Genomic DNA, 114,749 nt, shown 5'->3' with positions numbered 1-114,749 from the left:
CTCGGCCGAGCAGGACGGGGCCGCCGCCAACATCATCGACAAAGTGACAGTCACCGGCGGATTCGGCGACCGGGACTCGAAGTTGACGCCGGCCACCACTCCCAGCGCCAGGGCGACCACGCCGGCCGTGACGCCGGCCGCGGTCGTCTGCCTGCGCCGGCGGCGCACCCGGCCCCCCAGGGCGATGGCGGCGTGCGCCATCTCGCCGGGATCGGCGCCGGGGTCATGACTGACCGCCTGGTCAAAGTGCTTGCGTAGGTTCGCGTCCACGTCCGCTTTCCTTCCTATCAGTTCGGTCTTCTGCTGATAGGACCGGATGGACAGCCGCTTCGGTCACACCGCCGGGTGTCCGAGGTCGATGGCCTCCGCCGCGAGGGCCGCCTGCTCGAAGGCTCGGGCGACCCGGGCCCGGTGCGCGGCGAAGAACGACTCGGCCGGCTCGCCGGCCATGATGCGGGCCGCGGCGTCGAGATAGCACACTCGGCAGCCGGCCAGGGCCAGCGCCGCCGTCAGCCGGGGCTGCGGCTGGCCGCCCTCCTCGAGCAGCCCCGCCACCAGACCTTCGAGCTCTTCGAGAAACTCGCGGACCCGGGCCCGCAGCGCCGGCGAGTCGATGACGACCTGCCAGAAGCTCGCCATCCGGTCGGCGAAGCCGGCCAGCGGGTGCCGCTCGTCGAGCACCCCGAGAAACACGTCGCGCAGGGCGGTCAGCGGGGCGGGAGAGCCGCGGACGTCGGCGACGATCCGGCCGGTCAGTTCGGGCAGGCGGTCGAGGAACATGTCCTCTTTGCGGGCGAAGTAGTTGAAGACGGTCATCCGGGAGACGCCCGCCGCCGAGGCGATCTCGGAGACGCTCCTCACGATCAAGGCCGGCTCGATCAACGTGCCGACCGCCGAGGCGCTCGATCGGCGCGGCCTGGTGCCACGCGTCGAGCAGGCGCAGAGGGCGCAGCAGGCCAGGATCCTCGAATTTCTCAAGGCACAGGGCCGAACGATGCCGGCACACCAGCGAGCGGCACCCGATCGGCGCGTGGGTGCTCGACTGGAGCCGGGCCCAGGTCGAGATCATGCATCCGGGGCCGTACCACCGGGCGATCCGTTCGGTGGTGGCCGACCTGGCCGCGACCCGCGACGGCACGATGTATCTGGGCACCAGCATCTCCGGGCTGTGTCAGCGATACGACCTCGGCAGCGACCACGATCTGGTGGGCCGCAGCGCGCCCGAGCTCGTGCTGGCCGACGGGCGGCGGCTGGCCGAGTTGCTGCACGACGGCCGGGGCGTGCTGCTCGGCGACTTCCACGTCGAGGACGACCGTCTCCGCGTGGCGAAGACCGAAGGGCCGGCCATGCTCGTACGCCCGGACGGCATCGTGGCCTGGGTCGAGGGCGACGGCGACCTCGAGTCGGCGCTGCGGCGGTGGTTCGGCGGCGTACTCCCGGGGTAGGCAGTGGCCGATGGGCTCCCGACGGCTGGCCGTCACCGTGATGTGTGTCGGCTATTTCCTGGTCCTGCTCGATGTCAGCATCGTCAACGTGGCGTTGCCGGGCATCGGCAGCGACCTGCGGGCCGGCGTCGGCGCCCTGCAGTGGACCGTCGACGCCTACGCGGTGGCCCTGGCCGCGCTGATGCTGACCGCGGGCACGCTGGGCGACCTCTACGGCCACAAGCGCATCGTGCTCGCCGGGCTGGCGCTGTTCGGCGCCGGTTCGGCCGGGTGCGCGCTGGCGCCGACCGCGGGCGTGCTGGTCGGTTTCCGGGCGCTCTCCGGGGTCGGCGCGGCGCTGCTGCTACCGGGCACGCTGGCGATCATCACCCGGACGGTGCCGGACCGCCGCGACCAGGCCCGGGCGATCGGCCTGTGGGCCGGCGTCGGCAGCGTCGCCCTGCCGGCCGGTCCGGTGCTCGGCGGCGCACTGGTCGACGGCCCGGGCTGGCGCTGGGTGTTCTGGATCAACGTCCCGATCGTGCTGGTCGGGGGCCTGGTCACGGCGCGGGTGATCGCAGAGAGCCGCGAGCGGACGAGCCGGCGCCCGGACGTGGCCGGGATGGGCCTGGCCGCGGTCACCCTGGCCGCGGTCGTCTACGCATTCATTTCGCGCGGCAACCCGATCGCCATCGGCGTCGCCCTCGCCGCCGCAGTCCTCCTGGTGATCTCAGAGCGACGCCTCGCCGGCCCGCCGCCCGGCCCGTCGCCCCGCCCGCCCGTGTTCGGGCCGGTGCCCCGGCCACCCGCAAATCCGCCGACGTCCCAGCCGCCCGCGGCCGCGACGGCGCCCCGGCCGGCCGCAAACTCGCCGGGGCCCCGGCCGCCTGCGATCGAGCCGATGCTGCCGGTGGCTCTTCTGCGGGAGCGCGGCTTCCTGGTGGCCAACGCGGTGGCCGGCGCGATGAACCTGGGCACGCTCGGTCTGCTCTTCGTGGTCACGCTGTTTCTTCAGCGGGTGCAGGGCCGGTCGGCGCTGTCCGCCGGGCTCGCCCTCCTGCCCCTTTTCCTGCCGCTCAGCGTGCTCGCGCCGTTCGCCGGGCGGGTGACCGCGCGGTACGGCCCGCGCCGGCCCATGGTGGCCGGCCTGGTCGTGGCGGCGGGCGGGGCGGCCTGGCTGGTCTTCGCCGGGACCGTCGTGATGACGCCAGGCCTGCTGCTCTGGGGCATCGGCCTCGGCGTGCTCACCCCGGCGGTGGTCGCGGCGGCCGTTCGCGCGGCCCCCGCCGACCGGGCCGGCCTCGCCTCGGCGGCCAACAACACCGCCCGGCAGGCGGGCGGGGCGGTCGGCATCGCGGCGTACGGTGCCCTGGCCGGCGACTCGGGAGCCGGCGGCCTGCACCTCGTTGCCGGGATCACCGCGGTGCTGTTCGTCGTGACGGCCGCGATCGTGCTGGTGACCATCGATCGTGATCATGCGGGGCGGGAAGCACCGGCGGGTAACCGGCCGGCACCCGAACCACACCGGTCGTAATCCTTGCCCGAGCAACATTTGCACCGATGAAACCACCGTGGCAGAACTCCGACCCGGTCACCCCGGGGGTACGACGTGGCGCAACCGTCCCGAGGCGACCACGGTCGCCGGGCTGATCCTGTGCCTGTTCGACCTCGGCTGGTTTGCGATCGGGCTGGTGCACCGGTGGGAGCACCCGATCGTCGGATGGATCCCGATGCCGTTCGGGGCGGCGCTCGCGGCGTACGCCTGCCGGCGGGTGACCCGCCGCGGTGACCTGGCCCGGGGCACGAGGCGGTTCTGGGGCCAGATGGGCCTGGCGTGTGCCGCTCTGGCCGTCGCGATCGTCAGCAACATGATCGACGCGTTCCACGACGGCGAGCCGACGCAGTGGATCAGCACCCGCACGCTCGCCGTCTACATGGCGATCCTCGGCGTGGCGATCTGGGCGCTGCTGCGGCTGCCGACCTGGCAGCGCACGCGCCGCGACTGGTTCCGGTTCGCGCTCGACGCCGGCATCCTGCTGCTCGCCAACAGCGCGTTCATGTGGCACTACTCGCTTCGCAAGATCGATCTGTGGACCTCGCAGACCGGCTCGGCGCTGCCCACGGTGGCGATCACGCTGGTCGCCTCGATCTCGATGCTGACCTTCGTCAAGGTCGCCTTCGCCGGGGCGGGCGAGATTGACCGCCGGGCCCTGCACATCCTGTCCGCCGGCGTGGCCGCCTCGGCGGTCACCGGCACAGTCTCGGTCTTCATCGCCGACCGGCCCTATCTGTCGAGCACCTTCGTAGCGGCCACGCTCGCCGCGGCGATCACCCAGATCGCGGCCAACCGGCAGCTGCGCGCACCGCAGGACGGCGGGAGTGTCCCGGCGCCGGCGCGCCAGGCCAGCGTGCTGCCCTATCTGGCCGCGGCCGGGATGAGCGCCCTGTTGATCGCGGTCGCGGTGCCGGGTGGCGGCGAGGTGCTGACCATCGCCGTCTGTGCGGTGGCGATGACCCTGCTGGTGATGGTGCGCCAGCTCGCCGTGCTGCGCGACAACGGGCGACTGCTGCGTACGGTCGACGCCAACCTGCGGCAGCTGCGCGACTACCAGGCCCAGCTCGCCCACCAGGTCTCGCACGACACGCTCACCGAGATCCCCAACCGGGCCCTGTTCAACGAGCGGGTCACCGCCCAGCTGGCCGCGGGCGGGCCGTTCCAGGTCGCGCTGCTCGATCTCGACGACTTCAAGGTGATCAACGACCGGCTCGGGCACGGCACCGGCGACGCGTTGCTCAAGGTGGTCTCCCGCCGCCTGCACCAGCGGCTGGAGCCGACCGACACGGTCGCCCGGCTGGGCGGCGACGAGTTCACGCTGCTGCTGCCGGGGCGCACCGCCGACCAGACCGCCGCGCTGCTGCGCGACCTGGTCGGCGCGGTGCAGGAGCCGGTGCTGCTGCACGGCCAGGACATGGTGGTGCGGATCAGCGCCGGCGTGACCACGGCGAAGGACGGCGACACGCCGGAGGAACTGCTGCGCCGGGCCGACGTGGCGATGTACTCGGCCAAACAGGGCGGCGGCGGCCGCTCGACGTGGTTCGACCCGATGATGGACAAGCTGGCCGACGCGGACGCCAAGCTCGGGCACGACCTGCGGCAGGCCCTGATCCGCGACGAGCTGTTCGTGCTCTACCAGCCGATCGTCGAGCTGCCGCACGGCCGGCTGGCCGGGGTCGAGGCACTCGTCCGCTGGCGGCACCGCGAGCACGGGCTGGTCTCCCCGGCGGTCTTCATCCCGCTGGCCGAGCGCAACGGCTCGATCATCGAACTCGGCTGGTGGATCCTCGAGCAGGTCGTGCGCCAGGCCGCCGAGTGGGAGCGGGAGTACGGCCCGCTCGCCCCGGAGAAGGTCAGCGTCAACATCTCGGCCCGCCAGCTGGGCGAGCCCGGGTTCGCCGGCCGGGTCGCCGCGCTGCTGAAGGAGACCGGTCTCACCCCGTACCGGCTGGTGGCCGAGGTGACCGAGACCGCCGTGCTCGGCACGGGCGAAGCCCTGGACGCGGTCCACGAGCTGCACCAGATCGGCATGCGGGTGGCGCTGGACGACTTCGGCACCGGGCAGTCCTCGCTGAGCCTGCTGGTCGACACGCCGGTACACGTCCTCAAGGTGGACAAGTCGTTCGTCGACGGGGTGACCGTGTCGAGCCCGCAGGCCGTGATCGTCGACGGGCTGATCGGGATCACCGACGGCTTGGCGATCGAGGCGGTGGCCGAGGGGGTCGAGACGGCTGAGCAGGCCGAACGTCTGCATGCCGTGGGTTACCGGTTCGCGCAGGGCTTCCACTTCGCCCGGCCGATGCCGCCGGAGGACGTCGCTCTGCTGCTGGAAAAGCCGGCCGTCTCAGTGGCCGGGAATCTCGACAATCTCAACTGATTTAGTAGACAAGGTAGGGCTTGGTCGCCGAAACTCGGCGACATGAACTTCACCCTGGCGCTCGCCGGTCTCGGCGTCGGCATCGTCGTCGGTCTCACCGGCATGGGTGGCGGCGCACTGATGACTCCGATCCTGGTGCTGGTCTTCGGCGTTCCGCCGGTGGCCGCGGTCTCCAGTGACCTGGCGGCCAGCGCGGTGATGAAGCCGTTCGGCGGTTTCGTGCACGCCCGGCGCGGCACGGTCAACTGGCGGCTGGTTCGCTGGCTATGCGTCGGCAGCGTGCCGAGCGCCTTCTGCGGCGTCCTGCTGCTGCGCCTGCTCGGCAACGATTCGAGCGTGCAGCACACGATCCAGATCGCGCTCGGGGTCGCACTGGTGCTGGCCGCCTCCGGCCTGGTGCTGAAGTCATGGATCAGCCGCCGCAAGGGCGGCGACGGACCGGTCGAACCGATCGTCGTACGCCCGGTGCCGACGCTCCTGGTCGGCGCGGCCGGGGGCCTGATCGTGGGCCTGACCTCGGTCGGCTCGGGTTCGCTGATCATCGTGGTGCTGCTCGCGCTATACCCCAAACTGCGGGCCAACGACCTGGTCGGCACCGACCTCGTGCAGGCGATCCCACTGGTGTTCTCGGCCGCGTTCGGCCACGCGCTGTTCGGCGACCTCAAACTCGACCTGGCCGCGGCGGTGCTGGTCGGCTCGGTGCCGGGCGTGCTGATCGGCTCGCGCATCTCCTCGCGGGCCCCGGCCGGTCTGATCCGGTCGGCCCTGGTGATCGTGCTGCTGGCGAGCGCGCTGAAGCTGTTCAACGTGAACACTGTCGTGGTCGCCGTGGTCTGCGGGGCCGCCGTGGTGATCGCGGTCGCGGCCGGCGTCAGCAAGCGCTCCGCACGACCGGCTCCGCTCCCCCGGGAGACCGCTTCGGTGTCCTGAGCCGCGCCTTTCTCAACCCGAGCCCGTCCCCGCCGATAGAGGAGATCGGGGAGAGATCGGGAAGGAATCGATGAGCGTCCGGCTCAAGCTGCTCGGTGGCGTGCTCGCCATCGCCGCGATGATGGTCGTCACCGGCCTCGTCCTGCTGCGCGCCGACGACCAGTCGGCGCGCCGGGCCGCGGTCATCACCGCCGAGCAGGTCGCGGCCGGACTGGCCAAGGACGTCGCGTACGGCCTGGTGCCGTCCGGCGAAGCGGGCACCAGCGTGCCGCTCTACGACGACCCCACCGCGCTCCGGGCGTACGTCCAGCGGATGCACAAGCTGCAGGACCGGGACATCGTCGTGCTCGACACCAGCAGGATGGTGCTGGCCGACGCCGAACCGGGCGACGACGGCACGACCTACGCCTGGGACGGCGGCGAGGTACGGCTGACGATCCTCGACCAGAAGCCCCGCGAGTTCATCGAGCACAGCAACGACTCGGGCCCCGTGGGCATCCGCGAGGTCGTGGTCCCGCTGATCGACTCGAGCGACGTGACGCTCGGCGCGGTGATCTACGAGTACACCCCGACCTACGACCAGATGGTCGCCATGACCGACCGGGCCGAGCGCCAGATCACGATCATCGGCGCGATCTGCATCCTCGCCGTACTCGTGCTCGGCGCGGTGGTCGCCGAGTCCATCAGCCGCCGCATCCGCCGGCTGACCCGGGCGGTCGAGGTGGTCCGCGACGGCGACTTCTCGCAGCGGGTGGTCACCGGTGGACGCGACGAGATCGGCCAGTTGGGCACCGCGTTCAACGACATGGCGTTCCGGCTCGAGCAGTCGGCACGCGAGATCCTCGCCCGGGAGTACACCGACCGGATCCTCGCCAACGCGGGCGAAGGCATCTGCGGGGTCGACGCGGCGGGCCGGTTCACCTTCGCCAACGAGGCGGCCGGGCGGATCACCGGCCTGGGCGTCGAGGGCCTGCTGACCCGCTACGCGGGAGCTTTGCTCCCCTCCGCCGGGGACCTGACCGCCGACGGCCTGGAACGCGAGGTCACCCTCGATCGGGCGGACGGCACTTCGGTACGCGTCGCCTACACGGTCAGCACCATCCAGGCGGGTGACCGGCTGATCGGCGCCGTGATCGTCCTGCGGGACGTGACCCGGCAGCGCGCCCTCGAACACGACCTGCGCCACCAGGCCCTGCACGACGCACTGACCGGTCTGCCCAACCGCAAGCTGTTCCTCGACCGGCTCGAGCACGCGATGACCCGGGCCCGCGAGTCCGGCGAGCCGGTCGGCGTGCTCTACCTCGACCTGGACGGCTTCAAGAAGGTCAACGACAGCCTCGGGCACAACGCGGGCGACCAGCTGCTGCGCACCACCGCGGAACGCCTGCAGGCCGTACTGCGCCCCCACGACACGGTCGCGCGGCTGGGCGGCGACGAGTTCGCGGTGCTGATCGAGGGCACCTCGTCCCTGCAATCCGTGGTCGACGACCTGCTGGCCGCCCTGTCCAAGCCGTTCCGGCTGCACGAACGGGAAGCGACGGTCTCGGCCAGCGTCGGCGTGGTTCCGGACGCCGCCCGCTACGCCGACGCCGACGAGGTGGTCCGCAACGCCGACGTCGCCATGTACGCCGCCAAGGCCGGCGGCAAAGCCCGCCACCAGGTCTTCGAGAGCCGCATGCACGAGCAGCTGCTGGACCGGCTCGACCAGGAGAACCGGCTGCGCGAGGCGGTGCACCGGGGCGAACTGCGCCTGCACCTGCAGCCGGTGGTCGAGATTCCGACCCGCCGGCTGGCCGGGGTCGAGGCCCTGGTTCGGTGGGAGGACCCGGAACGCGGACTTCAGCAGCCGGGCGCCTTCATCCCGCTGGCCGAGGAGACCGGCCTGATCACCGAGATCGACCGCTGGGTGCTGCGGGAGGCGTGCCAGGCCGTACGCGACTGGCAGGACGCGTCCCCGGGCACCGCCCCGGCCTGGGTCAGCGTCAACCTGTCGGCGGCCAACCTGGACGTGCCCGACCTGACCGACCGGGTGGCGTACGCCCTGGCCGGCTCCGGCCTGTCACCGCGCTGCCTGGTGCTCGAGCTGACCGAGACGATGCTGATGCGCGACATCGCGGTGACCGCCCAGCGGCTGGACGAACTGCGCGAGCTGGGCGTGCAGATCGCGATCGACGACTTCGGCACCGGGTACTCGTCGCTCGGCTACCTGCGTGACATCCCGGTCGACGTGCTCAAGGTCGACCGGTCGTTCATCGTCGGCCTGGCGACCAGCCCGCGGCAGCAGGAACTGGTCAGCGCGGTCGTCCAGCTCGGGCACACCCTCGGCCTGAAGGTGGTGGCCGAAGGCATCGAGGAGGAGGACCAGCTCGCCGCCCTCGAAGCGATGGGCTGCCGCTACGCCCAGGGCTACTACCTGGGCCGGCCGGTGCCGGCGGCCGTCCTCACTCAGGCCTCGCTCAGCCGTTGACGGCGCCGCCGCGGCGTGAGACAGGCTCGGGCCGCACTAGAGTTGGCCCATGCGCGCGCGGATGGCCGACATCGCCAAGCAGGCCCAGGTCAGTGAGGCGACGGTGTCGCGTGTCATCAATGACCGCCCCGGCGTCTCCGCCGAGACCCGGCAGGCGGTGCTGACCGCCCTCGACGTGCTCGGCTACGAGCGGCCCGAGCGGCTCCGCAAGCGCAGCGCCGGCCTGGTCGGCCTGGTCGTGCCCGAGCTCGACAACCCGATCTTCCCGGCGTTCTGCCAGGTCATCGAGTCGACGCTGGCCCAGCAGGGCTACACGCCGGTGCTGTGCAGTCAGTCGCCGGGCGGTGTCACCGAAGACGAGTACGTCGAGATGCTGCTCGACCGGCAGGTCAGCGGCATCGTCTTCGTCTCCGGGCTGTCCGCCGACACCACCGCCGACCACGCCCGCTACCAGCGCCTGCTCGACCGTCCGCTGCCGATCGTGCTGGTCAACGGCTTCGCCGAGGGCATCGAGGCGCCGTTCGTGTCCTGCGACGACCGGCAGGCCGGCGACCTGGCCGTCTCCCACCTGGTGGCGCTCGGCCACCAGCGCATCGGCATGATCTCCGGACCCAACCGGTTCATCTCGACGCAGCGCAAGCTCGACGGCTACCGCATAGCGATGAAACGCGAACTGGGCATCAGCGACCCCGACTTCGTCTCACTGACCCTGTTCGGCGTGGAGGGCGGCGAGGTGGCGGCCGACCGGCTGCTGGCCAAGGGCGTGACCGGCATCGTCTGCGGCTCCGACCTGATGGCCCTGGGCGCGACCCGGGCGGCCCGGCGACGTGGGCTGCGGGTGCCGGCCGACGTCTCGGTGATCGGCTTCGACGACTCGCCGCTGATCGCCTTCACCGACCCGCCGCTGACCACGCTCCGCCAGCCGGTCACGGCGATGGCGGTGGCCGCGGTCAACTCCCTGGTCGACGAGATCAACGGCCACGGCGCCCCGCACTCGGAATACCTGTTCCGTCCCGAACTGGTGGTCCGCAGCTCGACCGCGATCGCCCCGGCCCGCCGCAAGGTGCCGGCCGCTACGCCCGCCGCCTGACGCCCTCGATCGCGGCCGGCTCCGGCCCACTCGTCTGACGTCCTTTATCGCGGCCGGTCCCGGATCACCCGGATGATCCAGATCGTGGCGGCGACCCCGTCGAGCACCACCGCGACGCCGGCCGCTGCGAACGGGATCGGCCGGGGCAGCTTCAGGACCGCCGACACCGCCAGATAGATCGTCAGCCCGGTCAGCAGAATCGTCGCCCGGAGATCGTTGGCCCACCGCGCGGGAAGGCGAAAACGACGCCACCGGAACCAGGCGAACAAAACATCGGGAATGCCGAACGCCGGAAAGACCAGAAACGCGTTCCAGCCACCGCCGGCAATGCCGGCCACCGCCAGAAAAAGAGCGGCCCCGAGCAGCACGGACACGCCGGCAATCTCGGTTCCCGTCCGCTCGATCGGCCCCAATCGATGAGGCCATCGCACCGGCGGCCGCGGGTCCGGCGACGTCACGCTGTTTCCGGACGGTGGTAACTGAACATCCGGGCCACCTCGCGGCAAACGGGCTCACTGAACACCCATTCTGAGCGACCACCGACCCGCCGCGAAACCTCCGATCGACCGGTCCGTTCCGTGTCACCGTTTCAGATGACGCCAATGTCGGGCGCCTCCAAAACGTACGCGGTCAGGTTCTCGTCGGCCCGCGTCGTGTGCACCTCACCGGCCCGCCAGATCACCAACTGCCCGGCCTCGACCGGCTCCCACGGCCCGTCACCGGACTGCACACTCCCCCGTCCGAAAACCACCAGCAGAAACTGATCGACATCGGTCGGATGCCGCCCGATCTCCCCACCGGCCACAACCCGCAGAACCGTCAGCGCGACACCCTCCGACCGCACAAGCGCTTCGGCGGTCAGACCCCTGCTCCCGTATGCCGCGATCTCGCGCCCGCCCGGACCCCGCAAATCCTTGATCTCCATGCCGCAATCCCTCCACTGTGGACGAGATCAAACCCCCGAAACGCCGAATCGGGCCACGAGCATGAGCGCCTTGTGGCCCGATTCAATCGTTGCCTTTGCGTGACCCGCTCAGCGGGGGACGACCTTGGTGACCGCCCACTGTCGCCAGTTGTCGAGCTTGTGCTGCACGAACGCCAACTGCTCCGCCACCGGGCCGGGGCCCGTCGAGCCCGGGGTGGTGCGGGCGGCCAGCGCCGAATCGACCGACAGCACCTCGCGCACCGACGGGTCGAGGTGCTCGCTGACCGTCTTGAGGTCGTCGTCGGTCAGGTCTTCCAGTTCGCACTCGCGGGCCGAGCAGAGCGCGACCAGACGCCCGGTGATCTCGTGCGCGTCGCGGAACGGGACGCCGCGCCGGACCAGCCAGTCGGCGACCTCGGTGGCGAGCGAGAAACCGACCGGGGCGGCCGCGGCGAGCCGGTCGACGCGTACGGTCATCGTCGAGATCATGCCCGCGAGAGCGGGCAGCAGAAGTTCCAGAGTTTCGATCGCGTCGAACGCCGGCTCCTTGTCCTCCTGCATGTCCCGGTCGTAGGTCAACGGCAGGCCCTTGAGCATGGTCAGCACCGCGACCAGGCTGCCGATCAGGCGGCCGCTCTTGCCCCGGGCCAGCTCGGCGATGTCGGCGTTCTTCTTCTGCGGCATGATCGACGACCCGGTGGCGAACGCGTCGTCGAGCTCGACCCAGCCGAACTCGGTCGACGTCCAGAGCACCACCTCTTCGCCGAGGCGGGACAGGTGCACGCCGATCAGCGCGGTGATGAACAGGAACTCGGCGACGAAGTCGCGGTCGGCGACGGCATCCATCGAGTTGGGCGCGGGCGCGGTGAAACCCAGCTCCTTCGCCACGGCGGCCGGGTCGAGCGGCAACGACGATCCGGCAAGGGCGCCGCTTCCCAGCGGCGAGATTGCCGTACGCGCGTCCCAGTCCGACAACCGATCAAGGTCACGCAGCAGCGGCTGTACGTGGGCCAGCAGCCAGTGCCCGAAGCTGACCGGCTGGGCGTGCTGCACATGGGTCAGGCCGGGCGCCGCGGTGTCGACGTTGCGGGCCGCCTGCTCGGTGAGCGCATCGGCCAGCTCGACCAGGGCGACCGCCACCCCGCGGGCGTGGTCGCGCAGATAGAGCCGCAGGTCGGTCGCGACCTGGTCGTTACGGGACCGGCCGGCCCGCAGCTTGCCGCCGAGCGCCCCGAGGCGCTCGAGCAGGCCGCGCTCGAGCGCGGTGTGCACGTCCTCGTCCTCGACCGTCGGCCGGAACTCGCCGGTCGCGCAGGCCGACTCGAGATCGTCCAGCGCGGCGAGGATCTGGCCGAGCTCGTCCGGATCGAGCAGCCCCGCCCCGGCCAGCACCCGGGCGTGCGCGCGCGAGGCGAGCAGGTCATAGGGCGCCAGCCGCCAGTCGAACTGCACGCTCACGCTCAGACGCGCCAGCGCCTCGGCCGGACCGCCGGCGAACCGACCACCCCAGAGCCGGGTCGGTTCCTCGCTCTCGCCCACTGCATCTCCTTACCTTCGGTTAGACCCTACTAAAGTCGCTGAAATGACTAGCACTACCGCGATCGACCTGACCGCCGACGTCGTCTCCCTCACTCAGGCCCTCTGCGACATCCCGTCCGTCAGCGGGGAGGAGAAGGAGATCGCCGACGCGGTGGAGCTGGCCCTGCGGGCGCTGCCCCACCTCGAGGTGTTGCGCGACGGCGACGCGATCGTGGCACGCACGTCACTGGGCCGCCCGTCGCGGGTGATTCTGGCCGGTCATCTCGACACCGTGCCGATCGCCGCCAACCTGCCGACCCGGCTCGAGGACGGCGTCGTCCACGGGCGCGGCACGGTCGACATGAAGGCCGGTGACGCCGTCTTCCTCAAGCTGGCGGCGGCACTCACGGCCCCGAAGTATGACGTGACCTACGTCTTCTACGACCACGAGGAGGTCGCGGCCCGGCTGAACGGGCTCGGCCGCCTCGTGCGCGAGCACCCCGAATGGCTGACCGGCGACTTCGCGATCCTCGGCGAGCCGTCGAACGCGATCGTCGAGGGCGGCTGCCAGGGCACGATGCGCATCAAGATCACCGTTGCGGGCGTGGCGGCCCACCCGGCCCGCTCCTGGATGGGCAGCAACGCCATCCACTCGGCGGGAGCGGTGCTCGACGTGCTGCGCGCCTACGAACCGAGGCAGCCGGTGGTCGACGGACTGCAATATCACGAGGGCCTCAACGCGGTGAAGATCGAGGGCGGCATCGCCGGCAACGTGATCCCCGACGAGTGCACGATCTACATCAACCACCGCTACGCCCCCGACCGCGACCCTGCCGCCGCCGAGGCCCACCTGCGCGAACTGTTCGCCGGCCACGAGATCGAGGTCGTCGACTCGGCACCCGGCGCCCGGCCCGGCCTCGACCACCCGGCGGCCCGCGAGTTCGTCGAGCTGGTCGGCCGGCCACCGACCGCGAAGCTGGGCTGGACCGACGTGTCCCGCTTCTCGTCCCTGGGCGTTCCCGCGGTCAACTTCGGCCCCGGCGACCCCCTCCTCGCCCACAAGGACGACGAGCGCTGCCCCGCCGCCGACATCGAAAGCGCCATGCACATCCTCACCCGCTGGCTCAGCTGACCCCGACCCCGCCCACCACCCACACCCACCAGTCCGGCGGGTGCCGCCCCAGCCCGCACCGGTCCAGCGCCTGCCACCCAAGTCCGCGCCAACCCGGCGGGGGCCGCCCCAATCCGGGCCGACCACACGCGAGCCAGGCCAGCGCGGGCGAACCCAAGGCGAGCCAGCCCGACCCAACCCAGGTCGGCCCCACGTGGGGCGAAGGCCGCGTCCGCGCGCGGGTGGGTTAGCCGGACCTGGCTGAGCTCACCCCTGGACCAGCGGACGCCGGGCCGGACCAACCGCAATCGATCGGCGGCACGGTGGGTGCCGGGCCTCACGGCCGCGCGTGGACGGTTGCGGCCGGCGGGGGTGGTGCTGCGGGCGTTCAGTCGACTGGCTTTTCGTCTCCGCGGCCGGCGATCTGCGCGATCGCGCCCGGCATGGCGTACATGTGGGCGAAGGCGCGGGCCTCCTCGCCGGTCCAGAGCGACGAGCCGTAGCCGTAGACAACGCCCTGGCGGGCGGCGGCGTCGAGCAGGCTGTACGGGCTGCGGCTGCCGAGGAGCACGATGCTGCCCTTGTGCAGCCGCACCCGCACCTCGCCGGTGACGCGGGTCTGACTCGAGTCGAGGAACGCCCGGAAGTCGTCGAGGATCGGGTCGTAGTAGACCGCCTCGTGGAGCAGGTCGCCGTACGTCGTGCCGAGGCTGGCCTTGGTGGCCTGCTGCCGGTTGCTCAGCACCAGTCGCTCCAGCTCGCGGTGGGCCGCGATCAGGATCAGCATGCCGGGCGCCTCGAAGCCGACCCGGGCCAGGTTGCCGACCATGGTCGAACCCATGTGGATGCCGCGGCCGACGCCGTGCTCGCCGCCCAGGGCGTTGAGCGCTTTGAGGATCGCGTAGTTGGGAGTGCCCGGTCCGGTGCCCTCGATCGGGGCGCCGTCGGTCGTGGTCGCCGAGACGACCTCGCCCTTCTCGAAGCCGAGGATCAGTTCGACGCCGGTGGCCGGGGCGTCGTCGATCGACCTGGTGTAGGTCCAGGCGCTCTCGGGCAGGTAGTCCCAGCTGCCGTACGTCTCGCCGCCGCCGATCGTGGTGCCGATCAGTCCCTCGTTGATCGAGTACGTCGTGGTCTTGGCGCTCACCGCGTAGCCGCGCGAGGTCAGGTATTCGGTCTCCTGCTCGCGGGTGAGCCGCTCGTCGCGGATCGGCGTGACGATCTCGAGCTGGGGCGCGAGCGCGCGGATGACGGCGTCGTAGCGTACGTGGTCGGCGCCGGCACCGGTCGAACCGTGCGCGACCGCGTCGGCACCGTTCTCCAGCGCGACCTGCACGACCTTTTCCGCCTGGATCATGCGCTCGGCGCCCACGCACGAGGGATAGCCGCCGTTGCGCAGGTAGTTGGACTTGACCCCGTAGGTGATGACCCGCGCGTAGAGCTCCTCGCGGGCGTCCACGATGACGTGCTTCACCGCACCGAGTTCCTCGGCCCGCGCCTTCACCGACTCGCCCTCACCGCTGTGCAGACCACCGGTGTCGATGTTCGCGGTGATCACCTCCCAGCCCTGCTCGCGAAACGAGACCACGGCGTACGAGGTGTCCAGGCCGCCGGAGAATGCGACGACGATCTTGCGCTTGCTCATCGTGGGATGTCCCTAGTTAGTCGGAATCTCAAGAATGGGAACGAACGGCCGGCCGTTCTGCGGCACGTGGCCCGGCGGCAGCAGGTAGAAGTCGCTGCGGCCGGCCTCGATCGCCTTCTGCATCGCGGATTGCCGCTCGTAGTCGAACGGGTCGAGCAGGAAGGTCGGCTCGGCCGCGCCGTGCGAGCCGATCTCGGCCGTGAAGTCGCTCTCGTAGACGAACGAGCCGGGCGAGGTGTGGAACGGAACGGTCGCGACCAGGATCTTCAACGCGCCGAAGCGGGTGTGCACCTTGAGGGCGCTGTTGTCGTACTGCGTCACGCCGTCGAGCTTGCGGGCCTGGTAGGCGGAGAGGGCGAGCGCCTTGGCCGCCTGGCCGAGCCCGACCGCGGGCATCAGCGACCACAGCGACCAGCCGACCCAGGTGCCGGGGGCGGCACTCGGCGCGGCGCAGTAGCCGCCGACCGGGACCGGCCCGGTGTAGCCGGACTGACGCATCCGTTCCTGCACCGCGCGCAGGTGCTCCTTCACGTCGGTGTCGAAGCGGAACGTGGACCGCTCGACCATGGCCGCGAAGGCCTGCTGCGGCAGCCCGGCGATGACCGCGGCCGACGGCATCAGGATCAGGTCGACCATCACCCACTGCGGCATCGGGATGCCCCGGTCGCCGAACGCGATGCCGTTGATCACGTTGAAGAGGTTGAGGAATTCCTTCTTCGACCACTTCCGGTCGCTGGTCTCGGTGAAGTCGAGCCAGGTGAGCTTGTGCCCGTACGGCGTCTCGTTGAGGTGCTCGCGCAGCGTCTCGTTGGAGGCCAGGAAGAACTCGACCTCCTGCCCCACGAGACCCTGCACATGGTCGGCGAAATCCGGCCAGTGTTGTTCGACGAGGGGCGCCTCCACCAGCGGTTTATCGGTCACTGCACACTCTCCGGGACGTTGTCGAGGTCGGATCGGCTCCAGCTGCCCAGCTTGGCGGCGAGCGCGGCGCCCGAGCCGGGCCCCTCGTCGCGAGCCACGACGAGGATGGTGTCGTCGCCGGCGATGGTGCCGACGACGTCGGTGAGGCCGGACCGGTCGAGCGCGCTGGCCAGGAACTGCGCCGCGCCGGGCGGGGTGCGCAGCACCGCGATGTTGCCGCTCGAGTCGACCCCGGTCAGCAGCTCGCGCAACAGCCGCAGCAGCCGTGCCGGCCCAGTGCCGGTGGTCTCGCGAAGCGGGCGGTTGCCGTCCTCCGGGATCAGGTAGCCGCCGTGCATCTTGACCGCGCCCAGCTCCTCGAGGTCACGGGAAAGCGTCGCCTGGGTGACCTGCACGCCGGAGTCGGACAGGAGTTCGGCGAGCTCGGTCTGCGAGCGCACCACCTGCTCGCGGAGCAGCTCGACGATCCGGGCGTGCCGCCCGGCGCGGGTCACCGGCGCGGTCATGCCAAGCCGTCCTCGTTGAGCGACAGGAGCCAGGCCAGCAGCGCCTTCTGCGCGTGCAGACGGTTTTCCGCCTGGTCGAAGACGGCGCTGTGCGGGCCGTCGATGACGTCGTCGGTGATCTCCTCGCCGCGGTGGGCGGGCAGGCAGTGCAGCACGATCGCGTCGGCGGCGGCCCCGGCGAGCAGCTTGCCGTTGACCTGGTAGGCCCGGAACGGGGTCAGCCGGTCGCGGCCGTCGTCCTCCTGGCCCATCGACGTCCAGGTGTCGGTGGCCAGCACGTCGACCCCGTCGACCGCCTCGAGCGGGTCGCGCAGCACCTCGACCGAGCCGCCGGTCCAGGCCGCGATCTCGGCCGCCCGCGAGACCACCGCGGCGGCCGGGTCGAACCCGGACGGCCCGGAGACCCGCACGTGCATGCCCGCGGTCGCACCGGCCAGCAGGTAGGAGTGCGCCATGTTGTTGGCCGCGTCGCCCACGTACGCCAGTTTGCGCCCCTTGGTGCCGCCCAGCCGCTCGCGGATGGTCAGCAGGTCGGCCAGCAGCTGGCAGGGGTGGTAGCCGTCGGTCAGCGCGTTGATCACCGGCACCTTGACGCCCGAGGCCAGATCGGTCAGGCGCTCGTCGCCGGTGGTGCGGAAGACCATGGCGGCGACGTAGCGCGAGACGACCCGGCCGGCGTCCGCGAGCGACTCGCCCCGGCCGAAGTGGGTGGCCTGGGTGTCCACAATGATCGGCTGGCCGCCCAGCTCGGCGATGCCGGCCTCGAACGAGAGCCGGGTGCGCAGACTGACCTTGTCGAAGAAGACCGCCACCGAGCGCGGCCCGGCGAGCGGGCGGTACGCGAAGCGGTCGGCCTTCATCGCGGCCGCAAGGTCGAGGACCGCCGACTGCTCCTGGGGGTTGAGGTCGTCGTCGCGCAAGAAGTGGCGGGTGGTCACCGGGTACCGTCCAATGCACTGATGAGGGCGTCGGCCTGCTCGGCGCTGACGATCAGCGGCGGGGCAAGCCGGATGACGTCCGGCTGGGCGGCATTGACCAGGAATCCGGCTTCTTTCAGGGCCGCCGCGAGGCGGGGCGCCTCGGGCTGGTTGAGCGTGATGCCGAGCAGCAGGCCCGCTCCGCGCACGCCGTTGACCAGCGGGTGCTGCAGGCCTTCGATGCCCCGGCGCAGCTGCTCGCCGACGCGCTTGACGTGGTCGAGCAGGCCCTCGCCGGCGATCGTGCGGATCACCGCGAGGCCGGCGGCGCAGGCGACCGGGTTGCCGCCGAACGTGGTGCCGTGCGTGCCGGGCGTGAACAGCTCGGCGGCCGGCCCGAAGGCGATGCAGGCCCCGATCGGCAGGCCGCCGCCGAGACCCTTGGCCAGCGTGATCACGTCGGGCTCGACGCCCTCGCTCTGGTGGTGGAACCAGTGCCCGGTGCGCCCGACGCCGGTCTGCACCTCGTCGAGCACCAGCAGGGCACCGTTGCGGGTGCAGATCTCGCGGGCGCCGGCCAGGTAGCCCGCGGGCGGGACGACCACACCGCTTTCTCCCTGGATCGGCTCCAGGATGACCATCGCCGTGCGGTCGCTCACCGCGGCGCCGAGGGCTTCGAGGTCGCCGAACGGGATGTGCTCGACGTCGCCGGGCAGCGGGCGGAACGGGTCGGCCTTGGACGGCTGCCCGGTCAGCGCCAGCGCGCCCATGGTGCGGCCGTGGAACGCGCCGTGGGTCGCCACCACGTGGGTGCGGCCGGTGAGCCGGGACAGCTTGAATGCGGCCTCGTTGGCCTCGGCGCCCGAGTTGCCGAAGATGACCCGCCCGTTGCGGCCGGCCAGCGCGAGCAGCAACTCGGCCAGCGCGACCGCGGGCTCGGCGACGTAGAAGTTGGAGACGTGACCGAGCGACTTGATCTGCTGGGTCACCGCCTCGACGACGGCCGGGTGGGCGTGTCCGAGCGCGTTGACCGCGATCCCGCCGAGGAAGTCGACGTACTGCTTGCCGTCCTCCGCGGTCAGCACCGCGCCCTCGCCCTTGACGAAGGCCAGCTGAGGAGCCCCGTAGTTGTTCATGCCCGTCTGGGACCAGCGTTCAATGAGAGATGTCATGCCGTTATTCCGTTCAAGGGGCGGCGGGCGGGGGTGGTTGGACGGGATGTGGGGACCACCATCGTTCCGACTCCCTCTGAGGTGAAGACTTCGAGCAGTGTCGAGTGGGGCACCCGGCCGTCGACCACGTGCGCGGCGGGCACTCCGCCGCGCACCGCGCGCAGGCAGGCCTCCATCTTGGGGACCATGCCGGCCTCCAGGCCGGGCAGCAGTTTTTCCAACGCGTCGGCGTCGATCGACGTGGTGAGCGACGATGTGTCCGGCCAGTTGGTGTACAGGCCGGGCACGTCGGTGAGCACGACCAGTTTGCGGGCGCCGAGCGCCTCCGCGAGGGCCGCGGCGGCGGTGTCGGCGTTGACGTTGTGCAGGACGCCCGCGGCGTCGGGCGCCACGGTGGCGATGACCGGGATGCGCCCGGCCGCGATCAGGTCGTCGACGGCCGAGGTGTCGACCTGGGCCACGTCGCCGACCTGCCCGATGTCGACGAGCTCGCCGTCCACCGTGGCCTGACGGCGCACCGCGGTGAACAGCCGCGCGTCTTCGCCCGAGAGACCCACCGCGAACGGGCCGTGCTGGTTGATCAGGCCGACCAGCTCGCGGCCGACCTGCCCGGTGAGAACCATGCGGACCACGTCCATCGCCTCGGGCGTGGTGACCCGCAGGCCCCCGCGGAACTCGCTGACGATGCCGAGCCGGTCGAGCATGCGGCTGATCTGCGGGCCGCCGCCGTGCACCACGACCGGCTTGATGCCGGCGTAGCGCAGGAACACCATGTCGGCCGCGAACGCCTGCTGCAGCTCCGGGTTGATCATGGCGTTGCCGCCGTACTTGATCACCACGGTGGTGCCGTGGAAACGTTCCAGCCAGGGCAGCGCCTCGATCAGCACTCCGGCCTTCTCGAGCGGGGTGGTCATGACGAGTACGCCGAGTTCTCGTGGACGTACGCGTGGGACAGGTCGGTCGTCCAGATCGTCGCGTCCATCTCGCCCTCGCGCAGATTGATGGTGATCTGCACGTCGCGCCCGCGCAGGTCGACCTTGGACCGGTCGTCGGCCGCCGCCCCGCCCTTGCAGACCCAGACGCCGTTGACCGCCACGTCGATGCGGTCGGGCTCGAACCGCGCCGAGGTGGTGCCGACCGCGGCCAGGATGCGGCCCCAGTTGGGGTCGTTGCCGAACAGCGCGGTCTTGACCAGGTTGTTGCGGCAGACCGTGCGGCCGACCTCGACCGCGTCGGCCTCGCTCGCCGCGCCCTCGACCCGGATCGCGATGTGCTTGGTCGCGCCTTCGGCGTCGCCGATCAACTGCTGGGCCAGGTCGTGGCAGACCTCGGTGACCGCCGCAGTCAGCTCGTCGGCCGAGGGCGCCACGTCGGAGGCGCCGCTGGCCAGCAGCAGCACGGTGTCGTTCGTCGACATGCAGCCGTCGGCGTCGATGCGGTCGAAGGTGACCCGGGTCGCCGCCCGCAGGGCCTCGTCGAGCATCTCGTTGCCGGCCGACGCGTCGGTGGTGATCACCACCAGCATCGTGGCCAGCGCCGGGGCGAGCATGCCCGCGCCCTTGGCGATGCCACCGACCGACCAGCCGTCGCGCTGGACCACCGCGGTCTTCGCCACGGTGTCGGTCGTCATGATCGCCTCGGCCGCCCGGTCGCCGCCGTCGCCCGCGAGCGCCTTGGCCGCCGACGTCACGCCGGGCAGGAGCTTGTCCATCGGGAGCAACTCGCCGATCAGGCCGGTCGAGCAGACCGCGACGTCACCGGGGCCGATCAGCTGGGGCTTGGCACCCCCGCGAAGCACGGTCGCGGTGTGCTCGGCGGTCGCGTGAGTGTCGCGGAATCCCTGCGAGCCGGTGCACGCGTTGGCGCCGCCCGAGTTGAGCACGACGGCGCGGACCACGCCGCCCTTGAGGACCTGCTGGCTCCAGAGCACCGGGGCCGCCTTGACGCGATTGCCGGTGAAGACGCCGGCCGCGGTGTAGTCGGGGCCGTCGTTGACGACCAGGGCGACGTCGAGGTTTCCGGACGGCTTGAGACCGGCGGCGACACCGCTGGCCCGGAAGCCCTTGGGATGGGTAATGCTCACGGGGCGACTCCGAACACGGACAGGCCCATCGTTTCGGGCAGGCCGAACATGAGGTTGGCGCACTGGACGGCTTGGCCGGCCGCGCCCTTGCCGAGGTTGTCGAGAGCGCTGAGCACCACGATGCGGCCCGAGTCGACGTCGACCGTGGCCTGCAGATGGCAGGAGTTGGAGCCGCTGGTCGCGGCGGTGTGCGGCCACTGGCCCTCGGGCAGGACGTGCACGAACGGCTCGTCGGCGTAGGCCCGCTGGAGCACCTCCCGCGGGTCGCCCTGCCTCGCCAGCTGTTCATTTGCGAATCGGGCCGTCACCGTGGCGAGGATGCCCCGGGGCATCGGGATCAGCATCGGGGTCATCGAGAGCGACGTCGCGCCGGTGTTTTCCTTGATCTCGGCGACGTGCTGGTGCGCGCCCACCTTGTAGGGAGAGAGGTCGCCCATCACCTCGCTGCCGAGCAAGTTGACCTTGGCGCTCCGGCCCGCGCCCGAGGTGCCGGAACCGGCCACCACGACCACGTCGTCGGGCGACGCGAGCCCGGCGGCGATCAGTGGTGCGAGCGCGAGTGTGATCGTCGCCGCATAACAACCGGTGTTGGCCACCCGGTCGGACTGCTTGATCTGCTCCCGCCGGCCGGGCAGCTCGGGCAGGCCATAGGTCCAGGTGCCGGCGTGTGGGCCGCCGTAATAGCGCTCCCACTGGGCGGAGTCGTGCAATCGGAAGTCGGCACCGAGATCGACCACCTTGACGCCGGCCGGGAGCTGAGCCGCGACGGCCGCCGACTGCCCGTGCGGCAGGGCGAGAAACACCAGGTCGGCCTCGCCGAGAGTGGCCGGGTCGGTGACGCCCAGGGTCAGGTCGAGCCCGGTCAGCTGGGGGTGAACGGCACTGACGTGCGAGCCGGCCTGCGCGTGCGCGGTCGCGGCCACGAGATCGAACGAAGGATGCCCGGCGAGCAGGCGCAGCAGCTCTCCCCCGGCATAACCACTGGCCCCGGCAACGCTGACTCGGACTCCCATAACAACCTCCGCATGACTATGCAGAAGACCGTATCAACTCACGGGCGGCGGAACAAGGCGGAACGAGCGGCGCCGGGAGTGATATGACTTGCGGCATGGCCGACAAGACGATCATCGCGATCCGTGAAGCTGCCCTGGCGTACGCCGAGGCCGTCCGTACTACTCAGCGTTTCTTCGACCATTTGGAGGATGCCGACAACCCCTCCGCCCTGGTGGAATACGCCACCCTGGTCGAGCGCGAGAAGGAGGCTGAGCAGGCAAGACTCGACGCCATCGAGGCAGCGGGCCTCGAGGTTCCGAGCATCGACGAGAGCGATCCAGATAACTGAATGAACAGTTCCGGAACCGCGCCGGGGTGCCGGAACCGGTTCCGAGCTGGAAGACTCGCGATCGTTCGTGTTTGGATGACCGTGCCACCGCGGTCGTGACGCCCGGAGGCACGCGTGTCCCTCGACGCCCCTTATCGAGACCCAGCCCTACCCGCTGACCAGCGAGTCAACGACCTTCTGGGCCGGATGACCTTGGCCGAGAAGGTCGGTCAGATGCTCCAGCTCGACGCCCGCGGCGACGTGAAGGAGATCGTCAGCGAGAAGCTGGCCGGTTCCATCCTGCACACCTCGCCGGAGAAGATGCTCGAGGCGATCGACCTGGTCGCCAAGACCCGCCTGCAGATCCCGCTGCTGACGGCCGAGGACTGCATTCACGGTCACTCGTTCTGGCCCGGGGCGACGATCTTCCCCAGCCAGCTCGCGATGGCGGCGACCTGGAACCCGGCGCTGGTCGAGCGGATGGCCCGGGTCACCGCCGTCGAGGTCGCGGCCACCGGCACCCACCAGACGTTCTCGCCGGTGTTGTGCATCACCCGCGACCTGCGCTGGGGCCGGGTCGACGAGACGTTCGGCGAAGACCCGTTCCTGATCGGCGAGTTCGGTTCGGCGATGGTCCGCGGCTACCAGGGCGACGGGCTCAGCGACCCGACCGCGATCCTGGCCACCGCGAAGCACTTCGCCGGCTATTCGGAGACCCAGGGCGGCCGCGACGCCAGCGAGGCCGACATCAGCCCGCGCAAGCTGCGGTCCTGGTTCCTGCCGCCGTTCGAGCGGGTGGCCCGCGAGGGCTGCGAGGTCTTCATGCTGGGCTACCAGTCGATGGACGGCGTGCCGATCACGGCCAACAAATGGCTGCTCAACGACGTACTGAAAAAGGAGTGGGGTTTCACCGGGACCCTGGTCACCGACTGGGACAACGTCGGCCGCATGGTCTGGGAGCAGAAGGTCTGCGCCGACTACGCCGAGGCGGCCGCCGTGGCCGTGAAGGCCGGAAACGACCTGGTCATGACCACCCCCGGGTTCTTCGAGGGCGCCCAGGAGGCGGTCGAGCGGGGCCTGCTCACCGAGGCCGAGATCGACGGCGCGGTCCGGCGCATCCTGCGCCTGAAGTTCGAGATGGGCCTGTTCGAGAACCCGCGCGTGCCCGACCCGGAGCGCCAGCGCGAGGTCATCGGCATCGCCGAGCACCAGGAACTCAACCTCGAGCTCGCCCGGCGCTCGCTGGTGCTCCTCAAGAACTCCGGCGTGCTGCCGCTGGAGCCGTCGGACCGGTTCCGCCGGGTCGCGGTGCTCGGCCCGAACGCCGACGACGTGCAGGCCAACCTCGGCGACTGGGCGGGCAACTCCGGCCAGATCGACTGGATGCCCGACGGCCACCCGCGCGAGATGACCGAGACGGTGCTCGACGGCTTCCGCGCGGTCGCGCCGAAGGGCTGGGACATCGTGCACGCCCGGGGCGCCGACATCGAGCGCCTGGTGCAGGACCCGGCCGGTGCGACCTATCCCGACGGGCAGCCGCGGCCGCCGATCTCGGTGGCCGCGCCGGTCGACCAGCACCTGATCGAGCTGGCCCGCGCCGAGGCGCTGCGCGCCGACTACGCGGTCGTGGTCATCGGCGACACGGTCAACCTGGTCGGCGAGCACAAGTCGACCGCGACGCTCGAGCTTCAAGGCGGCCAGATCGCCCTCCTCGACGCCATCGCGGCCACCAAGACCCCGATGATCGTGGTGCTGCTCAACTCCAAGCCGGCCGTGCTGCCGCCGTCGGCGCTCGGGGCGGCGGCGATCATCCAGGCCTTCAACCCGGGCATGCGGGGCGGCCGGGCGATCGCCGAGCTGGTGCTCGGCCTGATCGAGCCGAGCGGCCGCCTGCCGCTGTCGGTCGCGCGGCACGTCGGCCAGCAGCCGGTCTACTACAACCAGCTCCGGGGCCAGCACGGCAACCGCTACGCCGATCTCACCCAGGAGCCGCTCTTCGTCTTCGGCGAGGGCCTCAATTACACGACCATCGAATATTCCGACCTCACGGTCGAAACGCCAGAGGTCGCGGCCGACGGGGTGGTGCGAGCGACCGTACGCCTCACCAACACCGGCACGCGCCCGGCGCTGGAGACCGTCCAGGCGTACGTCAGTGACCTCGTCACCAGCGTGACCTGGGCCAACCGGGAGCTGAAGGCGTACCGGCAGGTCGAGGTGCCGGCGGGCGAGTCGGTGGTCGCGACCATCGAGGTGCCGGCGGCCTCGTGTTCCCTGGTCACCGCCGACAACCGCCGGGTCGTCGAACCGGGTGACTTCGAGCTGCTGGTCGGCCCCAGCTCCCGCGAGCGCTCGCTCATCAAGGCGGGCTTCAAGATCGCTTGACCCGCCGTGGCACCCTTCCGCCCGTGAAGCGCTTCTTCCGTGTCGGACCTCGCCGCTGGCTGCGGCGGGCGGTCGTGGCCGGCGGCATCGCCGCCGTGCTCGGCCTGCTCGCCATTGCCGGCGGCGAGATCTGGGTGCGCACGGCCGCGCACGGCCGGGTCTATTCCGAGGCGACGGTGCCGGACGCGCCGGTGGCGCTGGTGCTCGGCGCCGAGGTGTACGCCGACGGGTCGCCGAGTGCCTTCCTGGCGGCCCGCCTCGACATCGCCAAACGTCTGCTCGAGACCCACAAGGTCAAGGCGATCCTGCTCTCCGGCGACAACCGCCACTGGTCGTACGACGAGCCGGCCGACATGGAGGTCTACCTGGTCGCCCGCGGCGTACCGGCCTCGCAGATCGTCCTCGACTACGCCGGCTTCGACACCTACGACTCGTGCGTCCGCGCCCACCGGATCTTCGGCGTGAACCGGGCGATCGTGGTCACCCAGTCGTTCCACATCGACCGCGCGATCGCCCTCTGCCGTGCCGAGGGTGTCGACGCGACCGGCATCGGCGACTCCTCGGTGAAGATCTACACCGGGCCCTGGCGCCGCGACGTGATCCGCGAACGCGGCGCCAACGTCAAGGCCGTTCTCGACGTCGTGTCCCACCGCGACCCGATCTTCCTGGGCCGCCACGAAACCGGTGTGGAGACCGCCGTAAGCGATTCCTAATTCATCGATGCCCATGGACACGTCCTGCGATGTGGACTTAAGTGATGGGCATGGCTTCTTCCCGGCGTACGTTTCTGGCGGCCTCAGCGGCAGCGGCAGCGGCAGCGGCCGTGACCGCACCTCTCACTGCAAGCGCGGCACAGGCCGCCGATGGCCGCAGGGCCGGCCAGGCACCCGACCGTGAGCTGCGCGAGATCCTCCGGGAGATCGACCCCAGGCGGATCGAGGCGACCATCCGGCGCCTCGTCGCCTTCGGCACCCGGCACACCCTCTCGGTCCAGAATGATCCGGTGCGCGGCATCGGGGCGGCGCGCGACTGGATCTATCAGCAACTTCAGACGTACGCCGCGGCCTCGGGCGGCCGCATGACCGTCGAGAAGCAGGCCTTCGTGCAGCCGGTTTCCAATCGCATCCCGGTGCCGACCACGATCACCAACGTGATCGCCACGCTGCGCGGCAGCGTCACCCCCGACCGCATCTACGTGGTGACCGGCCACTACGACTCCCGGGTCACCGACGTGCTGAACGCGACCGCCGACGCCCCCGGCGCGGACGACGACGCGTCCGGCGTGGCGGTGATCATGGAGCTGGCCCGGGTGATGGCGACCCGCAAGTCGGAGGCGACGCTGGTGTTCGCCGCGGTGGCGGCCGAGGAGCAGGGGCTCTACGGCTCCGACCACATGGCGCAGGTCTTCAAAAACGCGGGCGCGGACGTGCAGGCGATGTTCTCCAACGACATCGTCGGCACCGGCAACGCGCACGACGGCCACCCCGCCCGGCCGCACGAGGTGCGCCTGTTCGTCGAAGGCGTGCCGACCACCGAGACCCCGGCCCAGGCGTCGATCCGGCAGAGCGTGGGCGGCGAGAACGACGGCCCGTCGCGCCAGCTTGGGCGCTTCGCCACCTCGGTCGCGACCAACCCGCAGACCGACATGGACGTCCACGTGATCTGGCGCCGCGACCGCTACCTGCGCGGCAGCGACCACATCTCGTTCCTGCTGCGGGGCTACCCGGCGGCCCGCTTCACCGAGCCGCGGGAAAACTTCGACCACGAGCACCAGGACGTACGCGTCGAGAACGGCGTCCAGTTCGGCGACCTGATCGAGTTCGTCGACTTCGCCTACGTCGCCCGCGTCGCCCGGGTCAACGCGGCGACGTTGTGGTCGCTGGCCCAGGCCCCGGGCACCCCGAAGGGCGTGGTCATCGACACGACCCAGCTGACCAACAAGAGCACCCTGTCGTGGCAGCTGGGCCCGGAACCCGACCTGGCCGGCTACGAGATCGTCTGGCGCGACTCGACCGCCGCGGACTGGCAGCACGTCATCGGGGTCGGCAAGGTCACGACGGCCACGGTCGACATCTCCAAGGACAACGTCCAGTTCGGCGTCCGCGCCGTCGACCGTAGCGGCCACCGGAGCCCGGCGGCCGCCCCCGCGCCGGCTACCTGATCGGCCATCACCCGGCCGGTGACCAGCCCAGCGCCGGGCCCAGGTGGGTGGCCATGTCGGTGAGGATCTGGACGTAGTCGTCGTGCTCGAAGCTGAACGGCAGGGCGAACGCGACCTCGTCCACCTCCTGGAAGCCGGCGTGCGCCTGCAAGGTCTCGGCGATCTCGGCCGACGTGCCGACGATGTCGCGGGCGAACATCATCCGGGCCGGGCCCTGGGGGCTCAGAGTGCGGGGCGTGCGCTTTTCGGCGTACGCCAGGTATTTGGCTTTCTGGGAAGCCGACGCCGAATCGGTGGGAATGACCACCAGGCCCTGTGAGACCCGGCCGGTCGGATTGAGCGAGCGGAACAACCGGATCTGCGCTCGCTGAATCTCCGCGAAATCCTCCGATTCCTCGGCCCGGATGACGCTGCTGGTCAGGAAGTTCATGCCGTTCTCGCCGGCCCATTGCGCCGAGCGGAGGCTGGCCCCGCCGTACCACATGCGGGAGGAAAGGCCGGGTGAATGCGGTTCGACCCGGTCCGAGAAGACCTCGACGACGCCCTCCGCGCCCGCGAAATCGGTCGCCTTCTCGCCGCGGATGAAGGAAAGCAGACGAGTGACGCGTTCGTAGCTGAAGTCCTCGTGGGAAGCGGTGTCGGGATAGAGAGCGGGAGCGACCCGGTCCCAGTTCATCGGTGGCCCGACCGAGATGCCGGGGTTGAGCCGGCCGCCGGAGAGGATGTCGACCGTGGCCAGGTCCTCCGCCAGGCGCAGCGGGTTTTCCCAGCCGGTCGGGGTCACCGCGGTGCCGAGCGCGATCCGGGAAGTGCGCTGGGTCGCCGCCGCGAGGACGGCGACCGGCGAGGAGATGCCGTACTGCAGGTGGCGGTGGCGTAGCCAGGCGCTGTCGAAGCCGAGCTGCTCTCCCCGCTGGATGATCTGAGCGTGGATTCATGGCCGGGCCCCGGGTTGTCCCGGTCGAACAGGCCGATCGTGAGGAAGCCGAGCTTGCGCAGAGGCGACATGAGTCGATCAAAGCAGAGCGCGGACCACATCCCGCATCGGACCGGTGAGATCCTGCTCGGTGGAACCAGCCAGCGGATCGAGCCGGGTCATCGAGCGCAACACCGAGATGCCCACCGCGGTGGCCAGCACGACCTGGGCCCTCAGCAGCAGCTCGTCGGCCGAAGGGTGGCCGGGGTGCCAGCCGGCCAGCGTGGCCAGCCGTTCGCTCGACGCGCGCAGCACGCCGACCCGGATCTGATCGGCCCTCTCGTCGCCCGACGAGCGCAGCAGGAGCACCAACTCGCTCGGCAACGCGCCTCCGGGCGAGCCGGTGACCTGCTGGGCGATCACTTCGGCCACTCTTTCGAGCGGCACCTCTCCGGCCGTACGCCGGAGGTCGTCGCCGGCCGCCTGGAGGCAGGCCTCGAACAGGCCCTCCTTGGACGAGAAGTAGCGGTTGATGAGAGCGACGTTGACGCCGGCGTCGTCGGCGATGTCGCGCACGGTCGTCGCCGCGTACCCGTCCTCGGTGAACCGGCGGCGAGCCGCCGCGAGCAACGTCTGCCGGGTTTTTGCCGCATCCCGGGGCCGCCCCTTGACTGTCACGCGGGAAGCGTAACCGACGAAGGAGTGTGAGGTAAACGACTGTTGACTTAGGTCAGCGTGCACGCAAGAGTGCCTAAGTCAGCGCGCGTTTACAAAAGGACTTCGATGACGAACCCGGTACGCACCGGCCGGCACGCGAACACGAGCCTGGTCGTGCTCTTCCTCTCCCTCGGCGGCCTCGCGTTCGCCGTCCTGCAGTCCCTGGTCGCGCCCGCGCTCCCGGTGATCGGCCACGAGCTGCACGCCTCGACCGAGAACATCGCCTGGGTGCTGACCGCCTACCTGCTGGCCGCCTCGGTGCTCACCCCGATCCTCGGCCGTCTCGGCGACATCGTCGGCAAGCGCAAGGTCCTGCTCGCGGTCCTGATCGTGCTCGCCGCGGGCACCCTGCTCGCCGCGCTCTCGCCCAACCTGCCCGTGCTGATCGTGGCCCGCGTCCTGCAGGGTGCGGCCGGCGCGATCTTCCCGCTGGCGATCGGCATCGTCCGCGACGAACTGCCCCGTGAGCGCGTCGGCGTCACGGTCGGCCTGCTCTCCGCGATCTTCGGCGTGGGTGGCGGTCTCGGCATCGTGCTGGCCGGCCCGATCGTCGACCACTTCTCGTGGCCGTGGCTGTTCTGGTTCCCGCTGATTCTGATCGCGATCGCCCTGGTCGGCGTGATCTTCGGGGTGCCCGAGTCGCCGGTGCGCACCCCCGGCCGGCTCGACCTGATCGGCACCGCGATCCTGTCGGTCTCGCTCACCGCGCTGCTGCTGGCGGTCTCCAAGGGCCGCGACTGGGGCTGGGCCGACGTCAAGACGCTCGGCCTGATCGCGGTCGGCGTGGTGACCATGGTTGTCTTCGTGCTGGCCGAGCTGAAGGTCAAGGACCCGCTGATCAACATGCGCCTGATCGCGCGACGCGGCGTCTGGACCACCAACCTGGTCGGCCTCACGTTCGGCTTCGCGATGTACGGCAGCTTCCTGCTCCTCCCGACCCTGCTCGAGCTGCCCGCGGCCACCGGTTACGGCTTCGGCAAGTCGGTCTCCACGGCCGGCCTGTTCCTGCTGCCCAGCACGATCATGATGATGGTCTTCGGCCCGGTCTCCGGCGTGCTGGAGCGACGTTACGGACCCAAGCTGCCGCTGATCATCGGCGCCGTCCTGGAGACGGCCGCGTTCGCGCTGCCCGCCTTCGCCCACCACACCACCTGGCAGCTGCTCGCCTCCGGTTTCCTGTCCGGCGCCGGCCTCGGCTTCGCCTTCGCCGCCATGTCGAACGCCATCATCGAAAGCGTCCCGGCCGCCAACACCGGCGAGGCGACGAGCGTCAACACCATCGTCCGGTCGATCGGCGGCAGCGTCGGCAGCGCGGTCGTCGCGGCCGTCCTCACCGGCCAGGTGACGGCGCAGGGCATCCCGACCGACCACGCGTTCAGCGCCGGCTTCGGGGTGAGCGCGGCGGTGGCTGCGCTCGCGGTCCTCGCCTCCCTGCTCCTGCCGCGGCGCCGCCGCGACCAGGTGGCCGACGACCTGGTCGCGGTCGGAGAGCCGACCGGCGTACGCGCCTAGGTGTAGTGACTAGGCCGCGGCGTCGAGCCGCGTCCGCAGCGCGTCGTCCAACTTGACCACGTCGAGCATCTCGTCGACCCGCTCGACGGTGGTCGCTCCGACGACCGGCGACACCCCGGGGTCGCCGCCGAGCAACCAGGCCAGCACAACCTGGTTACGGGTAACCCCCAGCTCGGCGGCGACCTCGCCCAGCACGGCCAGCCGGCGGACGGTTCCCGGGATGGTCGTACGCCTCCTCGAGCGGCCGGTCGGCACGCACGTAACCACCGCTCAAGAGCGTGCTGTAGGCCCACAGGTCGAGGGCCGGATCGTCGCGTACGTAATCGAGCGTCTCCGGAAAGACCAGCCGGTGCGACCGCGAGATCAGCGGTGCGCCGGGCCGCGGCTGTACGTACGAGTGGCGCAGCTGCAACGCCGTCCAGCCGGGCAGCCCCTTGGCCGCCGCGATCCCCCGGGCCTGCTCGACCCGCCGGCCCACTGGCCGCGAGTTCGCCGAACGCCTCGACCGTTTCGTCGAGCGGCACCGTCCGGTCCTCGATGTGGGCCCAGTAGAGGTCGACCCGCGCGCTCCAGGTCAACCCCGATGGGAGAATGCGCCATGGCGACTTACACCCCGGGCCAGGTGGCCGAGAAAACTGGATTCAGCCTGGACACCCTGCGCTACTACGAGCGGATCGGCCTGCTCAGCGTCGCCCGCACTCCGGGCGGCCAGCGGCAGTACGGCGACGACGACATCGGCTGGCTGGAGATCCTGCGCTGCCTGCGCGACACCGGCATGCCGATCCAGCGCATGCGGGAGTACGCCGAACTCTCCCGCGACGACGACACCGTGGCCGAGCGCATCGCCCTGCTCGAGGAGCACGACCGCGAGGTCGAGACCCGCATCACCGAGCTGCAGGCGCAGCGCGACCACATCCGCGGCAAGATCGCCTACTACAGGACCCTCGACGACCTCACCCAGCTGCACGCCCCGTCCACCGCGCCCTGAGCTATGTCCCTAGGATCAACGCCGTGAGTGACCCCCAGCCCCTTTCCGCCCAGCGGGTGCTGGAGATCGCAGCGCCGATGGTCGCCGAGGTGGGCGGCGCGTGGCGGTTGGCCGACGGGCCGATGTTGCGGGCGGGTTCGGTCGGCGTACGCGTCCTTCCGCCGCACGACGACGACTACCGGCACCTCGACCTGGAAATCCTCCTGAACGCGGACCGGCCGGACGCACCGACGATTGTCGACTGCTCGCTCGGGCTCTCCGCCGATCCGGTCGAGGCGACACGCGAGGCGATCCGGGCGTGGATCGAGACATGCCTGGTGACAGCGCTCGAGATGATCCAGCAGCGCGGGCAGCTGGCAAGCCACTTCCGGTCCACCGAACCGGGCGGCTTCGCCGGCTGGCACGCGATCGTCGGCAGCGTGACCGGATGGTCGGCCGGGTCTCGCAGCAAGCAGGAATGGTTCGTCGAAGCGATGCCGTGGTCGGTTCTGGCACCGGTCATCACGCCCGCCCTCGACCGGCCCTATGTCAACGGCGTCCGCATGCTGGTCGGGCAGGGTGGCGACGTCACGGAGTGCGAGGTCCGGATCAACGGCCGGCGACACGAGCCGTCCAGCGCCGCCCTCGCCGCCCTCGACTGGCCGCGCACCGACGACTTCGGCCTGGCCCGCACGTTCGTCCTGCTGGTCGGCCCGGACTGACGAGCGGGCGGAGGCGGGCGGCCGGGCCGCCCGCCTCCGCTGCCGCCCGGTCAGGCGCCGCGCAGCGTGGCCCCGAAGCGGGACGCGGCGACGGCGACCGCCGCGTCGCGGGCCGCCAGGGTCTCCTCCGAGGTCAGCGTGCGGTCGGGGGCGCGGAAGGTCAGCTTGTACGCCAGCGACTTCTTGCCCTCGCCGAGCTGGTCGGACTCGTACACGTCGAACAGCGCGACCGTCTCCAGCAGCTCGCCCGCGCCCGCGGCCAGGGCGGTCTCGACCGCGGCGGACGGCACCGACCGGTCGAGCACCAGCGCCACGTCGATCAGCGCCGGCGGGAACGTCGAGATCCGCTTGGCCTGTACGACCGGGGCGGGCGGGATCGCGTCGAGCGAGATCTCCATCGCGCACGTGCGCTTGGGCAGTTCGAGCGCCGAGACCACCGCCGGGTGCAACTCGCCCGCGTAGCCGATGACCGTGCCGTCGACCGCGATCGCGGCGCAGCGTCCCGGGTGCCACGGTGCCTGCTCGGCTGCCGCGACGGTGACCCGGGCCGCGTCCATGCCGGACGCCGCCAGCGCGATGCGGGCCGCCTGGACCGCGTCGGCCCAGCCGGCCGGGCGGCCGCCGCCCCACCAGCCGGACGGTTCGGCCTCGCCGGCCAGTGCCACCGCGAGGTGCCACGGCTGGTCGGGGACGATCGCGTTGGCCTGCTCCCACTCCTCGTCGGTGGGCCGCCGGTCGACGCCGAGCATCGGCGGCGCGGTGGTCACCAGGGGGGGCAGGAACACTGTCCCGGTCTCGAACAGTGCCAGGTCGCGCTTGCCGCGGCCCAGGTTGCGCTTGATCGTCGCGAGCAGCGGCGGCAGCAGCGACGTGCGGAGCAGCGGCTCCTCCTCGGACAGCGGGTTGGACAGGCGTACCGCGCTGCGCCGGGGGTCGTCGGCCGGGTAGCCGAGCAGGTCGGCACTGCCGGGCGCGACGAACGGGTAGGACAGGACCTCGACGTACCCGTTCTCGGCCATCGCCCGGCCGACCGTGCGACGGCGACGCTGCGCCGCCGTGGCACCCTGGCCGCCGCGGGCCGGGGGCAGGACGCTCGGGATGTCGTTGTAGCCGCCGAGCCGTGCCACCTCCTCGACCAGGTCGATCGGGGCGAGCAGGTCGGGACGCCACGACGGCGGGGTGACCTCGAGCGGCGACGAGCCGGTGACCCGGCAGCCGACCTGGCCGAGCAGGTCGATGACCTGGTCGGCCGGGTAGGGCAGGCCGATCCGCTGGGCCGGCAGGGCCGGGTCGAGCAGGATGACCGACGGGGCCGCGACGTGGTCGATGTCGAGGACCCGCTCGTCGGCCGTGCCGCCGGCGTGCGCGGTCAGGATCTGCACCGCCCGCTCCAGTGCGGCCAGGGCGATCGTGGGGTCGACGCCGCGTTCCCAGCGCTTGGCCGCCTCGCTGAACAGCTTGTGCCGGCGGGCCGTGCGGCCGACCATCACCGGGTCCCAGTGTGCGGCCTCGAGCAGCACGTCGACCGTCTCCGGCTGCCATTCGCTGGTCTCGCCGCCCATCACCGCGGCGAGCGAGATCGGGCCGGTGTCGTCGCAGATCACCATGTCTTCGGCGTCGAGCGCGCGGGCCACACCGTCCAGCGTGGTCAGCTTCTCGCCCGCCCGGGCGCGCCGCACGACCAGCCCGCCGGAGAGGCGGTTGAGGTCGAAGACGTGCATCGGCTGGCCGAGCTCGAGCATCAGGTAGTTGGTGATGTCGACCGGCAGCGAGATCGTGCGGATGCCGGCCGCGGTGAGACGGCGCCGCATCCAGTCCGGCGACGGCGCCTTCGGGTCGATGCCGCGCACCACCCGGGCCGCGAAACGGTCACAGCCCACGGTGTCCTCGACGGTCACCGGGTGCGGAACGTCGGTGGTCGCCGCAGGAGCTTCGATGCGGGCCGGGTCCGTGTACGCGGCGGAAAAAGCGTAAGAGAGTTCGCGCGCCATTCCCCGCAAGCTCATCTGGTAGCCCCGGTCGGGCGTGATCTCGACCTCGACGAGCACGTCGTCGAGCCCGACCACCGGTCGCGCGTCGGTGCCCGGCGCCGCGACACCGGCCGGCAGCACCACGATGCCGTCGTGGTCGTCGCCGAGGCCGAGCTCGCGGGCCGAGCAGATCATGCCGTTGGAGTTGCGCCCGTACGTCTTCCGGGCCCCGATCTTGAACCCGCCGGGCAGCTCGCCGCCGGGCAGGATCACCACGACCAGGTCGCCCTCGACGAAGTTGCGGGCACCGCAGACGATCTCCTGCGGGGTGTCCCGGCCGACGTCGACCGTGCAGAAGCGGATCGGCTTCTTGAAGCCGGTCAGCTCCTCGATCGTCAGCACCTTGCCGACGACCAGGTCACCCTTGATCGTGGCGGCCTGGTCGACGATCGACTCGACCTCCATGCCGAGGTCGGTAAGCGCCGAGTCGAGCTGTTCGGCCGTCAGGCCGGCCGGGAGCTCCACGTAATCACGAAGCCACGACAGTGACGTCTTCATCGCGCTCAGACCTCCATGCCGAAGTTCATGGTGAACCGGACGTCGCCCTCGACGAAGTCGTGCATGTCGCTGACCCCGTTGCGGAACATCAGGGTGCGGTCGACGCCCATGCCGAACGCGAACCCGGAGTAGCGGTCGGGGTCGATGCCGCAGGCGACCAGCACCCGCGGGTTGACCATGCCGCAGCCACCCCACTCGACCCAGCGCGGGCCGTCCCGATGGCCGGCGAACCAGACGTCGAACTCGCCCGACGGCTCGGTGAACGGGAAGTAGTGCGGGCGCCAGCGGGTGCGCGCGTCCGGCCCGAACATCGCCTTGGCGAAATGGTCGAGGGTGCCGCGCAGGTGGGCCATCGTGATGCCCTCGTCGACGACCAGGCCCTCGATCTGGTGGAAGACCGGGCTGTGGGTCGCGTCGAGCTCGTCCGACCGGTAGACGCGGCCCGGGCTGACCACGTAGATCGGGGGCTGCCGGGTGAGCATCGTGCGCACCTGGCCGGGCGACGTGTGCGTACGCATGACCAGGCCGGGCAGGTCCACATAGAACGTGTCCATCGAGCCGCGCACCGGGTTGTCGGGCCCGATGTTGAGCGCGTCGAAGTTGGCCCACTCGAGGTCGAGCTCGGGACCCTCCACGATGTCGTAGCCCATGCCCGCGAACAGGTCGCTCATGTGCTCCATCAGCGTGGTCAGCGGGTGCCGCGCGCCGCGCGGGCGGCGGTCCCACGGAAGGGTGACGTCGACCCGCTCCTCGACCAGGACCTTGGCCGCCCGCTCGATCTCGAGCTCCTGCTGGCGCGAGTCGAACGCGCCCTGGATGGACTGGCGGGCCAGGTTGACGCGCTTGCCGGCGTCCGACTTGGCGGCCGGCGGCAGCGAGCCGATCTCGCGCCGGGCCAGCGACACCGGCGAGCGGTCGCCCAGGTGGACGGGTTTCAGGGCGCCGAGCGCGTCCAGGTCGGACGCGGCGTCGAACGCCGCCCGCGCCTCGGTCACGGCGCTCTCGAGCGTCTTCGGGTCGAGCAGGGCGGCCTGCTTCGGGTCGTACGGATCGTTGCGGTAGGACATGGTCTCCCTCACACCGGCTTTGCCACAGGGCAGTCTAGGAGGCACGGCTCAGCCGCAGCCCGCCGGTCAGGGAGCCCGGGTTAGATACTCACTGGGGTATCAGGCCCTCAGCCCGCGACCAGCGGGCTGAGTAAAGAGCATCTGAGAACCCGGCACGCCCGACATCTTACTCGTTCACGGCTTACTCGTTCACGGCGACGACGATCCCCGAGTGGGCCGGGATCGGCGAGTCCATCGCGGTGAGCTCGACGCCCGCCTGGGCCAGCGGAATCACGCTGCCGACCAGCCGCTGCGGTTTGAGCCGCCCGTCGGCGACCAGTTCGAGCATCGCCGGGTAGTCGGCGGCCGCCATCCCGTGCGAGCCGGCCACGTGCAGCTCGCGGGCGACGACCAGGTCCCACGGCAGCGGCGCGTGCGCGTCCGAGCCGAGCATCAGGCCGACCTGCACGTGGCGTCCGCCCCGGCGCAGGCTCCGCACCGAGGCGAGCGCGGTCGCCGCCGACCCGTACGCGTCGATCGCCACGTCGGCCTCGTCGACCACCTCGTGCACGATGATCGCCCCGAGCGACGCGGCCATCGCGTTGGCGGCCGGGGACGGGTCGACCGCCGCGACCCGGTGCCCGAGCGCGACCGCGATCATGATGGCCGAGAGCCCGACCCCGCCCGCGCCGAAGACCGCGACCACGGCGTCCGGGTGCAGCGGCCCGTGCCCGGTCAGCGCCCGGAACGCGGTCGCGAACCGGCAGCCCAGCGCGGCCGCGCCGATGAAGTCCAGCGAGTCGGGCAGCCGGACCAGGTTGGTGTCGGCGGCCCGCACCACGACCTTCTCGGCGAACGAACCCCAGTGGGTGAAGCCGGGCTGGGTCTGGTCGGGGCACACCTGGGCCCGGCCGGACCGGCACCACTCGCAGTGCCCGCACCCGTTGACGAACGGCGCGGTCACGCGTTCGCCCGGGACAAAGCCGGTGACCTCCTCGCCGACCTGCGCGATCACACCGGCGAACTCGTGGCCCGGCACGTGCGGGAGATGTACGGGGTCGTGGCCGCGCCAGGCGTGCCAGTCCGAGCGGCACACCCCGGTCGCCTTCACCTCGACGATCGCGCCGTCGGGCGGGCACACCGGGTCGGCGACCTCGCGCAGCAGCGGCATCGTGCCGGTGCGGTCGTAGACGATCGCCTTCACCGCTGGGCCGTCTTCACCGCTGGGCCGCCTTCACCGCTGGGCCGCCTTCACCGCTGGGCCGCCTTCACCGCTGGGCCCGGGCCGACGCGTACAGGCAGACGGCCGCCGCGGCGGCCAGGTTGAGGCTCTCCGCCCCGCCGTAGATCGGCACCCGCACCCGCCGGTCGGCCGCCTCGAGCAGCGACTCCGGCAGGCCGTGCGCCTCCGAGCCGAACAGCCAGGCGGTCGGCCCGCTCAGAGCACCCTCGTCGAGCAGGGAGTCGAGATCATCGGCGCCGTACCCGGTGGTGGCGAGGACCTGCAGACCCGATGCGCGGAGATCGTCAACGACGGCCAAGGGGGAACGGATCACCTCAACATGAAACAACGAGCCGGCCGACGCGCGTACGCATTTGCCGTTGTACGGGTCGACGGCATCGCCGGCGAAGATCACCGCGCCGGCACCGGCCGCATCGGCCGTCCGCAGGACGGTGCCGGCGTTACCCGGGTCGCGCACCTCGGCCACCACCGCGACCAAGCGTGGCCGCTTCGCCAGGGCGTCACTCAGCGGTACGTCGAGTTGCTCACAGACCGCGACCAGACCCTGCGGCTGCACGGTCTCGGCGAGCGCCTTGATCGTCTCCTCGGTGACCACGGAGCTCACCGGCGATTCGGCCGCCAGATCGGCGTACCTCTCGAAAGCCGCCGGTGTGCCGAAAAGCTCGACCACTGCGCCGGCCGGCAGGGCCTCCCGGACCGCCTGCGGTCCCTCGGCGAGAAAGCGGCCGGTCTCATCGCGATCCTTGCGGCGCTGCAGGCGCCGGGCGGCGACAACCCTGGGGGTACGCGGTGTGAAAGTCATCAAGGCCTGCCTGTGGAGGGCCGGGAGAAATTGTCGTACCCGGCCGCTTGACTGAACCCCGCCCAGCGCCGGGGTGGGGGCGGCTCGCGGCGACCGCCAGGGTGGCAGCGGCCTCGCGGCGACCGCCGGGGTGGCAGCGGCTCGCGACGGCCGCCGACAACGCAAAGCGCCCCCCGAAAACTCGGGAGGCGCCGGCGTATAACGCGTTGATCAGGCAGCCTGGGCGGCCGCGCCGCCGGTGCCCTCGGCCGCGACGGCAGCCCGCGCGACCTCGACGATCGCCGCGAAAGCGGCGGCGTCGTTGACGGCCATGTCGGCCAGGATCTTGCGGTCCACCTCGATCTCGGCCAGCTTCAGACCCTGGATGAGGCGGTTGTACGTCATGCCGTTCGCGCGAGCGGCGGCATTGATGCGCGTGATCCACAGCTGGCGGAAGTCGCCCTTGCGGTCACGACGGTCGCGGTACGCGTACTGCATCGAGTGCAGTACCTGCTCCTTGGCCTTGCGGTACAGGCGCGAGCGCTGGCCGCGGTATCCGCTGGCGGTCTCCAGCAGTGTGCGGCGCTTCTTCTGAGCGTTGACAGAACGCTTGACGCGTGCCATTTCGGTACTCCTTACAGGGTTACGAGTGTGGCGCGCGCGTCAGCGGCCCAGCAGCTTCTTGACTCGCTTGGTGTCGGCCTTGGCCACGACGACCGTACCGGTCATCCGGCGGGTGACGTGCGAGGACTTGCCCTCCAGCAGGTGACGCTTGCCGGCCTGCTCGGTGATGAGCTTGCCCTTGCCGGTCACCTTCACCCGCTTGCCCGTACCGGTGTGGGGCTTGAACTTCGGCACTGAAAGCCTCTTTCTGATCTTTCCGTCCGGCCGGGGACCGGACGGAAAAGCTGATTACTCTGCTGCGGTGGTCTCGACGACTTCCGCTTCGGCGACCGGCGCCTCGACACCATCGCCCTCGCGGGGCTCCCGTGGCGGACGCGCGTTGGCGGCGACCACCGCGGCTGCGGCCGCCTTCGTCGCCCGGTGAGGCGCGAGGACCATGATCATGTTGCGGCCGTCCTGCTTGGGACTGGCCTCGACGAAACCGAGTTCCGAGATCTCCTCGCTGAGCCGGCGCAGGAGCCGGAAACCCAGCTCGGGGCGGCTCTGCTCGCGACCGCGGAACATGATCGTCACCTTGACCTTGTCGCCCGCCTTGAGGAACCGCACCACGTGACCCTTTTTGGTCTCGTAGTCGTGCGGGTCGATCTTCGGGCGAAGCTTCATTTCCTTGATGACGGTCTGCTGCTGGTTGCGCCGTGCTTCGCGGGCCTTGAGCGCGCTCTCATACTTGAACTTGCCGAAGTCCATGAGCTTGCACACCGGCGGCCGCGCCATCGGAGCAACCTCGACCAGGTCCAGGTCGACATCCGCGGCCAGTTGAAGAGCGCGCTCGAGCGGCACGATGCCGACCTGCTCACCCTCCGGACCGACCAGGCGGACCTCACGAGCCCGGATCTGTTCGTTCACGCGTGGTTCGACGCTGATGGGGCCTCCTCAGAACGTACTGTCTTCTGCGCTTCCGCAACTCTCGCTGCGGACGAGCGCTGCCAATGTCGGTCGGCCCCGAGCTCGGCCTTTCGGTCAAGCCCCGGGAAAGCAGAAGGCCCCGGTGTGCGCGACAGATGAGTCTGAACTCTCAGTAGCGCATGCCGGGGCCCGCTCGACCGGTCATCGGCGCCCTGAAGGGACGCTTTCCCGGCCTCGAGAATTCCCGGAGGAATCCCGTGACCGGGTGACCGGACCCGACCGTCAGTGACGGCGGGTGGGAACCAAGCGGGCTCCTCTTTCGCGCCTTCACACCCCGCGAGGGGTATGCAGACGTGGTCGACTGCCCGCCAGTCTATCAGGCGTTGACGGAGGCCTTGTGCAGGGCCCGCAAGGTGCGCACACCCTCGACCGCGTAGTCCTTGTCGGCCGCCTGCAGGGCGTGGATCGAGACCTGCTCGTCGTCGTACAGATCGAGCTGGGCCCACGGTGAGTTGCGGTCGAACCGCACCGCCCGGACCACCGACCAGGGCAGATCGTAGCCGCCCACCACGTTGCGGATGTGGATGCCGTCGGCACCGGCGGTCACCTTGGGCCGGCAGAACGCCAGGATGCCGAGGGCGATCAGGATGCCGAGGCCGATCATCGCGGTCTGGTCGCCCCGCTCGAACTTGCCCGAGTCGTCGAACCCGGCCGAGCCGTGCAGGCCGAAGCTGATCGCGGTGAAGAGCACGACCACGCCGGCCGCGGCCGCGCCGGCCACCCAGCGGATCTTGTGCGGCCGATACAACACCGTCGTTTCCTCCACGACAGTCACCCTACAGCCGGCAATTGGCGATGTCGGTGACCAGGATGGCCCGGGCGCCGATCTCGTACAGGTCGTCCATCGTGCGGTGCACCTCGGCCCGGCGGACCATCGCCTGCACGGCGACCCAGCCCTCGCGGTGCAGCGGCGACACGGTCGGCGACTCGATGCCCGGGGTCAGCGAGGTCGCGGTCTCGAGCAGGTCGGCGCGGACATCGTAGGCCAGCATCACGTAGCTGCGGGCCACCAGCACACCCTGCAGCCGGCGGATCAGCTGGGAGACGCCGGCCGCGACCCCGGCCTCGGAACCGGTCAGCTCCGGCCCGATCAGGACCGCCGACGAGATCAGGATCGGGTCGCCCACCGTGACCAGGCCGGCCTGACGCAGCGTCGCGCCGGTCTCGACGACGTCGGCGATCAGGTCGGCGACCCCCAGCCGTACGGCATTTTCGACCGCGCCGTCCAGGCGCACCACCTCGGCTTTGACGTCGTGATCGTCGAGGTAACGCTGCACCACACCGGGATAGGCGGTGGCGATGCGGCGGCCGCCGATCTCGTCGGTGCCCGACATCTTGCCGGTCGGGGCGGCCCACCGGAACGTGGCGCCACCGAAGTTGAGATCGAGCAGTTCCTGGGCCGGCACACCGGAATCGACCAGCAGGTCGCGGCCGGTGATGCCCAGATCGAGGTCGCCCGACCCGACGTAGGTCGCGATGTCACGCGGCCTCAGGTAGAAGAACTGCACCCCGTTGGCCTCGTCGTTGCACAAGAGATCCTTGGGGTCGGTGCGCTGGCGGTAGCCGGCGTCCTTCAGCATCTGCGAGGCGGGCTGGGACAGCGTCCCCTTGTTGGGGACCGCGATGCGCAGCATCTGACGTGCTCCTTCTTCTCGATTCGATCGAATTGACGAGGGGAGAGCGCACGTCACAGATGTCGATAGACGTCCTCGAGGTCGAGACCGGTGGCAATCATGAGAACCTGGGCCTGGTAGAGCAGCTGGGAGATTTCCTCGGCGGTCCGCTCGGGTCCTTCGTGCTCCGCGGCCATCCACGACTCGGCCGCCTCCTCGACGACCTTCTTACCGATGAAGTGGACCCCGCGCTCCAACGCCTCGACGGTCGACGACCCCGCGGGTTTGTCGGCCGCCTTGGTCCGCAACTCGGCGAACAGCTCTTCGAACGTCTTCACGGAGAGCCATTGTGGCAACTCATCACGGGATGACGACGAACGGCCCCAGCAGGTGGGACGTGCCCTAGGCTCCCGGTCATGGTCAGCCGAAACACCCTCACCTCAGCCGGCGCGGCGGCGCTGCTGCTGACGGCTCTGGCGGGCTGCGCGCCCGCCGACGACTCGCCCACGGTCGCGGCGTCCGCCTCCGCTTCCACGGACGTTTGCCCAGCTGGCGCGCTTGGTGGCACCAAGACGGCCGGCAAGCTGACGATCGGCACGGACACCCCGGCGTACGAGCCCTGGTTCAGCGACAACAAGCCGAGCAACGGCAAGGGCTACGAGAGCGCAGTGGCTTATCAGGTGGCCCAGCGCCTGGGCTATCCGGCGGCGAACGTGACGTGGGTCTCCGTGACCTTCAACAACGCCATCGCCCCTGGTCCGAAGCCGTACGACTTCGACATCAACGAGTTCTCCATCACACCCGAACGGCGTATCGCGGTGGACTTCTCGTCGCCCTACTACCTGGTACGGCAAACCGTGATCACCACCAAGGGCTCCAAGATCGCGAGCGCGAAGTCGATCGCCGAGCTCCGGAGCGCAAAACTCGGCGCCCAGGTCGGCACCACGAGCTATCAGGCCATCACCGACCTGATCAAGCCGAGCGGCAAGCCGCAGGTCTTCAACAACAACGACGACGCCCTGGCCGCGCTGAAGAACGGCACGGTCGACGGCATCGTGGTCGACCTGCCGACCGCCTTCTACATGACCGGCGCCCAGCTCGACAACGGCGTGATCGTCGGCCAGTTGCCGCAGATCGGTGTGCCCGAGCAGTTCGGCCTCGTGCTCGACAAGGGCTCGTCGCTGACCGGCTGCGTCAGCAAGGCCGTCGACACCCTGCGCAACGACGGCACCCTCGCCGTGCTGGAGAAGACCTGGCTGGCGAGCACGGGCGGAGCGCCCGAGCTCCAGTGAGCACCGGCACCTACCGACCGAGCGAGATCCAGCTCGGACGGGCCGCCTACCGGCAACGGCAGACGGTCCGCTCGGTGCTGATCGCGGCCTTCTCGACGCTCGTGGTCGGCGTCGCGATCTACTTCGGCATCACCGGATCGCCCGGGTGGGACCGCGTCCGCACGTCGTTCTTCAGTTGGAGCGTCGCCAAGGCGTCGTTCGTGCCGGTGCTCGAGGGGCTCTGGCTCAACATCCGGATGCTCGTCGTCTGCGCCGTGCTCGCCCTCGTGCTCGGGCTCGTCATCGCCGTGCTGCGCACGCTGCGCGGGCCGGTGTTCTTCCCGGTGCGGGCACTCGCGACGACGTACACGTACGCCTTCCGGGGCATCCCGCTGATCATCGTGATCTACCTGTTCGCCTTCGGCGTGCCTGGGCTGCGCCTGCAGGGCACGCCCAATGTGTACGTCCTCGGCGGCGCGGCGCTCGTGGTCACGTACGGGGCCTACCTGGCCGAGGTGTTCCGGGCCGGCATCGAGTCGGTGCACCCCAGCCAGCTGGCCGCGGCCCGCTCGCTCGGACTCACCTACCGGCAGACGATGCGGCACGTGGTGCTGCCACAGGCGATCCGCCGGGTCGCCCCGCCGCTGCTCAACGACACCGTTGCGCTGCAGAAGGACGTCGGCCTGGTCTCCCTGGCCGGACCGGTCGACGCGGTGCGGGCCGCCCAGATCGCCACCGCCGAGCACTTCAACTACACGCCCTACATCGTGGCCGCCGTGCTGTTCGTGCTGCTGGCGCTGCCACTGATCGCGGTCACCGACGCGGTCACGCTCCGGGCGGCCCGCCGCCAGAACGCGGGAGCCTAGATGCTGCAGACCGAACACGTCCGCAAGGTCTTCGGCCAGTCGGTGGTGCTCGACGACCTGACGCTCGAGGTCGGCGAGCACGAGGTGGTGGCGCTGATCGGTGCCTCCGGCTCGGGCAAGTCGACGCTGCTGCGCTGCATCAACCTGCTGACCGAGATCGACGACGGGGTGATCCGGCTCGACGGCCGGGACATCACCGACCCCCGGGTCGACCCCGATCTCGTACGGCAGAAGATCGGTCTCGTCTTCCAGTCGTACAACCTGTTCCCGCACATGACCGTGCTGGACAACATCACTCTGGCGCCCACGCGCGTACACAAGAAAAGCGCAAGCGAAGCACGCGCCCAAGCCATGGAATGGCTGGGCCGCGTCGGCCTGGCCGACAAGGCCGGCAGCTACCCGGACCGGCTCTCCGGCGGCCAGCAGCAGCGCGTGGCGATCGTGCGGGCGCTGGTCAACAGCCCGCGCCTGCTGCTGCTCGACGAGGTCACGTCGGCCCTCGACCCGGAACTGGTCGGTGAGGTGCTGACGATGATCCGCGACCTCAAGGGCGACGGCATGACGATGGTGCTGGCCACTCACGAGATGGGCTTCGCCCGCCAGGTCGCCGACCGGGTCGCCTTCCTGGACGCCGGTCGCGTGCTCGAGCAGGGGCCGCCCGGGCAGGTGCTCGGCGACCCGGTCGAGGCCCGCACCCGCCAGTTCCTGGCCCGCATCATCGAGGCCGGCCGCGTCTGACCAGCGCCGGCCGGCCGGAAGCTGTCCGGCCGACCGGCCCGAACGGAATCCACGCTCTCGCGCCGGCCGGCAACCAGGCTCCGCACCACGGGAGACTCCGTCCCGGCCGCCCGACGGGCCACCGGAACAGCTCCCCCGCAACGCTCTCGCCCGACCGCCGACCGACGTGCGAACCCGAACTCCGCAGCTCAGTTGTTGACCGCGCGCAGCTCGAGCGCCGCGTTGAGAACGGCGATCGTGGTCGCCCAGCCCTTGTCCTCGATCGAGTCCTCCAGGCCGGCCCGGTCGCGGGCCTGGCCGAGGCTGTGCACGGTCAGCACGCCGTGGCCGACCGGGGTGCCCTCGTCGAGCGCGACCCGGGTCAGGCCGGTCGTCACCGAGTCGCAGACGTATTCGAAGTGCTGGGTCTCGCCCTTGATGACGACGCCCAGCGCGACCACCGCGTCGTATTTGCGGGCGAGCGCCTGCGCGAGTACCGGCAGTTCGACCGCGCCCGCCACCCGGGCGACGTAGACGTCCGTCACGCCGCACTCCTTGGCGGCCACCTGCGCCCGCTCGATCATGTGATCGATCAGGTCGGCGTGCCACCGCGAGCCGACGATGCCGAGCCGCAGCCCGGCCGCGTCGACGGACTCCATGTGTGGATCACCGAAGCCGGCCATGATTGCCCCCTTTGTAAACAGTTTCGCGTTCCGGCGCGGAAAAATCAGCCCAATGCCTCGAACAGGTGACCCATCCGGTCCCGCTTCGTGCGCAGGTAGCGCACGTTCTCGGGATACACCCGCACCGGCAGCGACTCCCGGCCCAGCACCGTCAGGCCGTACCCCTCGAGCCCGGCCCGCTTGTCCGGGTTGTTGGTCAGCAGCCGCATCGAGCGCACGCCCAGGTCGTACAGGATCTGAGCGCCCGTGCCGTAGTCGCGGGCGTCGGCCGGCAGGCCCAGCTCGAGGTTCGCGTCGACCGTGTCGAAGCCGCGGTCCTGCAACTGGTAGGCCTGCAGCTTGTGCAGCAGGCCGATCCCCCGGCCCTCATGGCCGCGCATGTAGAGCACGACACCCCGGCCTTCGTCGGCTACCCGCGAAAGGGCAGCGTCGAGCTGAGGGCCGCAGTCGCAGCGGTGCGAGCCGAAGACGTCCCCGGTCAGGCACTCCGAGTGCACCCGGACCAGCACGTCCTCGCCGTCGCCGAGCTCGCCGAAGACCAGCGCGACGTGCTCGCCGCCGTCCGCCTCGGCGCGGTAGCCGACCGCGGCGAACTCGCCGTGCCCGGTCGGCAGCCGGGTCTCGACGACCCGCTCGACCTGCTTCTCGGTGCGCCGGCGGTAGGCGATCAGGTCGGCGATCGAGATCAGCACCAGGTCGTGCTCGACCGCGAACTTCTCCAGGTCGGGACGGCGCTGCATGGTGCCGTCGTCGTTCACCATCTCGCAGAGCACACCGGCCGGACGCAGCCCGGCCATCACGGCCAGATCGATCGCGGCCTCGGTGTGCCCGGCCCGGCGCAACACGCCGCCCGCCTTGGCCCGTAGCGGCACCACGTGCCCGGGACGGGACAGGTCGGTCGGCTGGGTCTCGGCCGAGGCCAGCAGCCGGATCGTGTGGGCGCGGTCGGCGGCCGAGATGCCGGTGGAGACGCCGCTGCGGGCGTCGACGGTCACGGCGTACGCCGTACCCCGCTGGTCCTGGTTGGTGTGGTACATCGGGGGCAGCTCGAGCCGGTCGGCCTCGCCCTCGGGCAGCGGCACGCAGATGTAACCGGACGTGTAGCGGACCATGAACGCGACCAGCTCGGGCGTGGCCAGCTCGGCCGCGAAGATCAGGTCACCCTCGTTCTCGCGGTTCTCGTCGTCGACCACGATCACCGGGCGGCCCACCCGGATGGCTTCGACAGCCTTCTCGATGTCTTCAAACATTGCGGGCCCCCAGCATCTTCTCGACGTACTTGGCGATCACGTCGACCTCGAGGTTGACCGGGTCGCCGACCGTTTTGCTGCCCAGCACCGTCATCTTCAACGTCGTCGGGATGAGGCCGACGCTGAACGATTCGTCGTCCACGGCCATCACGGTCAGGGAGACACCGTCGACGGTGATCGATCCCTTTTCCACGACGTACTTCTGGTTCTCGGCCGGAAGCGAAAAGCGCAGAACTTCCCACTCCCCGGCCGGCTCGCGGCTTTCCAACCGGCCGACTCCGTCGACGTGCCCCTGCACCAGGTGCCCGCCGAGGCGGCTGCCGGCCAGCGCGGCCCGTTCGAGGTTGACCTGGCTGCCGGCCCGCAGCGCGCCGAGCGAGGAACGCCGCAGCGTCTCGCCCATCACGTCGGCGGTGAAGACGCCGTTCTCGTTGTCGATCACGGTCAGGCAGACACCGTTGACCGAGATCGAGTCGCCGTGCCGGGCGTCGGACGTGACCAGCGGGCCGCGGACGGCGATGACCGCCGAGTCGCCGCCCGCGTCGATGAGGCTCGTGACCTCACCAAGCTCTTCAACGATGCCGGTGAACATCAGCTCTCCTTTTGTCGGAGCGATGCGGTGAAACGCAGGTCAGGGCCGATCTGCGTCAAGTCGGTGAGATCCAGTTCGATCGCCTCGGCGATCGTGGTGACGCCCGCGTCGAGCACGGCCGTCTTGCCCGCACCGAGCAGCTTCGGCGCGACGTAGCCGATCACCTGGTCGACCAGGCCCTCGCTCAGGAAGGCACCGGCCAACGTGGGGCCGCCTTCCAGCAGGATCGATCGGATGCCGCGGCCGAACAGGGCCGCGAGCAGGGCGTTCAGGTCGACACGGCCCGCCGGGCCGACACCGATCTCGTCGGTGGTCACGATCCAGGTGGGGGCGGCGGCGTCGCGGACCCGCGCGCTTGCGGGCGTACGCCCGTGCGAGTCGACAACCACCCGCAACGGCTGCTTGATCGCGAGCACGCCGTCCTTGAGGTCCCGCACGGTGAGCTGAGGGTCGTCGGCGAGCACGGTCCCGACCCCGACCATGATCGCGTCCATCGTGCTGCGCAGCGCGTGCACGTCGGTGCGCGCCGGGGCGGAGGTGATCCACTGGCTGGTGCCGTCCACGGCCGCCGACCGGCCGTCCAGCGTGGCGGCGTACTTCCAGGTCACGTAGGGCCGGCCCCGGCGTACGGCGGTGAGCCAGGCGACGTTGCCCTGTTCCGCCTCGTGCCGGCGCACCCCGGTCTCGACCTGGACCCCGGCCCCGCGCAGCGTGGCCGCTCCACCGGCCGCGACCGGCGTCGGGTCGTCGACCGCGATGACCACCCGCTTGACCCCGGCGCCGATCAGCGCCTGGGCGCACGGGCCGGTGCGGCCGGTGTGGTTGCAGGGTTCCAGGGTGACCACGGCGGTGCCACCGCGGGCCAGCTCGCCGGCCTGGGCCAGCGCGACGATCTCGGCGTGCGGCCCGCCCGCGTAGGCGTGGAAACCTTGCCCGACGACCTCGCCGTCGGCGTCCAGCAGCAGGCAGCCGACCACCGGGTTGGGGCTGGTCGTGCCGAGGCCCCGGGCGGCCAGCGCGATCGCGCGGCGCATTGCCTCGTCCTCGGTCACCATGGCGCTCTTCCTCCTCGCGCGGTGCGATCACGCGCTGTGGCACAGAGGGAGAAACGCCAGGAACCAGACAGACGGGTACGCCGCGCGCACCCGGGACATGGCAAGCCATGGTCCGATCCCGCGCGCTGTCTCCCATCCGGACTGTCTGACCTGCTCACGCAGACCAACCGTCGGCCCCGGATTTACACCAGGTCCACCGTCCGTCAACTTCGACGTCCGGGTCGCGGGCTTACCGATCTCGCGATCGGATCACCGCCGGTTCGGAATTTCACCGAGTCCCGCCAGCGCGTGGTGGGTTACTGCAAAGTCTTACACGCCCAAGACCCGTTACGGCCAGCCCGGCGAGCCATGTCACAGTGCTGAGCTTGCTGGCTCCGCTTCGCTCCGCGGCGCTTTGCCCCTGGGAGGCTGATGGGGTCGGTAGTCGATTTCCGCCGCCGCAAACCCCGCGGCGGCGAAAATCGGCTGCCGACCCCATCAGCGGGGCAAAGCGCGACCGTTCCCTGGCATGGCCGCGGCCCGACAGCTCGGACGTCGGGCGAAGGCGGCCGACCGCCGCGTCGCGCGGTCAGGGGGTCGCCGGCCCTACTCGTCGGTTTCGGAGTCGGAGCGGCGGCGGTCGATCGCGACGTAGGAGCCGGGCTGGGACTTGGCGACCTTCTTCATCTCGGAGGCGACCGCGATCACCACCCGCGGGTCGGTGAAGTGGCGTCCCTCGACCGTGGCCTGGGCGACGCCGATCGAGAGGGTGACCAGCGCGGCCCGGTTCTTGTTGCCGCGCCGGTCAGGCACCTCGATGTAGCCCCGCTCGGCGTCGGCCGGGTCGTAGAGCTGGTCGGCCGCCTGCTCGAAGTCGATCACGGCGCGCTGGGTCAGCTGCAGCACCTGGTCGGGGGTGCAGATGAAGACGAAGTCGTCGCCGCCGATGTGGCCGACGAAGATCGGGGGCTGGTTGACCGCCGCGACCGCCTTGTGCAGGCTGCGGGCCAGGGCGGTGATGAACTCGTCGCCCCGGTCGAAGCCGTAGACGTCGTTGACGCTTTTGAACCGGTCGATGTCGATGTAGCCGACCGAGTATTCGCCGCCCGCCTTCATGCGGTCGGCGATCTCGCGGCGCACCCGGGCGTTGCCCGGGAGGCCGGTGAGCGGCGAGACCTCGCGGAACTCCTTGGTGCGCCGCAGCGTGGAGGAGACCCGGGCGATCAGCTCGGTGTTGTCGAACGGCTTGACCAGGTAGTCGTCGACGCCGGCGGTCAGGCCGAGCACCTTGTCGACGGTCATGCTCTTGGCGGTCAGCATGATCACCGGTAGTGCGGAGGTCAGCGGGTGGGCCCGCAGCTTCTGGGTGAGCTGGACGCCGTCCATTCGCGGCATCATCCAGTCGACGATCGCCAGGTCGGGCTTTCGCGCCTCGACCAGTTCGAGCGCCTCCTGGCCATCGCGGGCCCGCATCACCTCGTAGCCGTGGATCTCGAGGTTGAACGCGACGAAGCTGGCGATGTCCTGGTCGTCGTCGACGACCAGGATCAGGTCGGGACGGTCCTCGGGGTCGAGCCCGAGGTCGTCGGCGTCGTGACGGATGGCGCCGGTGCTCATCGGGCGGCGGCCGCGGCGAGCGCCCGCAGCTTCTGCACCGCCTCGGCCGGGTCACCGGCTCCGTAGACCGCAGTGCCGGCCACGAACGCGTCGGCGCCGGCCGCTGCCGCCTGCTCGATCGTGTCGGCCGCGATGCCCCCGTCGACCTCGAGGCGCACCTCGAGGTCTTTGGCCTTGATGCGCCGGCGCACGTCGCGCACCTTGTCGAGCATCTCGGGCATGAACTTCTGGCCGCCGAAGCCGGCCTTGATCGTCATGATCAGGACCGTGTCCACATAGGGCAGCAACTCGAGGTAGGGCTCGACCGGGGTGTCCCGGTCGATCGCCAGCCCGGCCTTGGCGCCCGCCGCCCGCAGCGTCTTGGCCAGTGCCGCCGGCTCGTCGCACGCCTCGGCGTGGAAGGTGACGTTGTAGGCACCCGCCTCGGCATAGCCCGGGGCCCAGCGCTCCGGCTCGGTGATCATCAGGTGCACGTCGAACGGGATCGCCGTCGCTTTGCGCAGGCTCTGCACGACCGGTAGCCCGATCGTGAGGTTGGGGACGAAGTGGTTGTCCATGACGTCCACGTGCACCCAGTCGGCGGCACCCTCGATGGCGCGCACCTCGTCGGCCAGCCGCGAGAAGTCAGCGGCCAGGATGCTCGGGGCGATGATCGGCGATGGCTCCACGGCTGAAAGCGTATAGCCTCCCGCCCCCGCAGGTTCGCGGCTGCCCGTAGCTGTGCACAACTGCCGCGCTAGAGTGACCGCTCGCTCGGGTGTCTGGGGAGGCCAGCGATGCGACGGTGGGCCGCCACCCTGACCTGCGCATTCGCGCTCTTCACGGCCTCGGCCTGCACCGGAGCACCCAAGGGCATCGACGGCGATCTCACCGACGACTGGCGTGAGTTGCCCACCGCGATCCAGTTCCGCCCGGCCGCCGGCGTCTGCCACGACCACCTCGCCGACCAGGGCTCGCTCGACGACTACGCGCCGCTCCCCTGCACCCGGGCCCACGTTGCCGAGACCGCTGCGGTCGTCCAGTTGCCCGGCGCCGAGGGCTCGAAGCTTCGCTCGGAGAGCGCCGGCGACGCGTTTCAGCAGTGCAGCGAGCAGGCCGACGCGTTCCTGGGCGCCGACTGGCGCACCGGCTGGCTGATTCTGCAGCCGGTGCTGCCGAGCGCCGCCGCGTGGAAGGGCGGCGCCCGGTGGAACCGGTGCGATCTGGCCGAGGTCTCGCCGATCGACGGCCGCGTGATCAACCGCACGACCAGCCTCAAGGCCGCGCTGCGGCCGGGCAGCCCGCTCCGGATGGCCTGCGCCAACCCCACGATCAAGGGCGAGCAGGTCACCGAGATGCACCCGGTCCCCTGCTCGGGCGCACACACGTCGGAGTTCGCCGGCCTCTTCACGACGACCGCCAAAACCTCCGACGACGTGCCGATCGACAAGGTCGAGAAAGGCTGCGACAGGGCGATCGCCAGGTTCGCCCACGTCCCGGACGACGGTTCGATCACCGCCCGGGTCGGCTGGCTCGGCTTCCCGCCCGACGACGCCTCATGGAAGGCGGGCGACCAGTCGATCCGCTGCTTCCTCTGGCTCAACGGCGAGAAGATGCGCGGCTCCTACCGCAACGCCGGCACCTCCAAGCTGAAGATCCACTACGTCAACTAGTCCGGGCCGACAGGTTGTCGTTGAACGCGACGGTGTCGTTGAGCCGCGGGAACGGCGTCTCGGGCACCGGCACACCGAGGAACGAGCAGAGCGGCTCCCAGCCCTGCGCCACCTCGAAGACCAGCAGGCGGTCGGCCGGGATCTCGCGCTGCACCCGCGCGTTGTGCTCCTCGTAGATCTTGATCGCGTGCTCCCGATCGGCGAACCGGCCGCCGAACGTGCCCTCCCACACCGTGCCGTCGACCATGCGCATGACGTCCTGGTCGAGCAGGCCCGACTCGCGGCCGTGACTGGCGGCGGCGTGGATGGTCCGGTCGGCACTGTCGTACCACTTCTGCGGGTCGCGGACGGTCAGGATGACCTTGGCCGCCGGGTGGCGGTCGGCCAGCTCACGCCAGAAGTACGCGATCGGCCAGTCGACGCTGGAGCGATAACCGTCGAGGGCGACATCGAGTGTGTCGATGTCGCCCTCGATTGCCTTGTGGATGAGCGCCGATGTCTCCGGGTCCTGCAACAGCGGAACCATGTGCATGCACGGGCCGAAGCCAAGTTGCTCGAGGGCGACTTTCAGGCTGAGTGTGCCGGTCCGTCCGAATCCTGCGCCGATGACATCCATGCGCTCGTTATACCCCGACCAAGTCGATCAGAACGGTGAAGATCCCCGAATCAGGCCGTCCGCCGGAGCATCGCCAGAAACATCGCATCGGTCCCATGACGGTGCGGCCAGAGCTGCACGGTCGGGCCCGCGCCCAGGCCAGGCATGCCGGGCGGCAGCAGCGGACGGGCGTCCACGAAGTCGACCTCGACGCCGCTGCGCCGAGCCCCCTCGGTCACTGTGACCTGCGTCTCCACCATATGGGGTGAACACGTTACATAGGCCACCACGCCTCCGGGGCGTACCGCCCGCAGGGCCGCGACCAGCAACTCCCGCTGCAGCCGGGTCAGCGGCGGCAGATCGGCCGGCGTCCGGCGCCAGCGCGACTCCGGCCGCCGGCGCAGCGAGCCGAGCCCGGTGCACGGCGCGTCGACCAGCACCCGGTCGAACGACTCCTCGGGCAGGTCGGGGTCGCGCCCGACCGAGCGGCCGTCCATCGGCAGCACGGTCACCGGCATGCCCTCGGTGGCCTGCTCGACCAGCCGGGCCCGGTGCTCGGCCACCTCGACCGCGGTCACCTCGGCCCCGCGCAGGGCGGCGATCGAGCCGAGCAGACCGGCCTTGCCGCCCGGCCCGGCGCACAGGTCGAGCCAGCGGGTGTCGCGGCCCTCCACCTCGGCGGCCAGCAGCGCCGCCGCGACCAGCTGGGAGCCCTCGTCCTGCACGTGGGCCCGGCCGTCGTGGATCGCCGCCAGCTCGCGCGGGGAACCGCCGTTCAGATAGACCGCGTACGGCGAGAACGCCCCCGGAACCCCGTCGACCTCGTCGGCCAGTTCGACTGCGTCGGCCCGCCCCGGACGCGCACACAGATGCACCACCGGCGGCTGGTTGTCCTCGATCAGCAGGCGGGCGGTGTCGTCCAGATCGCCGCCGAGCGCCTCGGCGAACGACCGGATGATCCACTGCGGATGGTTGTGCATCACCGACAGGTTGCCGACCGGGTCTTCCTCGTACGGCGGGGCCAGCTTCTCGAGCCACTCGTCGAGCGAGTGCTGCTCGGTGATCGCGCGCATGACCGCATTGGCGAACCCGGCCGCGCCCGGCGCCACCGACCGCACCAGGTCAACCGTCTGGTTGACAGCCGCATGTGCCGGCACCCGGGTGTAGAGCAGTTGGTAGGCCCCGAGCCGCAGCGCGTCGCGGGCCGGCGGGTCGATGCGGGCCACGTCGCGACCCGCCGCGTCGGCCACGATCAGGTCGAGCGTGCCGAGCGCGCGCAACGTGCCGTACGTCAGCTCGGTGGCGAAGGCCGCGTCCCGGCCGGACAGGCCCATGCTGCGGAGGATGTCGGAGAGCACCAGGTTGGCGTACGCATCGTCGCGGTGGACCGCCGCGATCGCCTCGTACGCCGCCTGGCGGGCCGGATCGGACGGCGGGCGACCGGACCGCGGGGCCCGGCCGGTGCGATCGTCCCGGGCATAGCCCGGGCCGGAGGGACGGCGCGGCCGGCCCGATCCGTGCGGACGGTCGGCTCGATGATTGCTCACTGGAGTTTCTCCCCTGGCTGGATGCGCAGGCCACGGGCCCAATCGGTGGCGGGCATCGGCTTCTTGCCGGCCGCCCGGACCTCGCCCAGCGCGACCGGTGTCGTGGCCGTGCCGACCAGCACCTGGGTGCGCTCGACCAGCAGATCGCCCGGCGCCAGCTGCGGAGCGTTGGCCACCGGCTTGACCGGGCCCAGCTTGAGCCGGTCGTCGCGCAGCGTCGTCCACGCGCCCGGGGCCGGCGTGCAGGCCCGGACGCGGCGATCGACCGCGAACGCCGGATCACCCCAGCGGATGCGCGCGTCCTCGATCGTGATCTTGGGCGCGAGCGTGATGCCGTCGGCGGGCTGCGGATGGGCCCGCGCGGTGCCTGCGTCGATCGCGTCGAGCACCGCCACGAGCAGCCCGGCCCCCTCGGTGGCGAGCCGTTCCAGCAGGTCACCGCTGGTATCGGCGGGCCGGATGTCCTCGGTCAGCGTGCCGTAGACCGGGCCCGTGTCGAGCCCCGCCTCGAGCTCGAAGACGCTGGCCCCGGTCACCTCGTCGCCGTGCAGCACCGCGTGCTGCACGGGCGCGGCGCCCCGCCAGGCCGGCAGCAGCGAGAAGTGCAGGTTGACCCAGCCGTGCTTGGGGATCTCGAGCGCACTCGGCGGCACCAGCGCGCCATAGGCCACCACGGGCACACAGTCGGGCGCCAGGTCGCGCAGCCGCTGCTGGAACTCGGGCTCCCGCGGCCGTTCCGGCGTGAGCACCTCGATGCCGCGCTCGTCGGCCCACGCCCCGGCGGGCGACCGCACGAGCCGGCGACCCCGCCCGGCCGGAGCATCGGGCCGGGTCACGACGGCCAGCAGTTCGTGGCTCGACGCGGCGATCGCGTCGAGCGCGGGCAGGGCAACCGCTGGGGTGCCGGCGAAGACCAGACGCATCCCGCTCACCGCCCCACGCCGAAGATGCCCCGGCCGTGCGGACTCTCCTTGATCAGCGGAGGCTTGTCGGCGTTGTACCAATCCGCGGCCCGGATCTGCTTCATCGCATCCTTCCGCCCGGCCGAGTCGAGCCGGTCGAGGAACAGCACACCGTCGAGGTGATCGGTCTCGTGCTGCACACAACGGGCCATCAGCCCGGTGCCGACCAGCTGCAACGGGTCACCGTGCTCGGTGAAGCCCTGCGCGACGACGTTCTGCCGGCGCTTGGTGTCGATGTAGATGCCCGGGATCGACAGGCAGCCCTCCGGGCCGTCCTGCTCCTCGTCGTCGGGGAACGACAGCACCGGGTTGATGATGTGGCCGACCACGTCGTCGACGTCGAACGCGAAGACCCGCAGACCGACGCCGAGCTGCGGGGCGGCCAGGCCGGCGCCACCCTCGTCCTGCATCGTCTCGATGAGGTCCTTGACCAGGTTGCGCAGTTCCTTGTCGAAGTCGACGACGGGATCGGCGGCGGAGCGAAGCACCGGATCGCCGAAGAGACGGATGGGCTGGACGGTCACGCGGTAGGACTCCCTCTTTTCAAAGCAACAGCCAAGTCTACGTTTCTAGAACAGAGCGGCCGGGTCCACCTCGATGCGTACCGGAAGAGCCGCCTTCCGCGCACTCCGCACACCCGACGCCTCATGCAGCGCGTGCGCCATCTCGCCTGCCCGCCCCCGGTTCACCCGCACGAGCATCCGCTCCTGCTCGTCGTCGGCCGGAACCGGTCCGAGCAGCTCGGCGCCGTCCGGCAGCTTCGCTGCCGACAGAAGTTCGGCGACCGCCTCCGCCTTCCCGGTCACGCTTGCCATCCGTACGGCGGGGGGAAAGCCGAGCTCACGCCGCTCGACGAGTTCCCGGGCGGCGAACCATCCGGGATCCCACCGCAGCAGCGCCTGCACCGGAGCGAGCCCCCCGTCGGCGACCACGATCACGCGGCCCTCCGGAGCCGGCCGGGCCAGCGCGGCCGCGTTGAGCCAGCGGCGCATCGTCTCCTCGGCCGCCCGTAGGTCGGCCCGGGTCAGCAGCGCCCACGTGTCGAGCAGCAGCACCGCGCCGTAGCCGCCCTCGGCCACCGGTTCCGCCCCCGGCGTGGCCACCACCACGGCGGCCGCCCGCGGGACATGGTCGAGGATCTCGTCGCGTCCCGACGTGCGGATCGTCGCCCCCGCGAACGCCCGCCCCAGCTCCTCGGCGGTCCGCCGGGCGCCGGTCACCGAGGCCCGCAGCTGCCGGCTGCCGCAGTTGGGGCAGCTGTACGCGGCGGCGGCCCGCCCGCACCAGTGACAGGTCGGGACGTCACGCGCCCCCGACAGCCCCAGCGACCCCGAACAGTGCGGGCAGCGCGCCGGGGTGCGGCACTCGGCGCAGGCGGTGTTCGGCAGATAGCCCCTCCGCGGCACCTGCACCAGCACCGGGCTGTCGTGCTGCAGCGCCTGCCGGGCCGCCTGCCAGGCCAGACTGGGCAGCCGGGCGGTCGCCGCACCCGGGTCCCGGGCCAGCTGAGGGTCGTCGCCGGTCGGGGCGATCGCCGGGGACCGCTGCCGCAGCACGTCCCGAGGGGCGACGATCTCCTTCGCCCAGCCGGTCTCCAGCAGCAGCTGCGCCTCCCCGGTCCGGGCGAAGCCGGCCACCAGGGCGGCGCAATCGCTCAGCTGGGCCCGGGTCAGAAGCACGTCCCGCGCGTGCGGGTAGGGCGACCGGGGCTCGGCGTGCAGGTCGTCACCGTCGTCCCAGATGACGACGAGACCCAGCTTGGCGGCCGGCGCCCACATGGCCGCCCGGGTGCCGACGACGACCGGCACCTGATGCCGGCTGGCCTGCAGAAAACGGCGGTAGCGCTCGGCCGGCCCGAGGGCGGCGTTGAGAGCAACGTGCTGCCCGGCTCCGAGCGTGCCTGCGAGGGCCCGGTCCATGCGGTCGAGGTCCCGCGCATCGGCCACCACGATGATGACGCCGCGCCCGGCCCGTACGGTCGCGGCGGCGGCCTCGGCGATACGCTGCGCCCAGTCTTCGCCCGGCAGGGCGCCCCAGACCGCCCGCAGCGCGCGGCCTTCGGCGAGGCCACGCAGGAAGGCCGCCCCGGCCGTGTAGGCGCCCCACCCCGCCCCCGGCGTCACGTCATCGGCAGCATCGCCACCCGCCGAAGCGCCCGCTTCGCCGCCCCTCCCAGGCACCCCCTCGGCCGAGCCACCCGGCCCGGCAGCATCGCCCGGCGCCACCTCGCCCACACCGCTCAACTCGCCGGCGTTTTCCGGTACGCCCTCGACCGGGGCCGCCGGCTCGGAGTCGCTCGCCGGAACGGACTCGGGTGCCCCTGCCACCGGGACCGCCTTACGCGCCTGCGTCTCGACCCGGGCGTGCCGGGGCGGCACTGCCAGGCGCAGGACGTCGCAGAGGTTGCCGGCGTAGCGGTCGGCCACCGCCCGGGCCAGCCGGGCGACCTCCGGGTCGAGCACCTGCTCCGGGGAGACGATCTTCTCGAGGTAGGCGAGCCGGCCGGTGTGCGGTGAGCTTTCCACCCGCTCCAGCAGGAAGCCGCTCACCAGCTGCCCGGCGAATCGGACCTTGACCCGCACCCCCGGCCGGGCCGACTCGTCGTCGGCCGACTCGATCAGGTAGTCGAAGGGGCGGTCGAGGTGCGGCAGCGGCACGTCCACGCAGACTCGGGCCACCGGCAGCCGGGCCGCCGGTTCTCGATCTTTGCGCGCGCTTCTCGTCACCATCGGGGCCAATCATGCCCGGCACCTCCGACAGTTCCGCGCAGGCGGTGCCCCGCGCTCCGGCCAAGAAAATGGCCGGCACCCCCGGACGGGGCGCCGGCCTTTCCCTGCGGTCGGCCGTTGGTCAGGCGGCGGCGTTCTTCAGGTCCTGGGCGCGGTCGGTGCTCTCCCACTTGAGCTCGGGGAGGTCACGGCCGAAGTGGCCGTAGGCCGCGGTCTGCTGGTAGATCGGGCGCAGCAGGTCGAGGTCGCGGATGATCGCGGCCGGGCGGAGGTCGAAGACCTCGTTGATGGCCTTCTCGATGCGCTCGACCGGCACGTTCTCGGTGCCGAAGGTCTCGACGAACAGGCTGACCGGGTGTGCCTTGCCGATCGCGTACGCCACCTGGGCCTCGCAGCGCTCGGCCAGGCCGGCCGCTACGACGTTCTTGGCGACCCAGCGCATCGCGTACGCCGCGGAGCGGTCCACCTTGGACGGGTCCTTGCCGGAGAAGGCGCCGCCACCGTGGCGGGCGTAGCCGCCGTACGTGTCAACGATGATCTTGCGACCGGTGAGGCCGGCGTCGCCCATCGGGCCGCCGATCTCGAAGCGACCGGTCGGGTTGACCAGCAGGCGGTAGCCCTCGGTGTCGAGGTCGAGGCCGTCCAGCTCGGGCGCGATGACGTGCTCGCGGACGTCCGGCGTGAGCAGGCTCTCGAGCGAGATGTCGGCGGCGTGCTGCGAGGACACGACGACCGTGTCGAGGCGAACCGGGCGCAGGCCGTCGTACTCGATGGTGACCTGGGTCTTGCCGTCCGGGCGCAGGTAGGGGATCGTGCCGTCCTTGCGGACCACCGAGAGCCGCCGGGCGAGGCGGTGGGCGAGCGCGATCGGCAGCGGCATCAGCTCGGGGGTCTCCGAGCAGGCGAAGCCGAACATCATGCCCTGGTCGCCGGCGCCCTGCGAGTCGAGGACGTGCTCGGAGTCACCGGAGCGCAGCTCGAGCGCGCTGTCGACGCCCTGCGCGATGTCGGGCGACTGGGAGCCGATCGAGACGCTGACGCCGCACGACGCTCCGTCGAAGCCCTTCTTCGACGAGTCGTAGCCGATCCGCAGGATCGTGTCGCGCACGATGCTCGGGATGTCGGCGTACGCCTGGGTGGTGACCTCGCCCGCGACGTGCACCTGCCCGGTCGTGATCAGGGTCTCGACCGCCACGCGGCTGCGCGGGTCCTGCGTGAGCAGGGCATCGAGAATGCCGTCGCTGATCTGGTCAGCGATCTTGTCCGGGTGGCCCTCCGTGACCGACTCGGAGGTGAACAGGCGGCGTGCCACGGTGCTCCTCAGAATGTCGACTACTAGCTGTCGCGGGCAGTGTAGTCACCGCGCCACGGAAAAGTCGCCTGGAGGTTCAGCCAGTCCCACCGGGGCCGACCTGCCGATCCAGGATCGTCACGGCCGTGTCCCAAATCATATCGGCCACATCGTCTTTCGGGAGTTCGCCGAGTTCGACGGTGCTGCCGTCGGCGCCGAGGATCGTGACCGTGTTCCGGTCGGCTCCGAACACCTTGTCCACGCCGACCTCGTTGACGACGATCACATCGGCACGCTTTTTGATCAACTTAGCGCGGGCGTTCTCCAGCGCGTCGTGGGTCTCGGCCGCGAAGGCGACGAGCACCTGCCCAGGGCCCTTATGCTCGCCCAGTTCGGCCGCGATGTCAGGGTTCGTCACGAGTGCGATCGGCTCCGGCGTACCGCCGTCGGCTTTTTTGATCTTCTGGTCCCGGACCGTCGCCGGGCGGAAGTCGGCCGGCGCGGCCGACATGACCACCACGTGGGCATCGGCCGCCGCGGCGACCGTCGCCGCCCGCAACTCCTCGGTGGTGCCGACCCGGACGATGTCAGTTCCTGCAGGATCGGGCAGGGTGACGTTCGCCGCAATGAGTGTGACCCGCGCCCCGCGCGCCGCCGCCGCCCGGGCCAGCGCATATCCCTGCTTGCCGGACGACCGGTTCCCGAGGAACCGCACCGGGTCCAGCGGCTCCCGCGTCCCGCCCGCCGTCACCACGACGTGACGGCCCCCAAGGTCAAGATCAAGACCCCTTTTCCGTACGCGCAGTGCCAGCTCGAAGATCTCCCGCGGCTCGGGAAGCCGGCCCTTGCCCGTGTCCTTGCCGGTCAGCCGCCCGACCGCCGGCTCGATCACGATCGCCCCGCGGGCCCGCAGCGTGGCGACGTTGGCCTGGGTGGCCGCGTTTTCCCACATCTCGGTGTGCATGGCGGGCGCGAAGACGACCGGGCAGGTGGCCGTCAGCAGCGTGTTGGTCAGCAGGTCGTCGGCGATGCCGTGGGCCGCCTTGGCCAGCATGTCCGCGGTCGCCGGCGCGACCACGACCAGCTCGGCCTGCCGCCCGATCCGCACGTGCGGCACCTCGTGCGCGTCTTCCCAGACCTCGGTGGCCACCGGCTGCCCCGACAGCGCCGCCCAGGTCGGCTCACCCACAAACTTCAATGCCGAGGCGGTCGGCACCACCCGCACCCGATGCCCCGACTCGGTGAACAGCCGCAGCAGATCACAAGCCTTGTACGCGGCGATACCCCCGCACACCCCGAGCACAACCTCGGCCACCAGAAGCCCCCAGTCCGATCCGCAGTCCCCCGCGAGAATAGAAGCCCGCCGTCCAGCCGGCGCAAGCAAGCGAAATTCGTAACCCTCCGCCGAACCGGAGGCCACGAGGCCAGCCGAACGCCCCGACGTCACAGACGACAGGCCATCCCGAGCCTTCGGGTTCGCCTGAACAGGCAGCACCCGCCATCCCGAACCTAGCGGCGCCGCGTCCCGGACATTGCCGTCCGGCCCCGACTCGACCAGCTCGCACTCTCCGCGCGGCCCCTCACCGATCAGCTGTCCCGGCGACCTCGCGTCAGCTGTCCCGGCGACCTCGCGCACGCCGTCGGTGAAGAGGCCGCCGTGCTGCCACTGCTCCCGCCTTGGTGCCGCGCTCGCGTCGACCGTGACGCGCCCGCGTCGACCGGGATCCCCGCCGAGATGCGCCAACCAGATCGCCGCTCCGGCGACCGCACCCCCGGGGAGCCGCGACCCTTGGACCCGCGACAACCGCAGTACCCCAGGTCGCCCCGGCGCCCTCACCGCACCAGGGCAGCACCTCTCCCACGAACCCCTGCGCACGAGCCGCAGATGCCCAGCCCAGTGGCGCCGACTCCAGCTACGAGCACCCGGACGTCATCCCCGACAAAAGCCAAATGCCCCCGGCTCGCGTCTCCGCGAACAAGGGGCATTTCAACAGTCTGAATGCAAGGACAAGCGAAACGACCGGCGAGGACAACTCACCGCAACCGACTCACCCCGCCCACGCAGCGGGCGCACCAACCGCAACCGACTTTCCCGACCGCAACCACCGCAACGCGGGGCGTCCGGGGGCTCGGCCCCCGGAGCAGGCATCGGAGTCGGTCCACCGGTTCGCGCTTTCCGCGAACACACTCCGCTCAGCCGACTACGGCTGGTCGGTAGCTTCCGCGGTCAGCAGGCCGGCGTTGATCTCGCGCATGGCGATGGAGAGCGGCTTCTCCTGCGGGGTGGTCTCGACCAGGGGGCCGACGTATTCGAGGAGGCCCTCACCGAGCTGGCTGTAGTAGGCGTTGACCTGGCGGGCGCGCTTGGCCGCGAAGATCACCAGCGAGTACTTCGACGAGGTCTTGTCGAGCAGCTCGTCGATCGGCGGGTTGGTGATGCCTTCGGGGTTCGCGATGGTTCCCACGTTGTCGAACTTCCTTAATGATCTGGATTCAGAGATCCCGGGCCGGGGTCAGAAATGACGAACCGAGCAATCCTACCAGCTCATCGGCGGCGCGCTCGACGAAGTCGTTGACGACGGTGACGTCGAACTCGCTTTCGGCGGCGAGTTCCTCGTCCGCGTGGGCGAGCCGGCGTTTGATCGTTTCTTCGTCGTCGGTGCCTCGGCCGACGAGCCGGCGCTTGAGTTCCTCGACGCTCGGCGGGGCGAGGAACACCAGCTGGGCGTCGTGCATGGCGGCTCGCACCTGGCGGGCGCCCTGCAGGTCGATCTTCAGCAGCACCGGGCGGCCCTGGGCCAGCCAGCCCTCGACCTGGGCGCGGGGGGTGCCGTAGAGGTTGCCGGCGAACTCGGCCCACTCGAGCAGCTGTCCGCCGTCGATCAGGCGCTGGAACTCCGGCCGGGTCACGAAGTGGTAGTGCTCTCCGTCGGTCTCGTAGTCCCGCTTCTTGCGGGTCGTGACCGACACCGACAACTTGATCCAAGGCGAGCGCGCCCGGATCAGCTCGATCACGCTGTCCTTGCCGACCCCGCTGGGGCCGGACAGGACGGTGAGGCGGGCTGCCGGGCGCGCGTCGTCATCCATGCTCACAGGCTCATTCAACACGAGCCCATGAGTCAGTTGGCAGCGAACTCCCCCAGGAGGGCCTTGCGCTGCTGATCGCCGAGGCCGCGCAGACGACGGCTGTCAGCGATCTTGAGCTTCTCCATGATCTGCGTCGCGCGGATCTTGCCGATGCCCGGCAGCGCCTGAAGCACGGCCGAGACCTTCAGCTTGCCGACGACCTCGTCCGCCTCCGCGCGGTCGAGCACGGCGGCGAGGGTGGTCTTGCCGGACTTGAGCTGTTCCTTCAGCTCAGCCCGCGCCTTGCGAACTTCGGCGGCCTTTTCCAGCGCTGCAGCGCGCTGCTCGGGGCTCAGTGACGGGAGCGGCACCAGTTCTCCTCAGGTCCCTATCGCGGCGGTAGCAATACCGGCGCATCTGTGAAACGTGGTGTGCCAGGGAACCAAAGGGGCATGTGGTTCCTGGCGCCGGGAAAACTAGCGGTCAACGAGGGATTCGGCAACGTGGGGGTACCCCCGTACCGGTTCTTCATGAGCCTGATAAGCAGGCCCTTTCACCCGAGCGCGAGCCGGCAGTCCTGCGTCGCACGCTCAGCCGCGGCGCGCAATTCGGCCACTGATGGTCCCGCCGCGAGAACTTCGCGTGAGTACGACGGCAGCACGTTCCGCACGCTTTTTCCGAAGACCGTGCGCAGGTCCGCAGGGGTCGCACCCTGCGCTCCGAGGCCGGGCGCAAGCAGTGGACCGTTCACTTCGGACAGATCATGACCGGTGTCCCCAATGGTCGCTCCGACTACCAGCCCGAAGCTCCCGAGTGGCTCGGCACCCTTGTTGAGCTGGGAAATCTCATCGATCACGGTCTGCGCGACGGTCTTGCCGGATGCCGTGACGGCATGTTGGACGGCCGGTCCCTCCGGGTTCGACGTCAGCGCGAGGACAAAGATCCCGGCGCCGTTGGCGGCCGCGAGGTCGAATGCCGGCTCCAACGAACCCACCCCGAGATAGGGACTCACAGTAATCGCGTCAGCACTGAGCGAACTCGCTGGGTCGAGGTACGCGCTTGCATATGCGGCCATCGTCGAACCGATGTCGCCTCGCTTCACGTCCAGCAGGACCAGCGCGCCGGCCTCCCGGGACTGTCGGATAGTTGACTCAAGAATTCCGATGCCCTGTGACCCGTATCTCTCAAAAAAAGCCGACTGCGGCTTCAACACGGCCACCCGATCGGCCAGGGCTTCGACGACCGTACGGGCGAAGCGTTCCAGGCCGGCGACATCGTCCGAGAGGCCCCAGCGAGCCAGCAGCCCGGGGTGCGGATCGATGCCGACGCAGAGCGGCCCGCGCTTCTCGATCACGTCGTAGAGGCGTCGGCCGAAGGTCTCCATCGCGGTGTCTCCTTACTGTCGGCTAGCCGCCACCGCGGCGGCGATTCCCGCGGTAATGCGGGCCACGTCGGCCGCGTCCGTGACGAACGGCGGCATCGTGTAGATCAGGTCGCGGAACGGGCGCAGCCACACCCCGGCGGCCACCGCGGCGGCGGTCGCCCGGCCCAGGTGGACGTCGTGGTCGAGCTGGACCACGCCGATCGCGCCGAGGACGCGGACGTCGGCCACACCGGGAGAACCCCGCAGTGGGTCCAGGCCGGCGTGCAGCTCACGCTCGATTTCGCGTACGCGGGAAGCCCAGTCCCCCGACCGCAACAGGCCCAGCGAAGCGTTGGCCACCGCGCAGGCCAGCGGGTTGCCCATGAACGTCGGGCCGTGAGCGAGCCCGCCGCCCGCCCCGGCCGAGATCGCGGAAGCGATCCCCGGGGTGCAGAGGGTGGCCGCGAGAGTCAGATAGCCGCCGGTCAGCGCCTTGCCGACGGCCATGATGTCCGGGGACACCCCGGCATGCTCGGCGGCGAAGAAAGTTCCGGTACGTCCGAAACCGGTGGCTATCTCGTCGAATACCAGGAAGATCCCGTGGGCGGCCGTCGCCTCGCGCAGCACCCGCAGGTAGTCGGGGTGGTGGAACCGCATGCCCCCGGCACCCTGCACGACCGGCTCGACGATCACCGCGGCGATCTCGTCGGCGTGCTGGTCGATCATGTCGACCAGCGAGGCGGCGTAGTCCTCGTCGTACTCCAGCGGCGGGCGGCCGGCGAAGATCTGCGCCGGCAGCACCCCGGTCCAGAGCGAGTGCATGCCGCCGACCGGGTCACAGACGCTCATCGGATGGAACGTGTCGCCGTGATAGCCACCCCGCCAGGTGGCCAGCCGACGCCGGCCCGGCCGCCCGAGGGCGAGCTGGGCCTGCAACGCCATCTTGATCGCGACCTCGACCCCGACCGAGCCGGAGTCGGCCAGGAAGACGTGCTCGAGGCCGGGCGGGGTCAGCTCGACCAGCGTGGTGGCGAGCTGGATCGCGGGCTCGTGGGTGAGCCCGCCGAACATCACGTGGCTCATCCGGCCGGCCTGGTCGGCCAGGGCCGCGTCGAGGACCGGGTGGCGGTAACCGTGGATGGCCGCCCACCACGACGACATCCCGTCGACCAGCTCCCGCCCGTCGGCCAGCGTCAGCCGGACGCCCCGGGCGCTCTCGACCAGGTAGGGATCGGAGCGCCCGGGCATCGGCCCGTAGGGATGCCAGACGTGCGCCCGGTCAAGCCCGACCAGGTCGTCAGCCGTCCTCGTGCGCCCCGTTCCCGCGCCCACCGCGGTCAACCCGGACAAAGCCGACCCGGACAAAGCCGAACCGGGCGCGGCCGGCTCGGACGAGCCCGACCCGGGCACGGCCGTTACAGACGCGGGCGACCCCGGCGAAGCCGACCCGGACAAAGCCGAACCAGGCGGTCGGGCGGCCGGATCGGCGGTGGTCATGACCGGCCGGCCCTGGAAGCACGGGCGGCCGCGCGGACCAACGCCGGCCCCTTGTAGATGAACCCGCTGTAGAGCTGGACCAGCGACGCCCCGGCGTCGAAGAGGCGGCTCGCGTCGTCGGCCGACATCACGCCGCCGACGCCGATGATCGGCAGCTTGCCGTCGGTCTCGGTGTGGACGAAGTGGACGATCTTGCGAGCTCGTTCGGTCAGGGGGCGCCCGGACAGCCCACCGGCCTCGGCCGCCCGGTTCTGGTCGGCGGGGGCCAGGCCGTCGCGGGCCAGCGTGGTGTTGGTCGCGATCACGCCGGCCGCGCCGAACTCGAGGCACACCTCCAGCACCTCGGCGATCGCCGTCTCGGCCAGGTCCGGGGCGATCTTCACCAGCACCGGGGTCTTGCCGACCAGCGCGCCGAGCAGGCCCGCGATCGCGCCCCGGTCCTGCAGCGTGCGCAGCCCCGGCGTGTTGGGCGAGGAGACGTTGACCGCGATGTAGTCGGCGTACGGATGCAGCAGCTCGTAGGAGGTCAGGTAGTCGTGCACCGCCTCGTCGAGCGGCGTGATCTTGGACTTGCCGAGCGAGATGCCCAGCGGCACGCCCAGGGGCCCCAGCGAGGCGAGACGGGCGGCCAGGGCCGCCGCCCCGGCGTTGTTGAAGCCCATCCGGTTGATGATCGCCTCGCTGTCCCGGAGCCGGAACAGGCGCGGCTTGTCGTTCCCCGGCTGCGCATGCGCGGTGACCGTGCCGACCTCGACGAAGCCGAAGCCGAGCGCCGGCCACGCGGGCAGTGCCACACCGTTCTTGTCCATCCCGGCGGCCAGGCCGACCGGGTTGGGGAACTTCACGCCGAACAGCTCGACCGGAGCCTTGGTCGCATAACGGGCGTGCAGCATCGACCGGGCCGGGCCGCCGAGCCGGGCCAGCCGGTTCAGCGTGAACTCGTGCGCGCTCTCCGCGTCGCCACCGCCCAGCCGGAACAGGACCGGCCGGACGGCGGATTCGAACAGCGTCACTGCTTGCCCCGCAGCGCCGCGTGCAGCTCCTGCAGCGGCCGTACGGTCATGTCGCCGCGCATCAGCGCCTCGATGCCCATCACCGCGGCCGCGGCACCGGGGACGGTCGTGATGCTCGGGATGTCGGCGGTGACCGCGGCGCTGCGGATCTCGTACCCGTCTTTCCGGGCGCTGGCGCCCGAACCCTGCGGGGTGTTGATGATCATCGCGATCTCGCCCGCCTCGATCAGCGCGACCGCGTTCTGCCCCGGGCTCTCGAAGTGCTTGGGGACGATCTCGCACTCGATGCCGTGCCGGCGCAGCACCTCGCCGGTGCCGGCGGTGGTGACGATCGTGAAGCCGAGGTCGGCCAGCCGCTTGATCGGGAAGATCATCGACCGCTTGTCCCGGTTGGCCACCGACACGAAGATCTTGCCGCCGGTCGGCAGCGACCCGTACGCCGCGGCCTGCGACTTGGCGAACGCCTGGCCGAACCCGGCGTCGATGCCCATCACCTCGCCTGTCGACTTCATCTCCGGCCCGAGCAGGCTGTCGACGCCCTGACCGGCCGGGGTGCGGAACCGCTTGAACGGCAGCACCGCCTCCTTGATCGCGATCGGCGCGTTGTCCGGCACCGTGCCGCCGTCGCCCTCGGAGAGCAGGATGCCTTCCTCGCGGAGTTCAGCGATCGTGGCGCCGAGCATGATCCGGGCGGCCGCCTTGGCCAGCGGCACCGCGGTCGCCTTGGAGACGAACGGCACCGTACGGGACGCGCGCGGGTTGGCCTCGAGCACGTAGAGCGCGTCGTCCTTCAGCGCGTACTGCACGTTGAGCAGGCCCCGCACGCCGACCCCGCGGGCGATCGCCTCGGTGTAGCGGCGCACCTCGGCCAGGTGCGAACCGGCCAGGGTGATCGGCGGCAGCGAGCAGGACGAGTCGCCGGAGTGGATGCCGGCCTCCTCGATGTGCTCCATCACGCCGCCCAGGTAGACCTCGCCGGTGGCGTCGCAGAGCGCGTCCACGTCGATCTCGATCGCGTCGTCGAGGAACCGGTCGACCAGCACCGGGTGGTCGGGCGAGATCTCGGTCGCCCGCTCGATGTAGCCGCGCAGGATCTCCTCGTCGTAGACGATCTCCATGCCCCGGCCGCCGAGCACGTAGGACGGCCGGACCAGCACCGGGTACCCGATGGTGTCGGCGATCGCCTTGGCCTCGTCGAAGCTGGTCGCCGTGCCGTGGTCGGGCGAGCGCAGCCCGGCCTTGGCCAGCACCGCGCCGAACAGCCCGCGGTCCTCGGCCAGGTCGATCGACTCCGGCGAGGTGCCGACGATCGGGACGCCGGCCTTCTTGAGCCGCTGGGCCAGGCCGAGCGGGGTCTGCCCGCCCAACTGGACGATCACGCCGACCACGCCCGGGCCGCCGGCCGCCTTGCCGCTGGCGTCCTCGGAGTGGAAGACCTCGAGGACGTCCTCGAAGGTGAGCGGTTCGAAGTAGAGCCGGTCGGCGGTGTCGTAGTCGGTGGAGACCGTCTCCGGGTTGCAGTTGACCATCACGGTCTCGTAATCGACGCCGCGCAACGCCATCACCGCGTGCACGCACGAGTAGTCGAACTCGATGCCCTGGCCGATGCGGTTGGGCCCGGAACCGAGGATCAAAACCTTCGGGCGGTCGCTGGGCGCGACCTCGGTCTCTTCGTCGTACGTCGAATAGTGGTACGGCGTCTTCGCCTCGAACTCGGCCGCGCAGGTGTCGACCGTCTTGTACACCGGGCGTACGCCCAGGCGGTGGCGCAGAATGCGCACGCCGTCCTCCCCGGCCAGCTCCGGCCGCAAGGCCGCGAGCTGCCGGTCGGAGAGACCGGACCGCTTGGCCCGGCGCAGCAGTTCCTCGTCGAGCACCGCGGCGTCGATGATCTCGGCCCGCATGTCGACCAGCGCCTTGATCTCGTCGAGGAACCACGGGTCGATGCCGCCGCTGGCCTCGTGCACCTGCTCGACGCTCGCGCCCAGCCGGAGGGCTCTCTCCACGGTGGAGAGACGCCCGTCGTGCGGGATCTTCAACGCGGCCAAGGTCTCTTCGAGCGACGAGGTGGGGTCGGAACGGGTCCAGAAACCGGCCGCCGACGTCTCCATCGAGCGCATCGCCTTGTTGAGCGCCTCGGCGAAGTTGCGGCCCAGGCTCATCGCCTCACCGACCGACTTCATCGTGGTGGTCAGCTCGGGGTCGGCGCCCGGGAACTTCTCGAACGCGAACCGCGGGATCTTCACGACCACGTAGTCGAGGGCGGGCTCGAACGCGGCCGGCGTCTGCAGGGTGATGTCGTTGGGGATCTCGTCGAGCGTGTAGCCGATGGCCAGCTTCGCCGCGATCTTGGCGATCGGGAAGCCGGTGGCCTTGGAGGCGAGCGCCGAGGAACGCGACACGCGCGGGTTCATCTCGATCACGACCAGGCGGCCGTCGGCCGGGTTGATCGCGAACTGGATGTTGCAGCCGCCGGTGTCGACGCCGACCTCGCGCAGCACCGCGATGCCGAGGTCGCGCATGCGCTGGTATTCGCGGTCGGTCAGGGTCATGGCCGGGGCGACCGTGACGCTGTCGCCGGTATGCACGCCCATCGGGTCGAGATTCTCGATCGAGCAGACGACCACGACGTTGTCGTGCTTGTCGCGCATCAGCTCGAGCTCGTACTCCTTCCAGCCGAGCACGCTCTCCTCGATCAGCACCTCGTGCACCGGGGAGTACGCCAGTCCGGCGCCGGCGATCCGCTCGAGGTCTTCACGGGTGTGCGCCATGCCGGACCCGAGGCCGCCCATGGTGAACGAGGGCCGGATGACCACCGGCAAACCGAGATCTTCTACGGTGGCGAAGACCTCGTCCATCGAGTGGCACACCCGCGACCGCGGCGTCTCGCCGCCGGCGATCGCCACGATGTCCTTGAACAGCTGGCGGTCCTCGCCCTTGCGGATCGCGTCGATGTTGGCGCCGATCAGCTCGACGCCGTACTTCTCGAGCACGCCGTTCTCGTGCAGGGCGACCGCGGTGTTGAGCGCGGTCTGGCCGCCCAGCGTCGCCAGGATCGCGTCCGGCCGCTCCTTCGCGATGACCAGCTCGACGAACTCGGGGGTGATCGGCTCGACGTAGGTCGCGTCGGCGAACTCCGGGTCGGTCATGATCGTGGCCGGGTTGGAGTTGACCAGCGAGACGCGCAGCCCCTCGGCGCGCAGCACCCGGCACGCCTGGGTGCCGGAGTAGTCGAACTCGCAGGCCTGTCCGATGACGATCGGGCCGGAGCCGATCACCATGATGTGCCGCAGATCTTCACGTTTCGGCATGGGTCAGCCCTTCTTTTCCACGAGCTCGACGAACCGATCGAACAAGTAGTCGGCGTCGTGCGGGCCGGCGGCGGCCTCGGGGTGGTACTGGACGGTGAAGGCGGGTACGTCGATCCCGCGCAGGCCCTCGACCACGTTGTCGTTGAGGCAGACGTGCGATACCTCGACCCCGCCGAAGTCGGTGTCGATCACCTGGTTGAGCGGCGCGTCGACCGCGAACCCGTGGTTGTGGCTGGTCACCTCGACCTTGCCGGTGGTCCGGTCGAGCACCGGCTGGTTGATGCCGCGGTGGCCGTAGCCGAGCTTGTAGGTGCCGAAGCCGAGCGCCCGCCCGAGGATCTGGCTGCCGAAGCAGATGCCGAACAGCGGAACCTGGCGCCCCATCACCTCGCGTGCCAGCGCCACCGGGCCGTCGGCGGTCGCCGGGTCACCCGGGCCGGGCGAGAAGAACACCGCGTCGGGGCTGACCGCGAGCAGGTCGTCGATGGTGGAGCCGGCCGGGAAGACGTGCGTGGTCACGCCGCGGGCGGCGAGCCGGCGCGAGACGTTGCGCTTGATGCCGAGGTCGAGCGCGGCAACCGTGTAGCGGTGCTCGCCTTCCGCCTCGACGGTGTAACGCGAAGGGGTGCTGACCTGCATGGACAGGTCGGCGCCGAGCATCTGCGGGCTCTGCTGGACGCGCGCGAGCAACGACTGCGGATCGAGGTCGACGCTGGAGACGCCGGCCCGCATCGCGCCGCGCTCGCGCAGGTGCCGGGTCAGCGCCCGGGTGTCGACACCGCTGATGCCGACCACGCCCTCGGCGGCCAGCCGGTCACCCAGATCGCCGGTGGCGCGCCAGTTGGACGGGCGGCGGGCCGGGTCGCGGACGACGTAGCCGGCGACCCAGATGCGGTCGGACTCGTCGTCCTCGGCGTTGACGCCGGTGTTGCCGATCTGCGGGGCGGTCTGCACGACGACCTGCCGGTGGTACGACGGGTCGGTCAGCGTCTCCTGATATCCGGTCATGCCGGTGGTGAACACCGCCTCGCCGAAGGTCTCGCCGACCGCGCCGTACGCGCTGCCGCTGAAGGTGCGCCCGTCCTCGAGTACCAAAATGGCTGAGCTGCCAAGGCGGCTTCGCCGCACCGCGTCAGAAGAGTTAAAGGGCATTATTTGACTGCCTTCCCGTCCAAAACCGTCGGCTCTCCCCGGAGGAAGGTCGCGACGATGCGACCCGGCAGGGTGGTGCCTGCGTATGGGGTGTTGCGGCTGCGGCTCGCCAGCTCGCCCGGGTCGACGACCCGGCGCGCCGACGGGTCGACCAGCGTGAGGTTGGCCGGAGCACCGGCCACCAGGTCGTGGCCGTGGCCCTCCAGCCCGGCGATCTTCGCCGGGGTCCGCGACATGCGGTCGGCGATCAGCTCCCACTGCTCGCCGAGCACGCTCAGCACGACCGGGAGCGCCGTCTCCAGCCCGACCATGCCGGGCCGGGCGTACGCCCACTCGCACTCCTTGTCCTCCACCGCGTGCGGGGCGTGGTCGGTGGCCACGATGTCGATGACCCCCTCGATCAGCGCGGTGCGCAGGGCTTGCACGTCCTTCGCCGTACGCAACGGGGGGTTGACCTTGAACACCGGGTCGTAGCCGGCCGCCAGCTCGTCGGTGAGCAGCAGGTGGTGCGGGGTGACCTCGGCCGTGACGTTGACGCCGCGGGCCTTGGCCTGGCGCAGCACCTCGACCGACCCGGCGGTCGAGACGTGGCAGACGTGCAGGCGGCTGCCGACGTGCTCGGCGAGCAGCACGTCGCGGGCGATGATCGCCTCCTCGGCGACGGCCGGCCAGCCGGTCAGCCCGAGCCGGGTGCTGACCTCGCCCTCGTGCATCTGGGCGCCCTCGGTGAGCCGCGGCTCCTCGGCGTGCTGGGCGATGACCCCGCCGAACGCCTTCACGTATTCCAGCGCGCGCCGCATCAGCCGCGGGTCGGCCACGCAGTGCCCGTCGTCGGAAAAGATCCGCACGTTGGCCGCGCTGGTCGCCATCGCGCCGAGCTCGGCCATCTGCTTGCCGGCCAGCCCGACCGTGACCGCGCCGATCGGCTGCACGTCCACCAGCCCGGCCTCGCGGCCGAGGCGCCAGACCTGCTCGACCACGCCGGCGGTGTCGGCGACCGGCGAGGTGTTGGCCATCGCGCAGACCGCGGTGTATCCGCCGAGGGCGGCGGCCCGGGAGCCGGTCTCGACCGTCTCGGCGTCCTCACGGCCGGGTTCGCGCAGGTGGGTGTGCAGGTCGACCAGGCCGGGGAGGGCGACGAGCCCGGCGGCGTCGATGACCTCGGCGTTGCCGGGGCGCTCGCTGACGATCAAACCGTCGGACAGGAAGAGATCGGCCGGCGCGGCGCCGAGCAGCGAGACACCCTTGACCACATATGAGCTCACGCTTTTCCTCCGAGCAGCAGATAAAGGACGGCCATGCGGGCGCTGACCCCGTTCGCGACCTGTTCAACGATGGTGGAGCGGGACGAGTCGGCCACCTCCGGCGTGATCTCCATGCCCCGGTTCATCGGGCCGGGATGCATCACGATCGCGTGCCCCGGCAGGCGTCGCATGCGCGCGAGATCGAGACCGTAGCGCCGGCTGTATTCCCGGGAAGACGGGAAGTACGAGTCCTGCATGCGCTCGGTCTGCACCCGCAACATCATCACGACGTCCATCTCGGGCAGGACGCTATCGAGGTCGTACGACACTTTCAGGGACGGCTCGAGCGACGCCGCGATGTCCACCGGGATCAGCGTCGGCGGCCCGACCACGGTCACCTGGGCGCCGAGCGTCGACAGCAGCAGGACGTTGGATCGCGCGACCCGGCTGTGCAGCACGTCCCCGACGATCGCCACCTTCAGGCCGTCGATCTTCCCGAGCCGCGAGCGCATCGTGTACGCGTCGAGCAGCGCCTGGGTCGGGTGCTCGTGCGTACCGTCGCCGGCGTTGATCACCGAGCCGTCGATCCAGCTCGACAGCCGGTGCGGCGCGCCGCTCGCCGAGTGCCGGATGACGACCGCGTCGGCGCCCATCGCCTGCAGCGTCAGCGCGGTGTCCTTGAGGCTCTCGCCCTTGGAGACGCTGGAACCCTTGGCCGAGAAGTTGATGACGTCGGCGGAGAGGCGCTTCGCCGCCGCCTCGAACGAGATGCGGGTGCGGGTCGAGTCCTCGTAGAACAGGTTGACCACGGTGCGCCCGCGCAGCGTCGGCAGTTTCTTGACCTCGCGGCCGGCCAGCGCGGCCATCTCGGCCGCGGTGTCCAGGATCAGCGTGGCGGTGGCCGCATCCAGATCGGCGGCCGAGCGCAGGTGCTTGATCATTCGGTGCCCCCGGTCAGCTTGATCTCGTCCAGGCCGTCCGTCTCGGTCAGTGAGACGCGGACGCTCTCGGACGGGGCGGTCGGGATGTTCTTGCCGACGTAGTCGGCGCGGATCGGCAACTCGCGGTGGCCCCGGTCGACCAGCACGGCCAGCTGCACCGAGCTGGGCCGGCCGACGTCGTTGAGCGCGTCGAGCGCGGCCCGGACCGTACGGCCGGAGAACAGCACGTCGTCGACGAGGATGACCTTGCGCCCGTCGACGCCGCCGCCCGGCAGATCGGTCTTGCCGAGTGCCCGGGTCGCGTGCAGCCGCAGGTCGTCGCGGTAGAGGGTGATGTCGAGCGACCCGACCGGCACGTCGATGCCCTCGAAGGCGTGGATGCGGGCGGCCAGCCGGTGGGCCAGCGGCACTCCGCGGGTCGGGATGCCGAGAAGGACCGTGCCGGTCGCGCCGGAAGTCTTCTCGAGAATTTGATGAGCGATCCGGTCGACGACCCGGTGCAGGTCGGCCCCACTCAAAATGATCTTCGTTGCTGTGTCGGCACGCGGCTGCGCCACGGCGGACCCCCTTCCCCGCCTCACGGGACGGGTCGTTAAAGGACGTCAATTCGGGCAACCCCGGCGGGGCCGGCCCGATGGCTGACGCTACGTTACCAGCGGCGATGATGGTGACGATCGTGACGTGGCTGACCAGAGGAATCAGCGGACGAATCCGGCAACTCGCGCGCCCGGCACAGGACTCATCGGTAACCGGCACTTGACCGGCGGCCCCGAACTCCGTACCGTCACGCTGCGTAGCGATCGTCGGAGGAAGAACCCTCCGCGCCTTGCACAGTGGGAGTGTTCCGAATGCCGTCTGAGTACGCCAAGTCGCTGGGCGCCCGCCTGCGCTCCATCCGGCAGCAGCAGGGCCTGTCCCTGCAGGGTGTGGAAGAGAAGTCGAACGGCCGGTGGAAGGCCGTCGTCGTCGGCTCGTACGAGCGCGGCGACCGTGCCGTGACCGTTTCCCGCCTCGCCGAATTGGCCGACTTCTACCGCGTGCCCGTCTCGGAGCTGTTGCCCGACGGCAGCGGCGTCCGGCTCGAGGCGACCAACAAAATCGTGCTCGACCTGGAAAAACTGTACGACACCACGGGCGAGGACCTGGCCTACGTCGCCCGGTACGCCCGCGCCATCCAGCAACAGCGCGGCGACTACAACGGCCGCGTCCTCTCCATCCGCGCCGACGACCTGCGCGCGCTGGCCATTGTCTACGACATCTCACCCTCAGGCCTCATCGAGCGCTTGACCGAGCAGGGTGTCCTGGTCGCCGATCCGCGCGCGTTCTTCGCCAGCTGAGCCGCTTCGCCCTGATCGAGCCCGCGCTTCCCCGCGGGCTCTTTCGCTTTTCCCGCCCAAATCCCCAAACCGTTTGTTTGTACGCGGATGGGGCGTGGGGTTGATGACAACGTTGTCCGTTACGCGGCGCTTCGCCCTGGGGGGCCGTCAGAAGGTCGTTGCTTGGCTTTCGCGTGTAGCGGTGGGTGATCGGGTGGGGTTGGTGGCTTGCTTGCGCTGGGACGGTTTGGGCCGGAGGGTGCCCAAGATCGCTCGTCAGGCTTGATATCGATCTTGGGCACCCTCCGGCCCAAACCTTGCATGGCAGTAATTACCGTCCGAGATCTTCCTTCGGTGACTGCAACTTTTTCGGCCTGAGGGTTGGGCTCGGCGGCGAACTCACGTGAGCGGATGAGCGGCCCTGGGCCGGCGGCGCGGCCGGTGTAAAGGCCGGCCTTGGGAAGGACAACGGAAGGACAACGGCTCAGAGCACCGGCGGCGGCGCCTGCCTGGCGAGGATTAAGACCATGTTGTGGTCAAGGTGCGCGGGTCGGTGAGACCTTAAAAGCTTGCGCGCGCACGCCCAGCCGAAGTGGCCCGCCGCACGGCGATCGTCGCGGGGCCGAAGCCGCGCAGCAGTCGAAGTGGCCGAGTGGCCGAAGGCCACCCAGGCCCGGTTCTCGGTGATCTCCTCGCGTCGGCAAGAACCGAAAAATCATGGGTGGCCGGGAGCCGCAAGCGCCTTTTGCTTACGGCTCCCGGCCACCCATGATTCGATCCCACCCGGCGCGAGCAGATCACCGAAGCCCAACTACTCCCCCAGCAAGCGCCGATCTCCGAGCCGAGGCCGGGGTCTGGGGCAGAGCCCCAGGGTCTTTACCGAGTAGCGAACTCGGCGATACGCCCGAGGATCCCGTTCAAGAACCGGGGACTGTCGTCGGTAGACATCTGCTTCGCCAGCTCGACCGCCTCGGTGATCGCCACCGGATCATCGATCTCCGGCACGTAAAGCAGCTCGAACACCGCGATCCGCGCCAGATTGCGATCGACGACCGGCATGCGGTCGATGGTCCAGCCTTCGGCGTACGACGCGATCAGCTCGTCGATGCGGTCCAGGTTTTTCGCGACGCCCTCGATCAGCATCACCGCGTAGTCCATGTGATCGGGGCGCGGTTTCTCGATGCGATCCAGATATGCGGTCAGGACCTGGCCGGGCGGCAGATCGCGGAGGTCGGCCTCGTAGAGCACGTCCAGCGCCCGCTTCCGCGCCTTGCGACGCGCGGGCATCTGCGTTTTGGGGCCTTCGGCCATGTCAGGAACGACCGAGGTAACGGCCGTCGCGGGTGTCGACCTTGATCTTCTCGCCGGTGGTGATGAAGAGCGGGACGTTTACGGTCGCGCCGGTCTCGACGGTGGCCGGCTTGGTGCCGCCGGTCGAGCGGTCGCCCTGCAGGCCCGGCTCGGTGTAGGTCACCTCGAGGAAGACGCTGGTCGGCAGCTCGATGTAGAGCGGGACGCCCTCGTGGGTCGCGACCGTCGCCTCGGCCTCGGGCAGCAGGTAGTTCGCGTTTTCCGCGACGGTGCCGCCGGGCACGGTGATCTGGTCGAACGTGTCGAGGTCCATGAAGACGAAGTCTTCGCCGTCCTGGTAGAGGTACTGCATCGTCCGCTTGTCGACCGTCGCGGTCTCGACCTTGGTGCCCGCGTTGAAGGTCTTGTCGACGACCTTGCCGGAGAGCACGTTCTTGAGCGTGGTGCGCACGAACGCCCCGCCCTTGCCCGGCTTGACGTGCTGGAACTCCACGACGGCCCACAGCTCGCCGTCGAGGTTGAGCACCAGGCCGTTCTTCAGGTCGTTCGTGGAAGCCATGTCCTACCTAGCTCTTGTATACGTATCGGTGACCGGCCGAGTCTACCGACGTGAACGACCGACCGGCGAATCGGGGTTTCACGCCGCCAGGTGCTCGATCGCCAGGCGATATCCGTCGACGCCGAGCCCCGCGATCACCCCGGTGGCCACGGCCGAGATGACCGAATGATGACGGAATTCCTCGCGTGTGTGGATGTTCGAGATGTGCACCTCGACGAGGCGCCCGGTCAGCATGCCGCAAGCGTCCCGCACCGCGATGCTGTAGTGGCTCCAGGCGGCCGGGTTGAGCACCACGTCCGCGCCCTCGTCGGCGGCCGCGTGCAGCCAGCCGATCATCTCGTGCTCGGCGTCGGTCTGGCGCACCACGACCGGCTGCCCGACCCGCTCGCCGGTCTGTTCGCAGAGCCGCACCAGGTCGGCGAAGGTGGTCCGGCCGTAGACGCCGGGCTCGCGGGTGCCGAGCCGGCCGATGTTGGGGCCGTTCAGGACGTAGATCATCGGGCGACCTCCGCGTAGGCCTGCTCCAGAAGGCCGTCGTCGGGCCCGGTCAGGATGCCCGGCTTCGCCAGGGCATCGAGAACAACGAAACGCAAGGTGTCGGCCCGGGCCTTCTTGTCGACGCGCATCGCGGCCAGGAGGTCGGTCCAGGCCGCCTTCTCGTACGCGGTGGGAAGCCCCAGCAAGTCGAGAACCTCCCGATGACGACGGGCGGTCGCGTCGTCGAGCCGGCCGCTGAGCCGGGACAACGCGGCCGCGAAGATCAGCCCGACCGAGATCGCGTGCCCGTGCTTCCAGGTGTACTTCTCGCGCTTCTCGATGGCGTGTCCGAGCGTGTGTCCGTAGTTGAGGAACTCGCGAGGGCCGGACTCCCTGAGGTCGACGCTCACCACGTCGGCCTTCACCCGGATCGAGCGCTCGACCAGTTCGCGGATGGTCGCACCGGCCGGATCGGCGGCCGGGTCCTTCTCGATCAGATCGAGGATCGCCGGGTCGGCGATGAACCCGCACTTGACCACCTCGGCCAGCCCGGCGACCAGGTCGTCGGCCGGCAGGGTGGCCAGCGTGTCGAGGTCGCAGAGCACACCGGCCGGCGGGTGGAACGCGCCGACCAGGTTTTTTCCGGCCGCGATGTTGACCGCGGTCTTGCCGCCGACCGCCGCGTCGACCATGCCGAGCAGCGACGTCGAGTAGGGCACCCAGCGCACGCCCCGCAGCCAGGCCGCGGCGACGTACCCCGCCAGGTCGGTGACCGCTCCCCCGCCGACGCCGATCACGACGTCGGTGCGGGTGAAGTTGGCCCGCCCCAACTCGTCCCAGCAGTGCGCCGCGACGGCCACCGTCTTCCCGGCCTCGGCGTCGGGCACTTCAACGAGCAACGGGCGTACGCCGGAAGCCTCAGCCACCCTCACGGCGTGCGCGCGCAGCGGCGCGGAATAGAGCACCGCGGCCTTCGCCGCGCCTTTGACCAGGGACGGAAGCTCACCGGCGAGGTCGCGGCCGACGAGTACGTCATAGGCCCGGTCACCGGTCACCGGGATGCGTGTAACCACACGAGAGACCTTAGTGACGGAACATGGGGTTATATCTTCTAACCCCGCACGCGGGTTATAACGGGGGCATGCCAAAAATCAACGTGTACCTGCCCGACGACCTCGCCGACGCCGTCCGCGACTCCGGCATCCCGGTGTCGCCGATCTGCCAACGTGCGCTCGAACAGGCAGTCCGGCGCTCCCAGGCCGTCCGGCAGGCCGTGCTCAGCGACCTCACCGACACCGACCTGACCGAACGCCTCCAGACCGTTTTCACCGCACGGGCGATCAGCGTGCTCGGCCTCGCAATCGAGCGCGCAACATCCAACGTGACAACCGGCGACCTGCTCCACGGCCTGGTCACCGAACCCGGAAACCTCGCCCGCCAGATCCTCACCACGATGGACATCGACCCGCAGTCGCTGACCGCGCCCGCCGACGCCGAGGCGCCGCTCCCCGAGGCGGACGACGGCGGCCTGCGATTCAGCCGGCCGATGGCGGTGGCGCTGGAACTGACCGTGGGCGAGGCGATCGGGCTGGGGCACAACTACGTGGGGTGCGAGCATCTGCTGATCGGGTTGGTGGCCGAGCCGGACGGGGCGGCGGGGGTGCTGCTGCGGTCGCGGGGGTTGGAGGTCAAGGCGGTGCGGCGGTCGGTGGCCGCGGCGGTCGCGGGGTACGCGCATCTGCGCAGCACGTTGCAAGGGGCGCCTGCTCAGCCGAATGCTCTGATCAGTGTTGTTCGGGGAGAGATTGCGCCGTTGATCGCTCGGATTGAGCGGCTGGAAGGGGCTGCTGGCGCCTCTCTTTGACCGGACGGGTGGCTTTCTTGCGGTCGGACGGAATTCGAGGGGTGGGTGACCAAGAACGAGGTAAAGCATCTAGTTCGTTCTTGGTCACCCTCCCCTCGAATTCCTTGCCTGCTTATGGTCAGCAGATTTGGCCTTTATCAGGGGTCTTTGCCGCCAGGCCTTGCGTTACCCGGGCGGTCCCGTTGCGCTGGGCGCGACCGTACGCTCAGTGGGCACGCCAGGGGAGTCGGTCACGCCGGGCCACGCTGAGTGGGTGGTTGTTCGGCCTCACATCGCCCACTTGCGCGGGTTGGTGGCAAAAATCAGCTTGCCAGTTACATGCCTGCCTTTGAACGCAGCCCGTGACCGGGCTGGTCACGCTAAGCGCGCCGGTCACCCTCGGCGGCGCCACAGAATTGCGGACTCCACGAACTCCAGCCCGCCGGCCTGCCGACGCGCTGCCCGGAACCGGACCTGTTCCGGCGCAAGACGGACTTCGGGGACTCTTCGGAGCGCTTGGGCCGGCCGGCCACTGCGAGCCGGGAAAGTCCGGCAGGCGCCCGGACGGTGACGGGTGGCGCCCCACTGTATGGCGCCCAAGCGAACACGGGACACGCAAAGCCCTGAAGAAGAACTGCCGTCGCCCACCTTCACCCAGTCTCCATGACCACCAACCCGCGCAAGTGGGCGATGTGAGGCCGAACAACCACCCACTCAGCGTGGCCCGGCGCGACCGACTCCCCTGGCGTCCCCACCGAGCGTACGGTCGCGCCCAGCGCGGCGGGACCGCCCGGGTGAGGTAAGTCCTGGCAGCAAAGACCCGAGATAAGGCCAAACCTGCTGACCATAAGCAGGCAAGGAATTCGAGGGGTGGGTGACCAAGAACGAACTAGATGCTTTACCTCGTTCTTGGTCACCCTCCCCTCGAATTCCGTCCGACCGCAACGAAAAGGATCAGCCCGACTGACGACCAGCCTCAGCACCCAACTCCAAAGACAGGACGATCTTCCCCCGGGTATGGCGCCCGGCAAGCTCGGTATAGGCCGAGCGAACCCCCTCCAACGGATAGACCGCGGCAATAGGCATGCTGATCCGCCCCCAAGCCAGCTCATTGGCCATGAACCCAAGGGATTCGGCATCGCTGGCGGCCGGGCTCCCCTCGGTCTTAACCCCGTACTTCTCGGCCGCCGGCCAGTCGATCACGGTGTTGATGCGGGCCGGGTCGACCTTCAGGGCGATCGCCAGCTCGACGTAGCCACCGCCGTACGTGTCGATGAACGCGTCGATGCCGGCGGGCGCCGCCTGGCGCAACCGGCCCTCCAGCCCGTCGCCGTAGGCGATCGGGGTGACGCCGACCGACCGCAGCCAGTCCGCGTTGCCCTCGCCCGCGATGCCGATCACGTGGGCGCCGGCGTTGCGGGCGAGCTGGACGGTGAGCGAGCCGACGCCGCCGGCCGCGCCGCTGACCACGACCGTTTCGCCGGCCCGGGGTTCGACGGCGCGGACGGCCGCGAACGCGGTCACCCCGGCGACGAACAGGCCGCCGGCGCGGATCCAGTCGAGGGCCAGCGGCTTGCGGGTGAGGTGGTCGGCCGGGACGGCCACGTATTCGGCCTGCGAGGAGCGCCAGTCGGACCACCCGACCACCTCGTCGCCGATCGCGAACTCGGTGACCGACGGGCCGACCTCGACGACCCGCCCCGCGAAGTCGCTGCCCTGGCCGGACGGGAACGTCGCCGGCCACATCTGGGCCATCAGGCCGGTGCGGACGGAGATTTCGCCGGGGTTGATGCCGGCCGCGACGACCTCGACCAGCACCTGGTCGGCCGCCGGTTGAGGTTTCTCGACGTCCTCGACCCGCAGGACGTCCACGTCGCCGTACTGATCAAAACGAACCGCTCGAGACATGAGCCTCAGTCAACACCTACTTGAGGAGCGCAACCACCTCGGCGGCTATGTCGTCGATCTCGCGTCCGTCGGTCGAAACGGTGTGGGTGGCGACCGAGGCGTAGAGCGGCTTGCGCTGGTCGAGCAGGAACTTCATGGTCGCGCGCGGGTTGATCGAGATCATCGGGCGGCCGGCGCCCAGGCCGACCCGTTTCACGGCGTCGCTGAGCTCGACCGACAGCCAGACCACGGTGTGGCCGGCCAGCAGTGCCCGGGTGGCCTCGTTCATGATGGCGCCGCCGCCGAGCGCGAGGACGCCGTCGAATTCGGCCAGGGCCTCGGAGACTACGGTGCGTTCCAGCAGACGGAATGCGTCTTCGCCGTCGTCGAAGAAGATCTCGGGGATCGGCTTGCCGGCGCGCTCCTCGATGATCGCGTCGGTGTCGGCGAACGGGACGCCGAGCCGCCGCGCCACCGCCTGGCCGACCGAGGTCTTGCCCGCGCCCATCGTGCCGACGAAGACGGTTGCCGGGGCCATCAGCGGATCACCAGGTTGTCCAGGTAGCCGGCCACGTTGCGGCGAATCTCGGCGACCGAGTCGCCGCCGAACTTCTCGACCGCGGCCTCGGCCAGGACCAGCGCGACCATCGCCTCGGCGACGACCGCCCCGGCCGGGACCGCGCAGACGTCGGAACGCTGGTTGATCGCGGTGGCCGGCTCGCCGGTGGTGACGTCGATCGTCTGGAGGGCGCGGTTGAGCGACGAGATCGGCTTCAGCGCGGCCCGCACCCGCAGCGGCTCGCCGTTGGTGATGCCGCCCTCGAGCCCGCCGGCCCGGTCGGTGACCCGGCGCACGCCGCCCGCGGTCGGGATGATCTCGTCGTGGGCGACCGAGCCTCGCGAGCGCGCCTGGGTGAAGCCGTCGCCGATCTCGACGCCCTTGACCGACTGGATCGACATCAGGGCGGCGGCGAGGCGGCCGTCAAGCTTGCGGTCCCATTGCACGTGGGAGCCGAGGCCGGGGGGCACGTTGTAGGCGAGCACCTCGACGATGCCGCCCAGCGTGTCGGCGTCCTTCTTCGCCGCGTCGACCTCGGCGACCATGCGCGCGCTGGCCTCGGGGTCGAGGCAGCGCAGCGGATCTTCGTCGATGCGGTCGGCGTCGGACGGGGCCGGTATCAGGCCGGTCTTCGCGGCGACCGAGCCCAACTCGATCACGTGCGAGACGATCTCGATGCCGAGGGCCTGCTTGACCAGGGCCTTGGCGACCGCGCCGACGGCGACCCGGGCCGCGGTCTCGCGGGCGCTGGCCCGCTCGAGGATCGGGCGGGCGTCGGCGTGGCCGTACTTCTGCATGCCGGCCAGGTCGGCGTGGCCGGGGCGGGGCCGGGTGAGAGGCGCATTGCGCGCCTGACTTTCCAGCTCCGAAGCTCCGACCGGGTCGGCCGCCATCACGGTCTGCCACTTGGGCCACTCCGAGTTGCCGACCCGGATGGCGACCGGGCTGCCCAGGGTCACGCCGTGCCGCAGGCCGCCGATCACCTCGACCACATCCTGCTCGAACGCCATGCGGGCACCACGGCCGTAGCCGAGCCGGCGACGGGCGAGATCACGGGAGATCTCGGTGGTCGTCACCTCGACCCCGGCCGGCACCCCCTCGATCATCGCGACGAGAGCCGGTCCATGCGATTCACCTGCGGTCAGCCAGCGCAACACGAGTCACAGTCTGGCACGGAGTCCCGACGGTCGGTCGTCCGCGTCCCGAGGGGCGGACAGTCAGCGTTGCCCGGCCGCGGCGGACAGGGCCGCGCACATCGCGGCCTCCGGCGCCGGGCGTACGCCGGTGAACTGCTCGAACTGGCTCAGCGCCTGGGCGAGCAGCAGGTCGAGTCCGGACACCACCGGGTTGCCGTTCGCGAGCGCGCCGGCGGCCAGCGGGGTCGGCCACGGGTCGTAGAGCGCGTCGAAGAGCACGGTTCCGGGCCGCCAGGCGACCGTGCCGGCCAGGTGGTCGGCGGCGCCTTTCGGTACGGTCGAAATCACCGCGTCGGCGTCGAAGGCGGCCGCCGCACCGGCCCAGTCGAGCCCGGCCAGCCGCAGCCCGAGCGCGTCGGCCACCGGCGCCAGGTCGTCGCGTGCCTCAGGTCGCCGGGTCACCAGGGTGACGGCCTCGGCGCCGAGCTCAGCGGCGGCGGCCAGGGCGGCCCGGGCGGTGCCCCCACCCCCGAGAACGGATATCACCGGCGTACGGAAATTGAGGCCCGCCCCCCGCAACACCCGCACCATGCCCGCCACGTCGGTGTTGTCGGCGCGCCAAGCGCCGTCCGCCCGCCGCACCAGAGTGTTTGCCGCACCGACCGCCCGGGCGGTCGGCGACGCCTCGGCCGCCAGCCGGAGCCCGGCCTCCTTGAGCGGCATGGTCAGCGACAGGCCGGCCCACTCCGGGCCGAGGCCCGCCACCAGGTCGGCGAGTTCGGTCTCGGCGCACTCGATCGCGGTGTAATTCCAGCCGGTGAGCCCGGCCGCCGCAAAGCCCGCATTGTGGATGACGGGCGAGAGCGAGTGCCCGATCGGTTTTCCACAGACGGCGGCCCGGTGCTGGTTGTTGTGCACCGGGCCACTCTAGGCGTTTCGATCAGCCACGCTTCGATCAGCAGGGCGACAACGGGATGCCGTTGTTGATCGCCTTCCGGATGTTGTCGCAGTGCTGGGTGTTGGTGGTGGCGAACGCGGAGTTGCCCTTCTTGTCGATCACCACGAAGTAGAGCCACGGGCCGGCCGCCGGGCTCATCGCGCCCTGGAGCGCCGACTTCCCCGGGTTGTTGATCGGGCCGGGCGGCAGCCCCAGTTTGCTGACCGTGTTGTACGGGTTTTTCGGGTCGTCGAGCTCGCCGCCGGTGAGCTGACCGGAGAACTTCGCCTTGCCGCCGTTCAACTGGATCCAGTAGTTGGCGGTGGTGTCGAACTGCAGCGGCATGTGGTTCTTGTAGGCCCGGTTGTAGGCCACTCGGGCGATCTTCGGCATGTCGGCGTTGGTGCCCGATTCGGCCTGGGTCAGCGACGACACGATGAGCCCCTCGAACGGCGACACCGCGAGCGTGTTCTGCACCTTGTCGACGAAGCCGAGGTCGGTCGCCTCTTTCATGAACCGGTCGACCATCGTCTTGAGGATCTGGTCGGCGGTCAGCTTGGGGTCGAACTCGTACGTGTCGGGGAACAGGAAGCCCTCGATCGACTTCTGGGCCGCCTTGTGATCGCGCCGGTTGAACCAGAACGCCGGCACACCCAGCGCCACCGGATCCTTCGCCGCGGTCTGGAAGTCCTTGACCGGGATCTTGGTGGCCTTGGAGAGCAGCGCATAGATCTGCATCGTGGTCGAACCCTCGGGGATCGTCACCCCGGAGGTGACCCGGTTCTTCGGGTCGAGCAGCGCGACGATGGCGTTCTTCGCCGACATCTGCTTCTTGAGGTTGTACGTCCCGTTCTGGATGTTCTTGCTGCGCGTGTCCTTCTCGGCCGCGTTGGTGAAGGCCTTCGTGCTCTTGACCACGTCCGCGTCGACAAGCGTGTTGCCGATGTCGGTGAGCGTCGAGCCCTGGGCGATCGTCACCTGGACCGGGCCCGAGCCGACGCCGTCGTAGTCGGCGGCCGTGAAGAAGCCCTTGACCTTGTTGTAGCCGAAGTAAACGCCGCCGCCGAGCACGGCCAACAGGATGAAAGCCATCAAAAAGGCAACAGCCGACTTACCTGAGCTCTTCTTCCCGCCGCGGCTGCCCCGCCGATGACGGGGTCTTCCGCGTTCGGCATGCTCGTCGAACGCCAAGTCCAGCTCGTCGATCATCTCTGCCTCCGCTGCGCGTCCAGCCAGCTCTGCAGGATCTCCACCGCGGCCGCCTGATCGACGACCGCACGTTGCCGCCTTCCTCGGACGCCACGTTCGGCAAGCCTACGGGTCGCGACCACGGTCGACATCCTTTCGTCCGCCAGGGCGACCGGCACTTCACCGACCGCTTGCGTCAGTCGCCCAGCGTACGCACGAATGTCGATGGCGGCCGGACCCTCGGCGCCGTTGAGCCGCACCGGGAGCCCGACCACGATCTGCACCGCCTCGTGTTCCCCCACAAGACGGACGAGCTCAGCTATGTCGCTGGGCACGGCATCGGCTGCCGCGCCCATGTCACGGGACAACGTGACCAGGGGGGTGGCCAAGATCCCGTCAGGGTCACTTACGGCGACCCCGACGCGCACCTTACCGACATCAACACCCAGCCGCCTACCCCGCGACAGCGCAGCCATGCCGTCACCCCCCGTCACTCGGCGGAGTCACCCACCGCCTTCTCCACCGCCGCCAGCAGAGCCGGAACCTGGTCGGCAGGGACGCCGCCGCCCTGGGCCAGATCGGCGTTGCCGCCGCCCCGGCCGGAGAGCGCGCCCTTGACCAGATCGGCCGCCGACAGGCCCTTCGACCTGGCCGCCGCGTTGATCGCCACGATCAGCGACGCCTTGCCGTTGGACCGGGCCGCGACAGCCACCACCGCGGGACGCGTGGCGTCGATCTTGCCCCGGATCTCCTGGGCAAGGGTACGCACATCGTTGCCCGCCGCACCCTCCGGCGCCTCGGTGCCGACGTAGGCCACGCCGCGCAGATCACGGGCCTGCGACGCGATCGCCGCCGCCCCGCCGAGCACCATCTGGGCCCGCAGCTTCTCGAGCTCCTTCTCGGCGTCGCGCAGCGCCGTCACGGTCTGCTCGACCCGGTCCGCGACCTGGTCGCCGGGCACCCGGAACAGCTCGGCGAGCCGGCTGACCAGCAGATGCTCCTTGGCCAGGAAGCCGAACGCGTCGATGCCGACCAGCGCCTCGACCCGGCGGACGCCGGAACCGATCGAGGCCTCGTTGAGGATCTTCACGAGGCCCAGCTGGCCCGACCGCGCCACGTGTGTGCCACCGCACAATTCACGGGCATAGTCGCCGACTTCAACCACACGGACCTCATCGCCGTACTTCTCCCCGAAGAGAGCCATCGCGCCCAGCCGGCGCGCTTCCTCCTGGGAGGTGATGAACGCGTGAACCTCGAGGTCGCGCAGCAGCACCTCGTTGACCTGCTGCTCAACGTCGTTCAGCACCACGGGCGAGACGGCCCCCGGGGTGTTGAAGTCGAACCGCAGACGGCCCGGCGCGTTGAGCGAACCGGCCTGGGTCGCCGACTCACCGAGGAAGTGCCGCATGGTCTGGTGGATCAGATGGGTCGCGGTGTGCGACCGCGAGATCGCCTTACGCCGCGTGACGTCGATCTCGGCGTAACCGGTCTCCCCCGCGCGCACCTCGCCCTGCACGACCCGGGCCTTGTGCACGATCAGGCCGGGCAGCGGCTGCTGCACGTCGACCACCTCGACGCGGCCCGCGCCGACGCTGATCAGACCCGAGTCGGCCTGCTGGCCACCGCCCTCGGCGTAGAACGGGGTCGAGTCGAGCACCAGCTCGACGTAGTCGCCCTCGCCGGCCACGGCTTTCTGCCCGCCGTCGCCGAGCAGCGCCCGAACGCGCGTCTCCCGGCTCACCTCCTGGTAGCCGGTGAACTCCACCGGACCGCCGTCATCGAGCACGGCCCGGTAAGCGGACAGATCGGCGTGACCCGTCTTGCGCGCTTTGGCGTCCGCCTTCGCGCGGGTCCGCTGCTCGGACATCAGGCGGCGGAAGCCCTCCTGGTCCACTTCCAGGCCCTGCTCCGAGGCGATCTCCAGAGTGAGGTCGATCGGGAAACCGTAGGTGTCGTGCAGCTGGAACGCCTGCGAGCCCGACAGCTGCTTCCCGCCGGTCCTGCGGGTCTCGTCGATCGCGACGTCGAGGATCGTGGTGCCGGCCTTCAGCGTCGAGAGGAACGCGTCCTCCTCCGCGTAGGCGTAGGTCGAGATCCGCCCGAACTCCTCGGCCACCTCCGGGTACGACGGCGCCATGCAGTCGCGCGCCACCGGCAGCAGCTCCGGCAGCGCCGGCGCCTGCCAGCCGAGCAGGCGGATCGACCGGATCGCCCGGCGCATGATCCGCCGAAGCACGTAGCCGCGGCCCTCGTTGCTCGGGGTCACGCCGTCGCCGATCAGCATCAGCGCCGTACGTACGTGGTCGGCGATCACCCGCAGGCGTACGTCGTCCGGGTGGGACTCGCCCGCCACGTGACCGGAGTGCACGCCGTACTGCTTGCCGGTCATCTCCGCCGCGCGCGCCAGGATCGGCCGGACCTCGTCGATCTCGTAGAGATTGTCGACGCCCTGCAGGATCGACGCGATGCGCTCCAGGCCCATGCCGGTGTCGATGTTCTTGGCCGGCAGGTCACCGACGATCGTGAAGTCCTCCTTCGACTTCACGTCGGTGATCTCGTAGGTCATGAAGACGAGGTTCCAGTACTCCATGAACCGGTCCTCGTCGACCTCGGGGCCGCCGTCCTTGCCGTACTCCGGGCCACGGTCGTAGAAGAGCTCCGAGCACGGGCCGGCCGGCCCGGGGATGCCCATCGACCAGTAGTTGTCCGCCTTACCCCGGCGCACGATGTGCTCGGTCGGCACGCCGATCGCCCGCCACAGCTCGAACGCCTCGTCGTCGTCGAGGTAGACGGTCGGCCAGATGCGCGCCGGGTCAAGCCCGAAACCGCCCTCGGCCACCGACTTGGTCGACAGCTCCCAGGCGAGCTTGACCGCGCCCTCCTTGAAGTAGTCGCCGAACGAGAAGTTGCCGTTCATCTGGAAAAACGTGCCGTGCCGGGACGTCTTGCCGACCTCGTCGATGTCGGGCGTACGGATGCACTTCTGCACGCTGACCGCGCGCGCGAACGGCGGGGTGCGCTGGCCCAGGAAGTAAGGCACGAACTGCACCATGCCGGCGTTGATGAACAGCAGGTTGGGGTCGTCGATGGCCGGCAGCGGGGCACTCGGCACGACCGTGTGCCCGTTGGCCTCGAAATGCGCCAGATAGCGCCGCTTGATCTCCGCCGTCTTCATCGGTTCCCTTCCTGGGACTCGTCTTCGTCGTCGTCTTCGTAGAGTTCACCGGCCTCGAACGCCCGGTGAATCTGCTCCTCCCGCTCGGTCATTCCCTCGCGGACGTCATCCACGAAGCTACGCATCGACTCGACCAGGCCGCCAGCGGATTGCGACAGGGAGGTGGCGATGCCCGACGGGGTGAATTCGTTCGCCTTCTGGGTGAGCTTGCGAACGACGAGGGCGCCGACGGCCAGGCCGACGCCGAGCCAGAGCAGGCGCTTCATGGCGGCGTGTTTCCCTTCGAATCTGAGTTAGCGGGCGGCCTTGCGGCGCTGCTTCAGGGTGTCGCGAACCTCGCGCTCGTCGTCGGCGCGGCGGCGGGCCCGGGCGGCCTTGCGCAGGCCGTACCCGAAGGAGGCCACCTTGACCAGCGGGTTCGCCGCGGCGGCGGACACGACGGTCGACAGGTTGGCGACGTTGGCGGTCACGTGGGCGGCGTGCTCGGTGATCGTGTCAACCTTCGCGAGCTGCAGGTTGACACCGTCCAAAGAGACCTGCACCTGGCTGAGCGCGACGTTGACGTTCTTCACCGTCTCGTCCACGTCGGCGAGCAGCGGCCCGGTGCGATCGTTGAGGTCGTTGATCGCCCGAGTGGCAGCACCCACGGTGCCGGCCAGCTTGAGGATCGGCACGGCCAGCAAGATCACCAGAACGGCGAACGCAATCGCCGCGATGAGACCTGCGACTTCTCCGGCGTCCATCTAGCGCGTCTCCTCTTCACTGCGGTCAACGGTTACGGCGGGACAACGTGCAGACCCTACCGTCCGTGACCACGACGCGCTTCAGGACGCCTTCGGTGTCGGCGTACCGAGAAGAGGATCGTCGGAGAACGTCGGATCCGGCGTCTCCCCGACCAGGTCCGGGCTCTGCTTCGGTTCCTTCTTGCCGCGAGTGTCGGTGATCGCGTTCTGCACCTTGAGGCTGACCGTCGACCCGACACACTTCTTCGGGTCCGCCGTCGGCGCCACGGCCGACGACGGCAGGGCCGCCGGGTCCTGGGCGGCGAGCGCGTCGACCGCACAATCGGGCAGGCTGACCTGCAGGTCCAGTGTGAACTCGTCCCGCTTCCAGCAGCTGTAGGTGCCGGACCCCGGATCGATCGGCTGCTCCGGGCACTCGGCCACCTTCCACGGCTGCCAGCCGCCGGCCTTCAGCGCCTGGCTGTAGGCGGCGGTGGTCTCCTGCAGCGGCTTCGACGAGTCGGCGGTCCGCTCCCGGAACCGGCACCCGATGAAACACCACTGGCTGCCGCTGGTGTGATCCTCGACGTTGCTCTGCGCCCACGACGGCACGTCGAGCGAGTCGAGCGAGCTGAAGACCGGGTCGCGCCCGGCCGACCGCAGCCCGAAGAACACCGGCAGCACGATCAGCACGATCGCCGCCAGAGAGATCAACGTCACCATCCGCAGGCGGCGCCGGCTGCGCATCTGGTTCCGCAGCTCGGTCCGGGCACCCCGCAAACCCCCGAGGGTCTCACCGGGGCCGGGCACCGGCGGCCGAGCGCCGGCTTGCGACGGTACGACCGGAGCCCGCCCCGGCGTGCCGTCGCTGATCCGCTCCGCACCGTCGAGGTCACCCCCGACCCGCCCGCCGACCGAAGCCGCTCCGGCGGCCTGGAGAACCGAGGCCGCACCCTTCGGAGGCGCACCCACCGAGGCTGCACCCACTGCGGCCGCACCCACCGAGGCCGCACCCACGGATGCAGCGCCCTTCGGCGGCGCGCCCACCGAGGCCGCACCGACTGAAGCAGCGCCCACCGAGGCAGCGCCTACGGAAGCAGCGCCCTTCGGCGGCGCACCGGCTGAGGCGGCGCCGACCGGAGCCGCACCGACCGAGGCCGAACCGGTCACGCCGCCCGGCGACGCTGATCCGACCGCAGCCGAACCCGCAGCCGTACCGACCGAGGCCGAACCGACAGGCCCGGTGCCGACCGAAGCCGCACCGACCGGACGAGCCGAACCGGCCACCCCCCGGCCCAGCGGACCGGTACCCGACGACGTTCCGTCGGCCGGGCCACGCCCAGCGCCGGCGGCACCACGACTCAGCGGACCGGTACCCGCCGGCGGCGAACCGATCGGCCCGGAATTGGCAGCATCGACGGCCGCCGCTCCCACCGAAGCGGCACCGGCCGGCCGAGCCGCGCCACGGCCCAGCGGGCCGGTCCCGGACGGCGTCGCATCAGGCCGTCCACGGCCCAGCGGGCCGGTCCCCGGCGGCGTCGCATCAGGCCGTCCACGGCCAAGCGGGCCGGTCCCCGGCGGCGTTGCATCAGTCGGCCCGCGGCCGACCGAGGCCGAACCCACCGGTGCGGAACCGGCCGGTCCACCGGCCGGGCGAGCCGAGCCACGACCCGCCGGTCCGGTCACGTCGGTAGCGCCACGACCGACCGCGCCGGTCGGGCCGTTGCCGGCGCCGCGCGGACCCGCCGGCGCGTTTCCGACCGGCCCGCGACCGCGCGGGCCCGGACCGTCGTTGCCTTGGCCGCCGGGATCGTTCGGGTTCAGAGGGGCCGCGCCCGCCGAGTTGAGATCGCCAGGTCGGCCGGGTCCGGCCGGGCTGGGAGCCCGTCGACCGGCCGCCGCGGCACCACGCGGAATCGCGCCGGTGCCCCGCGAACCCGGCACGGTCGAACCGCCGGCCCGCGGCGCCGGCGCAGTGCGCGCAGCGCCGCCCGGACGCGCGGCCCCGCGCGGTGCGTTGCCCGGCCCGGCCGAGTCGTCGGTCTGGCTGTGCTGACCGGCCGCCGGCTGGCTGTGCCGGCCGGTGGTCTCCTCGGGCAGGGCCCGGCTGTGCTGCCCGGTCGGCGCCCCCGAAGACGGCCGCGCCGGCATGTCGCCGAACGGCGCGCCGGACGAGGGCCGCACCGGAAGTCGCTGGCTGTGCTGCCCGGAACTCTCCTCGTGCGCGCCGCCGAACGGCGCTCCCGAGGCCGGCCGCGCCGGCGTGGCCTGTCCGTGCCGGCCCGACGGCTCGTCCCGCAGACCACCGAACGGCGCCCCCGACGACGGCCGGGCGCCCGGCCCGTCACCGTACGGCGCGCCGGACGCGGGGCGCCCGGGCAACCGCTGGCTGTGCTGGCCCGAGACTTCGTCGCGCGGACCGTTGAGGGGCTGACTGCGCTGGCCGGGCCCCTCGCCGTAGGGCGCACCCGACGACGGCCCGGTCGGCAGCGGCTGGCTGTGCTGCCCCGGAGCGTCCCCGCGCGGCGGCGCGAACGGCCGGCTGTGCTGGCCCGAAGGCTCCTCCCGCGAACCGCCGAACGGCACGCCCGAGGACGGCTGCACCGGGACGTCGCCGCGGGGCGGCTGCCCGGAACCCTGACCACGCTTCATCGGCCCACTGCGAACGGGACCGGTGCCCGACTGGTTGGGGCCGGGTTGGCGCGGGCCGGGTGCGGCCCCGCGGCCCGGCTGGCCACCGCGCGGTGCCTGCCGACGGCTCTGGCCACCCGGTCCGTCGGCCATGGCACCGGCGCGACCCGGTACGGCCGGCGTGCGGATGCCCTGACGCCCGGGAACCACCGGCGGCATGACCGAGGCGGACGCCCGTACGGACGGACCCGGCCCAGAGCCGTCCTGCGGCGGAACGCCGCGTCCGCCCGGGCCACCACCCGCGCCGAAGTCCTGCGGCCCGTTGTCGGCCGCCGAGTCGCCGTCCCGGTTGCCCCGGCGAGTACGCCGCCCACCGGTACCGCGACCGTCGTCGGCCGCGCCGTGCCGCCCGGTGTTCTCACCGTTGCCGGCGCCGTGCCGCCCCGTGCTTTCGTCCTCAGTCCCCGGCCCGCCGAGGCGCCCACCGGACACCGACCCGGTCGCACCCGGCAAACCCGCCCCGGCCCGACCTGGCATCGAACCGGCCGGGTCACCCGGCCGGCCCATGCCCGGACGTCCCTGCAGTTCACCTGATATGTCGCCGGCGGCCCGGCCCGGCAGCGGACCTGACACGTCCCCCGGCATCGGAGGGCCACCCGGAATTCCGGCGCGACCGGTGCCACTTTGTTGAGGACCCGTACCGCCCGGCCTCGGACCGGGGCCGCCGGCCGGCAGGCGCCCGCTGACGTCGCCGAGCGTTCCCGGCCGGCCGGGTTGACCGGGCGCCGGGCTCTGCGGCCGGGGTCCGCCCTGCTCGGGAGACCGGAAGCGGTCACGTCCGCGGGTCGGCCCGCCCGGCGAAACCGGCCGCGAGGACGGCGCCACCGGCACACCCGGAGTCGGCGGGCCGGCAAATCCGGGAGCACCGCCCGAGGTGGGCGGCAGACCAGGTGCGTTGCCCGACGCGGGAATGCCGGGCGGCGGCAGCCCCGGCGCGTTGCCGGACGCCGGGACGCCCGGCCCGGAAGTCTCCATGTTGCGGCGGCCCTGACCGGGCTCGCCCTCGCCAGGGTGCCGCCCGGGCGCCGTCGGCGAGAACGCTCCCGCGGCCTGGTCATGCTGCCCGGGCGCACCCGCCCGTGAGCTCTGCCCAGGAGCAGCCTGCCCCGGCCCACCCGGCCGAAACCCGGGCCGGCCCGGACCACCAGGCGGCAGGCCAGGCTGGCCCGGCTGGCCCGACGCAGGCTGGCCCGGCGCAGTTTGGCCCGGCGCAGTTTGGCCCGACCTCGTTTGGCCCGACCCAGGCTGGCCCGAGCCACCCGGCGGGAAGCCAGGCTGGCCCGACGCAGGCCGACCGGACCCGTCCGGACCGAAGCCCGGCTGCCCCGGCGGAAAACCGGCTTGATCCTGACCAGGCTGCCCGGGTCCGCCCGCCGCATAGCCAGGCTGCCCGGGACCGCTAGCCGCATAGCCGGGCTGACCCGGCCCGCCCTCCGCATAGCCAGGCTGACTGGGACCGCTCGCTGCATAACCGGGCCGTCCTGGGCCGGTCGCCGGAAAACCGGGCTGTCCCTGGCCGCCGCGCTGCGCGGGGCCGGGCGGGGCGCCCGCCATGCCGGAGCCTTGGCCCGAAGGTGAGACCGGGGCGGAAGGCGGCGCGCCGCGACGGCCTGGATCGGCTCCGGCGGGCGGCGGCGGGTTGCCGGACTGGGGGTTGGCGGTCGTCGCCCACGCGCCGGAGCCACCCTGCCAACCGGGCGCGGGCCGCGCGTCGGGCACCGGGCCGGACGGGCTCACCGGGCGCGCTGCGCCGCCGAAGCCGCCGCGGCCGGGCAGTGGGATGTCGTCGTCCGGCTGGTCGTCGGGGCCGGGGGCGACTCGGCCCGATTTGGACGGCCGGGTCTCGCCGGCGAGGGTGCCCGGGCCGATCGCGCCGCGCTGCTGCTTGGCGGTGCGCAGGTCGTCGAGCCAGCCGGTTTCCTCGGTGGAGACCGGCTCGGGTTCGACCGGCTCCGGCCGACCGCCGCGTCCGAACCGGCGGCGGTTTTTGCCACCCAGGTCAGCGTCGTCGTCGGGCCCCTCGGCACCGCGCGATCTCACGGCTCTTCCCCTCCGGCGGTCTTGCCGCTGTCGTCCTGTCCGGTCCCCGGCTCGGCCACCTTACGCCGGTTCCCGCCGCTTTCGCTCTCGGCTACTTGACCGGTTTTGTGGGGCGTCACCGCAGGTGACGCCGCCGTTTCAATGAGCGAAGAACCGGCCGACGACTGTGACCGAACACTCTCCGAGCCCCGTACGATCCGGCGCAGGCGCGGCACCCGTTCCCGGACCGCCCGCTCGGCACCGTGGTCGGTCGGCTGGTAATACTCCGCCTCCACCAGATCGTCCGGAATGTACTGCTGGGTGACCACCCCGCGCGGATCGTCGTGGGGATAGCGGTATCCGCGGCCGTGACCGAGGCCGCGGGCGCCCGGGTAGTGCGCATCCCGCAGATGCGACGGCACGGCGCCACCGAGCCCGGACCGTACGTCGTTCATCGCCGCGCCCAGAGCGGTCGTCACGCTGTTGGACTTCGGCGCCGTGGCCAGATGCACGACTGCCTGGGCCAGGTTGAGCCCGGCCTCGGGCAGCCCGACACTCTGCACCGCCTGGGCGGCGGCGGTCGCCACGAGCAGGGCCTGCGGGTCGGCCATGCCGATGTCCTCGCTGGCGAAGATGACGATGCGCCGGGCGATGAACCGCGGGTCTTCGCCGGCGACCAGCATGCGGGCCAGCCAGTGCAGCGCCGCGTCGGCATCGCTGCCCCGCATGCTTTTGATGAAGGCGCTGGTCACGTCGTAGTGGGCGTCGCCGTCGCGGTCGTAGCGGACGGCCGCGACGTCGACCGCCTTCTCGGCGGTGGCCAGGTCGATCTCGGTTGCGTCCTGGGCGTGGGCGGAGGCGGCCGCGGCTTCGAGGGCGGTCAGGGATTTCCGTACGTCGCCGGCCGCCAGGCGTACGAGGTGTTCCTCGGCCTCGGCCGAGAGGGTGACCGTTCCGCCGAGCCCGCGGGGGTCGGTGACCGCGCGCCGCAGCAGCGTGCGGACCTGGTCGTCGCCGAGCGCCTGGAGGGTCAGGAGCACGCACCGCGACAGCAGAGGCGAGATGACCGAGAAGTACGGATTTTCGGTCGTCGCCGCCAGCAAGGTGACCGTCCGGTCCTCGACCGCGGCCAGCAGTGAGTCCTGCTGGGTCTTCGAGAACCGGTGCACCTCGTCGATGAACAGCACGGTCGGGGAACCGCCCCGGCGCCGCTCCTGCCGGGCGACCTCGATCACGGCTCGCACGTCCTTGACCCCGGCCGACAGAGCCGACAAGGCAACGAACTTCCGGTTCGTCGCTCGGGCCACGAGGTGCGCGATCGTCGTCTTGCCGGTGCCGGGCGGCCCCCAGAGAATCACCGACATCGGGCTGTCACCGGTCACCAGCTGCCGCAGCGGCGCCCCGGGCGCGAGCAGATGCTCCTGACCGACCAGCTCGTCGAGCTCGGCCGGCCGCATCCGCACAGGCAGCGGCGAATCAGCACCCGGCGAGTCGAACCCGGCCGCCGAGGGGGAGCCGGCCGGCGAGGCCACCGAGAAAAGCCCGTCAATCTCCATCACAAAAAACAGTACCGGCCACTCCCGCAGGCCAGAAATCCCAGACTTCGCCCGTCGGCGACTCAAGCCCCAAAACGACAAGGCAAACCAGAGCCCGGACCTCGCCCGTCGGCGACTCAAGCCCCAAAACGACAAGGCAAACCAGAGTCCGGACCTCGCCCGTCGGCGACTCAAGCCCCAAAACGACAAGGCAGACCAGAGTCCGGATTTCGCCCGTCGGCGACTTGAGTGCCAAAACGACAAGGCAAAGCCGAGGTCGTTTTGGTGCTCAAGTCGCCGACGTCCAGGGGCGAATCCCGCCGAGCGAAGCGAGGCCAGCAAGCAGAGCAAACTCAACCGCGACCGGGGCGACGGCCGTAGAAGCGGCGGCCGCTGCCGCCCGAGCCGGACCGCGGGCCACTGCCGAAGCCGGCCAGGTAGAGCGACAGCAGCAGCAACCCGATCGACGCCATGGTCGAGAAGTTGAAGAGGTCGGGCGCGCCGAGGTTGGTGTTGAAGAGGTCGAGCACCAGCCAGATGGCAAAGACGATGGCAGCAGCGATGGCGAGCATGAGAGAGCCTCCGTGGGGGGTGTTGAGCTTGCGATGCCTCATACCCCGGTGGTGGTCGCGCGCAAACTCCACATTGGCTGGGGCGCCGGAGCTTTCACCAGGTAGAGAGGGGCGGCGACGGCGAGGGCGGCCGCGCCGAGGACCATCGCGGCACCGACGCCCGCCGATCCGGCGACCGCGGTGAGCGCGATCATGCCGAGGGAGAGCCCGGGCTGGCCGACCATCGAGTTGAGTGAGATCAGGCTGGCCCGGTGCGGTCCGTCGACCTGGCGATGCAGGAGCCCGGCGTGCACCGGGTTGGCCGCGCCGTGCACGGTGTAGGTGAGAAGGTAGGCCCCGATCACGCCGGCCACCCCGCCGAGCAGGCCCATGCCGGCCACCGTCACGCCCTGGGCGAGCCGCAGCGTGAAACCGGTCCAGCGGGCGCCGATGCGGCGGACGAGCAGCGGGATCAGTGCGGCGCCGAGCGCCGACGCACCCCAGGCGGCGCTTCCGGCCGGGCCCATCAGCGCCGAGGCGCGGTCACTGCTGCCGAGCAGCGCACTCAGGCGTACGGGCGTGAGCGTCTCGAAGGCGGGCATGCCGAAGCTCCAGAACAGCTCGACCGCGACCAGCGCCGCCACGACGCGCGACCCGCGCACGATCCGGACCGCTCCGAGGATCGCCCCGGGGACCCCGCGCACCGACGCCGCGAGCGCCGCCACGCCGCGGACCGCCCGTTCCTCGGTCATCAGCACGAGCACGCACGTCAGGGACACGGCCTGGAGCACGATCGACACGAGAACCGGTGCGGTCAGGGCGGAGATCGGACCCCACGGCCCGAGCGCGACGACTCCGCCGCCCAGCAGCGCGCCGCCGGACACTGCGACCCCGATGACGACTCCGCTGCGGCTGAGCCCGGTCTCGATGTCGGCCGCGGGGTCGGCCGCCAGGGCATGGTCGACGAACCACGCCTCGAGCGGACCGCTGTCGAGCGCCCGATAGATGCCCTGGAGCAGCCAGTAGACGGCGAACGCGGCGATCGAGTGTGCGCATGCGAGCAGCGTCGCGGAGACGAGGCTGAGCACGCCGGCGGCGACCAGCACCGGACGCCGGCCGAGTGCGTCGGTCAGGCCGCCGGTCGGCAGTTCGAGGATCAGGACGACGGCGCCCTGGATCGCGACGACCGAGCCGGCCTGGGCGAGGGTGAGCCCGCGTTCGAGCGGGAGCAGCACCGAGACCGGGATCATCAGCCCGACCGGCAGCCAGCGCAGCCCGAGCAGCAGCAGGAAGCGCGCGCGGATGCTCACCGCTCCTCCAGGTTGGGCACGGCGGCCAGGTAGAGCAGCACCTGCCGGGCGCCGGGGCCGGGCTCGGCGTCCCGCCAGCGGTTGACGACCGCGTCGAGCTCGGCGACGAGGGCTTTGGCCTGGGCGTCGTTGAGCTGGAGGTAGTAGTCGGAGAGCGAACTGGCGTCCCGCCACTCGGGCGGCTCCGCAGGCGTCGCGGCCCGCCAGGCTTCGAAATGCGCGTTGAGCCGGCTGAGCTGCTGGGCGGCGAGCCAGTCGGCGGCCGCGGCGGCGTCGGGGTCGTCCTCGTATTGGCTGTGGTGCCAGGTCGACATGTCGTGGACCGAGCGCCAGAAGCGCTGCCGTCCGCTGCCCGGCCGCTCGTCCTCGGCGACCAGGCCGACCTCGGCCAGCTGGCGCAGGTGATAGCTGGTGGCGCCGGTGTTGGTGCCGAGCGCGGAGGCGAGCCGGGTGGCGGTCGCCGGGCCGTGCAGGCGGAGGCTGCCGAGAAGGCGGCTGCGCAGCGGGTGGGCGAGCACGCGGATCTGGTCGTTGCGGAGCCGGACGATGTCCATGGCATCCACAATAACTATGCAAAGAAATTATGCAAGAGCGTTGACCGCCTTGGCGATCACGAGCGCGGCCGTGACCAGGGCGATCGCCGACTCCAGAACCATCGCGAACTTCGCCCACCGCGACAGCGGCAACGTGTCGGTCGGGCTGAACGCGGTCGCGTTGGTGAACGCCACGTAGAAGTAGTCGAGGAAGTACGGCTCCCAGTTCTTCTTCGACATGTCGGGCGAGGTCATCGGCGGGAAGAGGAAGTCGGGGTAGGGATCGCTGCCCGCCGCCCGCTCGGCCGGCCCGCCCCGGTCCAGCTCCCAGAACCAGACCGCGAACGTCAGCACGTTGATCAGGTAGATGCCGCCGCCGGCCATCAGCAGGTCGCCGGCCGAGCCGGTGTCGTGACCGCCCACGATGTCCAGCACCAGCCGCACGACCGAGTACACGTTGGCCAGGCTGGCCACCGCGATCAGCAGCAGGCTCAACGTCCGCAGCATCGGCGAACTCTTGCGCATGCGACCCGGGTTGGCGGCCACGATCACGCCGATGATCACGACTTGCAGGCCGGGGAAGAGCCAGCGCGGCCCGAGCGACAGCCGGTCCGGGAGCAGCCACTCCAGGGCGATCAGAATCGCGATGGCGACCGCGGCCGGCCACCGCTGTTCCCCGTCCGTCCGCCTCTTCCAGGCCGGCATCTCAAGTTCCACGCGGCACATCATCGTCCTCGGAGAACCCCTTGACCTCAACCTCGCTTCAAGGCGCACGGTGACTTCCATGACGCATTCGACGCTGGACGACGCCCTGCAACGCCTGCGGAACACCGGCCCGGAACGTGACGGCTGGCTGTCCAACCACGCCCCCATGGCGGTCGAGGCCCTGGTACACAACGGACACGAGAAGGAGATCGACGCATGGATCGACGCCTACTGGGACCTGCTCGAGGAGGCACCGCGCGGGATCAGCCCGATCAACCCCGAGGGGTGGCGTGACCCGCTCGGCGATCCGACGCGTACCGGCGACTGGATCGTCTTCTTCGAGCGGGAGATGCAGGAGAGGCCGTGGCGGGACACGCTGGCGACATGGTGGCCGCGGTTGCTGCCCGGCATCGCCGCGGGGGCGACGCACGGCGTGATCCGGGTCGGTCACGCGGTGCGGGCACTGCTCGACGAGGAGACCGCGCCGCGGGTCGGCGAACTCGGGCAGGGCCTCGCCTACTGGGCGGCCCGGTGGCAGCCGCTGGTGCCGGCCGGCCGCGGGCCGTACCGGTCGACCGATCCCGCTCGGCCCTCGACGCGGTCCCCCGCGTGCCCGATCAGAGGTTCGGCATCCGTAACCGGCTCGTTCAGCTGGCCGATCTCCCCGGCTGGCCGGAGGCCGCCGGGCAGGTGCCCGGCGAGGGGGAGGTGCAACACCGGCTTCGTGCGATCGTCAGGGCCGCGGTGCTGCGGCACGGCGAGTACGGGCACGGCAACGCACTCATGCTGGTGCACTCGGCCACGGCGCCCGCGGCGGTGCTGCGTACGCTCCCGGCCTTGCCGCCCTCGATGGCCGGACCGAGTCTCGAGGCCGCCTGGGCGGCGTCCGCCGCGGTGATCGCGGCCTACTCCCCGGCCGAGCCCCGGGCCTTCGCCGGGGAGGCGACCGATCCGGAGGAGACCATCGCCCGGGCGGCCGAGTCGAGTGATCCGCACGCGATCAAGTTCGCCGATGCGGCGGTCGAGATGTATCGGCTCGAACCCGACCCGACGCTGCTGGCGGTCGCCGATCAGGCGACCGGCGAGATCGCCCGCTGAACGAAGTCGCGCAGGAGTGCCCGGCGGCGTTCGTGGTCGGCCGCCGGTTCCTCGGCGCTGGCGGCGTAGGCCCCGGTGGTCGGCGACCAGGCGAACGCCATGGCGACGACCAGGGACAACAGGTCGGCGGGGGCGCCCGGCCGCAGGCGACCCGCGGCCTGCGCCCGGGTGATGGCCGCGAACTTGGGCTCCAGGTCGAGGCTGTCGAGGATCAGTCCGGCCGGGCGCTGCTCGAGACGGATCCAGCCCATCAGCCGGACGAGGTCGGGCCGGCGGAGGATCTCGTCGTAGAGGGCGACCGCCCAGCCCGGCAGGCCGTCGGCGTCGAACTGCGTCTGGCTCTGCTTGAGGCAGTCGGCGAGCACCGCCTCGAACAGGCCTTCCTTGCTTCCGAAATAGCCGTAGACCTGGGCCTTGTTGGTGCGCGCGGCCGCGGTGATGCGGTCGATGCGGGCACCGGCGATGCCGTGCCGGGAGAACTCCTCGGTGGCCGCGTCGAGGATGCGGCGGCTGGTGGCGGCCCCCTTGGCGGTGGTCGGCAGCGCGGGCATGGAGCAGATCTTAGCTGCTATGGTTCCCGAACAGACCGAATAGTTTGTTTGTTTGGACCGAGCGGGAGGACCCCCATGCGCGCAACCACCGGCTGGCAGAGCCACGACCACTCCACCGTGCTGACGCGCGTACCGATCGAACGCCGCGACCTGCGCGGCGACGACATCGCGGTGCGCATCGACTACTGCGGCGTCTGCCACAGCGACCTGCACCGGGTGCGCGGCACCCTCTTCGACGAGGGCGACCTGGTGCCCGGGCACGAGTTCACCGGCACGGTCACCGAAGTCGGGGCCGATGTCAGCGCCTTCGCCGTCGGCGACCCGGTGGCGGTCGGGACGATCGTCGACTCGTGCGGGGTCTGCGCGATGTGCGAGGTCGGCCAGGAAAACTTCTGCTACAACGGCGCGACCAGCACGTACGGCCTCAACCGGGCCGACGGCAGCAAGACCGCGGGCGGCTACAGCCGGGAGTACGTGCTGCGGGAGAAGTTCGCCTACCGGCTGCCGGCCGGGCTCGACCCGGCCGCGGCGGCCCCGCTCATGTGCGCCGGCATCACGGTCTGGGAGCCGATGCGCGCGCTCGGCGTGCGATCAGGCAGCCGGATCGCGGTGGCCGGGCTGGGCGGGCTCGGTCACCTCGCGGTGAAATTCGGCGTCGCGCTGGGCGCGACGGTCACCGTTCTTTCCCGTACGCCCGAGAAGGCCGACGACGCCCGCAAGTTGGGCGCGGTCGATCTGCTGCACTCCGACGACGACTTCGCCGGGGCCCGCGGGCGGTTCGACCTGATCCTCGACACGATCTCGGCGCCGCACGAGATTCCGCCGCTGCTGCACATGGCCGCACTCGACGGCACGGTCAGCGTGCTCGGCTACCCGGGTCAGATCCCGTTGCGGGTGATGGACCTGATCTACGGCCGCAAGAAACTGTCGTCGTCGGGAACCGGCGGCCGGCGCGGAACGGCCGAGATGCTGGCCTTCGCGGGCGAGCACGGCATCACCGCGGACGTGGAGGTGCTGCCGTCGGGCCGGATATCGGACGCCTTCGACCGGCTTGACCGGGGAGACGTCCGATACCGCTTCGTGCTGGACCTGTCAGATCTGGACTGATCAGATCTGGACTGATCAGATCTGGACTGCTCGGATCGGACTGCTCAGTTGGAGTGCTCGACCGGCGCGGCCTGGCCGTCGGTGCCCGGGGTGCCCGCGGCCGCCTTCGGCTTGGCGTCGATGCCGGCCTCGAGCCGCTGCTGGGCGGTGATCGGGGTCGGCGCGGTGGTCAGCGGGTCGTAGCCGCCGCGGGTCTTCGGGAACGCGATGACCTCGCGGATCGAATCGTTCCCGGAGAGCAGCATGCACGTGCGGTCCCAGCCGATCGCGATGCCGGCGTGCGGCGGCGGGCCGTACTTGAAGGCCTCGAGCAGGAAGCCGAACTTGTCCTGCGCCTCCTCGGGCGTGATGCCCAGCAGGTCGAAGACCCGGCTCTGCACGTCGGCCCGGTGGATACGGACGCTGCCGCCGCCGATCTCGTTGCCGTTGCAGACGATGTCGTACGCGTAGGCGAGCGCCTGGTCGGGCGCCTCCTCGAAGCGGTCCATCCACTCCGCGTTGGGCGAGGTGAAGGGGTGGTGGACCGCGGTCCAGCCACCGTCGTCGGTCTTCTCGAACATCGGCGCGTCGACGACCCAGCAGAACGCCCAGGCCGACTCGTCGATCAGGTTGGACCGCTTGGCGATCTCGATCCGGGTCGCACCGAGCAGCTCCTGCGCCTCGCGCCGCTCGGTGGCGGCCGCGAAGAAGATCGCGTCCCCGGGCTTGGCGCCGGTCGCGTCGGCCAACCCGGACAGGTGGTCAGCGGACAGGTTCTTCGCGACCGGGCCACGGGCCTCGCCGGTTTCCGGGTCGAGCACGACGTACGCCAGGCCGCGGGCGCCCCGGGCCTTGGCCCAGTCCTGCCAGCCGTCGAGCTCCTTGCGGGTCTGCGAAGCGCCGCCCGGCATGACGACCGCGCCCACGTAGCCGCCCGCGTCGATCGCGCCGGCGAACACCCGGAACTCGGTGCCCGTCAAATACGCCGTCAGGTCTACCAGCTCGACCCCGTAGCGCAGGTCGGGCTTGTCGGAACCGTAGCGGTTCATCGCATCGGTCCAGGTGATACGCGGGATCGGCCGGGGGATGTCATATCCCGCCAGCTCGCTCCACAGGCGACCGACGATCTGTTCGCCGAGGGCGATGATGTCGTCCTGGGTCACGAACGACATCTCGATGTCGAGCTGCGTGAACTCGGGCTGCCGGTCGGCCCGGAAGTCCTCGTCGCGGTAGCAGCGGGCGATCTGGTAGTACCGCTCCATGCCGGCCACCATCAGCAGCTGCTTGAACAGCTGGGGCGACTGGGGCAACGCGTACCACGTGCCGGGCTGCAGGCGCACCGGGACCAGGAAGTCGCGCGCGCCCTCGGGGGTCGACCGGGTCAGGGTCGGCGTCTCGATCTCGTTGAAGTCGCGCGCGTGCAGGACCTCGCGGGCGATCTGGTTGGCCCGGCTGCGCAGGCGCAGCGCCTTGGCCGGCCCGCTGCGGCGCAGGTCGAGGTAGCGGTATTTCAGCCGCAGGTCGTCCGACGCGGTAACCGTGTCGTCGATCGGCAGCGGCAGCGCGGCCGCCTCGGAGAGCACGACCAGCTCGGACGCGACCACCTCGACCTCGCCGGTGGGCAGCTCCGGGTTGTCGTTGCCCTCCGGCCGCCGGTTGACCTCGCCGGTGACCTTGACACAGAACTCGTTGCGCAGGGCGTGCGCGTCCTCCTCGCGGAAGACCACCTGCACGACGCCGGACGCGTCGCGCAGGTCGACGAAGATGACACCGCCGTGGTCGCGCCGGCGGGCCACCCACCCGGCGAGCGTCACCGTCGTGCCGGCGTCGCTCGCACGGAGCGTCCCGGCGTCATGGGTACGGATCACGGCAGTTCTCTCCTCACAAAGCTGACTCGAACGCAACGGCCATTCTGTCAGGCACGCCTCCCCGGACGTCCGTCAGCCCGTGACTTTCCACGAGGTCGCCCGCATACCGGCGATTCCGGTCTGCGCGACGTCGGTCACCTCGACCAGCACCATGTCGGGCGGGCTCGCCGCGGTGAGCACGCACAATGCCGCGCCCTTGCGCACCTCGACGCTGGCGCCGGGGCCGAGCGGACGCGTACGGATCGCCTGGCCGCATCCGGCGGCATCGATGTCGCCGCTGTTCACCTGTGCCCCGGCGGTGGCACCCGGCCCGAGGGTCAGACTGGGCGGCTGGTCACCGCATCGGCTGTCGTACCGCAGGTCGCTCACGGTCTCGCCGGCGTTCGCCCTCGGCTCGTCAAGATCCAGGAACATCACGGCGGAACAGCCGACCTGCACCCGCAAGGGCTCCTGGGCGTACGCGACGGCATAGCCCCCGCCGGCCTGCGGCGCGATGGTCGTCACCGTCTTTTCGGGCCTGGCCGGCGCCGCCCGGGCCTTGAGTGCCCGCCAGGCGAGCAGGCCGGCCACGCCGGCGACGTTGAGCGCGACCATCGCCACCACCAGCGCGAGCGCCGCCGAGTTGCGGCGCCCGTCCAGGCGGCGCTTGGTCTTCTGGCTGATCCGCTCGGTCGGGCCGTCCGGGACCGGCTCCTCGCGCACCCGGTTGATCGGATAGGCCTCGGCGGGCAGGTTCTGGTTCGTCGTCTTGAAAAGTGACATAGGGCGGCTCCGGGTCGGAGGGGGACAATCCGGCTCTTCCGGACCCTAGGCGCTTCGTCCATCGAGACCCATCCCCCGCCGAGGCGACTTCACCTCTGCGAGGTAGACCGCCATAGAATCGACGAGTGGCGACCGATTCCCTCACGCTGGATCGCATCGACCGGCAGATCCTCCACGCTTTGCAGATCGCCCCGCGGGCGCCCTTCGCACGGATCGCCACGGCGCTCGAGGTGTCGGAGCAGACGGTCGCGCGACGATTCCAGCGCATGCGCACCCACGGCGTGGTCCGGGTGACCGCCCTTCCCGAGCCGACACACCAGCCGAGCACGGCCAGCTGGACGCTGCGCATCGGATGCCGGCCCGGCAGCGCGGCCGGCCTGGCCGACGCTCTGGCCCGCCGGTCCGACACGGCCTGGGTCAGCATCGGCGCGGGCGGCGCCGAGGTCAGCTGCCAGGCCAACATCGACGACGCGCGCGGCGTGACCGACGGCCTGCTCTACCACCTGCCCCGGGCGTCCAGCGTGCTCACCTTCAGCGCCCACCAGATGCTGCACCGGTTCGCCGGCCGGGGCGAGATCGACTGGATCGCCCGGGGCACGCCGCTGAGCGACGAACAGCAGCGGACCCTGAGCGAAGGCACCCTGGCCCCGTCCGGCGGCAATGCCACGATCACGCCGGACGACCACCGCCTGATCGGCGCGCTGAGCCGGGACGGCCGGGCCGGCTGGGCCACCCTCGCCGAAGCGTCCGGCCTGACCCAGCGGCAGGCCGCCAACCGCATCGCCGAGCTGATCGTCAGCGGGGCGGTGTTCTTCCACGTCGACGTGGCCCACGAGGTCATCGGGCTCCGCTCGGTCGCCGCGCTCTGGTTCACGGTTGCGCCGGCCGACCTGGCCGCGGTCGGCGCGCGCCTGGCCGACCACCTGGAGATCGCCTTCGCGGGCGCGATGACCGGCCAGACCAACATCATGGCGTCGGCGTTGTGCGCCAGCCCGGCCGAGCTCTACCGCTACATCACGACCAAGGTGGCCGCGATCGACGGGGTCCGCACGGTCGAGACGGTCCCCCAACTGACCCGCGTCAAGCAGGCGTTCTTCCTCCTGGAGAACGGCCGCCTCCGCGACCCCGCCTGAGCGGCGTCAGCTCCGCGGGTCGATGTTGGAGGGCCGCCGTAGGTCGATCCAGCCGATGGCCGCTCGGCGACATGGCCCGCATGAGCGAACAGCCCGTGGGAGGTGAAACCTGGCGCGGCGACAGACGCATCAGCGAGGCGGTGCCCGCAACGGCGTGGGCGGTCTCCGCAGGCCCGGCGAGGACATGGCCGGCGGTCGCAGATCCCGGCCGGGACCAGGCATGTGCAGAAGTGGCGGCTGGCCCCGGCGATGATCGACGAGCTGCTCGGCTGGGGTTTGCGGCCGAGCATCCTGGTGGCAGATCCCGCCGCCGCAACGGCCGGGCGATGCCCGATCAGCTCGAAGTTCGTGTTCCAGCGGGTCGCCCAGCCGGACCGGGCATCGCTGCGCCCACCGGGACGAGGGCCCACCCGAGGCGCCCTTCACCGCCGGCACCGCACCTGGCAGCCCGCCTGGCTGATCGCTGAATGGCCGCCCGGGGAGTCCGAGCCGATCAAATACTGACTGTCGAACCCTCGCGCACGCAGTCCTGATCCGGCACGTGAAACTGCGCTGGCGCATTACCCGCGAGGGCAGAACCCAGCTCGGTCCGGGCCACCAGGAAGGCTGCGCACCTGGCAACGCCGGCCACCCCGCAGATCCGGGCTGAACGCGGCCTCACCACGCTTCCGCCATCACGTCACCCTGGCTGCGCCGCCTACGCGTTCCCGGCCCGGCAACGCCTGGACCCGAAGCCCAGGCGCGGCAATGGTGAACTCCGAGGCCTGTGGCCCTGCTCGCCGGCCTCATCGGCACCTACCCGGCCCGCCAACCAACTCTCGGCAACGGAAACTGCAGGCCGGAAAGGACAACCAGGAAGGTCGCCTCCGCCATCCCGTCGCTGCGGGCGGCAGCCGGGAAACGGGCCGGATCCGGTGCGGATCCGGCCCGTGGCGGGCGGCCGGTCAGCCGACCGCGGTCGGCTCCGGGGCCGCCGGCTGGTCGGCCGGGGCGGCGTGCTGCGGGCGGGCCGCCGGGCGGACCATCAGGAACACCGCGAGCGAGCCCAGCAGGCCCGCGCCTCCCGCGATCAGGAACGCCACGTCGAGGCCCGCGGCGAACGCCCCGTGGAAGGCCGTCGAGACCGCCCCGCGTACGCCCTCGGGGACCGTGCCCAGGATGCGGCCGGCCTGGCCGGCCGCCAGAGCGTGGGCCGTCCCGTCGGGGTCCGGGGTGTTGCGGCCGGCCAGGTAGTGGGACGTCCGCGCGGCGAACGCCGTGCCCAGCACCGCGATGCCGATTGCGAAGCCCAGCTGCCGGGCCGTGGTCAGCGAGCCCGCCGCCATGCCGCTGCGCTGCGGCGGCACCGCGCCCATCGCCGAGGATGCCAGCGTCGGCATGACCAGGCCGACCCCGACGCCGATCAGCGCGTAGCCGGCCTGTAGTGCCGGCCAGCTCGACGTGGCGTGCACCATCAGTGCGTTGAGCAGGGAACCGAGCCCGATCAGCAGCATGCCCGAGCCGATGATCGCGCGGGGCGAGCGGCCGTGCAGGCGGGCGCCGGCGATGCCGGAGGCGACCATCGACCCGATCGAGACGAGCAGGCCGGTGAGGCCGGCCTTGAGCGGGCTCAGGCCGTTGACCGACTGAAGCCAGATCGAGGTGTAGGTGAAGGCCGCGAACGCCGCGAAGTTGACCAGCAGGGCGGCGATCAGGATGCCGGTGAACGACCGGTTGCGCAGCAGGCTGAGGTCGAACATCGCGTGCTTGCTGCGCCATTGGATCAGTACGAAGCCGGTCAGCGCGACCGCGCTCAGCAGGATCAGGCCCCAGGTCTGCACGGAGGACCAGCCCTCGTCGTTGGCCCGGATCACGGCCAGGGTCAGCGCGGCCGCCGCGACGGTGAAGGTGACCGTGCCGGCGAGGTCGAACCGGCCGGGCTGCCGCTTGCCGTCGTGTGCCAGCGCCACGAAGCACATCGTGATCGCGAGCACGCTGATCGGCAGGTTGACCAAAAAGATCCAGCGCCAGCTGAACGCCTCGGTCAGCACGCCGCCGAGGATCGGCCCGACGGCCGCGGCGGCGCCGGAGACGCCACCCCAGATGCCGTACGCGGCCCCGCGCTCGCGCCCCTGGTAGGAGCTGTTGAGCAGCGCGAAGGTCGTGGTGAACATCGCCGCCGCCCCAACGCCCTGAATCACCCGGGAGGTGATCAGCATTGCCGGGTCGCTCGCGATGCCGCAGGTCAGCGAGGCGATCGCGAACAGCGCCAGCCCGCCGACGTAGAGCCGGCGATGCCCGAACATGTCACCGAGTGCGCCCGCACCGAGCAGCAACACGCCGAGCGACAGCGCGTAACCGTCGACGACCCATTGCAGCGAGTTGAACGACGTCTTCAGATCGCCGGACATCTGCGGCAGCGCGACGTTCACGATGGTGACGTCGATGAGCAGCATGAAGGTGCCCAGGCAGATGGTCACCAGTGGCCACCACTTACGCATCAGCTTCTCTTCCTCTGGAAACTCTTCGTTGGACGGCCCAACCTTCGGCCAGCAGTCGAGTTTCCGCCAGCGATCTCACCGATCGTGGCGTTTTCCTCCATCGGGGCCGTGTGCATCGCAACAACCTCTAGACCGGAGGCTCTTTGCGACCGGATCCGCCATCGACGAACCAGCCATCCCTCAACACCGGCACGGCGTCGCTCACCGACTCCTCCACCGCCAGCGCGACGTCGTGGGGAAACCCGGCCGCGACCAGCTCACGTCCGCTGCCGGTCCAGGCCAGCGCGTCGCGCACGCTTCCCGCGATCGACGCGTACGCCGTTCGCGCGGCCGTCGCCTCGGGTGAGATCGACGGCGTGCCGCCCAGCGCATCGATGACCGCCCCGGCTCCCCACAGGTCTTCGAGCGCGGGCCGCAGGCTGCCGTCCGGCCACCGCTCCCCCGCGGCGATCACCGCCACCGGACGCCCGGCGGCCTCCCGACTCACCCAGGCGGCCGCGGCGCGGGCGTTGCGCAGCGAGGCACCGACCACGGTCGCCCCGGTCGCGGCCAGCGCCGACGAGATCGCCGACCCGTTGGGCGAGGGCAGCACCAGCCGCCGGACCCCGGCCGGTGGATCGAGCAGGGTCCGCGGCGAGAGGCTGATCTCGCCGGGACCGGCCTGGGAACGGCCGACCGCGAGCGTCGCGCCGTGCTCGGCCGCCACCTTTCCGGCGTCGCGCCAGGGGAACGGCAGGACCGCGATGCCCCGCTCGACCGCCAGCGACAGCGTGGTCGTGAACGAGAGCACGTCGACGACCACGACGACGGCCGCGCCGGACGCCACGGCTGCGGCCCCGGTCGGCCCCCACTCGAACCGCACGTCGTAGGCCGTCTGGCTCCAGGCCGCGTTCATCGCAGGTCGAACCGCCAGTCATTGCATCGGATCCAGGTGCCCTTCGGGTATTCGAAGGGCACCTCCTCGACGAACACGAACCCGGCCCGCTCACAGACCGAATTGGACGCGACGTTGCTGACGTTCGGAAAGGCGTGCGCCCGGTCGTGCCTCCCGGTCGCTGCGGCCCGTTCCAGCACGGCCCTGGTCGCGCCGACCGCGAGGCCCCGGCCCTGGAAGCCGCTCAGCACCTTCCAGGCCAGCTCGTAGACGGTCTCGCCGGCCCACTCGCGCTCCCAGTAACCGACCGAACCGACCGGCTCGCCCTCCACCACGATCAGGAGGAACTCGCCCTCGTCGTTCAGCTTCGTATCGAGAATGCGCTGATGTCGGCGAATGAGCACCGAATCGTCCTCAACCCCGCCCAGGTGCGCCTGCATCTCGGGCGTGTTTGCCCGCCGTTCGAGCGCCAGCGCCCGCTCGTCCCACGGCTCCAGCCGGAAGTCAGCCATGCCGCACATGCTGCCCCGGGGGTATGACAATTTCCCCGGCGGACAGTCACGAGGGCAGCGCGGGCAGGATGATCTGCGACCGGTGGCTCGCGTCGTGAAAAACCTCGAATCGGCACGTCCGGCCCGACGTCGCGGTGCCGAACGGCTCGGGGGTACCCATGTTCCGGGCGTAGCGGGGGAATGCGCCGCCGCTGACCTGCACCCGGATCCGGTGCCCGGCGCGGAAGCGGTACGCGGTCGGGAAGAGCTCGACGGCAACGGACCGGACACCGTCGGCGCCGGCTTCGACAGCGGCGGCGTCGGGCGTACGGGGATCCAGCCGCCGGATGCCGTCCACGACGTTGCGGGACACGCCGCGCTCGTCGACGTCGCACACGCGCACGAACACGTCCGCGTACGGAAGCTCGGTGCGCACATGCACGGTCGCGGCGACCGGCCCGGCGACATCGAGGTCGGCCGGCAACGGCGGCCCGGTGAAGACGAGCACGTCGTCGCGCTCCTCGACCGCCCGGTTGTCGGCCTGCTTGCCCGGGGGCTGCAGCAGCGGGCCGCCGACGGTCGGGGTCGGGTCGGCCGGGTCGTAGGTGAACCGGCTGGGCCCGGCGTCGTCCGGCGGGTCGTCGGCCAGCCGGCCGCCCTCGCCGAGGTAGAGCAGGTGGTCGTGCGCGACGGCGGGCGGCCACTCGTCGAATTCCAGCCACTTGCGCGCCTGTTGCAGGTAGACCCGGACCGGTGCGCCCTTCGGCGCCGGACCGTCATTGAGATGGTGGTTGAGCCACGTGACGTCGGTGCGGACGATGGTGCGGAGCTCGCCCGGCTCGCCGTGCAGCCACGGCCCGACGACCAGGCGGGCCGGCACACCGGCCGCGCGCAGGGCGGTGTAATCGGCGAGGTTGCCGCCCAGGAACAGATCCCACCAACCGGTGACCATGTTGACCGGTGGCATCCGGTCGAAGCCGGCCTGGTCGTGGTCGGCCTGCGACCAGAAACCGTCGGACGGCCCGGCGTGCGCGACGAAGTCCCGCCAGAACGGGACCGGTGCGGCGGCCACGGCCACGTCGACGGCCTGCAGGGGAAGACGGCCGAGCGCTCGGCGGACCCGGCTCTTGACACGCGGATCCGGCAGCCCACCGAGCAGGCCCGGCCGCTCCTGCCGGCCGATCTGCGCCGACCAGCTCAGGCCGGTGTGTATCTGCGGCGCGCCATGGTCGTAGAAGAGCCGGTGCGTGATGTTGGCCGAGGTGATGTGCGGCGAGACGCACGCGAGCGGCGGGTCGGCGTACGGCGCGACGGCCCACTGGGTGTGCCCGAAATAGCTGCCGCCCGTCATGGCGACACGGCCGTCGCACCACGGCTGCTCCCGTAGCCACGCCAGGGTCGCCAGGCCGTCGTCCCGTTCCGTGGTGAACGGCCGGAACTGGCCGCCCGAACCGAACGTGCCACGGGTCGCCTGGACGAAGACCTGCAGGCCACGGCGGGCCAGCGGGGCGGCGAAGAGCTGCCCGAACGCGCCGCCACGGCCGTACGGAAGCCGGATGAGCACCACCGGCCGTGGCCCGTCGGGCCCGACGGGACGGTAGTGATCGCCGACCAGGCCGACGCCGTCGGGCATCGGCACGACCACGTCGTGGCGTACCGCGTAATCGGCGGCCTTGACCGGCAGTCCGAGCGCGACATCGGCGGCCAGGGCGGCCACCCGCTTGAGCCTGGGCATGAAAAGGAACATAACTCAGAAGTAGGTGTGCAGGACGTCTACGACGTGATGGTCGTCGTCGACCACGGGGATGTCGCGCCACTTGTCGAACGCGGTGCACGGGTGGGAGAGGCCGAAGCGGAGCAGGTCGCCCGGAACCACCGCCGCCGGGCCGGTCGCCACGTACGTGTGGTGGTCGTTCATCTTGGTCACCGACATGTCGGTGGGCGCCGAGGACACGCCACCGCGGCGGAGTTCGTGTACCACAGGCAGGCCTTCGTCGAAGGGTGCGTCCCGCTTGCCCATGCCGACGATCGCCAGCCCCGGCTCGGGAGTGGAGATGACCTGCGCCCACATCTGAAGCGCGGCGGTCAGCGGGCCTTCGTCGGGCACGCGCAGGAAGGGCGTCCGCTCCCGATAGAAACCGTCGTCGTGGGTGACCGAGGCACCGCTGCGCAGCAGGACGCGGAACCTGGACAGCCGGGCGACCACCCGGTCGAACCAGGCGCTGCCCCCGGCCGATACCAACGGCTCGGCGGGCAGCAGATCCTTCAGGCGGGAGACCGCGACCACCATCGTGTCGAGGAACGCGTCGACCGACGCGGCATCGGGCAACTGGCCCTCGTACCCGGTGATCCCGGCGAGAGAGAGGCGCGGCGCGGCGGCAACGGCCGACGCGATCTCGGAAAGCTCGTCCACAGTACGCGCGCCGGTGCGGCCGCCGGCGTGGCCCAGTTCGACGAGGACCCGCAATCGGCCGGCCGGCACCGCGGCCGCCGCGGCCACCCCGGCCAGCGAGTCCACCTGCAGATAGACCTCGAAGTCGGGGACCGAGGCCAGCCATTGCAGGGCGACCGGGTCGAGGACCTCGTTGGCGATGAAGACCCGGGGCACGCCGAGCCGATTGAGGACCAGGGCCTGGTTGGGCGTGGCCACCGTCATTCCCCAGGCGCCGGCGGAAAGCTGGGCCGCGATCAGGCCCGGGGCCATCGTGGTCTTGGCGTGCGGGGCGAACTGGACGTCGTGGCGCCGGGCATAGGCGGCCATCAGGTCGATGTTGCGGCGGGCCGCGGACTCCCGGACGGTCAGCAGCGGCCAGGTGAATCCGCCGTCGAACAGGCCGGGGCGGGCGGTCGCGTACCAGGAGGCGGTGCGTTCCCCGTCGGGCAGCCAGAAGCCTTTGCTGCGCCAGTCGACCGTCGTCTCTTCAATGTCCACCGAGCCTCCTACCGTCGCAGGTCCGCGGTCATCTCGTGCAGTTGGGCCAGGCGATCGGCGAGCGTGCGAGGATAGCCGGGCGCGTCCGGCCGAGCATCCCACGGGCGTGGCCCGGAAAGCGGCCGGTAGTTGACTCCCAGCGCGTCGAGCCGGGAAAGATGTGGTTCGAGCCGGGCCGAGAAGTCGGCGAAATCCCGGTCGGCCACCGGCGACCACAGGGCCTCGGCGATCGCGCACAGCCGCGGAAAGGCCATGTAGTCGACCCGGCGGGCCGATTCCATGTGCTCGGTCCAGATGTTGGCCTGGCCGCCGACGACGTGCGACGCTTCGATCGCGGTGAGATCGGACGGCACCGGCTCGAAGGCGTAGGCGTCGGCCAGCGTGAGCAGCGTGCCGACCGGAGTCGGTTCGCCGGGATCCTCCGACTGGCGGTAGTCGAGGTAGGCCGCGATGTCGGGGCACGCGACGACGTCATGCCCGGCCCGGGCGGCGATCCGGGTCGGCTCGACTCCGCGCCAGGCCGCGACCAGAGCGCCGGACGGGGCACCGCCGCCCACGATCTCGTCCCAGCCGAACACCCGGCGGTCGCGGGCCGCCAGGTGCTCGGCCATCCGCGCGGTGAACCGCGACTGGACTTCGAGCGGCGCGGCAATCCCGGAGGCCGCCCACTCGTCGGTCGGGCATTCGTCTCCGCCGATGCCGACGTACGTCGAGGGGAACAGGTCGCAGACGTGGTCGAGGACGGCCCGGCAGAAGTCGAGGGCCTCCGGCCCGACGTTGAGGACGTGCTTCGAGATGCCCCACCCGGTGCGGACACCGCCGGCGAAACCGTTGCCGAGCCGGGGATAGGCCGCGATCGCCGCCTGCATGTGCCCGGGCATGTCGATCTCGGGCACGACCGTGATGAACCGGGCGGCCGCATGGGCCACGATCTCGCGCAGGTCGTCGGACGTGTAGAACCCGCCGTGCGGCCGCCCGTCCTGCTTCTCGTGGACGCGCGCCCCGAGCATGCTCGACGACCGCCACGCCGCGACCGAGGTGAGCCGCGGCCACCCGGGCACCTCGAACCGCCAGCCCTGGTCGTCGGTCAGGTGCAGGTGCAGCACGTTGAGTTTGTGGAAGGCGGCCAGGTCGATGAACCGGAGCACGTCCGGCACCGGCATGAAGTGGCGGGCCACGTCCAGCATGACCCCGCGCCAGGCGAACCGTGGCTCGTCGACGATCCGGGCGGCCGGCAGTTCGATCGACGAGGCCGGGAAGGAACGCCGCAGCGTCCATGGGGGAAGCAACTGCCGCAACGTCTGGGCGCCGTGGAAGACCGCCTCGGGAGAGCCGCCGGCGATGTCGATGCCGTCGGGGGCGATGCTCAGCGCGTACGAACAGGGAGCCCGCGCCTCGACGCGCAGGCTGACGCCTCCGATCCCGGCCGGAAGCTCGCCGCGCAGCCAGGCGGCGACGCCGTCGAGCGACGGCTCGGCGGTGATCGTGCCGCCGGACGGCGGCGTGCAGACGCCGGGAAGCGGCGTCACGGAAACCGGGCGCGGGATCACAGTCATGGTTCGTTTATAGTTCGTTAAACGGGCGGGAGAGTCAACGATGGTGATCGGGCTGGTCGTGCACGACGACCACCGCGCGCGCTTCGAGGCCGCGGCGGCCACGCTCACCGGCGTCGACGTGGCCTGGGCGACCTATCGCGAGGAGCTCGACATCCGCGGTCGGGTGTCCGCGCTGCTGCACGACGAGCGACCCGCCGGCCTGCTGCTCGGCCCGGTGCCGTGGGCCCGTTCGCGCGATCTGATCCCGCCCGGCCTGCCGGTCGCGATCACCCTTCCGGCCGCCCTCGACCTGGCCCTCGCCTGGGCCCGCGCCGACCGCAAGACGCCGGTCAGCATCGACACGTTCCCGCGGGCGACGGTCGACGAGGTGGCGTCGGCGCTCGACCTGAACCGGGCCGAGATCGCCTGCCAGCCTTTCGACCCCGACCGGCCGGTCGACGAGGTGGTGGCCTTCCATCGAGCGCACGCCATGCCGTACGTCATCAGCGTGCGCACCGGCGTCGCCGCCGCCCTCGGTCAACGGGTGATCAGCGCACACGCCACTCCCGAGACGATCCGCGCCGACCTGCACGAACTCGCTCTGCGCATCCGGGCGCACGGCCGTCGATTCGCGGCCGCCGTGTTCGTCGCCGACGAGCCCGGCCTGGAACGGAAGCTGCTGACCACACCCGAGTTCGCCGACGCCTGGATATCGGGGGCAAAAGTGATCGGTCCGGCCGCGCTGTTCGAACGAGCCACCCACCGCTGGACCACTCTGCCGATGCGGAAGGCCGCCGGTTTCGGCATCGGCGCGACCGCCCGGCTCAGCGTGGCCCTGGCCGAGCGTGCCGCCGCCCGGGCCCGCGAGGAGACCGAGCCGGCCGGGTACCTGTTGACCGACGACGGCCTGACCATCGGCCCGATCGGCACCTCCCAACGGCCGCTGACCTGGACCCACCGCGAGCACGGCGGCCTGGCCACGCTGGCCGAGCGGTCCGGGCTGAGCGCCGCCGCACTGTCGAGGCTGGCCGCGATCGAGCGCGGCCGCGACGGGCGCCCGCTCTCCCCCGGCGAACTGGCTCGCACGCTGGGCATCACCGATCCGAGCGGGCGGCGGCTGATCCGCCGGCTGAGCGCGGCCGGCCTGGCAGTCTCGGACGGGAGCGCGCAGGCCTACCGGAAGGGCCGCCCGACGCGGCTCTACCGGCTGGCGATCAACCGAGCCCTGGAGGAGGCGACGTGACCTGGGATCTCCTGCTGGCCGGCGGCCGGACGGCCGACGGCTCGCCGATCGACGTCGCGATCAGCAAAGGGGTGATCGCGGCCGTGGGACCGCACCTGCCCCGCGACGCCTCGCACATATCGGACATCACTTCCCGGCTGATCACCCCGGGACTCGTCGACCTGCACACCCACGTCGGTCCCGGCTACTGGGGCATCGACCCGGACGCCACCGCCTGGCACAGCGGCGTCACCACCTGGGTCGACGCCGGATCGGCCGGCGCATACACGATCGACGGCCTGCGCCGGGTCGCCGCCGGCTCGAGCGTCCGCATCCCGGCCCTGCTCAACATCTCGGCGGTCGGCCTGGCCGGCCGCACCGGCGAGAGCCGCGACCTCGGCAACTGCGACGTCCCGCTGGCCGTCGACACCCTGCAGCAGCACCGCGACCTGCTGCGCGGCATCAAGGTGCGGATCGACCGGGACACCGTCGGCGACAACGGCGTCGAACCGCTGCGGCGCGGCCTGGCCGCCGCCGAGACGGCCGGAGTACCGGTGATGGTCCACATCGGCACCACGCCGCCGTCGCTCGACGAGGTCCTCGACCTGCTGCGGCCCGGCGACATCGTCACACACTGCGCGAGCGGCATCGCGGCGCCGCTCGGACCGGCCGTCCACGCGGCGGTCGAGCGCGGCGTCCTCCTCGACATCGGCCACGGCTCGGGCGCGTTCGCCTTCGACGTGCTCGAGCGCCAGCTGGCGGCGGGCCTGCGACCGCACACGATCTCGACCGACCTGCACGCCCGCTCTCTGTACGGCCCGGTCTTCGACCTGCCGACCACGATGGCCAAGCTGCTGGCGGCCGGCCTCACGCTCAGCGAGGTCGTCACGGCCACCACCGAGGCACCGGCGCGCGCGCTCGGCCTCCCGGGCGGGCGGCTCGTTCCCGGCGCGCCCGCCGACCTCGCGGTCTTCACGGTCCACGAGGAAGAATTCGACGTCACCGACGCTCACCGTCAGGTGCGCCGGTCACCCTTGCGGTTGGTCAACGACCTTTCGTACGTCGGGGGGCGGCCCCTGATCCCGAGGCTGCCCGCCCCGGTGCCACCCTGGGTCCCGCTGACCGACGTCCAACGGGCGGCCCTGGCCCGCCGCGAACGCGACATCCGGGCCCTGCTCGCCACGCCGCTCGTCGGTGTCGAGGGCCTCGCCGAACAATTCCCCCGAGAGTCCGAACCGAGAGAAAGCAGGAACTCCTGATGCCCAAGCGCGCTGTCATGACCGACCAGGCCGCCCCGCCCGGTGGGCCGTACTCGCACGCGGTCGTCGCCGGCGACACCATCTACCTGGCCGGCGCGGTCCCGGCGCTGCCCGACGGCACCCGCGTGACCGGCAGCTTCGCCGAGCAGGCGCACGCCGCGTTCCGCAACCTGGCCGCGGCCGCCGAGGCGGCCGGGTCCAGCCTCGATCAGGCCGTACGCGTCGGCGCCTACCTGCGCGACCTCGGCGACTTCGCCGAGTTCAACGAGATCTACGCGCAGTACATCAAGGGCGATCACCGGCCGGTCCGCACCACGCTGCCGGTGCCGCTGGTCGGCTTCGACATCGAGATCGACGCGATCCTCTACACCGGGGCCTGATCCCGTACGCCCACGCGGCGGCGGCTTCCCCAGCGGAAGCCGCCGCCGCGTGTTTTGATCGCCTTTGAGCCGCTGACCGGGAGGCCCCTTGTTCCTCAGCCCGCACGAGCAGGAACGTCTGCTGATCCACGTCGCGGCCGACGTCGCCCGGCGGCGCCGGGAGCGGGGCCTGCGCCTCAACCACCCCGAGGCCGAGGCGATCATCACGGCGTTTCTGCTCGAGGGCGCGCGCGACGGGCGTACGGCCGCCGACCTGGCCGACGCCGGACGCCACGTCCTGACCCGCAACGACGTGCTCGAGGGCGTGCCCGAGATGCTGGCCGAGGTGCGCATCGAGGCGACCTTCCCGGACGGCATCCGGCTCGTCACCGTGCACGGGCCGATCTCGTGAACCCGGACGGCGACCGGTTGCGCCTGGCCGACACCGACCTGCTGATCGAGGTCGAGGAGGACCGCAGCGCCGGACCGGAGAGCGGGGAGCCGACCGGCCGTTCCCGGGCCGCCCGCGCCGAGGGCGCCCCCGACACGGTGATCACCGGCGTGGTCGTGCTCGACCACTGGGGCGTGATCCGGGCCGACGTCGGCATCCGCGACGGCCGGATCGTCGCGCTCGGCAAGGCCGGTAACCCGGACACCACGGACGGCGTCGACCCGGCGCTGGTCATCGGCCCCGGCACCGAGGTGATCGCCGGAGACGGCCGCATCCTGACCGCCGGCGCCGTCGACTGCCACGCCCACGAGATCAGCCCGGCGATTCTGCGGGCCGCGCCGGCCGCCGGCATCACCTCGATCGTGGCCGACGCCGGTGGGCCGAACTCGTGGCATCTGGCCCGCACGATCGAGGCGATCGACCCGTTCCCGGTCAACGTGCTGCTGCTCGGCCGGGGTGCCACCACGTCCGAGGACGCGATGCGGGAACAGCTGCGGGGCGGTGCGGGCGGCTTCCGGCTGCACGAGGACCGGGGCGTCGGGGCCGAGGCGATCGACGCCTGCCTGCGGGCCTGCGATGCCTCCGGGGTCCAGGCGGCCATCCACGCCGAGGCCGGCGCCCTCGAGGGGACCCTGCGGGCGGTCGACGGGCGGTCGGTCCACGCGTCCGGTGCCCTCACCGTCGCGTCGGCGGCGAACGTGTTGCCCTCGTCCTCCGGGAGCGGCACCCATCCGGCCGGCGACCTCCTGCACGACCTCGGCGCGCTCTCGATGATCGGCTCCGGGGCGTACGGCGTGAGCCAGGTCGTCCGGCGCACGTGGCAGACCGCCCACGTCATGAAGGTTCGCCGCGGCAGTCTGCCGGGCGACGGCGCGGCCGACAACCGTCGCGCCCGGCGGTACATCGCGAAGTACACGATCTGCCCGGCGGTCGCCTACGGGATGTCCGGCCAGGTCGGGTCGGTCGAGCCGGGCAAACTGGCCGACCTGGTCCTCTGGGACCCGGCGTTCTTCGGCGTCCGCCCGGCCCTGGTCCTCAAGGGCGGCGTCGTGCTGTCCGGCGGCGTCCCGGCGCAGGCGTCGGTCGCGTTCGTCGCCCCGGCCGCCATCGACGCCCTGCTCGGCGACCGGATCGGGGTGAAGCGGGCGCTCGCCCCGGTGGGCGGCACCCGCGCCATCGGCAAGGCCGACCTGCCGGAAAACTCCGCGACCCCCCGCGTCGAGGTCGGCCCGGACGCGTCGACCGTCCGCGTGGACGGCGAGGTGGTCGAGCCGGCGGCGGTCACCGAGCTGCCGCTGGCCCAGCGGTATTTCCTGTTCTGACGCCGGCGCTTCGCCGAGCCGGCCCCGAGATGTCCCGGGGCCGGCGGTCAGAATCAGGCGGCTACCGCGATCGGCACCCCGTGGCTGTCGGTCAACGCCAGGCGGGTGTGCAGATTGCCCTGCTGGGCGACCCGTGCGAAGTACTCCGAGCGGCGCCGCTGCAGACAGCCCTTGCGGGTGCGCGGACCACCGGCCGCGACCGTCAACAGCTCCGGTGCGAGCGAGCTGTTCAGGCCCTCCCGTAACAGTTGCAGTGCCTCGGTGCGCAGCTGGGAGATCCGCGACTCGGTCACTCCCAGCCGGGCCGCGACGTCGCTGAGCGGCTGCTCCTGCAGGAAC

107 protein-coding genes, 1 pseudogene and 1 riboswitch (2 of these 109 running past the window's edge) are annotated in these 114,749 nt (G+C 71.0%); of the genes and pseudogenes, 29 read left to right on the top strand and 79 right to left on the bottom strand.

Annotated features, from left to right (window positions below; translation table 11 throughout):
* Positions 1-270 carry the start of a permease-like cell division protein FtsX gene (locus ACIA5C_RS25320; protein ID WP_396058653.1) on the bottom strand. 336 nt of this gene lie to the left of the window's left edge, so only the first 270 of its 606 coding nucleotides appear in the window; its start codon is at positions 268-270; its stop codon lies beyond the left edge, outside the window.
* A gap of 63 nt (positions 271-333) precedes the next feature.
* Positions 334-861, bottom strand: a complete 528-nt coding sequence (locus ACIA5C_RS25315) for a TetR/AcrR family transcriptional regulator (RefSeq protein WP_396058802.1) — start codon at positions 859-861, stop codon at positions 334-336.
* A 173-nt stretch (positions 862-1,034) separates the two neighbouring features.
* Here ACIA5C_RS25315 and ACIA5C_RS25310 point away from each other — a divergent pair, with 173 nt between their 5' ends.
* The 6 genes from ACIA5C_RS25310 (at position 1,035) to ACIA5C_RS25285 (ending at position 9,843) form a co-directional block, all read left to right on the top strand.
* Positions 1,035-1,445, top strand: coding sequence for a hypothetical protein (locus tag ACIA5C_RS25310; protein ID WP_396058651.1), 411 nt, complete (start codon positions 1,035-1,037; stop codon positions 1,443-1,445).
* A gap of 10 nt (positions 1,446-1,455) precedes the next feature.
* Entirely contained in the window at positions 1,456-2,958 is a 1,503-nt protein-coding gene (locus ACIA5C_RS25305) for an MFS transporter (protein ID WP_396058649.1), read from the top strand.
* 37 nt (positions 2,959-2,995) lie between these two features.
* Positions 2,996-5,356: a putative bifunctional diguanylate cyclase/phosphodiesterase gene (locus ACIA5C_RS25300; protein ID WP_396058647.1), complete on the top strand. Its 2,361-nt coding sequence runs from the start codon at positions 2,996-2,998 to the stop codon at positions 5,354-5,356.
* A gap of 42 nt (positions 5,357-5,398) precedes the next feature.
* Entirely contained in the window at positions 5,399-6,286 is an 888-nt protein-coding gene (locus tag ACIA5C_RS25295; RefSeq protein WP_396058645.1) for a sulfite exporter TauE/SafE family protein, read from the top strand.
* Between the two features lie 70 nt (positions 6,287-6,356).
* Complete coding sequence (locus ACIA5C_RS25290; RefSeq protein ID WP_396058643.1) at positions 6,357-8,753, top strand: EAL domain-containing protein; 2,397 nt, start codon at positions 6,357-6,359, stop codon at positions 8,751-8,753.
* A 49-nt stretch (positions 8,754-8,802) separates the two neighbouring features.
* Positions 8,803-9,843, top strand: coding sequence for a LacI family DNA-binding transcriptional regulator (locus tag ACIA5C_RS25285; protein ID WP_396058641.1), 1,041 nt, complete (start codon positions 8,803-8,805; stop codon positions 9,841-9,843).
* Positions 9,844-9,887: 44 nt separating this feature from the next.
* On the opposite strand, the gene ACIA5C_RS25280 is transcribed toward ACIA5C_RS25285, so the two are convergent.
* The 3 genes from ACIA5C_RS25280 to argH all read right to left on the bottom strand — a co-directional run bounded on the left by ACIA5C_RS25280 (position 9,888) and on the right by argH (position 12,307).
* A complete protein-coding gene (locus ACIA5C_RS25280; RefSeq protein WP_396058639.1) occupies positions 9,888-10,256 on the bottom strand; it encodes a hypothetical protein in 369 nt (122 codons plus the stop codon).
* A gap of 176 nt (positions 10,257-10,432) precedes the next feature.
* Positions 10,433-10,768 carry a cupin domain-containing protein gene (locus ACIA5C_RS25275; RefSeq protein ID WP_396058637.1) on the bottom strand — a complete coding sequence of 112 codons (336 nt, stop codon included), beginning with the start codon at positions 10,766-10,768 and terminating at the stop codon, positions 10,433-10,435.
* 108 nt (positions 10,769-10,876) lie between these two features.
* Complete coding sequence (gene argH / locus ACIA5C_RS25270) at positions 10,877-12,307, bottom strand: argininosuccinate lyase (protein WP_396058635.1); 1,431 nt, start codon at positions 12,305-12,307, stop codon at positions 10,877-10,879.
* A gap of 43 nt (positions 12,308-12,350) precedes the next feature.
* Here argH and dapE point away from each other — a divergent pair, with 43 nt between their 5' ends.
* Positions 12,351-13,418 (top strand): succinyl-diaminopimelate desuccinylase, encoded by a 1,068-nt coding sequence (gene dapE / locus ACIA5C_RS25265; protein WP_396058633.1) that lies wholly within the window; start codon positions 12,351-12,353, stop codon positions 13,416-13,418.
* 367 nt (positions 13,419-13,785) lie between these two features.
* Here the strand turns inward: dapE and argG are convergent, their stop codons facing one another.
* From argG to argC, 8 genes are read right to left on the bottom strand one after another with little or no spacing between them, the layout of a single operon-like run.
* A complete protein-coding gene (gene argG / locus ACIA5C_RS25260) occupies positions 13,786-15,042 on the bottom strand; it encodes an argininosuccinate synthase (protein WP_396058631.1) in 1,257 nt (418 codons plus the stop codon).
* 12 nt (positions 15,043-15,054) lie between these two features.
* A complete protein-coding gene (locus ACIA5C_RS25255) occupies positions 15,055-15,963 on the bottom strand; it encodes a hypothetical protein (protein ID WP_396058629.1) in 909 nt (302 codons plus the stop codon).
* Complete coding sequence (locus ACIA5C_RS25250) at positions 15,960-16,469, bottom strand: arginine repressor (RefSeq protein WP_396058627.1); 510 nt, start codon at positions 16,467-16,469, stop codon at positions 15,960-15,962. Before ACIA5C_RS25250 ends, ACIA5C_RS25255 begins: the two co-directional genes overlap by 4 nt.
* The gene (gene argF, locus ACIA5C_RS25245; RefSeq protein WP_396058625.1) at positions 16,466-17,407 is read right to left on the bottom strand and encodes an ornithine carbamoyltransferase; all 942 of its coding nucleotides are present in this window, start codon (positions 17,405-17,407) and stop codon (positions 16,466-16,468) included. Before argF ends, ACIA5C_RS25250 begins: the two co-directional genes overlap by 4 nt.
* Positions 17,404-18,558: an acetylornithine transaminase gene (locus ACIA5C_RS25240; RefSeq protein WP_396058623.1), complete on the bottom strand. Its 1,155-nt coding sequence runs from the start codon at positions 18,556-18,558 to the stop codon at positions 17,404-17,406. The genes argF and ACIA5C_RS25240 overlap by 4 nt, the downstream gene beginning before the upstream one ends.
* Positions 18,555-19,472, bottom strand: a complete 918-nt coding sequence (argB, locus tag ACIA5C_RS25235; protein WP_396058621.1) for an acetylglutamate kinase — start codon at positions 19,470-19,472, stop codon at positions 18,555-18,557. Before argB ends, ACIA5C_RS25240 begins: the two co-directional genes overlap by 4 nt.
* Positions 19,469-20,641, bottom strand: a complete 1,173-nt coding sequence (gene argJ, locus ACIA5C_RS25230) for a bifunctional glutamate N-acetyltransferase/amino-acid acetyltransferase ArgJ (protein WP_396058619.1) — start codon at positions 20,639-20,641, stop codon at positions 19,469-19,471. The genes argB and argJ overlap by 4 nt, the downstream gene beginning before the upstream one ends.
* Positions 20,638-21,654 (bottom strand): N-acetyl-gamma-glutamyl-phosphate reductase, encoded by a 1,017-nt coding sequence (gene argC / locus ACIA5C_RS25225; RefSeq protein ID WP_396058617.1) that lies wholly within the window; start codon positions 21,652-21,654, stop codon positions 20,638-20,640. Before argC ends, argJ begins: the two co-directional genes overlap by 4 nt.
* Positions 21,655-21,749: 95 nt before the next feature.
* On the opposite strand from argC, the gene ACIA5C_RS25220 reads away from it, so the two are divergent.
* The 4 genes from ACIA5C_RS25220 (at position 21,750) to ACIA5C_RS25205 (ending at position 26,505) form a co-directional block, all read left to right on the top strand.
* A complete protein-coding gene (locus ACIA5C_RS25220) occupies positions 21,750-21,983 on the top strand; it encodes a hypothetical protein (protein WP_396058615.1) in 234 nt (77 codons plus the stop codon).
* A gap of 186 nt (positions 21,984-22,169) precedes the next feature.
* Entirely contained in the window at positions 22,170-24,344 is a 2,175-nt protein-coding gene (locus ACIA5C_RS25215) for a glycoside hydrolase family 3 N-terminal domain-containing protein (protein WP_396058613.1), read from the top strand.
* Positions 24,345-24,367: 23 nt separating this feature from the next.
* Positions 24,368-25,057 carry a vancomycin high temperature exclusion protein gene (locus tag ACIA5C_RS25210; protein WP_396058611.1) on the top strand — a complete coding sequence of 230 codons (690 nt, stop codon included), beginning with the start codon at positions 24,368-24,370 and terminating at the stop codon, positions 25,055-25,057.
* A gap of 44 nt (positions 25,058-25,101) precedes the next feature.
* Positions 25,102-26,505, top strand: coding sequence for a M20/M25/M40 family metallo-hydrolase (locus ACIA5C_RS25205; RefSeq protein ID WP_396058609.1), 1,404 nt, complete (start codon positions 25,102-25,104; stop codon positions 26,503-26,505).
* Between the two features lie 7 nt (positions 26,506-26,512).
* Here the strand turns inward: ACIA5C_RS25205 and ACIA5C_RS25200 are convergent, their stop codons facing one another.
* A complete protein-coding gene (locus ACIA5C_RS25200; RefSeq protein ID WP_396058800.1) occupies positions 26,513-27,370 on the bottom strand; it encodes an LLM class flavin-dependent oxidoreductase in 858 nt (285 codons plus the stop codon).
* 150 nt (positions 27,371-27,520) lie between these two features.
* Complete coding sequence (locus tag ACIA5C_RS25195; protein ID WP_396058607.1) at positions 27,521-28,099, bottom strand: TetR family transcriptional regulator; 579 nt, start codon at positions 28,097-28,099, stop codon at positions 27,521-27,523.
* Positions 28,100-28,204: 105 nt separating this feature from the next.
* Here ACIA5C_RS25195 and ACIA5C_RS25190 point away from each other — a divergent pair, with 105 nt between their 5' ends.
* Entirely contained in the window at positions 28,205-29,650 is a 1,446-nt protein-coding gene (locus ACIA5C_RS25190) for an MFS transporter (RefSeq protein ID WP_396058605.1), read from the top strand.
* Positions 29,651-29,659: 9 nt separating this feature from the next.
* Here the strand turns inward: ACIA5C_RS25190 and ACIA5C_RS25185 are convergent, their stop codons facing one another.
* Positions 29,660-29,905: an aldo/keto reductase gene (locus tag ACIA5C_RS25185; protein ID WP_396058603.1), complete on the bottom strand. Its 246-nt coding sequence runs from the start codon at positions 29,903-29,905 to the stop codon at positions 29,660-29,662.
* Between the two features lie 343 nt (positions 29,906-30,248).
* On the opposite strand from ACIA5C_RS25185, the gene ACIA5C_RS25180 reads away from it, so the two are divergent.
* Together ACIA5C_RS25180 and ACIA5C_RS25175 are read left to right on the top strand one after the other, a co-directional pair.
* On the top strand, positions 30,249-30,638 hold the full coding sequence (locus tag ACIA5C_RS25180) for a MerR family transcriptional regulator (protein ID WP_396058601.1): 390 nt from the start codon (positions 30,249-30,251) through the stop codon (positions 30,636-30,638).
* 23 nt (positions 30,639-30,661) lie between these two features.
* Positions 30,662-31,339 (top strand): DUF6348 family protein, encoded by a 678-nt coding sequence (locus tag ACIA5C_RS25175; protein ID WP_396058599.1) that lies wholly within the window; start codon positions 30,662-30,664, stop codon positions 31,337-31,339.
* Positions 31,340-31,389: 50 nt separating this feature from the next.
* On the opposite strand, the gene pheT is transcribed toward ACIA5C_RS25175, so the two are convergent.
* The 10 genes from pheT to ACIA5C_RS25125 all read right to left on the bottom strand — a co-directional run bounded on the left by pheT (position 31,390) and on the right by ACIA5C_RS25125 (position 40,496).
* Positions 31,390-33,867, bottom strand: coding sequence for a phenylalanine--tRNA ligase subunit beta (gene pheT, locus ACIA5C_RS25170; RefSeq protein WP_396058597.1), 2,478 nt, complete (start codon positions 33,865-33,867; stop codon positions 31,390-31,392).
* A 5-nt stretch (positions 33,868-33,872) separates the two neighbouring features.
* On the bottom strand, positions 33,873-34,934 hold the full coding sequence (gene pheS, locus ACIA5C_RS25165; protein WP_396058595.1) for a phenylalanine--tRNA ligase subunit alpha: 1,062 nt from the start codon (positions 34,932-34,934) through the stop codon (positions 33,873-33,875).
* Between the two features lie 181 nt (positions 34,935-35,115).
* Positions 35,116-36,117 (bottom strand): alcohol dehydrogenase catalytic domain-containing protein, encoded by a 1,002-nt coding sequence (locus ACIA5C_RS25160; protein WP_396058593.1) that lies wholly within the window; start codon positions 36,115-36,117, stop codon positions 35,116-35,118.
* 64 nt (positions 36,118-36,181) lie between these two features.
* Positions 36,182-36,958 carry a TrmH family RNA methyltransferase gene (locus ACIA5C_RS25155; protein WP_396058591.1) on the bottom strand — a complete coding sequence of 259 codons (777 nt, stop codon included), beginning with the start codon at positions 36,956-36,958 and terminating at the stop codon, positions 36,182-36,184.
* Positions 36,959-37,168: 210 nt separating this feature from the next.
* Entirely contained in the window at positions 37,169-37,561 is a 393-nt protein-coding gene (gene rplT / locus ACIA5C_RS25150) for a 50S ribosomal protein L20 (RefSeq protein WP_396058589.1), read from the bottom strand.
* A 39-nt stretch (positions 37,562-37,600) separates the two neighbouring features.
* Positions 37,601-37,795, bottom strand: a complete 195-nt coding sequence (gene rpmI, locus ACIA5C_RS25145) for a 50S ribosomal protein L35 (protein ID WP_396058587.1) — start codon at positions 37,793-37,795, stop codon at positions 37,601-37,603.
* A 54-nt stretch (positions 37,796-37,849) separates the two neighbouring features.
* Positions 37,850-38,467 (bottom strand): translation initiation factor IF-3, encoded by a 618-nt coding sequence (infC, locus tag ACIA5C_RS25140; RefSeq protein ID WP_396058584.1) that lies wholly within the window; start codon positions 38,465-38,467, stop codon positions 37,850-37,852.
* Between the two features lie 376 nt (positions 38,468-38,843).
* On the bottom strand, positions 38,844-39,302 hold the full coding sequence (locus tag ACIA5C_RS25135; protein WP_396058582.1) for a PH domain-containing protein: 459 nt from the start codon (positions 39,300-39,302) through the stop codon (positions 38,844-38,846).
* A 1-nt stretch (position 39,303) separates the two neighbouring features.
* On the bottom strand, positions 39,304-40,161 hold the full coding sequence (hisG, locus tag ACIA5C_RS25130) for an ATP phosphoribosyltransferase (RefSeq protein ID WP_396058580.1): 858 nt from the start codon (positions 40,159-40,161) through the stop codon (positions 39,304-39,306).
* A gap of 53 nt (positions 40,162-40,214) precedes the next feature.
* The gene (locus ACIA5C_RS25125) at positions 40,215-40,496 is read right to left on the bottom strand and encodes a phosphoribosyl-ATP diphosphatase (RefSeq protein ID WP_396058578.1); all 282 of its coding nucleotides are present in this window, start codon (positions 40,494-40,496) and stop codon (positions 40,215-40,217) included.
* A gap of 60 nt (positions 40,497-40,556) precedes the next feature.
* Here ACIA5C_RS25125 and ACIA5C_RS25120 point away from each other — a divergent pair, with 60 nt between their 5' ends.
* Genes ACIA5C_RS25120 through ACIA5C_RS25110 form a run of 3 tightly spaced genes read left to right on the top strand, consistent with a single transcriptional unit; the run spans position 40,557 to position 43,015 of the window.
* Positions 40,557-41,432, top strand: coding sequence for an ABC transporter substrate-binding protein (locus tag ACIA5C_RS25120; RefSeq protein WP_396058576.1), 876 nt, complete (start codon positions 40,557-40,559; stop codon positions 41,430-41,432).
* Complete coding sequence (locus ACIA5C_RS25115) at positions 41,429-42,277, top strand: amino acid ABC transporter permease (RefSeq protein WP_396058574.1); 849 nt, start codon at positions 41,429-41,431, stop codon at positions 42,275-42,277. The genes ACIA5C_RS25120 and ACIA5C_RS25115 overlap by 4 nt, the downstream gene beginning before the upstream one ends.
* On the top strand, positions 42,278-43,015 hold the full coding sequence (locus ACIA5C_RS25110) for an amino acid ABC transporter ATP-binding protein (RefSeq protein WP_396058572.1): 738 nt from the start codon (positions 42,278-42,280) through the stop codon (positions 43,013-43,015).
* A 188-nt stretch (positions 43,016-43,203) separates the two neighbouring features.
* Here ACIA5C_RS25110 and ribH read toward each other — a convergent pair whose 3' ends face one another.
* From ribH to rpe, 6 genes are all read right to left on the bottom strand, one after another.
* On the bottom strand, positions 43,204-43,677 hold the full coding sequence (gene ribH / locus ACIA5C_RS25105; RefSeq protein WP_396058570.1) for a 6,7-dimethyl-8-ribityllumazine synthase: 474 nt from the start codon (positions 43,675-43,677) through the stop codon (positions 43,204-43,206).
* A 44-nt stretch (positions 43,678-43,721) separates the two neighbouring features.
* Complete coding sequence (locus ACIA5C_RS25100) at positions 43,722-44,927, bottom strand: bifunctional 3,4-dihydroxy-2-butanone-4-phosphate synthase/GTP cyclohydrolase II (protein ID WP_396058568.1); 1,206 nt, start codon at positions 44,925-44,927, stop codon at positions 43,722-43,724.
* Entirely contained in the window at positions 44,920-45,519 is a 600-nt protein-coding gene (locus ACIA5C_RS25095; RefSeq protein ID WP_396058566.1) for a riboflavin synthase, read from the bottom strand. The genes ACIA5C_RS25100 and ACIA5C_RS25095 overlap by 8 nt, the downstream gene beginning before the upstream one ends.
* Positions 45,519-46,574 (bottom strand): bifunctional diaminohydroxyphosphoribosylaminopyrimidine deaminase/5-amino-6-(5-phosphoribosylamino)uracil reductase RibD, encoded by a 1,056-nt coding sequence (gene ribD / locus ACIA5C_RS25090; protein WP_396058564.1) that lies wholly within the window; start codon positions 46,572-46,574, stop codon positions 45,519-45,521. The genes ACIA5C_RS25095 and ribD overlap by 1 nt, the downstream gene beginning before the upstream one ends.
* Before the next feature lie 120 nt (positions 46,575-46,694).
* Positions 46,695-46,864: riboswitch (FMN riboswitch) on the bottom strand.
* 295 nt (positions 46,865-47,159) lie between these two features.
* Positions 47,160-48,170: a response regulator gene (locus tag ACIA5C_RS25085; RefSeq protein WP_396058562.1), complete on the bottom strand. Its 1,011-nt coding sequence runs from the start codon at positions 48,168-48,170 to the stop codon at positions 47,160-47,162.
* A complete protein-coding gene (gene rpe, locus ACIA5C_RS25080) occupies positions 48,167-48,838 on the bottom strand; it encodes a ribulose-phosphate 3-epimerase (protein WP_396058560.1) in 672 nt (223 codons plus the stop codon). The genes ACIA5C_RS25085 and rpe overlap by 4 nt, the downstream gene beginning before the upstream one ends.
* Positions 48,839-48,946: 108 nt before the next feature.
* Here rpe and ACIA5C_RS25075 point away from each other — a divergent pair, with 108 nt between their 5' ends.
* Complete coding sequence (locus ACIA5C_RS25075) at positions 48,947-49,822, top strand: septum formation family protein (RefSeq protein ID WP_396058558.1); 876 nt, start codon at positions 48,947-48,949, stop codon at positions 49,820-49,822.
* Here ACIA5C_RS25075 and ACIA5C_RS25070 read toward each other — a convergent pair.
* The 18 genes from ACIA5C_RS25070 to pyrR form a co-directional block, all read right to left on the bottom strand.
* Positions 49,815-50,438: a sulfotransferase family protein gene (locus ACIA5C_RS25070; protein ID WP_396058556.1), complete on the bottom strand. Its 624-nt coding sequence runs from the start codon at positions 50,436-50,438 to the stop codon at positions 49,815-49,817. The genes ACIA5C_RS25075 and ACIA5C_RS25070 overlap by 8 nt on opposite strands.
* Before the next feature lie 50 nt (positions 50,439-50,488).
* On the bottom strand, positions 50,489-51,964 hold the full coding sequence (locus tag ACIA5C_RS25065; RefSeq protein WP_396058554.1) for an RsmB/NOP family class I SAM-dependent RNA methyltransferase: 1,476 nt from the start codon (positions 51,962-51,964) through the stop codon (positions 50,489-50,491).
* A complete protein-coding gene (gene fmt / locus ACIA5C_RS25060) occupies positions 51,961-52,887 on the bottom strand; it encodes a methionyl-tRNA formyltransferase (protein WP_396058552.1) in 927 nt (308 codons plus the stop codon). Before fmt ends, ACIA5C_RS25065 begins: the two co-directional genes overlap by 4 nt.
* A 5-nt stretch (positions 52,888-52,892) precedes the next feature.
* Positions 52,893-53,450, bottom strand: a complete 558-nt coding sequence (def, locus tag ACIA5C_RS25055; RefSeq protein ID WP_396058550.1) for a peptide deformylase — start codon at positions 53,448-53,450, stop codon at positions 52,893-52,895.
* A 45-nt stretch (positions 53,451-53,495) separates the two neighbouring features.
* The gene (locus tag ACIA5C_RS25050) at positions 53,496-55,589 is read right to left on the bottom strand and encodes a primosomal protein N' (RefSeq protein WP_396058798.1); all 2,094 of its coding nucleotides are present in this window, start codon (positions 55,587-55,589) and stop codon (positions 53,496-53,498) included.
* 187 nt (positions 55,590-55,776) lie between these two features.
* A complete protein-coding gene (gene metK, locus ACIA5C_RS25045; RefSeq protein ID WP_396058548.1) occupies positions 55,777-56,967 on the bottom strand; it encodes a methionine adenosyltransferase in 1,191 nt (396 codons plus the stop codon).
* Between the two features lie 76 nt (positions 56,968-57,043).
* Positions 57,044-58,261, bottom strand: a complete 1,218-nt coding sequence (gene coaBC, locus ACIA5C_RS25040) for a bifunctional phosphopantothenoylcysteine decarboxylase/phosphopantothenate--cysteine ligase CoaBC (RefSeq protein ID WP_396058546.1) — start codon at positions 58,259-58,261, stop codon at positions 57,044-57,046.
* Positions 58,262-59,147: 886 nt separating this feature from the next.
* On the bottom strand, positions 59,148-59,411 hold the full coding sequence (rpoZ, locus tag ACIA5C_RS25035) for a DNA-directed RNA polymerase subunit omega (protein ID WP_071807772.1): 264 nt from the start codon (positions 59,409-59,411) through the stop codon (positions 59,148-59,150).
* A 28-nt stretch (positions 59,412-59,439) separates the two neighbouring features.
* The gene (gmk, locus tag ACIA5C_RS25030; RefSeq protein WP_396058544.1) at positions 59,440-60,033 is read right to left on the bottom strand and encodes a guanylate kinase; all 594 of its coding nucleotides are present in this window, start codon (positions 60,031-60,033) and stop codon (positions 59,440-59,442) included.
* 32 nt (positions 60,034-60,065) lie between these two features.
* On the bottom strand, positions 60,066-60,383 hold the full coding sequence (gene mihF / locus ACIA5C_RS25025) for an integration host factor, actinobacterial type (protein WP_364110118.1): 318 nt from the start codon (positions 60,381-60,383) through the stop codon (positions 60,066-60,068).
* 182 nt (positions 60,384-60,565) lie between these two features.
* Complete coding sequence (gene pyrF, locus ACIA5C_RS25020) at positions 60,566-61,396, bottom strand: orotidine-5'-phosphate decarboxylase (RefSeq protein WP_396058542.1); 831 nt, start codon at positions 61,394-61,396, stop codon at positions 60,566-60,568.
* Positions 61,397-61,408: 12 nt separating this feature from the next.
* A complete protein-coding gene (locus tag ACIA5C_RS25015; protein WP_396058796.1) occupies positions 61,409-62,668 on the bottom strand; it encodes an adenosylmethionine--8-amino-7-oxononanoate transaminase in 1,260 nt (419 codons plus the stop codon).
* Positions 62,669-62,868: 200 nt separating this feature from the next.
* Complete coding sequence (locus ACIA5C_RS25010) at positions 62,869-63,885, bottom strand: quinone-dependent dihydroorotate dehydrogenase (RefSeq protein WP_396058540.1); 1,017 nt, start codon at positions 63,883-63,885, stop codon at positions 62,869-62,871.
* On the bottom strand, positions 63,882-67,196 hold the full coding sequence (carB, locus tag ACIA5C_RS25005) for a carbamoyl-phosphate synthase large subunit (RefSeq protein WP_396058539.1): 3,315 nt from the start codon (positions 67,194-67,196) through the stop codon (positions 63,882-63,884). The genes ACIA5C_RS25010 and carB overlap by 4 nt, the downstream gene beginning before the upstream one ends.
* Positions 67,197-67,199: 3 nt before the next feature.
* A complete protein-coding gene (gene carA, locus ACIA5C_RS25000; RefSeq protein WP_396058538.1) occupies positions 67,200-68,348 on the bottom strand; it encodes a glutamine-hydrolyzing carbamoyl-phosphate synthase small subunit in 1,149 nt (382 codons plus the stop codon).
* Positions 68,348-69,613: a dihydroorotase gene (locus ACIA5C_RS24995; protein WP_396058536.1), complete on the bottom strand. Its 1,266-nt coding sequence runs from the start codon at positions 69,611-69,613 to the stop codon at positions 68,348-68,350. Before ACIA5C_RS24995 ends, carA begins: the two co-directional genes overlap by 1 nt.
* Entirely contained in the window at positions 69,610-70,533 is a 924-nt protein-coding gene (locus tag ACIA5C_RS24990) for an aspartate carbamoyltransferase catalytic subunit (RefSeq protein ID WP_396058534.1), read from the bottom strand. Before ACIA5C_RS24990 ends, ACIA5C_RS24995 begins: the two co-directional genes overlap by 4 nt.
* On the bottom strand, positions 70,530-71,090 hold the full coding sequence (pyrR, locus tag ACIA5C_RS24985; protein WP_396058532.1) for a bifunctional pyr operon transcriptional regulator/uracil phosphoribosyltransferase PyrR: 561 nt from the start codon (positions 71,088-71,090) through the stop codon (positions 70,530-70,532). Before pyrR ends, ACIA5C_RS24990 begins: the two co-directional genes overlap by 4 nt.
* 291 nt (positions 71,091-71,381) lie before the next feature.
* On the opposite strand from pyrR, the gene ACIA5C_RS24980 reads away from it, so the two are divergent.
* Positions 71,382-71,870, top strand: a complete 489-nt coding sequence (locus tag ACIA5C_RS24980) for a transcriptional regulator (RefSeq protein WP_020517563.1) — start codon at positions 71,382-71,384, stop codon at positions 71,868-71,870.
* Between the two features lie 855 nt (positions 71,871-72,725).
* Here ACIA5C_RS24980 and nusB read toward each other — a convergent pair.
* The 4 genes from nusB to aroB form a co-directional block, all read right to left on the bottom strand.
* Entirely contained in the window at positions 72,726-73,136 is a 411-nt protein-coding gene (gene nusB / locus ACIA5C_RS24975) for a transcription antitermination factor NusB (protein ID WP_396058794.1), read from the bottom strand.
* A gap of 25 nt (positions 73,137-73,161) precedes the next feature.
* Positions 73,162-73,719, bottom strand: coding sequence for an elongation factor P (efp, locus tag ACIA5C_RS24970; RefSeq protein ID WP_396058530.1), 558 nt, complete (start codon positions 73,717-73,719; stop codon positions 73,162-73,164).
* A 78-nt stretch (positions 73,720-73,797) separates the two neighbouring features.
* On the bottom strand, positions 73,798-74,217 hold the full coding sequence (gene aroQ / locus ACIA5C_RS24965; protein WP_396058528.1) for a type II 3-dehydroquinate dehydratase: 420 nt from the start codon (positions 74,215-74,217) through the stop codon (positions 73,798-73,800).
* Positions 74,214-75,269: a 3-dehydroquinate synthase gene (gene aroB / locus ACIA5C_RS24960; RefSeq protein WP_396058526.1), complete on the bottom strand. Its 1,056-nt coding sequence runs from the start codon at positions 75,267-75,269 to the stop codon at positions 74,214-74,216. The genes aroQ and aroB overlap by 4 nt, the downstream gene beginning before the upstream one ends.
* A gap of 23 nt (positions 75,270-75,292) precedes the next feature.
* On the opposite strand from aroB, the gene ACIA5C_RS24955 reads away from it, so the two are divergent.
* The gene (locus tag ACIA5C_RS24955) at positions 75,293-76,060 is read left to right on the top strand and encodes a Clp protease N-terminal domain-containing protein (RefSeq protein WP_396058524.1); all 768 of its coding nucleotides are present in this window, start codon (positions 75,293-75,295) and stop codon (positions 76,058-76,060) included.
* Positions 76,061-76,993: 933 nt separating this feature from the next.
* On the opposite strand, the gene ACIA5C_RS24950 is transcribed toward ACIA5C_RS24955, so the two are convergent.
* The 15 genes from ACIA5C_RS24950 to ACIA5C_RS24880 form a co-directional block, all read right to left on the bottom strand.
* Entirely contained in the window at positions 76,994-77,947 is a 954-nt protein-coding gene (locus ACIA5C_RS24950) for an NADP-dependent oxidoreductase (RefSeq protein ID WP_396058522.1), read from the bottom strand.
* A 16-nt stretch (positions 77,948-77,963) separates the two neighbouring features.
* Complete coding sequence (locus ACIA5C_RS24945; RefSeq protein ID WP_396058520.1) at positions 77,964-78,464, bottom strand: shikimate kinase; 501 nt, start codon at positions 78,462-78,464, stop codon at positions 77,964-77,966.
* Positions 78,464-79,642, bottom strand: a complete 1,179-nt coding sequence (gene aroC / locus ACIA5C_RS24940) for a chorismate synthase (protein ID WP_396058518.1) — start codon at positions 79,640-79,642, stop codon at positions 78,464-78,466. The genes ACIA5C_RS24945 and aroC overlap by 1 nt, the downstream gene beginning before the upstream one ends.
* Positions 79,643-79,702: 60 nt before the next feature.
* A complete protein-coding gene (locus tag ACIA5C_RS24935; protein ID WP_396058516.1) occupies positions 79,703-80,539 on the bottom strand; it encodes a shikimate dehydrogenase in 837 nt (278 codons plus the stop codon).
* 37 nt (positions 80,540-80,576) lie between these two features.
* Positions 80,577-81,767 carry an endolytic transglycosylase MltG gene (gene mltG / locus ACIA5C_RS24930; protein ID WP_396058514.1) on the bottom strand — a complete coding sequence of 397 codons (1,191 nt, stop codon included), beginning with the start codon at positions 81,765-81,767 and terminating at the stop codon, positions 80,577-80,579.
* A complete protein-coding gene (ruvX, locus tag ACIA5C_RS24925) occupies positions 81,764-82,222 on the bottom strand; it encodes a Holliday junction resolvase RuvX (protein WP_396058512.1) in 459 nt (152 codons plus the stop codon). Before ruvX ends, mltG begins: the two co-directional genes overlap by 4 nt.
* 14 nt (positions 82,223-82,236) lie before the next feature.
* Positions 82,237-84,921: an alanine--tRNA ligase gene (gene alaS / locus ACIA5C_RS24920; RefSeq protein ID WP_396058510.1), complete on the bottom strand. Its 2,685-nt coding sequence runs from the start codon at positions 84,919-84,921 to the stop codon at positions 82,237-82,239.
* Positions 84,918-85,187, bottom strand: a complete 270-nt coding sequence (locus ACIA5C_RS24915) for a hypothetical protein (protein ID WP_396058508.1) — start codon at positions 85,185-85,187, stop codon at positions 84,918-84,920. Before ACIA5C_RS24915 ends, alaS begins: the two co-directional genes overlap by 4 nt.
* Positions 85,188-85,214: 27 nt before the next feature.
* Positions 85,215-85,664: a DUF948 domain-containing protein gene (locus ACIA5C_RS24910; protein WP_396058506.1), complete on the bottom strand. Its 450-nt coding sequence runs from the start codon at positions 85,662-85,664 to the stop codon at positions 85,215-85,217.
* A gap of 81 nt (positions 85,665-85,745) precedes the next feature.
* Positions 85,746-86,615 (bottom strand): hypothetical protein, encoded by an 870-nt coding sequence (locus ACIA5C_RS24905; protein ID WP_396058504.1) that lies wholly within the window; start codon positions 86,613-86,615, stop codon positions 85,746-85,748.
* Between the two features lie 3,755 nt (positions 86,616-90,370).
* Entirely contained in the window at positions 90,371-91,909 is a 1,539-nt protein-coding gene (locus ACIA5C_RS24900; RefSeq protein ID WP_396058502.1) for a replication-associated recombination protein A, read from the bottom strand.
* A 332-nt stretch (positions 91,910-92,241) separates the two neighbouring features.
* Positions 92,242-92,460, bottom strand: coding sequence for a hypothetical protein (locus ACIA5C_RS24895; protein ID WP_396058500.1), 219 nt, complete (start codon positions 92,458-92,460; stop codon positions 92,242-92,244).
* Positions 92,461-92,498: 38 nt separating this feature from the next.
* Entirely contained in the window at positions 92,499-93,749 is a 1,251-nt protein-coding gene (locus ACIA5C_RS24890) for an MFS transporter (protein ID WP_396058498.1), read from the bottom strand.
* Positions 93,746-94,303: a helix-turn-helix domain-containing protein gene (locus ACIA5C_RS24885; RefSeq protein WP_396058495.1), complete on the bottom strand. Its 558-nt coding sequence runs from the start codon at positions 94,301-94,303 to the stop codon at positions 93,746-93,748. Before ACIA5C_RS24885 ends, ACIA5C_RS24890 begins: the two co-directional genes overlap by 4 nt.
* Before the next feature lie 27 nt (positions 94,304-94,330).
* Positions 94,331-94,999, bottom strand: a complete 669-nt coding sequence (locus ACIA5C_RS24880; RefSeq protein WP_396058493.1) for a hypothetical protein — start codon at positions 94,997-94,999, stop codon at positions 94,331-94,333.
* Between the two features lie 67 nt (positions 95,000-95,066).
* Between ACIA5C_RS24880 and ACIA5C_RS24875 the strand changes: the two are divergent.
* Positions 95,067-96,085 (top strand): annotated as a pseudogene (locus tag ACIA5C_RS24875) (questin oxidase family protein).
* Here ACIA5C_RS24875 and ACIA5C_RS24870 read toward each other — a convergent pair.
* Entirely contained in the window at positions 96,058-96,636 is a 579-nt protein-coding gene (locus ACIA5C_RS24870; RefSeq protein ID WP_396058491.1) for a TetR family transcriptional regulator, read from the bottom strand. The pseudogene ACIA5C_RS24875 and the gene ACIA5C_RS24870 overlap by 28 nt on opposite strands.
* A 75-nt stretch (positions 96,637-96,711) precedes the next feature.
* Here ACIA5C_RS24870 and ACIA5C_RS24865 point away from each other — a divergent pair, with 75 nt between their 5' ends.
* Positions 96,712-97,743 (top strand): NAD(P)-dependent alcohol dehydrogenase, encoded by a 1,032-nt coding sequence (locus tag ACIA5C_RS24865; RefSeq protein ID WP_396058489.1) that lies wholly within the window; start codon positions 96,712-96,714, stop codon positions 97,741-97,743.
* 44 nt (positions 97,744-97,787) lie between these two features.
* Here ACIA5C_RS24865 and aspS read toward each other — a convergent pair whose 3' ends face one another.
* Positions 97,788-99,590 (bottom strand): aspartate--tRNA ligase, encoded by a 1,803-nt coding sequence (gene aspS, locus ACIA5C_RS24860; RefSeq protein ID WP_396058487.1) that lies wholly within the window; start codon positions 99,588-99,590, stop codon positions 97,788-97,790.
* A gap of 72 nt (positions 99,591-99,662) precedes the next feature.
* The gene (locus ACIA5C_RS24855) at positions 99,663-100,352 is read right to left on the bottom strand and encodes a hypothetical protein (RefSeq protein WP_396058485.1); all 690 of its coding nucleotides are present in this window, start codon (positions 100,350-100,352) and stop codon (positions 99,663-99,665) included.
* A gap of 125 nt (positions 100,353-100,477) precedes the next feature.
* On the opposite strand from ACIA5C_RS24855, the gene ACIA5C_RS24850 reads away from it, so the two are divergent.
* Positions 100,478-101,485, top strand: coding sequence for an Lrp/AsnC family transcriptional regulator (locus tag ACIA5C_RS24850; RefSeq protein ID WP_396058483.1), 1,008 nt, complete (start codon positions 100,478-100,480; stop codon positions 101,483-101,485).
* Positions 101,486-101,587: 102 nt separating this feature from the next.
* Positions 101,588-101,989, top strand: a complete 402-nt coding sequence (locus ACIA5C_RS24845; protein WP_396058481.1) for a transposase — start codon at positions 101,588-101,590, stop codon at positions 101,987-101,989.
* Between the two features lie 440 nt (positions 101,990-102,429).
* Here the strand turns inward: ACIA5C_RS24845 and ACIA5C_RS24840 are convergent, their stop codons facing one another.
* The 6 genes from ACIA5C_RS24840 to ACIA5C_RS24815 form a co-directional block, all read right to left on the bottom strand.
* Positions 102,430-103,965, bottom strand: a complete 1,536-nt coding sequence (locus ACIA5C_RS24840) for an MFS transporter (RefSeq protein ID WP_396058479.1) — start codon at positions 103,963-103,965, stop codon at positions 102,430-102,432.
* Positions 103,966-104,092: 127 nt separating this feature from the next.
* Complete coding sequence (locus ACIA5C_RS24835) at positions 104,093-104,860, bottom strand: 2-phosphosulfolactate phosphatase (RefSeq protein WP_396058477.1); 768 nt, start codon at positions 104,858-104,860, stop codon at positions 104,093-104,095.
* On the bottom strand, positions 104,857-105,351 hold the full coding sequence (locus tag ACIA5C_RS24830; protein ID WP_396058475.1) for a GNAT family N-acetyltransferase: 495 nt from the start codon (positions 105,349-105,351) through the stop codon (positions 104,857-104,859). The genes ACIA5C_RS24835 and ACIA5C_RS24830 overlap by 4 nt, the downstream gene beginning before the upstream one ends.
* A gap of 46 nt (positions 105,352-105,397) precedes the next feature.
* Positions 105,398-107,065: a CocE/NonD family hydrolase gene (locus tag ACIA5C_RS24825; protein WP_396058473.1), complete on the bottom strand. Its 1,668-nt coding sequence runs from the start codon at positions 107,063-107,065 to the stop codon at positions 105,398-105,400.
* Between the two features lie 15 nt (positions 107,066-107,080).
* A complete protein-coding gene (locus tag ACIA5C_RS24820) occupies positions 107,081-108,262 on the bottom strand; it encodes an alanine racemase (RefSeq protein WP_396058471.1) in 1,182 nt (393 codons plus the stop codon).
* A gap of 8 nt (positions 108,263-108,270) precedes the next feature.
* Positions 108,271-109,818: a beta-N-acetylhexosaminidase gene (locus tag ACIA5C_RS24815; RefSeq protein WP_396058469.1), complete on the bottom strand. Its 1,548-nt coding sequence runs from the start codon at positions 109,816-109,818 to the stop codon at positions 108,271-108,273.
* A 40-nt stretch (positions 109,819-109,858) separates the two neighbouring features.
* Here ACIA5C_RS24815 and ACIA5C_RS24810 point away from each other — a divergent pair, with 40 nt between their 5' ends.
* The 5 genes from ACIA5C_RS24810 to ACIA5C_RS24790 all read left to right on the top strand — a co-directional run bounded on the left by ACIA5C_RS24810 (position 109,859) and on the right by ACIA5C_RS24790 (position 114,410).
* Positions 109,859-111,040 carry a MarR family transcriptional regulator gene (locus ACIA5C_RS24810; protein ID WP_396058467.1) on the top strand — a complete coding sequence of 394 codons (1,182 nt, stop codon included), beginning with the start codon at positions 109,859-109,861 and terminating at the stop codon, positions 111,038-111,040.
* On the top strand, positions 111,037-112,278 hold the full coding sequence (locus tag ACIA5C_RS24805; protein WP_396058465.1) for an amidohydrolase family protein: 1,242 nt from the start codon (positions 111,037-111,039) through the stop codon (positions 112,276-112,278). Before ACIA5C_RS24810 ends, ACIA5C_RS24805 begins: the two co-directional genes overlap by 4 nt.
* Entirely contained in the window at positions 112,278-112,658 is a 381-nt protein-coding gene (locus tag ACIA5C_RS24800; RefSeq protein WP_396058463.1) for a RidA family protein, read from the top strand. The genes ACIA5C_RS24805 and ACIA5C_RS24800 overlap by 1 nt, the downstream gene beginning before the upstream one ends.
* Before the next feature lie 88 nt (positions 112,659-112,746).
* Positions 112,747-113,049, top strand: a complete 303-nt coding sequence (locus ACIA5C_RS24795) for an urease subunit gamma (RefSeq protein ID WP_396058461.1) — start codon at positions 112,747-112,749, stop codon at positions 113,047-113,049.
* A complete protein-coding gene (locus ACIA5C_RS24790; RefSeq protein WP_396058459.1) occupies positions 113,046-114,410 on the top strand; it encodes an amidohydrolase family protein in 1,365 nt (454 codons plus the stop codon). Before ACIA5C_RS24795 ends, ACIA5C_RS24790 begins: the two co-directional genes overlap by 4 nt.
* Before the next feature lie 53 nt (positions 114,411-114,463).
* Here ACIA5C_RS24790 and ACIA5C_RS24785 read toward each other — a convergent pair whose 3' ends face one another.
* Positions 114,464-114,749 carry the final stretch of a sigma-70 family RNA polymerase sigma factor gene (locus ACIA5C_RS24785; protein WP_396058457.1) on the bottom strand. The gene runs 617 nt beyond the window's last position, so 286 of the gene's 903 nt are visible here — the last part of the coding sequence; its start codon lies off the right edge, out of view; its stop codon occupies positions 114,464-114,466.

It is taken from the genome of Actinoplanes sp. NPDC051343, from assembly GCF_044455125.1.
Taxonomy (GTDB): Bacteria; Actinomycetota; Actinomycetes; order Mycobacteriales; family Micromonosporaceae; genus Actinoplanes.
Note: the sequence above shows the minus strand (reverse complement) of the source record. Positions and strands in the feature narration are given on the sequence as shown.

Bases quoted from the DNA above. Each gene is read 5' to 3' on its own strand.
- ACIA5C_RS25305 (WP_396058649.1), top strand. From the start codon at position 1,456: ATGGGCTCCCGACGGCTGGCCGTCACCGTGATGTGTGTCGGCTATTTC.
- ACIA5C_RS25295 (WP_396058645.1), top strand. From the start codon at position 5,399: ATGAACTTCACCCTGGCGCTCGCCGGTCTCGGCGTCGGCATCGTCGTC.
- ACIA5C_RS25290 (WP_396058643.1), top strand. From the start codon at position 6,357: ATGAGCGTCCGGCTCAAGCTGCTCGGTGGCGTGCTCGCCATCGCCGCG.
- ACIA5C_RS25285 (WP_396058641.1), top strand. From the start codon at position 8,803: ATGCGCGCGCGGATGGCCGACATCGCCAAGCAGGCCCAGGTCAGTGAG.
- ACIA5C_RS25275 (WP_396058637.1), bottom strand. From the start codon at position 10,768: ATGGAGATCAAGGATTTGCGGGGTCCGGGCGGGCGCGAGATCGCGGCA.
- dapE (WP_396058633.1), top strand. From the start codon at position 12,351: ATGACTAGCACTACCGCGATCGACCTGACCGCCGACGTCGTCTCCCTC.
- argG (WP_396058631.1), bottom strand. From the start codon at position 15,042: ATGAGCAAGCGCAAGATCGTCGTCGCATTCTCCGGCGGCCTGGACACC.
- ACIA5C_RS25250 (WP_396058627.1), bottom strand. From the start codon at position 16,469: ATGACCGCGCCGGTGACCCGCGCCGGGCGGCACGCCCGGATCGTCGAG.
- ACIA5C_RS25240 (WP_396058623.1), bottom strand. From the start codon at position 18,558: ATGACATCTCTCATTGAACGCTGGTCCCAGACGGGCATGAACAACTAC.
- argB (WP_396058621.1), bottom strand. From the start codon at position 19,472: ATGACCACCCCGCTCGAGAAGGCCGGAGTGCTGATCGAGGCGCTGCCC.
- argC (WP_396058617.1), bottom strand. From the start codon at position 21,654: ATGGGAGTCCGAGTCAGCGTTGCCGGGGCCAGTGGTTATGCCGGGGGA.
- ACIA5C_RS25220 (WP_396058615.1), top strand. From the start codon at position 21,750: ATGGCCGACAAGACGATCATCGCGATCCGTGAAGCTGCCCTGGCGTAC.
- ACIA5C_RS25215 (WP_396058613.1), top strand. From the start codon at position 22,170: ATGACCTTGGCCGAGAAGGTCGGTCAGATGCTCCAGCTCGACGCCCGC.
- ACIA5C_RS25205 (WP_396058609.1), top strand. From the start codon at position 25,102: ATGGGCATGGCTTCTTCCCGGCGTACGTTTCTGGCGGCCTCAGCGGCA.
- ACIA5C_RS25190 (WP_396058605.1), top strand. From the start codon at position 28,205: ATGACGAACCCGGTACGCACCGGCCGGCACGCGAACACGAGCCTGGTC.
- ACIA5C_RS25180 (WP_396058601.1), top strand. From the start codon at position 30,249: ATGGCGACTTACACCCCGGGCCAGGTGGCCGAGAAAACTGGATTCAGC.
- pheT (WP_396058597.1), bottom strand. From the start codon at position 33,867: ATGAAGACGTCACTGTCGTGGCTTCGTGATTACGTGGAGCTCCCGGCC.
- pheS (WP_396058595.1), bottom strand. From the start codon at position 34,934: ATGTCCTACCGCAACGATCCGTACGACCCGAAGCAGGCCGCCCTGCTC.
- ACIA5C_RS25155 (WP_396058591.1), bottom strand. From the start codon at position 36,958: ATGACTTTCACACCGCGTACCCCCAGGGTTGTCGCCGCCCGGCGCCTG.
- rplT (WP_396058589.1), bottom strand. From the start codon at position 37,561: ATGGCACGCGTCAAGCGTTCTGTCAACGCTCAGAAGAAGCGCCGCACA.
- hisG (WP_396058580.1), bottom strand. From the start codon at position 40,161: ATGCTGCGCATCGCGGTCCCCAACAAGGGGACGCTGTCCCAGCCCGCC.
- ACIA5C_RS25120 (WP_396058576.1), top strand. From the start codon at position 40,557: ATGGTCAGCCGAAACACCCTCACCTCAGCCGGCGCGGCGGCGCTGCTG.
- ACIA5C_RS25110 (WP_396058572.1), top strand. From the start codon at position 42,278: ATGCTGCAGACCGAACACGTCCGCAAGGTCTTCGGCCAGTCGGTGGTG.
- ribH (WP_396058570.1), bottom strand. From the start codon at position 43,677: ATGGCCGGCTTCGGTGATCCACACATGGAGTCCGTCGACGCGGCCGGG.
- ACIA5C_RS25100 (WP_396058568.1), bottom strand. From the start codon at position 44,927: ATGTTTGAAGACATCGAGAAGGCTGTCGAAGCCATCCGGGTGGGCCGC.
- ACIA5C_RS25095 (WP_396058566.1), bottom strand. From the start codon at position 45,519: ATGTTCACCGGCATCGTTGAAGAGCTTGGTGAGGTCACGAGCCTCATC.
- ribD (WP_396058564.1), bottom strand. From the start codon at position 46,574: ATGGTGACCGAGGACGAGGCAATGCGCCGCGCGATCGCGCTGGCCGCC.
- ACIA5C_RS25085 (WP_396058562.1), bottom strand. From the start codon at position 48,170: ATGAGCACCGGCGCCATCCGTCACGACGCCGACGACCTCGGGCTCGAC.
- ACIA5C_RS25075 (WP_396058558.1), top strand. From the start codon at position 48,947: ATGCGACGGTGGGCCGCCACCCTGACCTGCGCATTCGCGCTCTTCACG.
- ACIA5C_RS25070 (WP_396058556.1), bottom strand. From the start codon at position 50,438: ATGGATGTCATCGGCGCAGGATTCGGACGGACCGGCACACTCAGCCTG.
- fmt (WP_396058552.1), bottom strand. From the start codon at position 52,887: ATGCGTCTGGTCTTCGCCGGCACCCCAGCGGTTGCCCTGCCCGCGCTC.
- gmk (WP_396058544.1), bottom strand. From the start codon at position 60,033: ATGGATGACGACGCGCGCCCGGCAGCCCGCCTCACCGTCCTGTCCGGC.
- pyrF (WP_396058542.1), bottom strand. From the start codon at position 61,396: ATGGAGACCTTCGGCCGACGCCTCTACGACGTGATCGAGAAGCGCGGG.
- carB (WP_396058539.1), bottom strand. From the start codon at position 67,196: ATGCCGAAACGTGAAGATCTGCGGCACATCATGGTGATCGGCTCCGGC.
- carA (WP_396058538.1), bottom strand. From the start codon at position 68,348: ATGCCCTTTAACTCTTCTGACGCGGTGCGGCGAAGCCGCCTTGGCAGC.
- ACIA5C_RS24990 (WP_396058534.1), bottom strand. From the start codon at position 70,533: ATGATCAAGCACCTGCGCTCGGCCGCCGATCTGGATGCGGCCACCGCC.
- ACIA5C_RS24980 (WP_020517563.1), top strand. From the start codon at position 71,382: ATGCCGTCTGAGTACGCCAAGTCGCTGGGCGCCCGCCTGCGCTCCATC.
- nusB (WP_396058794.1), bottom strand. From the start codon at position 73,136: ATGCCCGCGCGTCGCAAGGCGCGGAAGCGGGCGCTGGACGTGCTCTAC.
- efp (WP_396058530.1), bottom strand. From the start codon at position 73,719: ATGGCTTCCACGAACGACCTGAAGAACGGCCTGGTGCTCAACCTCGAC.
- aroQ (WP_396058528.1), bottom strand. From the start codon at position 74,217: ATGATCTACGTCCTGAACGGCCCCAACATCGGCCGGCTCGGCACCCGC.
- ACIA5C_RS24955 (WP_396058524.1), top strand. From the start codon at position 75,293: ATGGGGTTATATCTTCTAACCCCGCACGCGGGTTATAACGGGGGCATG.
- ACIA5C_RS24950 (WP_396058522.1), bottom strand. From the start codon at position 77,947: ATGTCTCGAGCGGTTCGTTTTGATCAGTACGGCGACGTGGACGTCCTG.
- ACIA5C_RS24945 (WP_396058520.1), bottom strand. From the start codon at position 78,464: ATGGCCCCGGCAACCGTCTTCGTCGGCACGATGGGCGCGGGCAAGACC.
- mltG (WP_396058514.1), bottom strand. From the start codon at position 81,767: ATGATCGACGAGCTGGACTTGGCGTTCGACGAGCATGCCGAACGCGGA.
- ruvX (WP_396058512.1), bottom strand. From the start codon at position 82,222: ATGGCTGCGCTGTCGCGGGGTAGGCGGCTGGGTGTTGATGTCGGTAAG.
- alaS (WP_396058510.1), bottom strand. From the start codon at position 84,921: ATGAAGACGGCGGAGATCAAGCGGCGCTATCTGGCGCATTTCGAGGCC.
- ACIA5C_RS24915 (WP_396058508.1), bottom strand. From the start codon at position 85,187: ATGAAGCGCCTGCTCTGGCTCGGCGTCGGCCTGGCCGTCGGCGCCCTC.
- ACIA5C_RS24910 (WP_396058506.1), bottom strand. From the start codon at position 85,664: ATGGACGCCGGAGAAGTCGCAGGTCTCATCGCGGCGATTGCGTTCGCC.
- ACIA5C_RS24900 (WP_396058502.1), bottom strand. From the start codon at position 91,909: ATGGAGATTGACGGGCTTTTCTCGGTGGCCTCGCCGGCCGGCTCCCCC.
- ACIA5C_RS24895 (WP_396058500.1), bottom strand. From the start codon at position 92,460: ATGCTCGCCATCGCTGCTGCCATCGTCTTTGCCATCTGGCTGGTGCTC.
- ACIA5C_RS24885 (WP_396058495.1), bottom strand. From the start codon at position 94,303: ATGGACATCGTCCGGCTCCGCAACGACCAGATCCGCGTGCTCGCCCAC.
- ACIA5C_RS24870 (WP_396058491.1), bottom strand. From the start codon at position 96,636: ATGCCCGCGCTGCCGACCACCGCCAAGGGGGCCGCCACCAGCCGCCGC.
- ACIA5C_RS24865 (WP_396058489.1), top strand. From the start codon at position 96,712: ATGCGCGCAACCACCGGCTGGCAGAGCCACGACCACTCCACCGTGCTG.
- ACIA5C_RS24855 (WP_396058485.1), bottom strand. From the start codon at position 100,352: ATGTCACTTTTCAAGACGACGAACCAGAACCTGCCCGCCGAGGCCTAT.
- ACIA5C_RS24840 (WP_396058479.1), bottom strand. From the start codon at position 103,965: ATGCGTAAGTGGTGGCCACTGGTGACCATCTGCCTGGGCACCTTCATG.
- ACIA5C_RS24835 (WP_396058477.1), bottom strand. From the start codon at position 104,860: ATGAACGCGGCCTGGAGCCAGACGGCCTACGACGTGCGGTTCGAGTGG.
- ACIA5C_RS24830 (WP_396058475.1), bottom strand. From the start codon at position 105,351: ATGGCTGACTTCCGGCTGGAGCCGTGGGACGAGCGGGCGCTGGCGCTC.
- ACIA5C_RS24825 (WP_396058473.1), bottom strand. From the start codon at position 107,065: ATGCCCAGGCTCAAGCGGGTGGCCGCCCTGGCCGCCGATGTCGCGCTC.
- ACIA5C_RS24815 (WP_396058469.1), bottom strand. From the start codon at position 109,818: ATGACTGTGATCCCGCGCCCGGTTTCCGTGACGCCGCTTCCCGGCGTC.
- ACIA5C_RS24810 (WP_396058467.1), top strand. From the start codon at position 109,859: ATGGTGATCGGGCTGGTCGTGCACGACGACCACCGCGCGCGCTTCGAG.
- ACIA5C_RS24800 (WP_396058463.1), top strand. From the start codon at position 112,278: ATGCCCAAGCGCGCTGTCATGACCGACCAGGCCGCCCCGCCCGGTGGG.